Origin of the sequence: Bartonella sp. AC70YNML, assembly GCF_042196545.1 — a bacterium.
Classification (GTDB): domain Bacteria; phylum Pseudomonadota; class Alphaproteobacteria; order Rhizobiales; family Rhizobiaceae; genus Bartonella.
This window is the reverse complement of sequence record NZ_JBHIQK010000002.1, coordinates 115,343-230,685: the sequence shown is the minus strand read 5'-3', so window position 1 is coordinate 230,685 and position 115,343 is coordinate 115,343. Positions and strand designations below refer to the sequence as shown.

General features: G+C 36.8%; 78 protein-coding genes, 1 tRNA gene and 2 pseudogenes (2 of these 81 running past the window's edge). 41 read left to right on the top strand and 40 right to left on the bottom strand.

The window, feature by feature from the left end; all coding sequences use genetic code 11:
- The 4 genes from ACFIMU_RS03085 to aroA form a co-directional block, all read right to left on the bottom strand.
- Nucleotides 1-2,869, bottom strand: partial view of a GH36-type glycosyl hydrolase domain-containing protein gene (locus ACFIMU_RS03085; RefSeq protein ID WP_375696809.1) — the beginning only. 5,696 nt of this gene lie to the left of the window's left edge; 2,869 of the gene's 8,565 nt are visible here — the first part of the coding sequence; the start codon lies at nucleotides 2,867-2,869; its stop codon lies off the left edge, out of view.
- Between the two features lie 231 nt (nucleotides 2,870-3,100).
- The gene (gene rpsA, locus ACFIMU_RS03080) at nucleotides 3,101-4,801 is read right to left on the bottom strand and encodes a 30S ribosomal protein S1 (RefSeq protein ID WP_026500132.1); all 1,701 of its coding nucleotides are present in this window, start codon (nucleotides 4,799-4,801) and stop codon (nucleotides 3,101-3,103) included.
- 132 nt (nucleotides 4,802-4,933) lie between these two features.
- Nucleotides 4,934-5,581, bottom strand: coding sequence for a (d)CMP kinase (gene cmk, locus ACFIMU_RS03075; protein ID WP_375606160.1), 648 nt, complete (start codon nucleotides 5,579-5,581; stop codon nucleotides 4,934-4,936).
- On the bottom strand, nucleotides 5,578-6,906 hold the full coding sequence (aroA, locus tag ACFIMU_RS03070; protein ID WP_375606159.1) for a 3-phosphoshikimate 1-carboxyvinyltransferase: 1,329 nt from the start codon (nucleotides 6,904-6,906) through the stop codon (nucleotides 5,578-5,580). Before aroA ends, cmk begins: the two co-directional genes overlap by 4 nt.
- A gap of 187 nt (nucleotides 6,907-7,093) precedes the next feature.
- Between aroA and ACFIMU_RS03065 the strand changes: the two genes are divergently transcribed.
- Together ACFIMU_RS03065 and ACFIMU_RS03060 are read left to right on the top strand one after the other, a co-directional pair.
- Complete coding sequence (locus ACFIMU_RS03065; protein WP_375606158.1) at nucleotides 7,094-7,477, top strand: TIGR02300 family protein; 384 nt, start codon at nucleotides 7,094-7,096, stop codon at nucleotides 7,475-7,477.
- A gap of 117 nt (nucleotides 7,478-7,594) precedes the next feature.
- Nucleotides 7,595-7,670: transfer RNA gene (locus ACFIMU_RS03060), tRNA-Ala, on the top strand.
- A 1,663-nt stretch (nucleotides 7,671-9,333) separates the two neighbouring features.
- Here the strand turns inward: ACFIMU_RS03060 and ACFIMU_RS03055 are convergent.
- Both ACFIMU_RS03055 and ACFIMU_RS03050 read right to left on the bottom strand, forming a co-directional pair.
- The gene (locus tag ACFIMU_RS03055; protein WP_375606157.1) at nucleotides 9,334-9,921 is read right to left on the bottom strand and encodes a hypothetical protein; all 588 of its coding nucleotides are present in this window, start codon (nucleotides 9,919-9,921) and stop codon (nucleotides 9,334-9,336) included.
- A 112-nt stretch (nucleotides 9,922-10,033) separates the two neighbouring features.
- Nucleotides 10,034-11,215, bottom strand: a complete 1,182-nt coding sequence (locus tag ACFIMU_RS03050; protein WP_375606156.1) for a DNA recombination protein RmuC — start codon at nucleotides 11,213-11,215, stop codon at nucleotides 10,034-10,036.
- A gap of 90 nt (nucleotides 11,216-11,305) precedes the next feature.
- Between ACFIMU_RS03050 and def the strand changes: the two genes are divergently transcribed.
- The 3 genes from def to truA are packed head-to-tail and all read left to right on the top strand — an operon-like array spanning nucleotide 11,306 to nucleotide 13,516.
- Nucleotides 11,306-11,842, top strand: a complete 537-nt coding sequence (def, locus tag ACFIMU_RS03045) for a peptide deformylase (RefSeq protein WP_375606155.1) — start codon at nucleotides 11,306-11,308, stop codon at nucleotides 11,840-11,842.
- The gene (gene fmt, locus ACFIMU_RS03040) at nucleotides 11,842-12,771 is read left to right on the top strand and encodes a methionyl-tRNA formyltransferase (RefSeq protein WP_375606154.1); all 930 of its coding nucleotides are present in this window, start codon (nucleotides 11,842-11,844) and stop codon (nucleotides 12,769-12,771) included. The genes def and fmt overlap by 1 nt, the downstream gene beginning before the upstream one ends.
- 1 nt (nucleotide 12,772) lies before the next feature.
- The gene (truA, locus tag ACFIMU_RS03035) at nucleotides 12,773-13,516 is read left to right on the top strand and encodes a tRNA pseudouridine(38-40) synthase TruA (RefSeq protein ID WP_375696808.1); all 744 of its coding nucleotides are present in this window, start codon (nucleotides 12,773-12,775) and stop codon (nucleotides 13,514-13,516) included.
- A gap of 32 nt (nucleotides 13,517-13,548) precedes the next feature.
- Here truA and ACFIMU_RS03030 read toward each other — a convergent pair whose 3' ends face one another.
- Nucleotides 13,549-14,412, bottom strand: a complete 864-nt coding sequence (locus ACFIMU_RS03030) for an LOG family protein (RefSeq protein WP_375606152.1) — start codon at nucleotides 14,410-14,412, stop codon at nucleotides 13,549-13,551.
- Nucleotides 14,413-14,518: 106 nt separating this feature from the next.
- Between ACFIMU_RS03030 and dapD the strand changes: the two genes are divergently transcribed.
- On the top strand, nucleotides 14,519-15,367 hold the full coding sequence (gene dapD, locus ACFIMU_RS03025; RefSeq protein ID WP_375610013.1) for a 2,3,4,5-tetrahydropyridine-2,6-dicarboxylate N-succinyltransferase: 849 nt from the start codon (nucleotides 14,519-14,521) through the stop codon (nucleotides 15,365-15,367).
- A 576-nt stretch (nucleotides 15,368-15,943) separates the two neighbouring features.
- Here the strand turns inward: dapD and lepA are convergent.
- Complete coding sequence (gene lepA / locus ACFIMU_RS03020; RefSeq protein WP_375607987.1) at nucleotides 15,944-17,749, bottom strand: translation elongation factor 4; 1,806 nt, start codon at nucleotides 17,747-17,749, stop codon at nucleotides 15,944-15,946.
- Between the two features lie 447 nt (nucleotides 17,750-18,196).
- Here lepA and ACFIMU_RS03015 point away from each other — a divergent pair.
- A pseudogene (locus ACFIMU_RS03015) lies at nucleotides 18,197-18,319 on the top strand (integrase); the annotation flags it as partial.
- 1,036 nt (nucleotides 18,320-19,355) lie between these two features.
- Here ACFIMU_RS03015 and ACFIMU_RS03010 read toward each other — a convergent pair.
- The 4 genes from ACFIMU_RS03010 to dnaK form a co-directional block, all read right to left on the bottom strand.
- A complete protein-coding gene (locus tag ACFIMU_RS03010) occupies nucleotides 19,356-20,270 on the bottom strand; it encodes a DMT family transporter (protein ID WP_375606150.1) in 915 nt (304 codons plus the stop codon).
- 32 nt (nucleotides 20,271-20,302) lie between these two features.
- Entirely contained in the window at nucleotides 20,303-21,208 is a 906-nt protein-coding gene (gene argB, locus ACFIMU_RS03005) for an acetylglutamate kinase (RefSeq protein ID WP_375606149.1), read from the bottom strand.
- Between the two features lie 1,888 nt (nucleotides 21,209-23,096).
- Nucleotides 23,097-24,239 carry a molecular chaperone DnaJ gene (dnaJ, locus tag ACFIMU_RS03000; RefSeq protein WP_375606148.1) on the bottom strand — a complete coding sequence of 381 codons (1,143 nt, stop codon included), beginning with the start codon at nucleotides 24,237-24,239 and terminating at the stop codon, nucleotides 23,097-23,099.
- A 157-nt stretch (nucleotides 24,240-24,396) separates the two neighbouring features.
- A complete protein-coding gene (gene dnaK / locus ACFIMU_RS02995; protein ID WP_375696807.1) occupies nucleotides 24,397-26,289 on the bottom strand; it encodes a molecular chaperone DnaK in 1,893 nt (630 codons plus the stop codon).
- Between the two features lie 961 nt (nucleotides 26,290-27,250).
- Between dnaK and ACFIMU_RS02990 the strand changes: the two genes are divergently transcribed.
- Complete coding sequence (locus tag ACFIMU_RS02990) at nucleotides 27,251-27,805, top strand: copper chaperone PCu(A)C (RefSeq protein WP_375606146.1); 555 nt, start codon at nucleotides 27,251-27,253, stop codon at nucleotides 27,803-27,805.
- Between the two features lie 110 nt (nucleotides 27,806-27,915).
- Here ACFIMU_RS02990 and lysM read toward each other — a convergent pair whose 3' ends face one another.
- On the bottom strand, nucleotides 27,916-28,371 hold the full coding sequence (gene lysM / locus ACFIMU_RS02985; RefSeq protein ID WP_375606145.1) for a peptidoglycan-binding protein LysM: 456 nt from the start codon (nucleotides 28,369-28,371) through the stop codon (nucleotides 27,916-27,918).
- Nucleotides 28,372-28,757: 386 nt separating this feature from the next.
- Here lysM and ACFIMU_RS02980 point away from each other — a divergent pair, with 386 nt between their 5' ends.
- From ACFIMU_RS02980 to thpR, 6 genes are all read left to right on the top strand, one after another.
- Nucleotides 28,758-29,480 carry a response regulator transcription factor gene (locus ACFIMU_RS02980; protein ID WP_005774392.1) on the top strand — a complete coding sequence of 241 codons (723 nt, stop codon included), beginning with the start codon at nucleotides 28,758-28,760 and terminating at the stop codon, nucleotides 29,478-29,480.
- 39 nt (nucleotides 29,481-29,519) lie between these two features.
- Nucleotides 29,520-31,304: a stimulus-sensing domain-containing protein gene (locus tag ACFIMU_RS02975; protein WP_375606144.1), complete on the top strand. Its 1,785-nt coding sequence runs from the start codon at nucleotides 29,520-29,522 to the stop codon at nucleotides 31,302-31,304.
- Between the two features lie 23 nt (nucleotides 31,305-31,327).
- Nucleotides 31,328-31,792 (top strand): HPr kinase/phosphatase C-terminal domain-containing protein, encoded by a 465-nt coding sequence (locus ACFIMU_RS02970; protein WP_375606143.1) that lies wholly within the window; start codon nucleotides 31,328-31,330, stop codon nucleotides 31,790-31,792.
- 136 nt (nucleotides 31,793-31,928) lie between these two features.
- Nucleotides 31,929-32,327: a PTS sugar transporter subunit IIA gene (locus ACFIMU_RS02965; protein WP_375606142.1), complete on the top strand. Its 399-nt coding sequence runs from the start codon at nucleotides 31,929-31,931 to the stop codon at nucleotides 32,325-32,327.
- Nucleotides 32,328-32,344: 17 nt separating this feature from the next.
- The gene (locus tag ACFIMU_RS02960) at nucleotides 32,345-32,638 is read left to right on the top strand and encodes an HPr family phosphocarrier protein (RefSeq protein WP_012754483.1); all 294 of its coding nucleotides are present in this window, start codon (nucleotides 32,345-32,347) and stop codon (nucleotides 32,636-32,638) included.
- Between the two features lie 624 nt (nucleotides 32,639-33,262).
- Nucleotides 33,263-33,802 carry an RNA 2',3'-cyclic phosphodiesterase gene (thpR, locus tag ACFIMU_RS02955; protein ID WP_375610011.1) on the top strand — a complete coding sequence of 180 codons (540 nt, stop codon included), beginning with the start codon at nucleotides 33,263-33,265 and terminating at the stop codon, nucleotides 33,800-33,802.
- A gap of 106 nt (nucleotides 33,803-33,908) precedes the next feature.
- Here the strand turns inward: thpR and grpE are convergent, their stop codons facing one another.
- Nucleotides 33,909-34,571 (bottom strand): nucleotide exchange factor GrpE, encoded by a 663-nt coding sequence (gene grpE, locus ACFIMU_RS02950; RefSeq protein WP_375606140.1) that lies wholly within the window; start codon nucleotides 34,569-34,571, stop codon nucleotides 33,909-33,911.
- 124 nt (nucleotides 34,572-34,695) lie between these two features.
- The gene (gene hrcA / locus ACFIMU_RS02945) at nucleotides 34,696-35,766 is read right to left on the bottom strand and encodes a heat-inducible transcriptional repressor HrcA (protein ID WP_375606139.1); all 1,071 of its coding nucleotides are present in this window, start codon (nucleotides 35,764-35,766) and stop codon (nucleotides 34,696-34,698) included.
- Between the two features lie 514 nt (nucleotides 35,767-36,280).
- On the opposite strand from hrcA, the gene rdgB reads away from it, so the two are divergent.
- Both rdgB and hemW read left to right on the top strand, forming a co-directional pair.
- Complete coding sequence (rdgB, locus tag ACFIMU_RS02940; protein ID WP_375607935.1) at nucleotides 36,281-36,928, top strand: RdgB/HAM1 family non-canonical purine NTP pyrophosphatase; 648 nt, start codon at nucleotides 36,281-36,283, stop codon at nucleotides 36,926-36,928.
- Nucleotides 36,925-38,124, top strand: a complete 1,200-nt coding sequence (hemW, locus tag ACFIMU_RS02935) for a radical SAM family heme chaperone HemW (protein WP_375607934.1) — start codon at nucleotides 36,925-36,927, stop codon at nucleotides 38,122-38,124. Before rdgB ends, hemW begins: the two co-directional genes overlap by 4 nt.
- 1,854 nt (nucleotides 38,125-39,978) lie before the next feature.
- Here hemW and dapE read toward each other — a convergent pair.
- From dapE to ACFIMU_RS02920, 3 genes are all read right to left on the bottom strand, one after another.
- Nucleotides 39,979-41,151 (bottom strand): succinyl-diaminopimelate desuccinylase, encoded by a 1,173-nt coding sequence (gene dapE / locus ACFIMU_RS02930; RefSeq protein ID WP_375606136.1) that lies wholly within the window; start codon nucleotides 41,149-41,151, stop codon nucleotides 39,979-39,981.
- A 226-nt stretch (nucleotides 41,152-41,377) separates the two neighbouring features.
- On the bottom strand, nucleotides 41,378-42,124 hold the full coding sequence (locus ACFIMU_RS02925; RefSeq protein WP_375606135.1) for a M48 family metallopeptidase: 747 nt from the start codon (nucleotides 42,122-42,124) through the stop codon (nucleotides 41,378-41,380).
- Between the two features lie 38 nt (nucleotides 42,125-42,162).
- Nucleotides 42,163-42,942 carry an alpha/beta hydrolase gene (locus ACFIMU_RS02920; protein ID WP_375606134.1) on the bottom strand — a complete coding sequence of 260 codons (780 nt, stop codon included), beginning with the start codon at nucleotides 42,940-42,942 and terminating at the stop codon, nucleotides 42,163-42,165.
- Nucleotides 42,943-43,138: 196 nt separating this feature from the next.
- On the opposite strand from ACFIMU_RS02920, the gene infC reads away from it, so the two are divergent.
- Both infC and ACFIMU_RS02910 read left to right on the top strand, forming a co-directional pair.
- Entirely contained in the window at nucleotides 43,139-43,657 is a 519-nt protein-coding gene (infC, locus tag ACFIMU_RS02915; protein ID WP_026500140.1) for a translation initiation factor IF-3, read from the top strand.
- A gap of 600 nt (nucleotides 43,658-44,257) precedes the next feature.
- A complete protein-coding gene (locus tag ACFIMU_RS02910) occupies nucleotides 44,258-46,024 on the top strand; it encodes an ABC transporter ATP-binding protein (protein WP_375606133.1) in 1,767 nt (588 codons plus the stop codon).
- Nucleotides 46,025-47,552: 1,528 nt separating this feature from the next.
- On the opposite strand, the pseudogene ACFIMU_RS02905 reads toward ACFIMU_RS02910, so the two are convergent.
- The 3 genes and pseudogenes from ACFIMU_RS02905 to ACFIMU_RS02895 form a co-directional block, all read right to left on the bottom strand.
- Nucleotides 47,553-47,819: pseudogene (locus tag ACFIMU_RS02905) on the bottom strand (Arm DNA-binding domain-containing protein); the annotation flags it as partial.
- Nucleotides 47,820-48,248: 429 nt separating this feature from the next.
- A complete protein-coding gene (locus ACFIMU_RS02900) occupies nucleotides 48,249-52,907 on the bottom strand; it encodes a translocation/assembly module TamB domain-containing protein (protein WP_375696806.1) in 4,659 nt (1,552 codons plus the stop codon).
- Nucleotides 52,907-54,871 carry an autotransporter assembly complex family protein gene (locus tag ACFIMU_RS02895; RefSeq protein WP_375606131.1) on the bottom strand — a complete coding sequence of 655 codons (1,965 nt, stop codon included), beginning with the start codon at nucleotides 54,869-54,871 and terminating at the stop codon, nucleotides 52,907-52,909. The genes ACFIMU_RS02900 and ACFIMU_RS02895 overlap by 1 nt, the downstream gene beginning before the upstream one ends.
- A 409-nt stretch (nucleotides 54,872-55,280) precedes the next feature.
- On the opposite strand from ACFIMU_RS02895, the gene ACFIMU_RS02890 reads away from it, so the two are divergent.
- The gene (locus ACFIMU_RS02890) at nucleotides 55,281-56,813 is read left to right on the top strand and encodes a YifB family Mg chelatase-like AAA ATPase (RefSeq protein WP_375606130.1); all 1,533 of its coding nucleotides are present in this window, start codon (nucleotides 55,281-55,283) and stop codon (nucleotides 56,811-56,813) included.
- 11 nt (nucleotides 56,814-56,824) lie between these two features.
- Here the strand turns inward: ACFIMU_RS02890 and ACFIMU_RS02885 are convergent, their stop codons facing one another.
- Nucleotides 56,825-57,730 (bottom strand): transporter substrate-binding domain-containing protein, encoded by a 906-nt coding sequence (locus ACFIMU_RS02885; RefSeq protein WP_375614914.1) that lies wholly within the window; start codon nucleotides 57,728-57,730, stop codon nucleotides 56,825-56,827.
- Nucleotides 57,731-58,635: 905 nt separating this feature from the next.
- Here ACFIMU_RS02885 and gyrB point away from each other — a divergent pair.
- From gyrB to tsaE, 11 genes are all read left to right on the top strand, one after another.
- Entirely contained in the window at nucleotides 58,636-61,068 is a 2,433-nt protein-coding gene (gene gyrB / locus ACFIMU_RS02880) for a DNA topoisomerase (ATP-hydrolyzing) subunit B (RefSeq protein ID WP_375696805.1), read from the top strand.
- A gap of 118 nt (nucleotides 61,069-61,186) precedes the next feature.
- On the top strand, nucleotides 61,187-61,969 hold the full coding sequence (gene ubiE / locus ACFIMU_RS02875) for a bifunctional demethylmenaquinone methyltransferase/2-methoxy-6-polyprenyl-1,4-benzoquinol methylase UbiE (RefSeq protein WP_375608981.1): 783 nt from the start codon (nucleotides 61,187-61,189) through the stop codon (nucleotides 61,967-61,969).
- A gap of 2 nt (nucleotides 61,970-61,971) precedes the next feature.
- A complete protein-coding gene (gene ubiB, locus ACFIMU_RS02870) occupies nucleotides 61,972-63,558 on the top strand; it encodes a 2-polyprenylphenol 6-hydroxylase (RefSeq protein WP_375606126.1) in 1,587 nt (528 codons plus the stop codon).
- Nucleotides 63,559-63,627: 69 nt separating this feature from the next.
- Nucleotides 63,628-65,049 carry a bifunctional phosphopantothenoylcysteine decarboxylase/phosphopantothenate--cysteine ligase CoaBC gene (coaBC, locus tag ACFIMU_RS02865; RefSeq protein ID WP_375696804.1) on the top strand — a complete coding sequence of 474 codons (1,422 nt, stop codon included), beginning with the start codon at nucleotides 63,628-63,630 and terminating at the stop codon, nucleotides 65,047-65,049.
- A gap of 1,879 nt (nucleotides 65,050-66,928) precedes the next feature.
- Nucleotides 66,929-67,648, top strand: coding sequence for a sulfate transporter family protein (locus ACFIMU_RS02860; protein ID WP_375614327.1), 720 nt, complete (start codon nucleotides 66,929-66,931; stop codon nucleotides 67,646-67,648).
- 993 nt (nucleotides 67,649-68,641) lie between these two features.
- Nucleotides 68,642-69,562 (top strand): acetyl-CoA carboxylase, carboxyltransferase subunit beta, encoded by a 921-nt coding sequence (gene accD, locus ACFIMU_RS02855; protein WP_375606123.1) that lies wholly within the window; start codon nucleotides 68,642-68,644, stop codon nucleotides 69,560-69,562.
- Nucleotides 69,563-69,566: 4 nt separating this feature from the next.
- The gene (locus tag ACFIMU_RS02850; RefSeq protein ID WP_375614328.1) at nucleotides 69,567-70,886 is read left to right on the top strand and encodes a bifunctional folylpolyglutamate synthase/dihydrofolate synthase; all 1,320 of its coding nucleotides are present in this window, start codon (nucleotides 69,567-69,569) and stop codon (nucleotides 70,884-70,886) included.
- Nucleotides 70,887-70,930: 44 nt separating this feature from the next.
- Nucleotides 70,931-71,929: a complex I NDUFA9 subunit family protein gene (locus ACFIMU_RS02845; protein WP_375606121.1), complete on the top strand. Its 999-nt coding sequence runs from the start codon at nucleotides 70,931-70,933 to the stop codon at nucleotides 71,927-71,929.
- Nucleotides 71,930-72,642: 713 nt separating this feature from the next.
- Entirely contained in the window at nucleotides 72,643-74,040 is a 1,398-nt protein-coding gene (ahcY, locus tag ACFIMU_RS02840) for an adenosylhomocysteinase (protein ID WP_375606120.1), read from the top strand.
- Between the two features lie 34 nt (nucleotides 74,041-74,074).
- Complete coding sequence (locus ACFIMU_RS02835; protein WP_375606119.1) at nucleotides 74,075-76,540, top strand: ATP-binding protein; 2,466 nt, start codon at nucleotides 74,075-74,077, stop codon at nucleotides 76,538-76,540.
- Nucleotides 76,541-76,591: 51 nt separating this feature from the next.
- Nucleotides 76,592-77,062 (top strand): tRNA (adenosine(37)-N6)-threonylcarbamoyltransferase complex ATPase subunit type 1 TsaE, encoded by a 471-nt coding sequence (tsaE, locus tag ACFIMU_RS02830; RefSeq protein WP_375607922.1) that lies wholly within the window; start codon nucleotides 76,592-76,594, stop codon nucleotides 77,060-77,062.
- Nucleotides 77,063-77,732: 670 nt separating this feature from the next.
- On the opposite strand, the gene trxA is transcribed toward tsaE, so the two are convergent.
- From trxA to ACFIMU_RS02800, 6 genes are all read right to left on the bottom strand, one after another.
- Nucleotides 77,733-78,056 (bottom strand): thioredoxin, encoded by a 324-nt coding sequence (gene trxA / locus ACFIMU_RS02825; protein ID WP_375606117.1) that lies wholly within the window; start codon nucleotides 78,054-78,056, stop codon nucleotides 77,733-77,735.
- Nucleotides 78,057-78,233: 177 nt separating this feature from the next.
- Nucleotides 78,234-81,710, bottom strand: coding sequence for a double-strand break repair helicase AddA (gene addA, locus ACFIMU_RS02820; RefSeq protein ID WP_375607920.1), 3,477 nt, complete (start codon nucleotides 81,708-81,710; stop codon nucleotides 78,234-78,236).
- 2 nt (nucleotides 81,711-81,712) lie between these two features.
- On the bottom strand, nucleotides 81,713-84,832 hold the full coding sequence (addB, locus tag ACFIMU_RS02815) for a double-strand break repair protein AddB (protein ID WP_375696803.1): 3,120 nt from the start codon (nucleotides 84,830-84,832) through the stop codon (nucleotides 81,713-81,715).
- A 385-nt stretch (nucleotides 84,833-85,217) separates the two neighbouring features.
- Entirely contained in the window at nucleotides 85,218-86,792 is a 1,575-nt protein-coding gene (locus tag ACFIMU_RS02810) for a peptide chain release factor 3 (protein ID WP_375696802.1), read from the bottom strand.
- Entirely contained in the window at nucleotides 86,792-88,453 is a 1,662-nt protein-coding gene (locus tag ACFIMU_RS02805; RefSeq protein WP_375608990.1) for a lysine--tRNA ligase, read from the bottom strand. The genes ACFIMU_RS02810 and ACFIMU_RS02805 overlap by 1 nt, the downstream gene beginning before the upstream one ends.
- 373 nt (nucleotides 88,454-88,826) lie before the next feature.
- Nucleotides 88,827-90,062 carry an argininosuccinate synthase gene (locus ACFIMU_RS02800; RefSeq protein WP_375608991.1) on the bottom strand — a complete coding sequence of 412 codons (1,236 nt, stop codon included), beginning with the start codon at nucleotides 90,060-90,062 and terminating at the stop codon, nucleotides 88,827-88,829.
- Between the two features lie 166 nt (nucleotides 90,063-90,228).
- On the opposite strand from ACFIMU_RS02800, the gene ACFIMU_RS02795 reads away from it, so the two are divergent.
- Nucleotides 90,229-90,870, top strand: a complete 642-nt coding sequence (locus ACFIMU_RS02795; protein ID WP_375606111.1) for a LysE family translocator — start codon at nucleotides 90,229-90,231, stop codon at nucleotides 90,868-90,870.
- 804 nt (nucleotides 90,871-91,674) lie between these two features.
- On the opposite strand, the gene rlmN is transcribed toward ACFIMU_RS02795, so the two are convergent.
- From rlmN to lptC, 6 genes are all read right to left on the bottom strand, one after another.
- Nucleotides 91,675-92,901 carry a 23S rRNA (adenine(2503)-C(2))-methyltransferase RlmN gene (gene rlmN, locus ACFIMU_RS02790; RefSeq protein ID WP_375614332.1) on the bottom strand — a complete coding sequence of 409 codons (1,227 nt, stop codon included), beginning with the start codon at nucleotides 92,899-92,901 and terminating at the stop codon, nucleotides 91,675-91,677.
- 42 nt (nucleotides 92,902-92,943) lie between these two features.
- The gene (locus ACFIMU_RS02785; RefSeq protein ID WP_375606225.1) at nucleotides 92,944-93,447 is read right to left on the bottom strand and encodes an invasion associated locus B family protein; all 504 of its coding nucleotides are present in this window, start codon (nucleotides 93,445-93,447) and stop codon (nucleotides 92,944-92,946) included.
- A 1,812-nt stretch (nucleotides 93,448-95,259) separates the two neighbouring features.
- Entirely contained in the window at nucleotides 95,260-95,724 is a 465-nt protein-coding gene (gene ptsN, locus ACFIMU_RS02780) for a PTS IIA-like nitrogen regulatory protein PtsN (RefSeq protein WP_375606109.1), read from the bottom strand.
- Nucleotides 95,725-96,634: 910 nt separating this feature from the next.
- On the bottom strand, nucleotides 96,635-97,429 hold the full coding sequence (lptB, locus tag ACFIMU_RS02775; RefSeq protein ID WP_012754448.1) for an LPS export ABC transporter ATP-binding protein: 795 nt from the start codon (nucleotides 97,427-97,429) through the stop codon (nucleotides 96,635-96,637).
- Between the two features lie 6 nt (nucleotides 97,430-97,435).
- On the bottom strand, nucleotides 97,436-98,035 hold the full coding sequence (locus ACFIMU_RS02770; RefSeq protein WP_375606108.1) for an LptA/OstA family protein: 600 nt from the start codon (nucleotides 98,033-98,035) through the stop codon (nucleotides 97,436-97,438).
- A 76-nt stretch (nucleotides 98,036-98,111) separates the two neighbouring features.
- Nucleotides 98,112-98,756, bottom strand: coding sequence for an LPS export ABC transporter periplasmic protein LptC (lptC, locus tag ACFIMU_RS02765; protein WP_375606107.1), 645 nt, complete (start codon nucleotides 98,754-98,756; stop codon nucleotides 98,112-98,114).
- A 186-nt stretch (nucleotides 98,757-98,942) separates the two neighbouring features.
- Between lptC and ihfB the strand changes: the two genes are divergently transcribed.
- The 7 genes from ihfB to ACFIMU_RS02730 all read left to right on the top strand — a co-directional run bounded on the left by ihfB (nucleotide 98,943) and on the right by ACFIMU_RS02730 (nucleotide 104,873).
- On the top strand, nucleotides 98,943-99,221 hold the full coding sequence (gene ihfB, locus ACFIMU_RS02760; RefSeq protein ID WP_273790186.1) for an integration host factor subunit beta: 279 nt from the start codon (nucleotides 98,943-98,945) through the stop codon (nucleotides 99,219-99,221).
- Nucleotides 99,222-99,228: 7 nt separating this feature from the next.
- Nucleotides 99,229-99,525, top strand: a complete 297-nt coding sequence (locus ACFIMU_RS02755; RefSeq protein WP_375606106.1) for a lipopolysaccharide assembly protein LapA domain-containing protein — start codon at nucleotides 99,229-99,231, stop codon at nucleotides 99,523-99,525.
- A gap of 172 nt (nucleotides 99,526-99,697) precedes the next feature.
- Nucleotides 99,698-100,630 (top strand): class I SAM-dependent methyltransferase, encoded by a 933-nt coding sequence (locus tag ACFIMU_RS02750; RefSeq protein ID WP_375606105.1) that lies wholly within the window; start codon nucleotides 99,698-99,700, stop codon nucleotides 100,628-100,630.
- A 2-nt stretch (nucleotides 100,631-100,632) separates the two neighbouring features.
- The gene (locus ACFIMU_RS02745) at nucleotides 100,633-101,487 is read left to right on the top strand and encodes a TrmH family RNA methyltransferase (RefSeq protein ID WP_375606104.1); all 855 of its coding nucleotides are present in this window, start codon (nucleotides 100,633-100,635) and stop codon (nucleotides 101,485-101,487) included.
- The gene (lspA, locus tag ACFIMU_RS02740; RefSeq protein ID WP_375606103.1) at nucleotides 101,477-101,980 is read left to right on the top strand and encodes a signal peptidase II; all 504 of its coding nucleotides are present in this window, start codon (nucleotides 101,477-101,479) and stop codon (nucleotides 101,978-101,980) included. Before ACFIMU_RS02745 ends, lspA begins: the two co-directional genes overlap by 11 nt.
- Before the next feature lie 1,125 nt (nucleotides 101,981-103,105).
- Nucleotides 103,106-103,879 carry a Bax inhibitor-1/YccA family protein gene (locus ACFIMU_RS02735; protein WP_375606102.1) on the top strand — a complete coding sequence of 258 codons (774 nt, stop codon included), beginning with the start codon at nucleotides 103,106-103,108 and terminating at the stop codon, nucleotides 103,877-103,879.
- A 115-nt stretch (nucleotides 103,880-103,994) separates the two neighbouring features.
- Nucleotides 103,995-104,873 (top strand): endonuclease/exonuclease/phosphatase family protein, encoded by an 879-nt coding sequence (locus ACFIMU_RS02730; protein ID WP_375614333.1) that lies wholly within the window; start codon nucleotides 103,995-103,997, stop codon nucleotides 104,871-104,873.
- Here the strand turns inward: ACFIMU_RS02730 and polA are convergent.
- The 6 genes from polA to ACFIMU_RS02700 form a co-directional block, all read right to left on the bottom strand.
- Nucleotides 104,870-107,776, bottom strand: coding sequence for a DNA polymerase I (gene polA, locus ACFIMU_RS02725; RefSeq protein WP_375696801.1), 2,907 nt, complete (start codon nucleotides 107,774-107,776; stop codon nucleotides 104,870-104,872). The two genes, ACFIMU_RS02730 and polA, sit on opposite strands and share 4 nt — an antisense overlap.
- A gap of 326 nt (nucleotides 107,777-108,102) precedes the next feature.
- Nucleotides 108,103-108,810 carry a DNA polymerase III subunit epsilon gene (dnaQ, locus tag ACFIMU_RS02720; RefSeq protein ID WP_375696800.1) on the bottom strand — a complete coding sequence of 236 codons (708 nt, stop codon included), beginning with the start codon at nucleotides 108,808-108,810 and terminating at the stop codon, nucleotides 108,103-108,105.
- Nucleotides 108,811-108,814: 4 nt separating this feature from the next.
- Nucleotides 108,815-109,402, bottom strand: coding sequence for a dephospho-CoA kinase (gene coaE / locus ACFIMU_RS02715; RefSeq protein WP_375606098.1), 588 nt, complete (start codon nucleotides 109,400-109,402; stop codon nucleotides 108,815-108,817).
- The gene (locus ACFIMU_RS02710) at nucleotides 109,399-110,271 is read right to left on the bottom strand and encodes a shikimate dehydrogenase (protein ID WP_375696799.1); all 873 of its coding nucleotides are present in this window, start codon (nucleotides 110,269-110,271) and stop codon (nucleotides 109,399-109,401) included. The genes coaE and ACFIMU_RS02710 overlap by 4 nt, the downstream gene beginning before the upstream one ends.
- A complete protein-coding gene (locus ACFIMU_RS02705) occupies nucleotides 110,264-110,860 on the bottom strand; it encodes a Maf family nucleotide pyrophosphatase (RefSeq protein ID WP_375606096.1) in 597 nt (198 codons plus the stop codon). Before ACFIMU_RS02705 ends, ACFIMU_RS02710 begins: the two co-directional genes overlap by 8 nt.
- 12 nt (nucleotides 110,861-110,872) lie before the next feature.
- The gene (locus tag ACFIMU_RS02700) at nucleotides 110,873-111,697 is read right to left on the bottom strand and encodes a pyruvate, water dikinase regulatory protein (protein ID WP_375606095.1); all 825 of its coding nucleotides are present in this window, start codon (nucleotides 111,695-111,697) and stop codon (nucleotides 110,873-110,875) included.
- A gap of 552 nt (nucleotides 111,698-112,249) precedes the next feature.
- Here ACFIMU_RS02700 and rho point away from each other — a divergent pair.
- The 3 genes from rho to mnmG all read left to right on the top strand — a co-directional run.
- Complete coding sequence (gene rho / locus ACFIMU_RS02695; protein ID WP_015857121.1) at nucleotides 112,250-113,515, top strand: transcription termination factor Rho; 1,266 nt, start codon at nucleotides 112,250-112,252, stop codon at nucleotides 113,513-113,515.
- Nucleotides 113,516-113,546: 31 nt separating this feature from the next.
- On the top strand, nucleotides 113,547-114,854 hold the full coding sequence (gene mnmE, locus ACFIMU_RS02690) for a tRNA uridine-5-carboxymethylaminomethyl(34) synthesis GTPase MnmE (RefSeq protein ID WP_375614918.1): 1,308 nt from the start codon (nucleotides 113,547-113,549) through the stop codon (nucleotides 114,852-114,854).
- A 105-nt stretch (nucleotides 114,855-114,959) separates the two neighbouring features.
- Nucleotides 114,960-115,343: the 5' end (the start) of a tRNA uridine-5-carboxymethylaminomethyl(34) synthesis enzyme MnmG gene (gene mnmG / locus ACFIMU_RS02685; protein ID WP_375614337.1), read on the top strand. 1,485 nt of this gene lie beyond the right edge of the window; 384 of the gene's 1,869 nt are visible here — the first part of the coding sequence; its start codon is at nucleotides 114,960-114,962; its stop codon lies off the right edge, out of view.

Sequence of the window (115,343 nt, the reverse complement as noted above, 5' to 3'; positions counted from 1 at the left end):
AAGCAACCAAGCTTGCAAAACTATCAGAAAAAAGGGGGAGTGCTATAGTAAGAATACCAATAAGCGATGCTGGTGCCATTGTAAAAACATAGAAACGCAAACTATTGGGTATTGATTTTGTTGCGGCAGAAGTTTTCCATTCAAGAAGATGCTGTTTTGAAATCGTCATACGATAGAGTGTACGAATAATCGCATCGGTCATAAAATACGCCGAATGCGCAAGAAACGTCGTTTTAAGAAATATATCAGCGCTTGTAAGAGCAATTTTGTTCCAAATTAATTGAAAATGTCCACGCAAAGAATGATCTATATTGGATGAGACAAACGTTTTTAATACACATAGAATGGGTGAAATGAAGGAGCTAAACAACAAGAATAGTTGCCAGACGATTGCACTCTTTAATGGCAAAAGAGTCCAGCCTGAAAATGCTGCGATTAACCACATAAGTGGCATGAGAGAACGACGTAAATTATCCTGCATTTTCCAACGCGTTACAAAGCTTATTTGACGAGGAAAAAAAAGATAAGGTAAAAGTTGCCAATCACCGCGGATCCAGCGATGATACCGCATAACATCAATATTATAAGCTGTCGGATAATCTTCAACAATTTCTACGCTACTTACAAAAGCAGTACGAGCATATCCTCCTTCTAAGAGATCATGACTGAGAACAGTATTTTCTTTAATTTTGCCGTAAAGTGCTCGTTCAAATGCATCAATATTATAAAGCCCTTTACCGATAAAGGTGCCTTCTCCTAAAAGATCTTGATACGTATCAAAAACAGCAAAAACATAAGGATCAATACCACGGTTGGTAGAAAAAACGCGTTGGAGAATTGATGTTTTTTTTTCTGTTGTAAGAGAAGGAATAATGCGTGGTTGTAAAATGCTATAGCCCTTTACAACCTTTCCACTTTGTGGATCAAAAATGGGATGATTGAGTGGATGGTTAAGCTTTCCAACAAGTTGTGTGACGCTCTCTGGAGTAAGACGTGTATCACAATCCAGAGTCATAACAAAACGGCAATCCATAGGAAGACGTGGATTGGGAGGATAAAAGCTCGTGTTTTTATCGCCTCTTAAGAGTCGATTGAGTTCATGAAGTTTTCCTCGCTTTCGTTCCCATCCCATCCAACATTTTTCGCTTGTATTATAAAGGCGTCGGCGATGTAAAAGGAAAAAAAGCGGAAGTTCATCACGATGATAACGACTATTGAGTTTATCAATACTCTTTTGCGCATAGTGTAATAAATCAAGATCATCTTGCGTTTCTCTTAATGGAGCATCCACCCAATCTGTAATGAGTGCAAAATGAATGGCACCTTTAGGATTGGAAAGATAGTGCACTTCAAGATTGCGCACTTGTTCATCAATATCATCGCGTGATGTCATCAAAGTAGGTACAACAACCATTGTCCGCGCATGTTTTGGAATACCTTCTTTATATTCATAACCAATGAGTTGTTTTGATGGGACAAACCAAGAAACAACAGTGTTAAATAAAGCAAAAGCAGCATCGATAGCAGGAAAAAGCGCCAATACAGTAAAGCAAAAAGACATCCATTGTGTCATGCCAGACACTTGTAAAAAAACGTAAATTACAAGCAAAAGAGCAAGCGTTAGAAAAGAGACAGGAACGGCCATGACTCTCAATTTTGAGCAACAGGAAGCGCGTGTCCATTTTATGAGAAAGGGCGGAATATATCCACAAGCCTTTTCAAATATACCACAACCATCATCAACAAGGTACCACCCCACACAAGAATGATGAGGCATATCTTTAGAAGTGGAATTTGCCATTTCTACAACTTTATGTGCAACTTCCAGTTCACTAAGAGGTGAAAAGCGTGAAACTTTTTCAATGACTTGTCGATAAATATTGCGTGAGTGAGCATCAATTTCAGAAAAATCACTATTTTTACGCAAAATAGAATCAACACAACTTACTGTTTCAAACCATGCTGTCCAATCAACATCATCTATAGCTTTAAGAGCACTGATAATATTACCCATGGTCACACCATCTGCTGCTTGTCGGGTGTGTTCATCGGCTGTTGCAATCTCTAAGCTACTGCCTTGGCTTTCCAATTGTTTTTCAAGCCAAGTTAATGCTACGGTTGAATCAATAGATGCACTGCGCAAACGATAAAATAAATGCGCTGAAAAGGTTGGATCAATAGTAAGTGGTTGATACTGCGTAAAAATAGAATGGAGTTTTGGTTTATTTTCTACAAGAGAAATTTTATCAGCCACTTGACTAGCAAGATGACGCATACGCCGCGCTTTTTCAATACGGACTGAAAGACGACGGACATTTTCAATGAGCAGCATCTGCATCACAGAAGGAAGAGCCCACAATTCACCAATTGTGAGCGCACAAACTTCTTGAAATCCATTAATCATAGCAGTCAGTGTTTCTTGTGAAAAACTACTATCAGTATGCGCGATATAAAGCCAAGTTAAAATAAAAATTCGTGGCATTCCTGCTTTTTGTCTAGAAAGAGGAAGTTGCTTTATAAAGGACTTGGGGAGGTTACGGCGTAGCTGTTGTATGGTTTTATCAATGGCGTAATAATTATCAATGAGCCATTGAGCAGACGGTGCGATGGTCTCATCATTTTGGGCAGCAAAATCACTGGTATGAAAGGCATGAAGAATAAGTTTAGCACTTTCATTCAATCTCTTGCGAAAATCTTCTACTCCCTCATATTCAGGGAGTAAAACTTCTTTACCAGAAGCTATATCATGCCCTAAATTATAAAGATCTTCCTGTACTTTATAAATTGCACGAAGAGGAAAATCCGTATTAGTAAAATGATCTTTTCTCTCTGTTTGAGAAAAAAGTATTTTATGAAGGATATTATGCACGCCATGTCCCATTGTTATTTAATTACATCGTTTTTTATTTAAATTGTAAGCATTTTATCTGAATAGTGAACCGTTGATAGACAAAAAAACAAACTTTTTGTTTTTATTTGCAAGCATTTGCAATTTTTGACGCAATAATTAAAAAATAAGTAGACAATTTCTTTAGAAAATAAAAAGGTCACTCTTAAAATGAGTGACCTTAATAACAACATCAACTTTAATGATTGATGATTAATCTTGTTCTTGTTTTTTCAAAGCTGCACCCAGAATATCACCAAGAGAAGCACCTGAATCTGTAGAACCATATTGTGCAACAGCTTCTTTTTCCTCTGCAATTTCTAAAGCTTTGATTGATACTGAAATTTTACGTGTTTTTTTATCAAATGCTGTGATGCGAGCATCAACCTTTTGCCCAATTGCGAAACGCTCAGGACGTTGCTCATCACGATCACGCGCAAGATCAGCACGCCGAATAGTTGTCTCAAGGTTGTGGTCAATCAATTTCACACCAATGTCATTGTCGTTAACAGCAATCACTTCGCATGTTACAACTGCACCTTTTCGCAATTCGCCAGAAGCAGCTGCTTCTCCAACTTTATCGCTGGAAAGCTGCTTAATTCCAAGAGAAATGCGCTCTTTTTCAATGTCAACATCAAGAACCACAGCTTTAACGATATCGCCTTTATTGTAAGTATCAATGACTTGTTCACCAGGACGGTTCCAATCAAGATCAGACAGATGAACCATACCGTCAACATCGCCTTCAAGCCCAATAAAGAGACCAAATTCTGTTTTATTTTTAACCTCTCCTTCAATTTGCGAATTGACAGGAAATTTATTGGCAAAAGCTTCCCATGGATTTTCAAATGTTTGTTTTAAGCCAAGAGAAATACGCCGTTTAGAAGGATCAATCTCAAGAACAACCACTTCTACTTCTTGTGATGTAGACAGAATTTTTCCAGGATGAACATTTTTCTTTGTCCAGCTCATTTCAGAAACATGGATCAGCCCTTCGATTCCTGGTTCAATTTCAACAAAACCACCGTAATCAGTAATGTTGGTAACAGCACCCGTAATTTTTTTACCAATCGGATACCGGACACTGATGCTTTCCCAAGGATCACTTTCAAGCTGTTTCATTCCAAGAGAAATACGGTGCGTATCTTGATTAATGCGAATAATCTGCACTTTAATCGTTTGGCCAATTGTGAGCACTTCAGATGGGTGATTAACACGCCGCCATGCCATATCTGTAACGTGCAAGAGACCATCAATCCCACCAAGATCAACAAAGGCACCATAATCTGTAATATTTTTCACCACACCTTCAACGATTTGGTTTTCTTCAAGATTTTGTACGATTTCTGAACGTTGCTCAGCGCGACTTTCTTCTAAAACAGTGCGGCGTGAGACCACAATATTGCCACGACGACGATCCATCTTCAAAATTTCAAAGGACTGTGAATTATGCATGAGAGGTGAAACATCACGAATGGGACGAATATCAACTTGGCTGCGAGGTAAGAAAGCAACGGCACCATCAAGATCGACTGTAAAACCACCTTTTACTTGGCTAAAGATCACTCCATCAACGCGCGCACCAGCATTGAATTTTTCCTCCAAACGGACCCAACTTTCTTCGCGCCGTGCTTTTTCACGCGATAAAACAGCTTCACCCATCGCATTTTCAATGCGTTCAATGTAAACCTCAACTTCATCGCCAACTTGCAAAGAACCATCTTTTGCTTTAGCTCCAAATTCTTTGAGAGGAATACGTCCTTCGACTTTAAGACCAGCATCAATAATGGCCATGTCTTTTTCGATTGCAATAACACGACCTTTAACAACAGATCCTTCATTAAGATCATTAGTTTGAAAAGATTCTGTTAAAAGGGCTTCAAAATCCGCTGTTGTGGGATTGTATTGTGACATAAGAACTCCTAATATATACCTTGTATTATAAGGTATGAGCGCTAGGTTAGTGTTAACATAAGCAACTTCTTGCCTTTTTCCTTAAATACAGGAAAAAAAGTTAGCGCTAGGCCGGAAGTCACCTTGACGAATTTATCCAATTATATGCATTTTTATGATTGGATCAATAAAACTACATGCAATTTCAAATGTTGCTTCTATACTCAATTCTGACGTATCAAGCAAGTGGGCGTTTTTTGCTGGTTTTAGTGGGCTTTGTTTGCGCGTTATATCGCGACTGTCGCGCTGTTCAAGTTGAGCTAGGATTTCATGATAATTTGCTTGAACACCTTTTTTTAAAATCTCTTGGTAGCGGCGTTTGGCGCGTGTTTGAACATTGGCTAGAATATAAAACTTGATATCGGCATCAGGACAAACAATCGTTCCGATATCACGCCCATCAAGCACACAGCCGGGCAAAACTTTAGCAAAGTTGCGTTGTTTTTCGACAAGAATTTTGCGTACAGCAGGGTTAATTGCTATTTTTGAAGCCGCTTCACCAAGTTCATGAGAAGAAAGAAGAGAAGGATTTAAGGTATTAAAATCAAGTTCTTTAGCATAAATAATAGCATTACTTTCATCATGAAGAGATAAATTTTGTTGTAAAAGCGCATAAGCAACACCACGATAAGTGAGACCAGTATCGAGATGATGAAGATGATAATGTGCAGCAATTTTACGTGCTAAGGTTCCTTTGCCTGAGGCTGCAGGTCCATCAATAGCAATAACAAAAGGCTTCAAGCGATTCTCCCCCCAAGTTTTTTTATAAAAGGAATAAATTCTGGAAAGCTCGTAGCGATCATTCGTTTATCATCAATGGTAACAGGTTTTTCTGACACAAGCCCAAAAATGAGAAAACACATAGCAATTCGATGATCAAGATGTGTGGCAACATACCCACCCCCCAAACCTTTGGCAGAACCTTTTCCATAAACAACAAGAAAATCTTGACCTTCTTCACAGTCTACGCCATTAATTTTTAATCCTTGAGCAACAGCAGACAATCGATCTGATTCTTTTACACGCAATTCTTCAATGCCTAGCATAACTGTTTTGCCTTCTGCAAAGGCTGCTGCTACTGCCAAAGCAGGATATTCATCTATCATCGATGGAGCACGTTCTTTGGGCACCGTAACGCCTCTAAGGACCGATGATTTTATCCGTAGATCAGCAACATCCTCTCCACCTGTTTGACGTCGGTTCAAAAATTCAATTTGAGCACCCATTTCCCACAATGTTTCGATAAGTCCTATTCGAGAGTTATTTATCAAAACATTTTCAATGGTGATATCAGAGTCTTCTACAAGAAGGGCTGCGATAATTGGAAAAGCAGCAGAAGAAGGATCACCCGGAATATGAATCGTTTGTCCAGTAAGATGGGGTTGACCATTAAGATGAATCAAACGCGCACCTTCGTTATCTTTTTCTATTTCAAGTTGCGCACCGAATGCTTTTAACATTTTTTCCGTATGATCTCGTGTCAGAACTGGTTCAATAACAGTTGTAGTGCCGGCGGTGTTGAGTCCAGCAAGCAGGATTGCTGATTTAATTTGGGAGGAAGCTATTGGAACACGGTAACGTATCGGATTAGCCATTTTCGGACCATAAAGCGTTAAAGGAAGGTGATCGTCGCGCGTTGCCTCAATTTCAACCCCCATGAGACGCAGTGGATCAAGGATACGTCCCATTGGACGTTTAGAGAGAGAAGAATCACCAATAAAGGTTGTTTTCATATGATACGGACCAACCATTCCCATAACCAAACGAGCACCTGTTCCAGCGTTTCCAAAGTCTAAAGGTTTTTGTGCAGCTAAAAGGCAACCATTCCCTGTTCCTCGTATGATCCAGAAGTCTTCTTTTTTAATAATACAGGCACCCATAGCTTGCATAGCAGCAGCTGTATTGAGTACATCAGCGCTTTCAAGTAATCCATGAATATATGTCTCACCACTTGCTAATCCTCCCAATATAAGAGAGCGATGAGAGATTGATTTATCTCCTGGTATTTGAATTTTTCCAGAGAGACTACTCGATTTATAGGTGGTTATAGGGATTGCTTTTTGCATGGAAATTCTATTTAATTCTATCTAACTTTTATGAAATTGTGCATCCTTTAGCACATGCTTTAAAAGACGTCATGAAAAAATCACTGTGGAACAGTGTATTTATCTTTGACAAAGGTATTATTTTTCGATTAAGCACCATAAAATTTATCTTTTAATGGAATAATAGTTAATCAAAGAGGCACGGCTTATGGCAAAACAAGAACTCGGAACTAAACGTGTTGATCCAGAAACAGGAAAAAAATTTTACGATCTAAATCGCGATCCTATTGTGTCGCCCTATACAGGAATTTCTTATCCGCGTTCTTACTTTGAAGTTGCAGCAGCTGAAGCAAATAATGAAGAAGAAGTTGATACTGAAGAGCTTGATACAGCACTTGAAAAATCTGCTTTTATGCTTCTTGAAGATGATGATGTGGATTCTAAAGATGACGATCTTCCTGATTTAGAAGATAGTGATGTAGATCTTGGTGATGATGATGATGATACATTTTTGTCTCATGATGGTGACGATGAAGATGATGACGTTACTGATATTCTCGGAGGCGGTGTTTCTAATGATGATGATGCTTAAAAGAAGTAAAAGAGGACATCTTTTCCATTAAATGTAAATTCTTCTTGATCTTCAAGTTTGATCGTTCTAGAAAAGCTGGAATTGTATACTGTCCTTTTGGGACAATTTGTTTTTATAGGGGCTATAGCTCAGCTGGGAGAGCGCTTGCATGGCATGCAAGAGGTCAGCGGTTCGATCCCGCTTAGCTCCACCAAAAGGGCTAACTGTTCTATCAAGGGAATTAATTATAATAAAAGATGTGTGCATAAATTTAAAAGGTTTATGTGCTCTGTAACCATTTATCCAGTAGCGCGTTCCTTGCTTTAATGCTATCATTATGCGTTTCTAATCATTTGTTGGATTGTAAAGTTTTACTTTACATAACAATGGAAAGAGATAATTTTTTATGCTTTATATAGAAATAAAAAAGGGGCTATTTAACTGACACCTTATATTTTCAAAGGACAAAATTTGAATCCTTCTTCACCACAAAATCATAATCTGTTAATTATCGATATCCTTTTAAAAGGTAAGAAGTTCCTAAACAAAGATTTGGGAATAGAAGGCTAAGATATATTTTCCAATTATTGCGAAGCAGGACTTTTGTTGAATATTTTTAGTCTTATCAGATGTCCTAGCAATTTAAAAAATTATCCCCTTGAGTAGCATTCACCAACTCAATACTGAAGCATGTTAAATCTTAAATAACGTATTGTTATCATTATAATTTATTTATATTATTAAGTGATAACTCTAAACAAAATAAACCTCTCTCACCATAAGCCATAACGCATTGAATCAATTGGATTCCTTCCTTACTCATCACAAACGATGTTGGAGGTGTAGGAGTAAAGCAGTACCATCATTATACTTTTCAATCCCTAATGTTGCAAAAATTCTTATATTTGAGAATGTATGTTCATAAAAAACATTTTTAGTCTTTTCTTTCACAGTTCTTATCCACATGCCCATTGTGCTTGTTATGTGCAAGCCAATGGTTTTATTGATTCAACCTCAAGAGATCTGAAACGATAAAACCCTACGCCATTCGAGATTCTTACTTTAATATAAATAACGATATATTATCTTTATAAATCAATATGCTTAAACCATTTAAGAAAAAGAATTAAAATGCTTCTCATAAATATTCTCAAATGCAAAAGCTATCACAACATTGGAGGCTGACTTGTTACTTCATAGGCGCTACAAATCTTTCTCTGAATACTCCCTACCCTGAGTATTCATTGTGTGTAAAGTTGCATATACCTTATCATCCTATAAACGGGAGTGTTTTTACAATACAATAAGATAACTTCTTTCAATTAAGATGGACTGGATGGACGAGTATGTTTTATTTCATACAATACTAAATACACTTAGTTCTTTTGAAGACTGTATTGCCCTCTTTATACAAAATAACGTTTTTTCGTTTAATGCATTTCTCGTTTTTTTATATCGAATACTTTACCCTTGTTATAATGCCCGAATTGCATTTGTTTTAATTGCTATTTTATACGCTTAGCAAAGAAAATATTCATGTAATAATCAGCCAGTAATACGCATAATGAAAATAAAAATGATATTATATTTTAAAATTTTCATAATCTCTGGTACTTAGCCCAATGCGAAATGCCAGCGCTAAATAGAAGATAATTTCCATTGTAAATTTTTTAAACAAAGGAGGTAAAAATGTCGAGAGTATCTTCAAACACATTGTGTATTGCAAAAGCTTTCTGTCGCTTGAGTTTATTCTAAAGAAACAATTTATTTCATTGAACGATCGGAAAAACGACACTATTTTATCATATCATAAGGGTTTTTTCTTTCGAATAATTTCACCACATCAATTCTCTGATTGATATTTTCAAAAATCCTCCCTAACGCCATCCACATCTCTTTAATTGCTGTTCATAGAGTTTCGATATTCTTGCCATGCGCTGTGCTGCCTGTGAAAGTGCAACAGTGACATGCCCACCACTACGCGCATAAGCACCATGTCCCATATGATAATTTAAATAAAGGCTATATGCATCATCAAACCTCACGCCATTGCGTTGAACACTTTGGCGATGATACCAAGCAACAAAATCAGCAGCATCTGCGAAATTCGTACGCCATGCAAAAGACTTTCCTGTAGAGCGAAGATACATTGCCCATGTACTGTCAAGCGCTTGAGCATAACCATAAGCTGTCGACCGACGCTTCCATGGGATAAAACCAAGTAGTTTTTTGCGTGGAGGACGTGCATTATGACGAAAACTTGATTCCATATTAATGGTTGCAAGAATAATAGGCATAGGAATCCCATAGCGCATTTCTGCTTTTTGAGACGCCTTTCCCCAATTATCAAAAAAACCATTTTTTTGTGCTAAAATAGCGCAAGCATTGTTTGTGTGAGTGGGAGTGGTTGTTGCACAGCCCCCTAGCAGAAACACCAATGCCCCTAAAAACAAAAGGTGTCGCATATTCTCTATTCCTCTCGTTTAAGAAATAAAACAAGATAGAGATACTAAAAAATGATTACCAATCAATAAAGAGCGTGATCTAACTTGTGATATTTAAGAAAATTGTTTTGCGTTATTCCTCATCAACTAAACGCAATGTTTGTGACTGAGCGGATGTTGTCATTTTTGTTGGCTCAGAGTAATTTTCTTTTAATTCGAAAGTTTCAATGCGATTTGCCCGTTTCATAATTTTGGAAGATGATATTAAAATTCCCTCTATATCTTCACCTGCTTTGTAAAAGTGCTTCTGTAGGGCGCGAACACGCATATCCATTCGTCCAAAATCTTCCATCAGTTTTGCCACTTCTGATTGAATTAAATGCGCTTGTTCACGCATCCGCGCATCTTTCATAATGGTTTGTACAACCTGGACAGAGAGCATCAACAAAGATGGTGAAACAATAATCACATGGGCTCTATTGGCTTTTTGTACCAATGCCTCAAAGTCCTCATAAATTGTTGCAAAAATTGATTCCGATGGCACAAAAAGGAAAGCAGTGTCATGGGTTTCTCCAGGAATTAAATATTTCTGCGCAATATCACGGATATGGACTTCCATATCGGTACGAAATTGGCGTTCTGCCTCTTGACGCTCTTGCGTTGATGCGGCTTTACGCATAGCATTCCAAGCCTCTAGAGGGAATTTAGCATCAACAACAAGAGAAGGTGCTTTATTGGGCATATGAATAAGACAATCTGGGCGCTTTCCGTTGGAAAGAGCAGCCTGAAAAGCATAGGCATTTGCTGGTAAGGCATCAGCAATAATTGCTTCCATCCGCCCCTGACCAAAGGTACCACGTGTCTGCTTATTGCTTAAAATGGATTGTAACTGAACAACTTGTCCCGTAAGCGATTGAATATTATTTTGTGCCGCATCAATCACTGCTAAACGTTCTTGCAAACGATTCAAATTTTCATAAGTGGATTTAGTTTGTACCTGAAGTGTTTGACCTAAGCTTGTTGTCATTCCATTGAGTTGCTCACTGAGCGATTTATTCAATTCAGCTTGCCGTTGACCAAAAATTTCCGCCATCGTTTGCATTCGCCCTTGCATTTCAGCTTGTGTTTTTAGCAAGGTAGCCATCTGCATTTGTGCCTCACGCGCACGTTCAGCAGTTTCTTGTTCCAAAAATGTTCTTTTTCGATGAGAATGTATCAGCATAAAAAATGCCAAACAGACAAGTGTAAATAAAAGTAAAACGATTAATTTAGAAAAAAACTCACCAGTGAGTATAGAAAAAAACGAATCAAACATAAAAGGTAATATAACGCTCTTATGGTAAAAAAATGCAAGAATCCGTTATTCAATATTGACCAATAACAAACCTTTGATTAATCTCTTCTTATGCCAATAAGATCTTTAGTTATTTTACCTGATCCGATTTTACGGGAAGAGTCCAAACCCGTTGAGCAGGTCGATTCAGCTCTCCAAAAGCTCGCAGATGATATGTTGGAGACCATGTATCATTCTAAAGGTGTTGGTCTTGCTGCTATTCAAATTGGTATACCACTACGTATGTTGGTTATGGATGTCTCTGGAAATTCTGAAGATGAGCAGAAAAAACCACTTGTTATTATCAACCCTGAGATTTTATGGCTTTCAGATGAGCGCAATATTTATAAAGAAGGTTGTCTTTCTATTCCTGACTATTTTGCGGAAGTTGAACGCCCTAAACGTCTGCGTGTTCGCTATCAGGACCGTGAAGGAAAACAGACAGAAATTGAAGCAGATGATCTCTTGGCGACTTGCTTACAGCATGAAATTGATCATTTAAATGGGCGTCTTTTTATTGATTACATTTCAAAGATCAAACGCGATATGGTGATACGAAAATTTAAAAAACGCGCAAAAGAAAAAAACACACAGGAAGCAGTTTTGTAATGGCATTACGGTTAAGTTTTATGGGAACACCAGATTTTTCTGTTCCCATTTTACATGCTTTATTGAATGCTGGTCATGATGTTGTCGCTGTTTATAGTCAACCCCCTCGTCCAGCAGGACGTCGGGGGCTTAAATTAATCCCCTCAGCTGTTCACACGGTAGCAAAAGAAAAATCTATTCCTATCTTTACGCCTCAAACACTTAAAACAGCCGAACAACAAGAAAAATTTGCAGCACTTTCTGTTGATGCTGCTATTGTCGTGGCTTATGGACTCCTGTTACCCAAAGCTATTCTCGAAGCACCGCGTTTTGGTTGTTTTAATGCCCACGCTTCACTCTTACCACGTTGGCGTGGTGCTGCACCTATTCAACGAGCAATTATGGCCGGTGATAAGGAAACAGGTATCATGATCATGAAAATGGATGAAGGACTTGATACAGGACCTATTGCTCTTTCTCGTTCTCTCCCTATTACTGATAGCGCCACCAGCGCTGAGCTTTCAAATAAACTTTCAAATATAGCCGCAGAACTTATGATAGAAGCTCTATCAACTCTTGAAAAAGGACAACTTAAACTGACCCCACAATCAGAGGAAGGCATCACCTATGCAGCCAAAATTAGGAAAGAAGAAACCCGCATTGATTGGACAAAACCTGCAGAGTTTATTCATAGGCATATTCGCGCGCTCTCTCCCTCTCCTAGTTGCTGGTGCAATATGAATATCGGTGGACGAGAAGAACGCGTAAAAATTATTGAAAGTCGCTTAACAACAGGAGCTTCTTTTGAAATTGGGAGGATAGAACCAAATTCTTTGATTATTCATTGTGGACAAGGACGGATAGAAATAACCTCTCTCCAAAGATCTGGCGGTAAAATTCTTGATAGCGCAACATTCTTGCGAGGCGCTCATATTTCTGCTGTTTTTTAATATGCCACGTTTTAAACTCACTCTTGAATACGATGGTTCAAATTATGCTGGTTGGCAACGTCAAGCAAAACTTCACACGATACAAGGAGCTCTTGAACAAGCGATTTTTTGCTTCAGTGGACAACAATTGACCATAACAACAGCAGGACGAACGGATGCAGGGGTGCATGCCACGGGACAAGTTGCCCATGTTGATTTTGAAAAAAACTGGCCCCCCCATACTGTGCGTGACGCACTCAATGCTCTTTTACGTAAACAGGGAGAAGCGATTTCAATCCTAAACGTACAAAATGTCCCTGATGACTTTGATGCACGATTTTCCGCTGTAAAGCGCCATTATCTTTTTAAAATTCTCAATCGCCGCTCTCCACCAGCTCTAAATGCCAAACGCGTATGGTGGATACCAAAACCTCTTAATGCTGAAGCTATGCATGAAGCTGCGCAAAAGCTTGTTGGACAACATGATTTTACAACTTTCCGTTCAGCACATTGCCAAGCCAAAAGCCCTATTCGTACCCTTGAACGCCTTGATGTTCAAAGAGAAGGAGAGGAAATCTTCCTTTATGCACAAGCTCGTTCTTTTCTTCATCATCAAATCCGTTCATTCGCAGGAAGCCTCATGGAAGTGGGTATTGGACGTTGGACAACACAAGATCTTGAAGCAGCTCTTCACGCTAAAGATCGCAAACGCTGTGGTGTTGTTGCCCCCCCCTCAGGACTTTATTTAACCAAAGTAGAATATTAATGATCCTTCAAGCGTTAACGCCTCAAAAACTGTTAAGGCAGCATATAAAAAGAACGAATTTCTTCAAACGCTTCTGCTGCTGTATTGACAAATTTCACAAAATTAACATCACTGGGAGAGATCGTACCTTGTGCAGATAGATACTCAAAGTTGATAGCATTGCTCCAAAACTCTTTGCCAAACAATAAAATTGGTACCTGTTTCATACGCCCCGTCTGTACTAAAGTTAACGTCTCAAACAGTTCATCCAGAGTCCCAAATCCTCCAGGAAAAATGGCTAATGCTTTCGCTCGTAATAAAAAATGCATTTTTCGCATCCCTAAATAGTGAAAATTAAAACACAAATGCGGCGAAACATATGAATTAGGCTCTTGCTCATGCGGTAAAATAATATTCAAGCCAATTGTTGGAGCCCCAACATCACAAGCACCACGATTTCCCGCCTCCATGATCCCTGGTCCGCCCCCCGTAACAACCACAAATTCACGATATTCTGTCGTAGCAGAATAGAGTGAGCACAAACGCGCAAACTCTCTTGCTTCATCGTAATAATGTGACATAGCACGCAAATTTTTCTTTTGTGTTTCATTTTTTGCTGCCCACGCAGCTTGCCTAGGTTCAGGAATGCGCGCACCACCAAACAAAACAACTGTCGATTGAATATTATATTCTTTAAGAGTTATTTCCGGCTTTAAAAATTCAAGACCAATACGTTGTGAGCGCAGCTCTGGACGCATCATAAACTCTTGATCGATATAGGCTAAACGATAAGTAGACGAACGCACCTGTGCTGAATTAGAGACTTTATGTATTTGTTGTAGAGCATCCTTCGTATGGAGAAGTGGTGTCCAGTTTTCTTGCTCTGCTTTTCTTTTTTCTTTACAGCCTTTTTTCATGCACCTGTCCTACTTCCTCATCGTTTTATTGACTGAAAACATTTCTTCGCGTAAGTCATAGAGAATAAATCTTGAAGCTTTCAACTTGTTTAACGGAACTATGTTCATGATCAATCTCACACAACTTGAAATCATTATCGAAAAAGCATTTGATGATCGTGATTCTATTGATACTACCACAAAAGGTGAAATTCGTGAGAGTGTCGAACACGCATTGAATCTTCTCGATAAAGGTGCAATTCGCGTCGCAGAACGGCAAAAAAACGGACAATGGCATGTTCATCAATGGTTGAAAAAAGCTGTTTTGCTCTCTTTTCGGCTTAACCCTATGCAAATTATTGCCGGTGGTGTAAATGGAACACATTGGTGGGATAAAGTTCCTTCAAAATTCTCTGGTTGGCAAGAGGCAGATTTTAAAAGTGCTGATTTCCGTTCCGTTCCTGGAGCCATTGTACGTCATTCTGCTTACATTGCACCCAATGTTATATTGATGCCATCCTTTGTCAATCTCGGCGCCTTTATCGATGAAGGAACAATGGTTGATACATGGACCACCGTTGGTTCTTGTGCACAAATTGGTAAACATGTTCATCTTTCTGGCGGTGTTGGTATTGGAGGTGTTTTGGAACCCCTGCAAGCAAATCCAACAATCATTGAAGATCACTGCTTTATCGGTGCACGCTCTGAAATTGTTGAAGGCTGTATTATTCGTGAAGGCGCTGTTTTAGGAATGGGAGTCTTTATTGGAAAATCAACAAAGATTATTGATCGTACAACAGGTGAAATTTTTATTGGTGAAGTACCAGCCTATTCAGTGGTTGTACCGGGTTCTCTCCCCGGAAAACCTTTACCAAATGGTGAAGCAGGCCCAAACCTTTATTGTGCTGTTATTGTAAAACGCGTTGATCAAAAAACACGAGAAAAAACATCCATTAATGATCTTTTACGTTCTTAGACACAAGATTAATGCATAATAATATTTTCTCGTTTTTTAACTTGAATAATAACCTCGAATACAAGGATTCTCTCATTTCAAATCCTTTCATAGTGAATCAATCACTATCATTTCCTTGCTCGTCACAAATGCTGTTGGTCTGTGGGTAAGAAACACTTCAAGAAAAGAGTGAAATACCTTTAATGAATTCTCTCTATCGCCAAGAGCTATCATAATATTTTGAGCTGAAAAAGAGTATGATGGGTGCGCTTTGCACCTTTCTGACGCATAAAGATGTGGCGCCAAATGGGTTTCATGTAATTTACAATGAATTTCACATTATATTTTGTTGCAGCCCCCGTTGTGAAATGAAGTTTGATGTATTGAGAGATGTTTCTTTGAAACAAGTGCACAAACGTGCAACACAACAAATGTATTTTGTTTAAAGCATTCTGTTTTACATGAGAAAGTGACACCATTCGCAATACACAAAAACATGAAGCACAGTGCGATTCTATTTAAAAGTGTTCTTTAAGCACCTGAACCAATCGACAAAAGCAAAAGCGCAACCAATGAGAGAAAATATTCCTTTTTCCATTATTTATTCATTTTGAGCGCTTGGATAAATGCCGATTGTGGAATTTCTACTTTTCCAAATTGGCGCATCCGCTTTTTGCCTTCTTTTTGCTTTTCCAAAAGTTTGCGCTTACGCGTAACATCACCCCCGTAACATTTCGCTGTTACATCTTTACGCAAAGCACGAATTGTTTCGCGCGCTATAACCTTACCACCAATAGCCGCTTGAACTGGAATCTGAAACATATGCTGAGGAATAAGATCTTTCAGTTTTTCACACATGGAACGCCCGCGCTTTTCTGCAATCGTGCGGTGCACAAGCATAGACAATGCATCTATAGACTCTCCATTTACCAAAATAGACATTTTAACTAAATCCCCTTCTGCATAATCTGTCATTTGATAATCAAAAGAAGCATAACCCTTTGAAATCGATTTTAGCCGATCATAAAAATCAAAAACAACTTCATTCAGTGGTAAATCATACGTTACCATAGCACGGGTTCCAACATAGGACAAACCAACCTGTACCCCGCGCCGCTCTTGGCATAGCTCTAAAATTGACCCAAGATAATTATCAGGCGTCATGATTGTCGCTCGAATCCATGGTTCTTCTATGGAAGAAATTTTAACCACATCAGGCATATCTGCTGGATTGTGCAACTCTTTAACAGAACCATCATTCATATTCATGCGATAAACAACCGAAGGTGCTGTCGCAATTAAATCCAAATTAAACTCACGCTCTAATCGCTCTTGAATAATTTCAAGATGCAGAAGTCCCAAAAAGCCACAGCGAAAACCAAAACCCAAAGCCGCGGATGTTTCCATTTCAAAAGAAAAACTCGCATCATTTAAGCGTAATTTGCCCATGGCTGCACGCAAATCATCAAAATCGGCAGCATCAATTGGAAAAAGTCCACAGAAGACAACAGGTTGCGCCGGCTTAAAACCAGGCAAAGCATTTTCACAAGGACGACGCTCTTCAGTAATCGTATCCCCAACCCGTGTGTCTGCTACCTCTTTGATAGAAGCAGTGATAAAACCAATCTCACCTGGTCCTAATTCATCAACCTGTACCATTTTAGGTGTAAAAACCCCAACGCGCTCAACTGGATATTTTGCTCCTGTACCCATCATACGAATGGTTTGGCCTTTTTTTAAAATACCATCTATCACCCGTACCAAAACAATGACACCAAGATATGCATCATACCAGCTATCAACCAACATTGCTTTCAAGGGATTTGCAACATCGCCTGTACGTGGAGGTGGTAATTGTGCAACAATTGCCTCCAAAACATCAGGAACACCCAAACCTGTTTTTGCTGATATTTCTACTGCTTGAGATGTATCAATGCCTATCACATCTTCAATTTGTTCTTTAACACGCTCAGGTTCTGCTGCTGGAAGATCAACTTTATTGAGAACAACAACTAACTCATGGGAATTATCAATGGCTTGATAAACATTTGCTAATGTCTGCGCCTCTACGCCTTGGCTTGCATCCACCACTAACAGAGAACCTTCACAAGCTGCCAATGAACGCGAAACCTCATAAGCAAAATCCACATGACCAGGTGTATCCATAAGATTTAAAATATAGGTTTCACCATTCTTTGCCTTATAGTGTAAACGTACCGTTTGTGCTTTAATAGTAATTCCACGTTCACGCTCAATATCCATGGAATCGAGTACTTGTTCTTTCATCTCACGTGTTTCAAGCCCACCTGTTATTTGAATCAAACGATCAGCTAAAGTGGATTTGCCGTGATCAATATGCGCCACGATGGAAAAATTACGAATATAATTACGATCTATTGTCATATAAGGCGATTTAGCAAAGAATAATACAAAACGCAAAGACCAATTATGCTCCGGCTTCTATCAAAAGAATATAAACCTAAAAAGCTTCTCAAAACACAACTTTTCATAGACTAAAAAATGAGGCTTTTGTTTGCTAAATTAAATCCAAGGGTGCTAAAATGATCTTTTCACATCTTGTTTGATAACTCATATGCTGGCATTATATAATAAGATATTGATTTATAAATATAATTTAGCATTATTTATATTGAATTAGAACCTTGAGTACCGTAAGATTCTCTCATTTCAAATCTGTATATCTTGAATCAATTAAAATCACTTACTTGCACATTACAAGCGGCATAAGTGTGTGGATAAAATTTATATAAGAAAGAACTAAAAATGGCTCTTATGAACCCGTTTTAATGCAAGAGCTGTCGGCAACACCCACGAGCTGGCAAATAGTGTGATGGTGCCGACTTACTTTTTCATAAGCATAAAGATGGGGGTGCTCAATGGATTTACCGTTATACTATTCATAGGCACCGTCGCGAAATGGGATTGAGAGCGTTAAGAGATGTTTCTTTAAAATAAGCCCGTGAATATGCAACGCAATAATGGATGCGTATATCACTAAGGCTTTCAATAAAATGCACAAGAAATGCTTTTTATTTGTGCGCAATAATCTGTTTTTTTCAGCAATCTTATAAAATAAAATGGATATTGAGAGAGATAATTTTCTTCTCAATGTTTAAAACTTTAGAAATAAGCTTTATTGAGTAAAGTTTTTATGCCCTTTTATACAACGCCTTTCTTCTTTCATTAAAGATAAAAAAACATCAAATCTCTTCTATTAATTTGGTAGTGTTTTTATTTATAATGACTATTTATTGTTTTGCAAATTAAATAAAAACCCTGAATATCGCGAACCTTTTTCATCTTAAGCTTGCTTATGGTAAATTAATCAAATTTTTTTACACATTACAAACAGAACTGGACAAACAGGACTGGTGTATGGATAAAGCCGTTTAAGGAATGAGTAAAATACTTCTTAATAAACTCTTTCAAGTACCAAAACTTGTCGTAATGGTAATTGATAAAGAAAATAATGCTATTAACTTTAATTTTTTATTTTAAGTAAAAATGGTGATATTTCATGGCCTTTATACATTTCACATGGACCATCAATGGGTACAATATCCATTGAGAAAATATGTCTTTTAAAAAAGTGCGTTAATGTACACCATTATGAGGGCTGCTTTGAGCGTTTCTATTTTGCATGGGAGTTAAATAACAAAAGGAATAACGTGCGACAGTGCATAGTTTTCATTATTCAAAAATATTACCGTAGATGTTTTTGAAAGTTGTTAAAGCCGAATTTAAAAATGATCGTAAAGATGCGTATTAATTTTCACTTTTACAACTTAATGCTTAGCTCAATGAAGTTTGTTTTTCCTTTTCAGAGGTTAGAAAACAGATAGAAGCATACTCTTGCTCCAATTTGGCATGCAAAAGCTGGAATAATTTATAGAATTCTTAATCATCTTAATATTAAAAAAAACTTTAAAAATGAAAACTCTACAAGCAAAAATCTCGTGCAATAAAATCATAATAAAAAAATGTATAGCTAATCAATTTTTTTAATTGCTTTATTTTTTTTACGCCATTGTGAAGGTTGTAATTCAGCCACAATGATCCCAATAAGAATAAGCAAACCGCCCAATAAAGCTAAGGGAGATAAACGTTCTCCAGCCAAACGCCCAACAATACCAGCCCATACCGGTTCACCTGCGTAAATGAGTGTCGCACGCGTAGGGGAAATAGACTTTTGTGCCCAATTCATAGCTAATTGAATGATGGCACTCATTAATGCCAATCCTATACCAATATTAAACCACACCCACGAAAATTCAGGAATGCTTTCACCCATCAAAGGCATACAAGCAAATGAAAAAAAACCACTAAAAAATAACTGAATAATGGTTACACGCCGACTATCAACCTTGTTCGCAAAAATTCCGATGAGTATGACTTCTCCAGCAATCGCTAATGCACCTAACAAAGTCAAAATTTCACCTTTTGAAAAATCAAAACTTCCAGGCTTTTGTCCTGAAATGAATACAAGCCCAATAAAAGCGAAAACAATACCAATCCAACAGGCTAAACGGGGAGGTTTTTTAAACACAATCCATTGCAAGATTGGAACCATCGGTACATAAAGCGCTGTGATAAAAGCCGACTGACTACTAATAATCGTTTGAAGTCCAGCAGCTTGAAAAGCATACCCCAAAAACATGGCTAAACCAATCGCCATCCCAGCAAAAACTTCATAAACAGTTATCCTTTTTATAGAGCGCCAAAAAATTGCCCCACATATAAGAGATGCAACAATAAAACGAAATCCAACAAAAAATAGAGGACCGCTATAGCGTACCGCAATGTGAATGACTAAAAATGTAATGCCCCACAATATTGTCGCAGCAAATAGTGCCAATTCTGGTTTACTTAATAAAGGATATTTAAACTGTTTTATACTTTTCATGAAAAGCCTTCTCCTTCAATTTTCCGCACAATTTATGAAACAATAAGCGTTCCAATTCCCTGTTCGGTAAACAGTTCTAGTAAAACAGGATGAGGGGTTTTACCGTTTAAAATGACAACACCTTCCACACCATTTTGAAGGGCTTTTATACAAGTCTCTACTTTTGGGATCATGCCTCCTGAAATTGTTCCATTTTTGATAAGTTTCTCAGCTTCAGAAACTGTCAATTCTTTTAAAAGTTTACCCTGTTTATCCAAAACACCAGGAACATCAGTGAGAAATAAAAGGCGTTTAGCCTCTAATGCACCAGCAATAGCTCCAGCAAAAATATCAGCATTAATATTGTAAGTTTTACCATCGCGTCCTGGAGCCACAGGAGCAAGAACTGGTATCATTTCAGAACACGCTAAGAGATCTAGCAATGTGCGATCAACTTCAATAGGCTCACCAACAAACCCCAAATCTAAAACACGTTCAATATGAGAATCAGGATCAATGACAGTTTTATAAGCCTTTTCGGCAAAAACCATATTGCCATCCTTGCCGCATAATCCTATTGCCCATTCACCCTCAGCGTTGATGAGAGCAACAATTTCTTTGTTTATGGATCCCGCTAAAACCATTTCAACAACTTCAACAATCCGTTCATCGGTTACCCGTAAACCGTTTTCAAATCGTGATTCAATCCCCATTTTCATTAAAATTTTAGCAATTTGAGGTCCACCACCATGAACAACAATAGGATTAATCCCTGATTGCTTTAATAGAGCAATATCACGCGCAAATGCTCTTCCCAAAGCGGGATCACCCATAGCATGGCCGCCATATTTTACCACGACCGTTTCATTTTCATATTTTTGCATATAAGGTAAAGCAGACGATAAAAATGCTGCTTGTTTTTCCAAAACATCTACATCATCGTTTTTAGCATCATCCATCAATAGAGCCTCCTCATCACTTTTTACCATCTCTTAATGAAACTTAGGAAAAGTGAAAACAATAAAACCAAGCTTTACTCTATCCATCCCCCTGAAAATCGTCAATTTTCTTTTAATTTACGAAGATGAAACACAAAAAATATCCTTTAAAAATTGACCGTAAAAAATTAAACAAAATAGGTGTCAAAAAACGTCATTACTTTATGATCTTATGTATAAAATTGAAAAGCAAAATTTTGAAAATTTTTTAAGCGACGCCCTATATTCAATTCATTAATTTATACCTATGGATACTTAACAATGAATAGAAATATATACAACCATTGATTTTATAAGATAAAAGCAAAATTTTCTTATCATAATAAAATTAACCTATCGCCAAGATAAGAAACCACTCAACCGCTTTAGTAACCTATCTCAATTTTTCTTTAATGAAATTGTCAAACGAAGTTCGACCGGAGACTATAACTTTGGTTTTTAAAATTTGACTTTTTTCAATCATTAAACATGAGAAAATGTCAATTAAATACCCCTTTATGAAGAATTGTAATACGTTGATTTATAATAATAATTTTATATATTTATAGCGTAAAACCCTAAATGAGAAGTCTGAATATAAGAATATTTTGTCATTTTAACTCTCACATTTCAAATCAATAAAAACCGTTGGCTTGTACGTTACAAATGAACTTGGTATTATAAATACTATAGAAAGCTTAAAATACCTCTTATTAATGCTCTCAATAGCAAAAGATGCAGCAATGTTTGAAACGAGGAATGATAGTGTCAACTTACGCATACATGAGCGTAAAAAGGGTGGTGTACAATGAAGTTTTATACCCTTTCAAGCACCATCGCATGCAATCGGGGTACATCCATTAGGAAATGTTTCTTCAAAATAAGCGTATAGATTTGTAACACAATGATCTTCTGTATGGGCGTAAGAGATTTACCTCTATTAAAGATCGCGAAAACAAAAGCGTGAGGGACTATGTATTCCATTATTAAATACTACTTTGAATATTTCTGAAAGGCGCAAAGCTAAGTGAAAAAGAAGTGGCAAAGCTGGAATTTTCTACTTTTATGCTTTTATATTCTCCTCAACTTTAGCTATATCCTCGTTGCAAAAATTACTTAAACAGATATATACAATACTCTTGTTTCACTCCGACATAAAAAAGTTGCAACAGTAAAGAACATACTGAACTGCCTTAACATTTATCCATTTATCTCAAACATACTGCTCCATGAGATCTGAATTGATTTACAGATAACAGCAAAAGCAAGCGCTTTATTAAAATACAAAACCAAATCCACAATCTAAAAAGACATGATTACTGCTAAAAGCTGAGATGAAGCATGTAAAAGTTATTTTGAATAAGCATAACCCGTATTTTAAGGAAAGCAGTGGTTTAAGGCTATGAAAATGCCAGAAATAAAATCGGTTATAAGAAGTTGATACTTTATTTGAAAAAGATGAATTGCCTAACAGCTTATTTAGCGTTTCTTGGCAAGCTGCTAACTATTTTATAGTTTTATTTATAGAGCCTTTAAAAAGAAATTTTGAGTGAAAAAATAAATACAAAAAATACTGAATGCATAAAGACAGCCATCATGACACCGGCAATATTTATTATCAATCACTCAATTGCGTTCTTATATGGATAAGCCCTTTTTAAAATGTCATAGACATTCAAAAATAAGACTTATCCATAAAACTCATGAAATATAAAAACTATCAGCAGCAGGAGTTTATCCTAAATTAGCTGTCTCTCTCTTTTCTTTTTAAAGAAAAAAATGCTTTTCAAAGATAATGAGACAATAGAACACTTAATGAAAATAACTTTCCCACAGTTCTCTCTAATTATTCTGAGAACATTCACATATTTTAACCAGAAATATTTTCAAAAAATTCTTTCATCCGTGAAAAAAAACCATGTGATTGCGGTGAATTTTCATGATTTGAGAGCTTTTCAAATTTTTGCAACAATTCACGTTGTTCTTGCGTTAATTTCTGCGGTGTCTCAATCGTGATATGGATGTAAAGATCACCCCTTGCTTGCTGACGGCGCAACATGGGCATACCTTTGCCTCTAAGGCGGAATTGACGTCCATTTTGTGTTCCTTCTGGGATCTTAACACGTGCTTTAACACCATCAAGGTCGGAAACTTCAAACTCTCCTCCTAAAGCAGCTGTTACCATTGAAATAGGAACGCGACAGTGAAGATCTGCTCCTTCTCGCTGAAAAAACTCATGCGGTTTAATGGAAAGAAAAATATAAAGATCACCATTGGGGCCACCACGAATACCAGCATCACCCTCACCAGAAAGGCGAATACGCGTTCCATCTTCAATACCAGCTGGAACATTTACGCTCAATGAACGTTTTTTCTCTATACGCCGTGTCCCCTGACATTTGGGGCACGGATCGGTAATAGTTTCACCCCGTCCATGACATGTAGGACATGTTCTCTCAATAGAAAAGAAACCTTGCGCAGCACGCACACGTCCAGATCCATGGCATGTTCCACAAACTTGTGGCTTAGAGCCCTTTCTCGCTCCTGATCCTTCACAAACATCACACGTAACGGAACTGGGAATATTAATTTCTGCAGTTTTTCCTGAAAATGCCTCTTCTAAAGTCACTTCCATATTATAACTCAAATCTGCACCACGTTCGCGACTATCACCACGCTTACGGTGGGTCCCTCCCATAATCTCACCAAAAAAGTCTTCGAAAATATCCGCAAATCCACCACCAGCAGCAAAACCACTAAAGGGATTTGCTCCCCCTTGACCACCACTATTTTCAAAGGCCGCATGGCCAAATCGATCATAAGCAGCACGCTTTTGAGGGTCTTTAAGAACTTCATAGGCTTCGCCAATTTCTTTGAATTTTCGCTCTGCCTCTTTATCCCCCGCATTGCGATCAGGATGATATTGCATTGCTAACTTACGAAAAGCAGATTTCAACTTTTTATCATCGCATTCTCGAGTCACGCCAAGAATTTCATAATAGTCAACCTTCATCATGTATTCCTGATAATTTTTCTATCATCCATTTTTATGGATAATATTGCTTTTAATTTATATTTTTAGCAACAAAGTTGCAACTCACTCAAATAACAAAGCCCAGCCTTATATTTCAAAGGCCGGGTTTATAAATTAATCAACACATATGCTGACACTATTTTTTCTTATCATTAACTTCTTCAAAATCAGCATCGACAACATCATCATTCTTTGTCTCTGTTTCAGTATCAGCAGTTTCTGCTTGTGAAGCTTCATACATAGCCTGTCCCAACTTCATACTAACTTCTGCTAATTTTTGCATCTTTGTAGTTACTTCTTCAGTATCACTACCTTCAAGCGCAGACTTCAAATCAGATATTGCTTTCTCAATCTGTCCCTTTTCTTCAGCTGATACTTTATCGCCATATTCATTGAGCGACTTTTCAGTTGAATGAATAAGAGCCTCCGCTTGATTTCTAGCTTCAACACCTTCACGGCGTTTTTTATCCTCAGCCGCGTGCTCTTCTGCATCCTTTACCATTTTTTCAATATCAGCATCACTTAAACCACCTGATGCCTGAATACGAATTTGATGCTCTTTCCCTGTTCCCTTATCCTTGGCCGAAACATTAACAATACCATTCGCATCGATATCAAAAGTAACTTCAATTTGAGGTATACCACGTGGTGCTGGAGGAATACCAACAAGATCAAATTGAGCCAATAACTTATTATCACTTGCCATTTCCCGTTCACCTTGGAAAACACGAATCGTTACAGCACTCTGGTTATCATCAGCTGTCGAAAAAACTTGCGATTTTTTCGTCGGGATAGTGGTATTGCGCTCAATAAGGCGTGTGAAAACCCCACCCAAGGTTTCAATACCCAAAGATAAAGGTGTTACATCTAGCAGCAATACGTCTTTGACATCGCCTTGCAATACACCCCCTTGGATGGCAGCGCCCATTGCAACCACTTCATCAGGGTTAACGCCTTTGTGTGGATCCTTACCAAAGAAGTTCTGCACAACTTGCTGAATCTTAGGCATACGTGTCATACCACCCACTAAAACAACTTCGTCAATCTCACCAGCCTTTAATCCAGCATCTTTCAACGCAGCTTTACAAGGTTCGATGGTACGCTGGACTAAATCGTCAACGAGAGATTCAAATTTTGCCCGAGTCAATTTCATTGTTAAGTGCTTGGGACCTGATTGATCTGCCGTGATAAATGGTAAATTAACTTCTGTTTGCTGTGACGAAGAAAGCTCAATCTTTGCTTTTTCTGCTGCTTCCTTTAAGCGCTGTAAAGCCAGTTTATCATTTTTCAGATCAATTCCTTGCTCTTTTTTGAATTCATCGGCAAAATAACCAACCAAGCGCATGTCAAAGTCTTCACCCCCTAAAAATGTATCCCCATTGGTTGACTTAACCTCAAAAACGCCATCTCCAATTTCAAGGACTGAAATATCAAATGTACCACCACCAAGGTCGTAAACAGCAATTGTTTTTCCGTCCTTTTTGTCCAAACCATAAGCTAAAGCAGCAGCAGTTGGCTCATTAATAATCCGTAAAACTTCAAGTCCAGCAATTTTACCTGCATCTTTCGTGGCTTGACGTTGCGCATCATTAAAATAAGCAGGAACCGTAATAACAGCTTGTTCAACTTTTTCACCAAGATAAGATTCTGCTGTTTCCTTCATCTTTTGCAAAATCATAGCTGAAATTTGTGACGGAGAATATTTCTTTCCCGCCTCTTCAACCCATGCATCACCATTGTCACCTTTAACAATTTTATAAGGAACAAGCGCTTTATCTTTTTCAACCATAGGGTCATCAAAGCGGCGCCCTATCAAACGTTTAACTGCAAAAACTGTCCCTTCAGGATTTGTCACCGCCTGCCGTTTAGCAGGTTGCCCAACAAGCCGCTCCCCCCCATCAGTAAAGGCAACAACGGAAGGTGTTGTTCGCGCTCCTTCTGAGTTTTCAATAACTTTTGCATTTTTGCCATCCATAACAGCCACACAAGAGTTCGTTGTCCCCAAATCAATACCAATTACTTTTGCCATATTATAATCTCCATTCAGCAAGCTACCTCAACCTTCATAAAGCATCTTTTTAAGATAGCTCCTCATAACACCTAAAGCCCGTATATTGCTTCAAGCAACATAAATAATAATAAACTGCAAGTCGCAACAAGCCTTGCTGCCTCGTATATAAGAACAGGCTTTTATTGCTACAAGAGAATAATGAGAGAAACATCTCCAAAATAAAAAATTTATTTTAAAATAGGCACTCTAATGACCCATAAATACCATATTTATGAGAAACTTGAGAGCATAATATATTTTTCTTGCAATTCTCAAAAAATATATCTTTCTATAAAAATTAAAAAATAAAAGAATGATTGCACTCTCGCTCTTGATCTTCTCATCATTGATAAAATCGTACTCACGTAAAAGCTTTTTAAAAGGCGAATAATTTATATCACAAATATTATAGATTTTTCTTGGACTAAAATAGTCATCATATCTAATGCTCATATCAGTAAAGGTATTATCTATCAATCTCCTTTCAAAAATTCTCCCTCTAACGGTCTCATTGTTTGCGGCTATTTGAAATCTGTGCTTTAAATTCACCTAAAGCGTTTTTTCTTAACTGTATAATTTTGAACTTTGAAAATATATAAAAATACCTCTGTATAAACGCTTTAAAATGCCAAAAGCTGTCATAATATTAAAAATTGGTAAAGTGGTTAATGATTGTTCTGTATTATATCTTCATTAAGTAAAATAGTAGTGCATCATAGATTTTATACCATTTGCAAATACTATTTATGAGATGAACACGGAAGCGTTAAGAGGTGTGTTGTCATTGTAAATCTTACTGTCTTCTTTTAAATTTCAAGAATTCTATGATTTTTATATTCAAATCAATTTCATTTTAGTATTTCTTTCTTTTATTTTAAATAAAAGCTCTGCTAAAATAAAAAATATTCAAAGTGTGAATCTTATGAAGGAGGGTAAATCAATGATGACATCTATTATTAAGAAAATAACAAATCTCATCTTTAAGAATATAATACATACACAATATCCATATAAAAAGGTTATCATAAATATCGTGTGTACTCTTCTCTTTGCTGGTATAATCCTGCCAGCAGGTGCTCAGCAATATAAACTTGGCGACATAGAAATTCTCAATCCTTGGACACGCGAAACACCTAGAGGTATAAGAGTTGGTAGCGGTTATCTCTACATTATTAATCACAGTAATACCCCAGACCGTTTGGTTTCTATTTCCACAAACGGAGTAAAAACAACAGAGATACACTCTATGGCTGTCGTTAACGATATTATGAAAATGGAAAAAATGCACAATGGCATTGAAATTCCGGGAAATGGCGAAATCACGCTTAAGCCTGGCGGTGATCATATTATGTTCATGGGGCTTTCACAACCATTTAAGTTAGGTGATAAAATTAGCGCAAAATTAACATTTGAGAAAGCAGGAACCATTGATGTTGATTTCTCTGTAAACGCTATGAAAGTACCATCACCTTCTAAATCCTCTCCTGTTCACTAAGCTCCTTTTATTATAAATACACACTTTATAAAATGAAGAAGTGTGAAATTTTTTACGCTTCTTTATTTTTTGTTTAATGCCATCAGTAAAAAATTATCCCCTTTGATGAATTAACTATGGTCAATTTCAGGAATACGTAAAACTTGACCAGGATAAATTTTATCGGGAGATTTTAGCATTGGCTTATTGGCTTCAAAAATAAATGTGTTTTTATTACCTTGCCCTTTTCCATAAACCTCTTCAGCAATTTTCCAAAGATTATCACCAGATTTAACCTCATAAAAGCGAGAAGTTTTTCTAGGCGTTGTATCTATAACCTTTAATTGATCAACATCTACAGAAGAGATACCTTGTGAATTGCCAACAACCAGCAGTGCTTTTTCAAGTGTTTCCCTATCTGGAACTTCACCGCTTAAAATAGCTTTACCGTCTTCAACTTGAATATTGACTTTTTCTGTACCGAGTTGAAAATGATCAAATGCTCTCTTAAAATCCTTTTCTTTTGGTTCATGATCCCCAATACCTAACTTTTCCCCTACAGTTTTAATAAAATTAAAAAATCCCATTACGACCTCCTTTCGTGTAGCAGAAACAAATTTTTGTGCATATATTGCCACATTCTTTTCTTTGCTCTTAAAACACATAGGCAGATTTTCTAAACTTCAACAATCAAAACTACATCTGTTCAATTATGAGACAAATACAATAATAAACTTTGTAATAAACCTTGATAAAAAAAACCTTTATGAAAATTTTCTCTCAAATGAAGGGATCTTAATAGACGTAGAAACATTATAAATTATGAAAGCAAAACAAGATTTTACAGTAATGACAAAAGGTTTTTTACTTTGCTACAATTTGTATCATATTTGTTTTGCAAAAAAAATATGAACTCCCATATAAATAAGTGTGGGTAATTTGCTACCACAGCAATAGAAAGGTCTAAGAAACCATGAAAGATACACCAACAATCACGCAAACGATTGTACTTGTTGATGATGATCGCAATATTTTGACATCTTTATCTTTTGCGCTTGAGACAGAAGGATATCGGGTTGAAAGCTATACAGATGGAGCATCTGCACTCAAGGGTCTCACACTTCACCCTCCACACTTAGCTATTTTTGATATTAAAATGCCCCGAATGGATGGGATGGAACTTTTGCGCCGTTTGCGTCAAAAATCTGATCTTCCAGTTATTTTTCTTACCTCTAAAGATGATGAAATTGATGAATTATTTGGTCTCAAAATGGGAGCTGATGATTTTATTACTAAACCTTTCTCCCAACGTCTTCTTATTGAGCGAGTGAAAGCTATTTTACGCCGTTCTAATGCACGTAACCAACCGCTTTCTACAGGAACTTCTTCCACCTCTTCTCTCAAACGTGGAGATCTTGTGATGGATCAAGAACGCCACACCTGTACATGGAAAGATAAACCTGTTATTTTAACCGTTACGGAATTTTTGATTCTGCAAACCTTAGCACAAAGACCAGGAGTTGTAAAAAGTCGTGATGCTTTAATGGATGCTGCTTATAGTGATCAAGTCTACGTAGATGATCGCACCATTGATAGTCACATTAAACGTCTGCGTAAAAAGTTTAAACAAGTGGATGATGATTTTGCAATGATTGAAACACTTTATGGTGTAGGTTATCGTTTCCACGAGGTATAAAACTACTTTGTCGCAAAAATTTGAATGGCAATCAAATCGATGACAGACAATTCTCAACTGGAAACTTTACAAAAAACAACCGTTAATGGTACCTCCTCAACGCCATTTCTTATGTTCGCTGGTTTGCATCTTCGAACACAACGTCTCTTTAGACAATTGCTTTTTTCCAGCCTCACACGTCGCATTGTTATATTAAACATTGCTGCCCTTGCCGTTTTAGTTACAGGCATTTTATACCTTAACCAATTTCGCGATGGTTTAATTGAAGCAAAAATCAAAAGTTTATGTACCCAAGGAAAAATTATTGCTGGGGCTATTGCTGCTTCTGCAACAGTAGATACAAATTCTATCCTCATTGACCCTCAAAAACTCTTAGAGTTACAGACTGGTGAAAGCGTTACACCCGCTCCTCAATCAACCGATTCTTGGGATTTTCCTATTAACCCTGAGCAAGTTGCCCCTCTTTTACGGCGTCTTATTACACCTAAAACGACAAGAGCACGTATCTATGATCGTGATGCTACTCTCCTTCTTGATTCGCGCGTTCTTTATTCTAGTGGAGAAGTTTTTAGTTATGATTTACCCCCACTTAAAACAGAACAAAACATGTGGGATCGCCTTACTTCATGGTATTCAAGCGTATTTTATGGCAAAGGTATTGCTCTTGACAGAGAACAAACAAAAACCAGTGGTATTGCTTATCCAGAAGTGTACCGCGCATTAAACGGATCTCTTGCTACGGCTAAAAGACGCAACAGACAAGGGCAATTAATTGTTTCTGTTGCTGTTCCTGTTCAACGCTATCGCGCAGTGGTTGGTGCTCTTCTTCTTTCAACCACTGGTTCCGATATTGATAACATTGTAAAAGGCGAAAGACTGGTTATCTTTAAAGTTTTTGCCGTTGTAGGTAGCGTACTTTTGGTTCTTTCTCTCTTTTTGGCCCATACGATTGCCCATCCATTAAGTAAATTATCTGCCTCGGCTAATCGAGTGCGTAATGGCAATAATCAGCGTGTAGAAATTCCTGATTTTTCAATGCGTGAAGATGAAATTGGTCACCTTTCAACTTCTATTCGTGATATGACCAATGCCCTTTATATGCGTATTGAAGCCATTGAACGTTTTGCTGCTGATGTAAGCCACGAATTAAAAAATCCTCTCACCTCCCTACGCAGTGCTGTTGAAACGCTCCCTCTGGCTAAAAATGAAGAAGCACAAGAGAAATTGCTTGAAATTATTCAACATGATGTGCGCCGCCTTGATCGGTTGATTACAGATATTTCTGATGCATCGCGGCTCGATGCAGAGCTTGCACGAGAAACTGCAGAGATCGTTGATATGACACCGCTTTTGGAAAGTCTTGTTCATGCTGTTCAGGAAGTGTATCGTAATACGCAAACTATTGATATAAGCCTTAATATTGTCCCACGTCCTCATGGAAAAGCCTATCTTGTATTGGGACACGAACTCCGTTTAGGACAAGTGATTTCAAATCTTCTTGAAAATGCGCGTTCTTTTATTCCTCGGAATCGTGGCAAAATTTGCATTACTATGAAAAGTCATGCTTCAACCCTTATTTTAACCATTGAAGATAATGGCCCAGGTATTCGTTCAGAAAATATTGAACGCATTTTTGAACGTTTTTACACAGATCGACCAAATGAAGATGCTTTTGGACAAAACTCTGGACTTGGCCTTTCTATTAGTCGGCAAATCATCGAAGCTCATAATGGGACAATTACAGCCGAAAATATTATTGATCCTACACTTGGGAAGTGTAAAACTGGTGCACGTTTTACTATTATGCTTCCGCTTGCTAAATAAATCTTTTATCCAAAGTAAAAGACATGAAAACAAAATGTGAAATACTCCACGCAAATTGCCTGCAACTAGGCGGCAAGGGGCTGTTAATTATAGGTCCATCTGGATCAGGAAAATCAACCATCACCCTTTCTTTGCTTGACCGCGCTGAATGGTCAAAACGTGAAGCGAAGCTTATCAGTGATGATTATACAATGTTGCGTGCGGAAAATGGAAAGCTTCACGGATACACTCCTGATAATTTAGAGGGCGGCATCGAGATTCGTGGCGTTGGTCTTTATATGATAGAATTTGAAAAGCACACAACTATCGATTGTGTTATTTTTCTCGGTCCGAAGTATGAACGTTTTTCCACAAATAAAACTTTTCAATTTGAAAATTTGCACATTCCTCTTTTAAAACTTCCCTCTCTTCGTGAAGCCGATTGTACAGCCATTTGTCAAGCTATTGAAGCATTTTTGTTTAGAAGAATATGGCAAAAATCTGTCTAATTTTTTTCTAAAGATAAAAAAATCACAATTTTTGCCTTTTTTTTGCAAATTTTTCTTGGCAGCAAGATAAAGCCTTGTACAATGTCTTTCCCACCAACTATGGTCGGGTCTTATTAGTTAACAGGAGTTTGCGTAAATGATTGGACTCGTGCTTGTAACGCACGGTGAGCTGGCTGTCGAATTTTTACATGCCGTGGAACATGTTGTTGGAGTACAAGAAAAGTTCGCAACAATATGCGTTTATCCCGATGACGATATAGATCAGCGCCGAGGTGATATTATAGCCGCAGTAACCGATACAGATACGGATCATGGCGTCATCATATTAACAGATGTGTTCGGTGGAACACCATCAAATATAGCTATTCCTGCTATTGAAAAAGGACGCGTTGAAATGATTGCGGGTGTTAATTTGCCCATGCTTATTAAACTGATTTCTATTCGCAAATGTCCTGATATTTCATTATCAGACGCGTTAAGAATAGCACAAGAAGCAGGGCGTAAATATATTAATGTACCAAGTATAATTTTATAGCGGATAATAAAATACCAATGTTTTCCAAAGATACCCTCCCATGTATAAGTCGTCATTTCAATATCTGTAATAAACGTGGGTTGCATGCACGTGCCTCTGCAAAATTTGTACAAACTGTTGACAATTTTAATGTTACTGTTGAAGTTGAAAAGGACGGAAAAATTGTTGGCGGATCATCAATTATGGGACTTATGATGCTAGCGGCTTCATCCGGTTGCAACCTTACCATTCGTGTTTCAGGACCAGAAGCAACAGATGCTCTTAATGCTCTTGAAAAGCTCATCAATAACAACTTTGGAGAGGAAAACTAGTGCTTTTTCATCATAAACAAGGATGATAATTCTTAGAAAATAGGAACTTTCCATCATTATTTTGAATTTTAATTTCTCTTCCCGCTTTTATACCAATATTCATATCCATTATAGATTGGTATAATTATCATAAATGTAAAAGCTTATAGTTATTTTGTTATGCAATAATTTTTTCCTTTTCCTAACATTATTTGGCCCATTTGAATAGTTTTGCGTATTATGGCTATTCCCCAACTTAATCATATAATTAGACCTTTACAGAAAAGAGAACTCTTCACCTTTGTATTAGAATATGCTTTATTTTAGGCTAAAGATAAATGTCAAAATAATTTCGCACATCAAAAATCTATCAACTTTCTTATTTTCTGCTCACTTTGTAGCTTTTATAATACACAAGTAATCTTCCATTGCACATCATTGTGATACAGATCATGAAAATGCAATTCTTATCAATGTCATAACCATTTTCTTAAAACGAATAAGCTTTGTAAGCTCATAATTATAGTAAGAATTCTTTAGACATTCTTTTTCTATACTATTGCCTTGTTTTCTGTGGTACGTGCCCCGCCCTTATTATCTATATTGCGCTTGGGATAACATCTTTCATTATAAGGAGATAATATCATGGATCGTCTATTTAGTGCTCTTCAGATTCCTCAACAAACAACAAAAGCCCTCATATCATTGCAAAATGGCTTACCAAAAGCGCAATGGATCAATCCGCAAAATTTTCATGTAACCTTATCTTTTTTTGGCGAAGTTGAAAGCTCCCTAGAAGATGAAATTATGCATACCTTTAACACTATAGAACTTCCTTCTTTTACGCTACAGATAAAGGGTTTTGAAGTTTTTAGTTCAGAAAATGCTCCCCATTCTCTTGTGGTTCGCATTGAACCTTGTGAAAAGCTTACTCTTTTACATGAAAAGATGCAATATATCCGGAATAAATTAGAGTTAAAGCCTGATGAAAGACTATTTATTCCGCATATCACTCTTGCACGAATATTTGATATTAATCTTAAAGATCTTTCTTCTTATCTATCTTCTCGAGATGATTTTTCGCTCCCTCCTTTTGAGGTTGATCATTTTGTTTTATTGTTATCGGCCTCTCCCTTAAATAAGACTCCCTATATTGTAAAAGGAAGTTGGGCGCTTCAAAGATAAAAGGGTGTTATAAACACCCTTTAAAAACCCTTTAAAAAAAGACTTCATATATATGTAATTGCAGGGAATACTGCATTTTATGTTGGAGATTTATTATTGATGTGTTTTAAGCCGAATCAGCTTCAACAGAAGCTTCTTTTGCTCCTCCTTTAGCTACACCTACTATAGCTGGACGTAGCACCCTTTCCCCGATAATATAACCTGCCTGAACCACTTGTTGAACAGTATTATCTGGAACATCAGCATTGGGAATTTCAAACATCGCTTGATGAAAGTGAGGATCAAATTTTTGCCCCTCTGGATGAATTTTTTGCACCCCATGACGTTCTAATGCTGCCATCATGGCACGTTCAGTCATTTCAACGCCTTCTGCTAATGATTTCAAACCAGCATCACTCTCCCGTGCACCTTCTGGAATCGCTTCCAAAGCACGATTGAGATTGTCAGAAACCGATAACATATCCCTTGCAAAATTAGCAATGGAATAAGCCTTTGCATCCGCCACATCTCGCATAGTACGGCGTCGAAGATTTTCCATATCTGCAACAAGACGTAAAAGTTGATCTTTCAATTCTTTATTTTCATCCTGCAAAGACGCTAAAAGATCACTAACCTCATTGCTTTCTGTTTCAACGACTTCGTGTTCCTCTGTTTTATGTGTTTTTAAAAATTCATCGGCTGCCTGTTTAAGTGTATTACGATCAGCTGGATTTTTTAAATCACAATTTTCAAATGAAGCGTCAGTAAATTTGTTTTTTTCATCAGACATAAAAATTTTATTCCTTCATAAGATTCGTTATTCTCGATATCGAAATTCTACAGACAAAAATCAAGGGGTATCGATGTATATAATACAATGAGCTTTTATAGTACAAATACTTACTTGCACCGTTTTAACGCAATAACTGTGACACAAGTTGAGCTGTATAATCAACCATGGGCACGATCCTTGCATAATTAAGCCGTGTAGGACCAATAACACCTAAAGCACCAATGACTCTTTGTTGTGAATCACGATAAGGTGCTACAACTAAAGAAGAACCAGAAAGTGAAAATAACTTATTTTCTGAACCAATAAAAATTCTAACCCCAGAACCTTCATCCGTTAAATCGAGAAGCTGTGCCATACTCTCACGCGTTTCAAGATCATCAAACAAATGGCGCAACCGTTCTAAATCTTCTTCTGCTTTTACATCTTCAAGCAAATTGCTACGCCCGCGAACAATGAGGTGTATTTTATGATCAGCATCTTCTCCTCCCCAAAGAGCTAATCCCGTTTCAACAAGATGATGCGATAAATCATCAAGTGCAGCCCGTGTTTCTGCACATAAGCGGGCAATTTCCCCTTTAGCTTCACTTAGTGTGCGCCCTTGGATATGGGCATTGAGAAAATTCGTTGCTTCCGTCAATTGTGCATGAGTAACCCCTTCTGGTAAATGAACAATACGATTTTCAACTTCACCTTGTTGAGTCACCAAAACGGCAAGAGCGTTCTCCCTATCAAGGCGCACAAATTCAATATGTTTCAATGTTCCTTCTTGTTTCGTTGCTAAAACAAGCCCTGCCCCACGTGATAGATCTGAAAGAACTCGGCTTGCTTGAACAAGAAAATGTTCAACCGATTGTGCATGACCAGCCTCTTTGACTTGCATTTCAATATTTTCTCGCTCTTCGTTTGGCAAATCACCCGCTTCCATAAATGCATCAACAAAAAAGCGTAAACCTGATTGTGTTGGCATTCGACCCGCAGAAACATGTGGTGCATAAATCAAACCGAGATGTTCAAGATCACTCATCACGTTACGAATCGTTGCAGGTGATAATGTCTGTTGCAAAAGCCGCGAAAGATTACGTGACCCTACAGGTTCCCCATCATTAAGATAAGCTTCAACAATATGGCGAAAAATATCACGCGAACGCTCATCAAGATATTTTAGTTCATTACCAATAGTTTTGTGTTTCATCACAATTGTTTCACTATTTTTAAAATCCTCATCTCTTATATAAGTTTTGCCAAGGTTTGGTCAAATAGTCTAAAGTAGTATAAAAACATATTATCCTATTGAGCTGTAAAATGCTACCTTTCAGAGTGATGCTTGATAAATTACGCAGGAAATATTTTTTGTTAGAGTGTGTGAGAAATATTTAAGATAAGAGTTGATCTGTAAAGTGGTCTGCTGTAGGGACTTGTCAAAAGAATCTAGATTGATTAAAAACCGCTGTAAGTAGAAAATTTTACCCTTTAGAGCAAGCAGAAAATTGGAAATTTACCATAAAAATGCTATCATAAAAAAGACATGTCTTTCCTATCTTTGCAAGGTTATCTTCGTACAAGATAAAAAATTTTATTGGAACAAAATATCATAAAACATGTAAAATAATCATATCATGTAAAATCAAGCAGAATGTGTGTGTATGAGCATTTAAGCCGGTTTTTAGCACAAAAATAATTCCCCTTTCATTTTTGGAGAAATCTATATGAGAAGCATAGCAGATAAAAAACTTGTCATTGCTACACATAACACCGGAAAATTGCATGAAATCACTACTTTAATTACGCCTTTCGGTTTAATAATACAATCGGCAAAAGAAATGGGCTTGCCAGAACCAAAAGAAACAGGAAAAACATTTGAAGAAAATGCTTATATTAAAGCTTTTTCAGCAGCAAAAAAGACAGGACTTCCTGCCCTCTCTGATGATTCAGGCTTAGAGGTAGATGCATTGGAGGGTGCGCCAGGCGTTTATACCGCTGATTGGGCAATTCAAGCCGATGGTACACGTAATTTTCCAAAAGCTATGAAAAAAATAGAAAATGAACTCCAAAAAGTCGGAGCACGAGAAAAAAACCAACGGAAATGCCGTTTTATATCCGTAATTTGCATTGCATGGCCTGATGCTCATGCAGATTACTTCCGCGGATGCGTTGAAGGAACGTTCATTTGGCCTCCACGGGGAGACAAAGGCTTTGGTTTTGATCCTATTTTTTTACCCGATGGATATGAAAATACCTTTGGAGAAATGTCAACAGAGCAAAAACACAACTGGAAATGTAATGATATTCCCCCTCTTTCACATCGCGCACGTGCTTTCAAACTTTTGGCAGAAAACCTTTTAGCATTCTCATGAATGAACCTTTTGGCATTTACATTCATTGGCCCTTTTGTGCAGCTAAATGTCCTTATTGTGACTTTAATTCGCATGTTCGCATCCATGGTGTTGATCAACCACGTTTTGTCACCGCCTTTAAGCGCGAAATAGAAACGCAATACCACAAAATAGGCCCACGCCATATTACAAGTATTTTTATTGGTGGAGGAACCCCTTCTCTTATGGAGCCGCAAACTGTCGACGCCCTATTGCAAGCACTTGCAAAAAAATGGGTAGTCGATGATAAAGTTGAAATTACATTAGAAGCTAATCCATCCAGTGTGGAAGCAGAGCGCTTTCGTGGATACCGTACGGCAGGTGTTAATCGCTTATCTCTAGGAATACAAGCGCTCAATGATAAAGCATTGCGCAAACTTGGCCGACTCCATAATGTGGAACAAGCTCTTTGTGCCATTACTTTAGCGCGACAAATTTTTCCACGTTTATCCTTTGATCTCATTTATGCCCGCCCTGAACAAACTCTTGAAGAATGGAAATCTGAACTTGTACAAGCAATTGATTTAGCAGCAGACCATCTTTCTCTTTATCAATTGACAATCGAAGAAGGAACTGCCTTTAAACGGCTTCATGATGCAGGAAGACTTATCCTTCCCCCATCAGAGCTAGCAGCAGATCTGTACCATCTTACTCAAGAAATAACCGCACTGCATGGACTTCCTGCCTATGAAATCTCAAACCATGCAATGCCCGGTGCCGAATCAGCACACAATCTTCTTTATTGGCGTTATCACCAATATGCAGGCTTTGGTCCAGGAGCACATGGACGTTTCATTGAGCACGCACCGAATCATTCCTCTTTCTGTTCAAAAACATCATTATCACACCTTAAAAACCGTGAACGTTATGTCACAATAAATGAAAAACATCCCGAACAGTGGCTTAATTTGGTAGAAACAACAGGACATGGCTGTATTGAAACGGAACATTTAACCACTGAACAACAGGCAAATGAAATGCTCCTTATGGGATTACGCCTTTGCGAAGGCTTAGAACTTATACGCTATGAAACCTTAAGCCCTAAACGTATCCCAATGGAAAAACTGATCGATTTACAACACCAAGAATTGATAGAAATGGTGGATAACCAACGCTTAAAAGCAACAACCAAAGGACGTATTGTTCTTGATCACATCATCAGCCAACTCGCAAACTAAAGTTTTTATAACAACATACTTATTTTAATCATAATTATCATTTTTCATAGCAAAAGCGAGACTAAAATATTGTAAGATTCCCTTATTTTAAATCTGTTTATAGTCAATTAATTACAACCATTCGCTTACACCTTAAAAATAGGGAATGTGGATAAAAACTATAAAAAAGAGGCAATACCTTTTATGAACACTCTCAAATGAAAGCTATCGCAATATTTTGAGCTGGAAAGTGTATAGTGGTCTAGCTTTTTTCATAAGCGCAAAGATGATGCAATACTATAGACTTTATACACTTCACGGAAAACTCTATATTACATATTCATAAGAACCATTGTAGCATGAATATGATAAAAACTGAGAGATATTTCTTTAAAACAAGCACATGAATATATAACACGATGATTTTTGTTCTTTATGAGATCGTGGCACTATTAAAGAACCAAAGACATAAGCATGAAACAATCTCTATTATTTACTCTAGATCCTTTTGAAAACTGTAAAATCGCATGAAAAAGGATAGTAAAAAGGTACATTTATTTTTACCTTTATGCTTTTATATCCTCCCTCAATGAGACTCTATGTCTGCTTGTGAAGAAGCAAAGCCGAGCACCAGCACATAACTTTACCAGCTCGTGGGTGTTGCGACGGCCCTTGGCACTTGAGACGGTTCATAAGAGACATTTGTATTCCTTTATTCTATAGTTTTTACCCACACACTCATCCCCGCTTGTTATGTGCAAGCAAATGATTTCTCTTGATTTAAGATAAACAGGTTTGAAATGAAAGAATCCTCGAATATTAGGGCTCTTACCCAACATGCAAAACAATGAATTATTCTTATAAATCAATGTGATGTATCTTAAGAGATTACAAAAACAGATATACATGCAACATTTTACCTCACCCTGACATATAAAAACTGTTGTAACAAAGAAAATTGTGAACCAATATTTGAGACATGCCGTTGTGTGCTTGGTATTGATTTATAAGGTAACAGCAAAATCACGAATTTTATTAAACATACAATGCTATAAAATCACAAATATACTAAATATGAATCGGCATTGCTTCGTTGGCGAGCAAAATGGTATTCGTTGCATATCACCTTACTTGTATGTGTACATGCTTATGGCTATCTATACACGTCCTTTAAGGTTATTTTATAACTAATTGAAAATAATAATATAGGACAATCCTTGGCTAAAAAAGTCAATGTGATGCTACAGAAGAATTTCTATATATCTTTATCATAAAAAATATTAAAGCTGATTGGATAAGCTTACTTTCTATCTCATAATGATTTTTTCTACAATAAAGGTTCTTTGGAGTAACAAAGAGTATGGCAAAATATATGGATAAAATAAACTTGAAGCGTATTTCTATAGGCTTTATTTTAAAAGAAGTTCATTGAAACAAGGAAAGCATTTTATGAACATGCAGAAATCATATAAGACATGTGGTATGAATGAATGCATTTACGTTGTACGAACTTTTTACAATAGCAGCATGTTTTTGTGTGTCTTTATGGCTCCAATCTGTCATCACACAATGATGATATAATATTCATTGTTTTCCATATATGATTGCGTGTGACTTCCTTTCTACACTTTAAAGAACGAATATTTTCAATCCAATATGGTCTAAACAGTTCTGCTTCTTCAAACAGGTCTCTTTTGGCTTTTCAATTATGTAATTCACTTAACTAAAGACTCTACAGGCAAGAATCCCAACTTAAGAATATTCATCACTTACTCTAAGACTACTTAATATATTAAGTTTTACGAGTCTCGTATCACCACACCTTATCTTATGGCACAACAAGACAAAGGTATTTTTGAACCAACAATTATTTCTTTATGCAAAAAAATCAACAATAAAACGCTCATAAATAGCAGTGAGCGTTTCCACGGCTTCAAGAGATACACACTCATCTACCATATGCATCGTTTGCCCTGGTAAGCCAAACTCAACCACTGGGCAATAGTCCTTAATAAATCGCGCATCTGAAGTACCACCAGAAGTAGAACATTCTGGTATACTCCCTGTTACACATTTAATCGCATTAGATACAGTTTGAATGAGTTTATCATTTTTAGTCAAAAAAACATCCCCTAAACTTGGAATCCATTCAAGCTGATAAGAGGGATATTGATCACTATTGTTTTTTGCTTGCACCAAAGCAAGGCGCTTTTCAATTTCCTCCATCAGTGTTTCTTTTGTCCAAAGATCATTGTAGCGTATATTAAAACGAACCGTTGTCTGCGCTGGAATAACATTGACTGCTAAGTTACCGGTATCGATGGTTGTTAGTTCTAAATTACTCGGTTGAAAATTCTCTGTCCCTTTATCTAAAGCTGTTTGTGTCAATACTTGAATCAGCTTACTTGCCAAAGGCAAGGGATTGGCAGCCCGTTCTGGAAAAGCAACATGGCCTTGGCGACCTTTCACGATAATGATACCAGAAATCGATCCGCGACGACCAATTTTGATAATATCACCAACAGTCTTTACACTTGTTGGTTCTCCCACAAGAGCCGCAGTCCATTTTTCGCCTTTTTTTTCTGCCCATTTGAGAAGTTTTACCGTACCATTAACGGCAGGTCCTTCTTCATCACCTGTAATTAAAAGGCTTACCCTTCCTTTAATGGACTGTTTCTCAAGAACTCGCGCTAGAGCCGCAATAAAACAAGCGATACCACCCTTCATATCAACAGCACCCCGCCCATATAATTTCCCCTGATCTATAACAGCTTCAAAAGGTGGATAAGTCCAATCTTCCAATGCGCCTGGCGGTACGACATCCGTATGACCCGCAAACATAAGATGGGGTCCTTCACTTCCCATTTTTGCATAAAGATTTTCAACATTATCTGTATTTTTATCCGTAAAAATAGGGCGATCGACGTGAAATCCCATTTTTTTCAAAAATTGTTCCAAAGTTGATAAAGCCCCTGCTTCATGAGGTGTAACAGAAGGACAACGAATAAGTGCCTGTAATAGCTGAAGTGGATCTGTAAGAACAGACATAAGGTCCCTTCCCATTTTTTTATAAGTCATCGGAACTTAGAGTTATTACGCTGAATTACAAAAAAGATAAAGCAAAAACATTGAAGACACTCAGCAAACCAAGCAGGGGAGAACAATCGTGCTGAGAGCTTCAATGGCTTCCTCATTATGATGCATGAGCAAGCACACACTCAACAAAACACTCAACAAAAAGTTCCGTTAAATATTGCCTTCATTTGAAAGTTTTTTACGCCTCTAATTTATATGAATCAAAATTAATTGCATGCAGTCTAGGAGCATTTTCTTTCAACCAAGCTCGATATGTTTTACTATCAGGACATAGCTCTTCACAAAGAGCCCAAAATCTTGGTCCGTGATTCATTTCAACAAGATGAGCAACTTCATGGGCAACAACATACTCAACAACTTCTTTTGGTGCCATAATAAGGCGCCAAGAAAAAGAAAGACGCTTATCGATTGAACAAGAGCCCCAACGACTTCTCGTATCTTTATAACAAATGGATTTGACTTTACGTTCTACCTGATGAGCATAAAGTGCCACCAAAGGCGTTATAATAAGCGCCGCTTGTTTTTTTAAAACGTCAGCAATGCGTCTTGGAAGATATTCTAATTGACCATAAACAATAATTTCAGGCCCTTGCTCCGCATCTGCTGTAACAATTTCTGTTACTCCACGTCCCTTTCTATGCTTTATGGTATGAGAAACGCCCAATAAAGGTATTGTCGCCCCCTCTTTGAGATAAGCATTTTCAGGAGAGACTTGTACACGAGCAAGACGTGCCTCAATCCAAGACCGATGTTTTTCAATAAAATTTTCAACCGCATAGAGATTTATCGCTGGTGGTGTTGTTACACAAATCTCCTGATTTCTGGCATCGATACGTAAGGTAAGACGGCGCGCATACTTATTTTCCCGCACCCGTACAGGTACAGAGCGATCAGAAAAAATAAAATGCTGTTTAGAAATGCTCATATATTTTTATCTTCATCATTAATAAATAAATATACCCCTTATTTTGCATTAATCTGATTAATAAAAGATCTCAATACTGTTTCAAGGCAATCTAAATCTTGTGGACGAGAAAAGCGATGATCTGCATCACGAACAAGTGTCAATGTTACATCATGGAGAGGTAAATGATCAAGTAAAGTCAATGTATGATGATAGGGAATATCTTCATCTTCCATCCCTTGTAGAATATGGACAGGACACCCAACATCAATGCATCCTTTCATAACACAATTTTCGCGTCCATCTTCAATCAATGTTTTTGTAAAGGGCATTGGCTCTATATCATCAACTGCAGGTCGTTCAATATAGCCTTTTTCTTCCAAAACCTTCCATTCTTCTGGGCCTAATTTTGGTTCCACCAATGTTTGTGTAAAATCAGGCGCTGGAGCAATCAATATCATGCCAGCAAGCTTCTTATTTTTCTGTGCTAGCATCATAGCAAGCCTTAGCGCAATCCACCCACCCATAGAGGAACCAATCAAAATTTGTGGACCCTCACAATAGGTTTCAAAAATCGCTAAACTTTCCTTAACCCAACGCGAAATTGTTCCTTGAAAAAAATCACCTTCAGATTCTCCATGTCCAGAATAATCAAAACGTAAACAAGACAAATCATTCTTCTGAGCAAACTGATCAACTAACGTTGCCTTACTTCCCAACATATCGGATTGATAGCCAGGAAGCCAAACCAAACCTGGAGATTGGCGCCCCTTGCGATAGCGTACCGCAAGTGCGGTGTTCTCAAACGAAAAAAACTGACAAGGAATATTTTGATCCATGATTCTTTATCCTCCATAAAACAATTTCTTTAAATTAAGAGAAAAACTTTTATAATCTAAATCATTCCAAAAAGTAATAAATCAAATAATGAAAAAGATACGAATTATTGTTGTTTTTAGGTGCATAATTGTATATTAAATTAACTGTAGTTGAATCAAAATTTAAGGAGCATAAACCATTCGTAAACCGTTTAAAATGACACCTACCCAAAAAGACGGACCACGTTCAAATCAGGATATTCGGGTACCTCATGTTCAGCTTATCAATGATGAGGGACAACATCAGGGAGTTGTTGCGATACAAGAAGCTCTTGCTATGGCTGCAGATGCGGGACTTGATTTGGTTGAAATTGTACCAAATGCGGAGCCACCTGTATGTAAAATCATCGATTTGGGAAAATTAAAATATCAAACCCAAAAAAAAGCTGCTGAAACACGTAAAAAGCAAAAAGTCATCGAAATCAAAGAGATTAAGATGCGCCCAAATGTTGATGTCCATGATTATGGAGTCAAACTCAAGGCTGTTCATCGCTTTATTGATCATGGTGATAAAGTAAAGATTACTTTGCGTTTTCGTGGTCGTGAGATGGCTCACCAAGATCTTGGATTAAAGCTTCTTCAGCGTGTGAAAGAAGATACAAGTGAAATTGCCAAAATCGAATTGGAGCCAAAGCTTGAAGGCAGGCAAATGATGATGGTGATAGCACCTAAATAGTTTTGCATTGGAATAATATTCGCATGCAACTCATCAAAATGATGTGTATAGTGTTATTTAGAAGCACCACATAGAGTTTTTGTGGTGCTTTTAAGGTTTTATAAATGTGTATAAATCCTTTTAACAGTTTAACAGTGCTTGATTGATTTATAAAAAGAATTCGTTATTTTGCATATTAAATGAAAAAGCTCAAACATCGTAAGGTCTTATTATTTCAAGTTCTTTCTATATGAATCCGACAAAATAATTCTGCTTGCACATCACAAACAGAGATAATGCATACATAAAATTATTAAAAAAAGCAGAAATGCCTTTTGTGAACCATTTGAAGTGCCAAAGGCTATTACAATATGGAAATTAGTAAATAATAATGATGAGACTCGCCCGTACTTTTTATTTAACTAAAGATAGTAATAAACAACAAATTTTCGTTATACTTTTCACAGAAACCTTGCACTATATTCTTCACTCTCACCGTCGTGAAATTGATGGATGAACCTTGAAAGAAAAGGCTATTTTTGTACAAAAGATTTATGGATTTTTTTAATCTAAGAGTGCTTCAATCTTGCATAAAACAACAAGAAAATATAGAAGCACTTTATGGACAAAAAACAAATTTCCTCTTTTGATAAACATCTTATTATCCGTCTTTTGCGAGAAAATTTTCACAAACATGCGCGTTGGTACAGTGCAGCTATTTTCTCAATGATCATCATTTCTGGTACAACTGCAACTAGTGCATGGATGATGCGTGATGTTGTTAATCAGATTATTGATGCGCAAAATTTTCCTATGATCGTTTTGATTTCTAGCATCATTGCTTTTATCTTTATTCTCAAAGGAGTTGCAACTTTTTCCCAAACTTATTTTCTAAACAAAGCAGGCAATAGTATCATTGCTGAACAACAACGCAAAATTTTTGCCCGACTTATGGAACAAGGAGTTTCTTTTTATCATAATAACACTTCATCTGATCTTCTTGTTCGCGTAACCCACAATGCTACAGCTGTACGTAATATCATTGATACTATTATCACAACTTTTGTACGTGATTTGCTTTCCGTTAGTGGTTTGTTGCTTGTCATGTTTATTCAAAACTTTATATTAGTTGCCATTACTTTAATCGTAGGACCACTAGCTTTTTTAGGCGTTCGAATGGCTTTAAAACGCGTTCGCCGCCTTATGGAAAAAGAGCTCCTTTCACTTGGTGAAATTATAAAAATCGTACAGGAAACTGCTGTTGGTATTCGAGTCATTAAGGCTTTTTCACTAGAAGAAGTCATGAAGAAAAGAATGGACAAAGCCATTTGTGATGTTGAAAAACAAACAAATAATATTGCAACACTCGAAGCTATTACCAATCCGATTATGGAAACGCTCACAGGTGTTGCCATTGCTGGTATTATCTGTTTTTCCGGTTACCTTGCAACCCAACGCGCAGGTGTTCAAGGTGAATTTATGTCCTTTATTGTTGCTTTACTTTTAGCTTATGAACCCGCAAAAAGACTAGCAAATGTACGTGTTAAAATTGAATCTGGATTGGTCAATATCCGTACGATGTTTGAAATACTCGACCATCCTCTTACAGTTATAGAACATAAAGAAGCTAAAGATCTGAATAAAACGCAAGGAGCTATTCGCTTCGAACACGTTTCTTTTGCATACACTGAGAACAAAATGGTATTGAAAGACATAAACCTAGAAATAGAAGCTGGAAAAATGACAGCATTGGTGGGACCATCAGGTTCGGGAAAGTCTACCTTTATTAACCTTATTATGCGACTCTATGATCCCACAAAAGGACGCATATTAATTAATGATCAAGACATCCGCTACACAACATTTCGCTCTCTGAGAAACCTGATGGCCTATGTAGGACAGGATACTTTTCTCTTTCAAGGAACTGTTAAATATAATATCGGACTTGGAAAAGAAGGGGCTAGTGATGACGAAATTATCGAAGCAGCAAAAGCAGCAAATGCTCATGACTTTATTATGCGTTTGCCAAATGGTTATGATACACAGATAGGTGATAATGGCTGTAATCTTTCAGGGGGGCAAAAACAACGACTTTCTATCGCTAGAGCAATGATTCACGATAGTGAAATTCTGATTCTTGATGAAGCAACGAGTGCGCTCGATTCACACACCGAAGCGCAAATTAATGAAGCTATTCATCACCTTACCAAAGGACGCACAACGATTATCATTGCTCATCGCCTTTCAACAATTGCCCGTGCTCATAAAATTGTGGTCATACAAAATGGACAACTAATTGAACAAGGTACTCAAAAAGAATTGCTCGCAAAAGAACATGGGTTTTATAAAAAACTTCATAATATCCAGTTCAAAAAACATACCCCCTAATTTCTAGATCCTTAAATAAGATTTGAAATAAAAAATGGATAGAAGGTAATGCTTCATTTATAAAAAAAGACTTGTTATCAAGAAAAAGCATTACTTCAATCAAGAATTGGCAAAGAATTTATGGTTTATTGAAAATAAACTTCTTGGATTTAAATGAAACCTTTACTCGCTATTTTGTTGAATGCAATTGACTTTAACCACGAAACTTCAAAAACCCCTTCCCTTCCTCAAATAAGTGTTGAAACATTCATAAGTGTTGTGAATCCCTGAAAAAGAGAGCATCAAGATTTGAAAAAATTGTTACGGAGGAGGAATCTGGATTAATACAACCTTTATCCGTGTTTATCCCTGCACTGATAATTTTTTTCTCTACACATTTTAAAGGACAAAGATTCTACCCAATCTGATCTGTAACAATCTAGATTTTTATTGAGTTCATTCCGCTTGATAACAACTTATGTGATTCACTTATACAAGGCTTACCCTAAAATATTTACCACGTGTTTTCAGAATACTGTGTCAAAATTACATATCTTATATCACCTCACCTCAAATGTCGGTCTTTTATAGTACAATAGAATAAGCTAACAATTATAAATTGTGCTGCAAATTATAGATACACTCCGTGTAAGAAAAACATTGAAAAATAAGAGAGGATTTTATAAAACTTTTTTTACTGTTGTAGCTTGCTTTAAAGCAAGCTTTGCTGTTTTTTCTACATCTAGAAACTAAAATGATATTCCTCTAATACCTTAACTGCTTGAAGAGTTTACAAATGCACAACGTTAATGCTTATATAAGGCTATGATTCAATATGCAAAAAAACAGATGAAAAGCAAAATGACATTCCTCTTTCTTTTAATCGCTAAAATAGAAAAATACGACATATAACTCTGATAAATATTTTTACAAAAATACCTGTCAACATACATCTTAACACTTATTTATAATCATAATTTATTATTTTACATCTCAAATAAAAAATACGATGTAATTTGCTTATTGCAAATCTTCTTTATATTGAGGATGAATCAATCCAAAGCACTTGTTGTGCGCCATAAGAGACATTAGCGTGTTTATAAAAACTCTTAAGATCAGCAATAAAAATACCTCTATGCTTTCAAGTGCAAAGGTTATCGTCAACATGACAAGCTAAAAAATAGATAATAATGCCGGCTTATATCTTTAATAAATACTTATACCTTTATTAATAACGGTAGTATGGATTTTATACCATTCATAAGAGGTATTTTATACCATTTCACAAGCAATCTTATGAAATAGGCTCAAGTGCACACTGAGAAATTTTTCTTTAAAACAAGCACGTGAACTTGCAACACAATAATGTTATATTTTGGAGTATTCTGTTTGGAGGGCTATTTGTTATAAGAAAAGTGATCTCATTCAAAAATACAATAAACAAAAATCTAAAATAATAGGTAATTTTTATTATTAAAAAGTATTGCTTTAAATGCGTTTGACAATAAAATCAATATCTTATGAATTCTCCGCTTGCCTCACGCTTTTATTTATCACGTTCTTTAATGGAATCATGTCCTTCACGTAAAAACAGAATGCCATTGTGTTGCAAATTCACCTGCTTGTTTTAAAGAAACCTCTCTCAAAGTCTTTCCCAAACCCATTTCGCGATAACATCCGTGAATTGTATAATGATAAATCCATTAAGCTCCCCATCTTTACACTTATGGAGTAACAAGCCGGCACCATTTACACTATTTTCCAGCCCCTAATGTTGCGACAGCTCTTAGCTCTCGAGATGATTCATAAGAGGCATTTTTAGTCATTTCTTAATAGTTTTATCCACACAGGATTCCCAGCTTGTAGCATGCAAGCCGAATGATTTTGATTGATTCAACGCGAGAGAAATTCGTATGATATGCATAGTTCTAATTCAAGTTGAATAACGATAAATTATCTTTATAAATCAATATATTGCACACACTACATTCTTTAGGAAACAGCACCACATGGGCTTGAAAATAAGATAAGGTATTTCTCTGAAATAAATATATAGCAGCAAAATAACATACTATCTTTCGTGAAGATTTTGTCCCTTTAGAGAATAAATCGAATATTTCAGATAGTTCTCTTCACGCCTCAACAAAAAGCTTCTTCTTTTATAGTATTTCTAGTCTATGTCTTCTTCCTCAGATCTAGAAATGAGAGACAAAAAACGAAGAAATTGTTTTTTTAAATTCAATCTTTAATAATCTCTTTCATAAAAGAGACCTATACTAGAATTTTGTTCATTTCCTATGGCACCTTTAGCTTTGAGATGACGCGAAATATCTAAATTAATTGTCCCTTTCGTTGTTCCATCAGACCCTGCTTCAAAGCCCAAATAAATATTATTGTGTATGTAGCGTCCAATACGTAAGCCTGTATTACCCTTCTCATTAACGATAACATCAAGATCATCAAGTCCAATTTTAGTTCGTAAAGTATTCAACAAAGATGTATTAGAACCACCTGCAAGATCAGCCGCTGCCGCTGCAAGTTGAGCAATCTGAAATGGTGATAATTCATTAAGAGAGCGATTAAAAATCAAACGCGCCAAAATCTCATCCTGAGGCAAATTTGGTTGTGATGAAAAATTAATATCAAGATTATCAACCGTCCCACTTACAGTTACAGTGACGCGAATATCACCACTGTTATTGTTGGTTACAAAATAAACCGTAGGATTAAGATTACCACTAAAACTCGCTTGTCCTTGATCGAAATTAAGACGTTGCGACAGGATATCAAAACGTCCACGAATCATTCTAAATTCACCAACTGGATGCACATCATTCAATGGACCTGCTAGATTAATGCGTCCTCCCAGTTCAGCATCTAAGCCTTTTCCGCGTACAAAAAATTGATTGCGTGCAGTAATACGCATATTTGATAGCACGACAGATGAAGATTCTTGTGTAACTATACGGCTTTTGCTTTTGTTCGTGTTCTTAACATCAGCACGTTCAAGTGTTGTTTGAATCGATTTAGTTAAATTCTTATTTCTAACATCAAGAAACTTGGCACTTTTAAAATGATCAGGAACAAAAACTTCAGCTTTTTCAACGATGATATCACCACCAAGAACAAGATCATTTAAAAAATGACCTGTCATTGTCATCTCACCTGATAATGTTGCCAGAATCATAGAACCATCATTATAATTGGCATTATCAAGATGAAATATCAAATCTGTCTCTAGACCATTAGAAATACGACCTGAAGCAGAAATTCCTCCCCCCTCAAACGAAGAAGCTGAAGCTTTTTCTATAAGGATATGATCACCTTTCAATTTGCCTTCAATTGTTATATTATTCAATCCTACATTTGTTTGTGAATCAAAAAAGCTACCGTCGCCTATAGAAATATTTCCTATCAATTGTGGCTTTGATAATGCCCCATTAAGAGCTGTATCAATTCTTGCTGTACCCGTTATATGTGCACCACGCTTGGCTAATAAGAGATTAACAAAATCAAGAGGCATTATCCCTTTAACGTTTAATTTTGCCTCTGAACCATTAAGAGATACAGGCCCATGGATGGAAAGATCTAATCCTTTATCTCCAGTAGCTATCATATTTTCAATATGAAATGTCGATTTTTTATAAGAACCACGAGCATTTATATTGATTGACATCGGTCCTTTAGGCGTCATAGCGGTTAAATTTTGACTAGAAAGCTCAAAATGAGCAGATGGATCCTTCATTGTTCCACCAATATCAACTTTACCTATCACTGTCCCATCAAGTGCTTGTCCTGCAATAAAACCATTCGCCAAACGCGCAGATAAATTTTGCAAATTAATATGAAAATCAAGCGCATTTTTCTCTAGAGATATATGCCCCTGAGCTTGTGCTTGTACTCCTTCTCCTGTTAAATTTGCATTCAAAGTAAGATTTTGATCTACAGTGTTTCCCGTAGCAGAAAGAGAAAAAGGCATAATTTTTTTATCTTGAAAAGCAACGGTTGTCAGTCCCTCACCTTTTATATCGTAATTTATATCAGGTTTTTTTAAATGACCACGAATCATAACCTGCCCTGTTACACTCCCTGCTGCTCCAAGATCGGATTTCCACAAATTGACTAAAGTAGCAGGAAGGGCATTCATTGTAAGTTGTAAATTCAGGGTATCTTGAATATTCCCTGCTAAGATGATGTTGCCCCCATTTATTGCAATTCCTAATTCATTGATTGTCATTCCATCTTTATCAAAAGCAATTATGGATGGCTTCAGCAATGTTGCATGAAAAGTATGTTGTTTTAAGTCCACAGTTTCAATTTGCACTTCTCGTTTTATACTTTCTGGAAGTTCCTCAACCATTAAACGACCAGAAAGCCGTGCATTGAGAGTATCATGCAACATCGCCTGAACAGTAAAAACCGTTTGTCCATTATTCCTATCAGCGTGAGCATTTAAACGATTGACCATTACCAAAGGTGTTTGAATATGTTCTGCATTGAGAACTCCTTCAAACTGAGTCATGCCAAAAGGATCGAATATATCAGCATCTATTGTCAATTTTTTTATTTTATTCTTGGAAAAATTCAAATGGTTAACATGCGCCTTCACATTGGTTTTTTGTCTGCCATTTTGTTCATCAAAAATAAAATCTCCTTTTACTTTTCCACTACCATCCTGCAAAAATAACGCTGAAAGTACGGAAATATCATCGGCATCAATATGCAGCGCTCCTTTCAAAAAACCTCCAAGTTGTTGAGAAAGACCACCGGTTATTTTTGCATTTCCCCCTCTAATATCGATATTTTCAAGTTTTCGAATTTTATGAGAATCTTCAAAAGAGGCCGATAAATGCAAAGGTTTCTTAGCAAAAGTTCCTTCACCTTTTACAACTCCTGTTAAAGAAGTAATCGGTGCTGTATTATCCATAAGTGCCTCTATGTTAAACGTTGTGTTTTGAAGTTTCTTCCCCACAAAGAGTGCTTCAGCCACATGAGCACGTGTATTTAGTTTTATATGGCTATTGCTCCCTCTCGCCGTACTTTGAATTGTAAGTGCACCACTTATCTTTGGGTCTAATTTGGACAAATCAGATATTTGAGCAGATAAGTCCATTTTAGCGCTTTCATCTGAAAAATAACCATTAGCCTTTATGTTTGTATATTGATTTTTCAAATTCCAATGACGTAAAATGAAGCCCTTTGTATTTCGAGCAACTCCACCTGAAAGACTAGTATTTCCTTTGAATAAACGATCAAAAGACTGCATGCCTATTTTCATATCGTCAGCCATTCCTGATAATTGGAGATCAAAAATGCCACTCAATAAACTGATCGTTCCTTTGGCTTTAATATCTGCACTACCAGAAAGTGATTGTTTACTGAACACTTCCAAAGGAGTTAATGTTTGAGCTTTTAAACCGAGATCGCCTTTAAAAACAAAATTCTCCATTGTCCCTTTTAACCAAGAAGAAAAACCCTGAGCCGTAACACTCAGATCATGAATCAAAATTGGTTTATTCGAAACAATATCCGTATCTAAATGCACATGAACCGCTTGGCTTAAATTTTCTACTAACGCTCCCTTAATCTTTTTAACCCCTTGAAGCGTCCCTTTAACCTGAACACCAACATGACGAGAAGCTACATTATCAAGATTTTCGCTTACTCCTCCCATATCAAAAATTGCATCGCGAATATAAATATTTTTATTGCTTAAATGACTTACAACCAACCGCCCATTCCAAGATTGTTGCCCTTCGCGACCATAGTCAATGTTCAAAGCAAGAGTATTCGCAGGTTTTGGCACTTCTGATACAGATAAATGAACAGACTCCTTTTCGTTATCAAGAGCCATTTTGCCATCAACAAAAAGCCGTCGCAAGAATCCATCGGCGGTTATTTCAGCATTGGCTATAACATTCATTGCTTTGTTCTGAATAACCATCTGATCAAGGTGTGTCAAACCTTCTTTTGTTCTTCTTGCCTTTGCTTTTAATGTTATATTAGATTCAAAGAGACTACGATATTGAGAAGGTATTAAAGGGCTCAGTGTTCCCTCTAATTTCGTAGAAAAACTCTGTCCTTCTGGAACGCTTGCAAGAATAACATTACCATCTACAATAGAATGATGATCAGACTCTAAAGAAAGTTTGATAACCAAATCATCAAAAGTACCATCACCTTTCATGACGAGATTTAATGCCGGACGTTGTTCAATGTTAAAAATATTCGCCAAAATACCATTTTGTGGTTCGTTAGCAGAAATATCAATTTGAGCTGTACGATTACTATCAGATATCTTGGTGAGAACAGAAAAAGAACCCGGTGCATCTAAACGATGAGCTGCTATATCGACATCAAAATTACCACTAGCCAAGGTGAAATTGCCTTTTAAGGATATATCAGCAGAAAAACCAAAAAGATTCTGTTCAAATGTCACATGTTGGGCTGTAAGTGTATTGATAGAAAGAGCAAGCGGCAATTTTGGTAAAGAGAACTTACCTGTCTCAAGGGAAGAAACAAAAGAAGAATTGCCTTGCGGTTTGCGTAAAAATGTAACCTGTTCTGCCGAAAGCTGGTTAATATCCATCCGCCCTCTCAGCAACGCTAGACGATTCCAATCCATTTTAGCATTGGTAATTTTAAGCCAAACCCCTTTTTTATCACTGACAGTAATAGTATCAATTGATGTTTGAGAAGACAGTGTCCCTTGCATATTGTGTAAACGAACTTGACGATTAGGCGCTGAAAGCTTTCGTTCAATTAAAGAAACAAACCATGAGCGATCATCTGTTTTCATTTCGCTAGAGGGAAGAATGTCTCCTCTTTGCGCAAAAACAAAACAACCCACCCCAAAAAACAAAAATACAAAGAAGAAAGCTGATAAACGTGCACCTTTTTTCATTAAAATGCTTGCCCTATACCCACATAAAAACCAATGCGAGGGTCACCCTTCTCTCTCTTTAAAGGAAAGGCTAAATCAACGCGTAAAGGACCAAGACCCGTCATATAACGACCTCCTATACCGGCTCCCCATTTAATTTTTTGAGAAAAATCAAAATTCGCCTTTTCCCCTACTAAACCTCCATCAAGAAAACTGACAAACCCTATTTTATCATTTAAAGAAACACGCAATTCTGCTGACCCCTCAATAAGCGCCCGTCCACCAACAACCCCATCATTTTCTGTTTTGATACCAATATTACGGTAAGCATAACCACGAACAGAGCCCCCACCACCAGCAAAAAAAAGCGTATTTGCGGGTACTTGTGCTGTATCATTCCCAAGAATTGTACCAAGCTTTGCCCGCGCAGCAACAACAAAACGATCCCCTTCATCCAACGCCCAATAAGAGCGACCTTCTGCTGTTACTTTTGCAACAAAGTTGCTAAAACGCATCTCATAAAAAGGCTCAATGAAAACTTCACCATATAAACCTTTTGTTGCATTAAACTTATTATTACGACTATCGTAAATCAAGCCGCTAGGGAAACCGATTGTTGTAAAATTACGGCTCCCAAAATAGACATCACGTGAATAACCATTTGAAACTTCTACAGCAGCCTGTCCCGATAGATTACCATTAAAAATATGCGTAATACCTAATTTTCCTTTGATGGCTTTTGTCGTATAATTTTCTAAAACATCTTGTTGTATTTTTAATTCTGACCTGAAATCTGTATCTGGCGTGAGTACACCGGGCTTTACAAATGTGCCTCCGAAAAGATAATCAAAATTTTTAAAATTATATGATTGCTTTTTATTGCTACCAACACCAGTTATTTTTGTTTCAATTTTAAGAGTCTCTGCATGACCAAAAAGATTGTTATGCATCCAATAAGTCTCAAAACCGGCACCGTCTAAAGTTGAATAGCTACCGCCTACACCAAAACGACGCGGTTTATGTTCTTGTACAACAAGTGCAAGCGGTAAACGTCCATCTAGATTAATAGTATCAGCCTCACGTATATTGATAGCACGAAAAACACCAAGGCGCGCAAGACGTTCATTTCCCTTAGCTAACGCATCGGAATCGTATATCTGCCCTGGTTTCAATCCGGTCATCCACGCGATATAAGCTGAATCTACACGTGGTTTCTTACTTATATTACGCACACTTAAAGGACCATAATAAGCCTTTTGTCCAGGAGCAACAACAATCCGTCCTTCAACACGCAACGCAGCATGGTCAGCCACGACCTCACTCTTCATAATTTTAGCTTTAGCATAACCTTGTTGCCGCCATCCTTCTATCGCCCATTTTTCTGCTTTCAAAATGGTTTCAGATTTAGCAATAGCCCCAACTTTATAGCCCAATTCTTCAATTGTGGGCATTTTATGCGCTTTACGTTTTTCAAACGGAGCTACTTTATCAATATTTGCAATACTAAAAACATATTGTGGACCAGCATTAATTGTAATAACAATATTGGACCGTGCTGGAAGTTGAGTTACCGGACTTAAATCAGCGACTTCTAAGCCATTAATTTTAATACTAATAATACCACCATAGCGTCCATCAGCATAAAGAGCAGAAAGAATTGCTCGATAATCTGAACGCGCCTTGGCGAGCAAACCAGAAGAACTGGCGGATGCTTTCTCTTTATCAGCAACAAGAGAAGAAACAGATTTAACTATTTTTATACCTTCTAATGGTGCACCTGGCGGTGCAACAACATCAACTTTATAAAATTTCTCTGTACTTTTAGCATAATGTGAAGAAGAATTTGTTTTCTTTTGACCAAAAAGAGGGATGCCGAAAAAATCAAATGCAGCAAGTGGCTGTGGAAAAGAAAAAGTAAAACACAAGCCTATAAATACACAGCGCATAGTCCCTGATTTTAACAAAATTCTTGTCTGGTATACCATAAAATCAGATACCTTATAATACACTTTGCATCTACTACGCTTTAAATAATATAAAAATAAGAAAGGTAAATATAATTACTTTGCACATTTTACACGTTTTATCACATCAAATAACACTCTGCGATACATAACGTTATCCTCCCCTTATATTTTCATAAAATTCTGCACTGTTGTATAACACGAACAGCCTCATTCTTTTTTTTCTTAACATATTTATTTAGCTTATTATAAATGTTTTATTGCGTCCCATATCATCATGGTTAAATTTGTACAAATGACTTTCCATGGGAATGCTAAAAAACTGCCCACGTATATAGTTCTCTCTATAAAAAAAGCTATAGAGATGCTTCTTGATTTTTATAAATAGATATGATTGTCTCTACCAAGTCTAAAGGGGGAAAATAAATAAATGATCGCACGTATTACAACTGTTGCTTTTCGCGGTCTAGAAGCAGTCCCTGTCGATGTACAGGTTATGATTTCGTCTGGTAAAATAGGAATGGCTATTGTTGGATTAGCTGATAAGGCAGTTGCAGAAAGCCGTGAACGTGTACAAGCAGCCCTCCACGCTTGTGGACTTTCTATGCCTACTAAACGAATTACGATTAATCTTGCACCAGCTGATTTACCTAAAGAGGGATCACATTATGATTTGCCAATTGCCGTAGGCTTAATGCTTGCTATGGAAATCCTCCCTCCTGAAGTAGCAGAAGACTATGTCATTTTAGGAGAATTATCATTAGATGGTTCACTTACCGCTGTTCATGGTGTGTTACCAGCCGCCATGACAGCTTTATCACTCGATAAAGGACTGATTTGTCCTTTTCAATGTGGACCTGAGGCAGCATGGGCAAATGCAGAAATAAATATTCTTGCCCCAGAGACTCTGCTCACTATAGTCAACCATTTCAAAGGAACCCAAATTCAAAAACGTCCACAACCGCGCCAATATACTATCGAAACTGAACTTCCAGATCTTTGCGAAATCAAAGGACAAAAAACAGCCAAACGTGCCTTAGAAGTTTGTGCTGCTGGACGCCATAACCTTTTGTTTGTAGGTCCCCCTGGTGCTGGAAAATCTATGCTAGCGCAACGCTTACCTTCCATTTTGCCACCTCTTGATAGCCGTGAGCTTTTAGATGTCTCTCTGATTGCTTCTATTACAGGAGAAACGGTTCATAATACCATTTCACTTCATTGCCCCTTTCGTTCCCCACATCATTCTGCGTCCATGGCCGCAATGATTGGTGGAGGGCTTAAAGGACGACCGGGAGAGGTCTCCCTTGCTCATAATGGTGTGTTATTCCTTGATGAATTGCCTGAATTTTCTCCACAGGTTCTTGATTCTCTTCGTCAACCTTTAGAAAGTGGGGAGTCAGTTATCGCCCGCGCTAATCACCATATTAGCTATCCTGCTCGATTCCAACTTATTGCCGCAATGAATCCTTGCCGTTGTGGTATGGCAGGCGAAAAAGACCATGTTTGCCCTAAAGGGATACGCTGTCAAATCGATTATCAGTCCCGTATTTCTGGTCCTCTGCTTGACCGAATTGATTTACGGATTGATGTCCCTGCTTTGACGGCTATGGACCTTATGCAACCAGAACAATCAGAAAAAAGCTGCGACGTTGCCAAACGCGTCGCACGGTGCCGTACCATTCAAGCTAAACGTTTTTCAACAATGGGGTTTGATCATATTCGTACCAATGGCGATTGCCCTGCCAAAATTATAGAACAGATTGCCATTCCTGATAAAAGTGCGACCATACTCTTACGAGATGTGAGTGAAAAAATGCACCTCTCTGCACGCGCTTATCATCGTATTCTCAAAGTTGCACGCACAATTGCTGATCTTGACGGATCAGATACTCTTTCACGCTATCATCTCGCAGAAGCTATTTCCTATCGACTAGGCGCAGAAAGATTAACAGCCCTTAACTAAAAAACTACTCATCAATAAAAACTTATTGGAAAATAACGCAAATAAAGTTCTGTAAGTTTACCATCCTCTTCTAAAGATTTCAGCGCATAATTGAGTATATCAACCAATTTTTCATTCTTTTTTGCAACAGCAAGCTGCATTCCTTGCCCCAATAACTGTGGCGCCATATATGCCCCCCCAACAAAATGACAGCAATTCGCGGTTTTTGAATCGTTTAGCCATAAAGATAAAGCAAATCCATCATCAAAAATAAGATCAATTTTACGCTCCTGTAACGCTTTATAGAGCTCCGCCCTGCCTTTAAATTCTTGTCCTTTGGCTTCAGGAAAATAGTGATGAAAGAGCTTTTCGTGAACACTTTTAGATAAAACACCACTGGTTAAATGTACCAATTGATCACTTATTGGCTCATCGAGATTTAAAAGTCGAGTAGCAACAAATCGCGCTGGAAAACGCAAATATGGCTTTGTAAAAACAAGATCTTGCTGGGTTTTATTTGTTTCTTTTAAACCTGCAATAATAACTTCTGCACCACCATTGTTAACATGTTCTACAAGCTCTTTCCAAGGAACAACTTCTACTTCACAAAACTTCTCTAATTCTAATTTTGAGCAAATAGCACGCAATAAATCGATATTATAACCTGCAAGATGCCCCGTTTTATCAAGAAAATTAAAAGGAGGAAAATCAAAAGTTGTTACAAAACGCAAACGAAAGATATCCGTTGTATCAGGTTGTACCAAATGTTCATGCGAATCAAAAAAAGAAGGCAGCCTTTCAGCTTCTGCGTAAGAGGAAAATAGAACCCCCCCTGCTACAAATAAAATACGAATAAAAATATTGTATGGATTATTGAATAAAAGATACCGTAGACGCAATTGAAGATGTTTTACATATATAGATTTTTTTATTTTCAAAATCTCTCCCCCATTTTCAAAACTAAGATGCAACTCTCCTTAACTATTATCTAACGCACTTCACCAAAATATCTGGCGTTTAATAAATAAAATTCTTGCTATTTTTTAAAACTGTTAAAAAATTTAACAGTTTTCATATATTTTTTTTGAAACCATTGAAAATACTTCTTAAAAAATTGCGTGAATAAGCCGCACAATAGCGTTTTATTTTGAATAAGAAATGTAACCTCCATGGACAGGAATAATACAAACAAATATACACAATATTCTCACCTCAATTTAACATACAAAAAGTTAAAAAACTTAGAGAACGCGTAATATTAACTTCATTAAGATTGAAGATTGATTTATAGGTAAGAAAGTAAAAGTCTCGTTAGTGTAACATAAAGATGCACAACTAATTTTGAAATATTATGCATATGCAAAAATAAACAATAATACTACTCTTTACATAATTTTAAAATTTACGTTTAAAGTTTACGTAAAGCATAATTGGCCTCGTCCTCAAATTTTAAAGGAAAAGGATTCGTACCAACGTTGTTCTGTAAACAGTCAGCTTCTCTCGATAAATTACGCTTTTAATTTCTTTAGTCTTCTCATTGTGATTCACTTAACTAAAGGCGTTTAAGCCCTGCCCTGAATATTCACCACGCACTGTAAAAATACTTAAATATACCAAAGAGGTGCTTACTTGTCTTATATTATCACCCTAAATGACGGTATTTTACTGTATAATTGTGTCATATCATTTCATCATTCTTTCCATTATATATCGACAGATATTGAATCTAGATCTGATATACGGTAAATGTTTAATGTGGTTATTCCATAAATAACTTATCAGAACATTGAGCTTTAAAAAAGCGGATAAAATATTGAAATTGAACACAGGAATGGACTAACTTATGAGTGATGAAATAACCTCACCGGCACAAAGCCATGACTATGATGCGGCTTCTATCAAAGTTCTCAAAGGTCTTGATGCTGTACGCAAACGTCCTGGGATGTATATCGGTGACACTGATGATGGATCGGGGTTACATCATATGGTCTATGAAGTTGTAGACAATGCTATCGATGAGGCTTTAGCCGGTCATGCAACTCTTGTAAACGTCACACTCCATGCTGATGGTTCTTGTTCTGTTCGTGATAATGGACGTGGAATTCCGACAGATATCCATCCAACAGAAGGTATTTCTGCAGCTGAAGTTATTATGACACAGCTTCATGCCGGCGGAAAGTTTGATCAAAACTCTTATAAAGTTTCAGGCGGATTACACGGTGTTGGCGTCTCTGTTGTGAATGCACTCTCTGTTTGGCTTAAATTGCAAATCAAACGCAATGGTAAAATTCATGAAATATCATTTACCCACGGGGTAGCTGATGCTCCATTAAAAGTTGTTGGCGATTGCGATCAAGAAAGTGGAACAGAAATTAGATTTTTACCAAGCTCTGAAACCTTTACTATGGTTGAGTTTGATTTTGAAACTTTAGAGCGTCGTTTACGGGAATTAGCCTTTCTAAATTCTGGGGTTTATATTCTTCTTGTTGACGAGCGTCATGCTGATATTAAATCCGTTGAATTGCATTATGAAGGTGGATTAATAGAGTTTGTGAAATATATTGATCAATCAAAAAAAGCGCTGCTTGATACTCCTATTTATATTACAAATGAAAAGGATGGTATGAGCGTTGATGTTGCCCTATGGTGGAATGATTCCTATCATGAGAAGGTCTTGTGTTTTACCAATAATATCCCTCAGCGTGACGGTGGAACTCATTTGATAGGTTTCAGAAGTGCCCTTACACGCCAAATTAATGGCTATGCTGAATCTTCAGGTATTGCTAAAAAAGAAAAAGTGAACTTAACCGGTGATGACTGCCGTGAAGGATTAACAGCTATTCTTTCTGTCAAAGTTCCTGATCCAAAATTTTCTTCACAAACAAAGGATAAGTTAGTCTCTTCTGAAGTGCGCCCTATTGTTGAAAGTTTGGTCAATGAAGGTCTTTCAATATGGCTGGAAGAACATCCTCATGAAGCAAAACTTCTCATTAGTAAAGTGGTAGAAGCTGCAACAGCACGTGAAGCAGCACGCAAAGCACGTGAACTCACAAGACGAAAAGGGGCGCTTGATATCACTTCTCTACCAGGAAAGCTTGCCGATTGCCAAGAACGAGATCCCGCAAAATCAGAAATCTTTATTGTCGAGGGGGATTCGGCTGGCGGTTCAGCAAAAAGTGGGCGCTCACGTCAAAATCAAGCAATTTTACCCCTTCGTGGTAAAATCCTCAATGTTGAACGAGCACGTTTCGACCGCATGCTCTCATCTGATATGATTGGAACACTTATTACAGCTCTTGGAACGTCTATCGGTAAGGATGAATTTTCACCCGATAAATTACGTTATCATAAGATTATTATCATGACAGATGCGGACGTTGATGGAGCCCATATTCGTACGCTGCTGCTCACTTTCTTTTTTAGACAAATGCCCGAGTTGATTGAACGTGGACATCTTTATATTGCTCAGCCTCCTCTTTATAAAGTATCGCGTGGAAAATCTTCCCAATATATTAAAAATGAAGCAGCGTTTGAAGAATTCTTGATTGATACTGGACTAGAAGAAACAACGCTTGAGCTTTCAACGGGAGAAGTTCGTGCAGGAGCTGATTTGTATCAACTCGCTAAAGATGCTCGTATATTACGTCAACTTTTAAATGGTCTTCATACCCGTTATGACCGTAATATTGTTGAACAAGCAGCAATTGTTGGCGCTTTTAATCTTGAAGTCTTTGCAACACAAGAAAAAGCGCAAAAAATAGCAGATACTGTAGCACACCGCCTTAATCTGATTGCTGATGATATGGAACAAGGTTGGAGTGGACAATATACAGCAGATGGAAACTTATGTTTTGAGCGTATTTTACGTGGTGTTAAAGATGTTGTTACGCTTGATGTGGGACTTATAAATTCAACTGACGCACGCCAAATTGATCGCATTTCCCAAAATTTTATCGACATATATCATCCTCCTGTTCTTTTACGTCGCAAAGATAAAACAGAGCGTATTTTTGGTCCTATGAGCCTTTTAGAGAGCATTTTTACAAACGGTAAAAAAGGTGTTACTCTTCAACGTTATAAAGGTCTTGGGGAAATGAATGCTGAACAACTTTGGGAAACAACGCTTGATCCCAATGCACGTTCTCTTTTACAAGTAAAAATTAATGATGCAACCGATGCAGATTCACTCTTTTCTCGTCTCATGGGTGATGAAGTTGAACCTAGACGTATTTTTATTCAAGACAATGCCTTAAGCGTTGCCAATCTTGATATCTAAAGATACTCTTCTGTTTTTGGCTGTGTAAACGTCGTAGTTTTATACGTTGTTTTTTCGTAGTTGAACATTCCCTCTCTATTTCATTTACGATAAAAGAAAAATAAGGTAGATCATATACATGGCAATTGAAACAGAACGTGTAGGAACCAAGGGTGGCATGGAGCACTCTTTTGGTTTTACAAGAGTAGATGAAACACAAAAACAATCCATGGTGGATGGTGTGTTTCATTCTGTCGCTGAAAATTATGACAAGATGAATGATATCCTATCATTGGGGCTACATCGTGTGTGGAAAAATTCCATGATTGCTTGGCTTTCCCCACCAGCACTTTCTCATTGGAAAGTTCTTGATGTCGCTGGCGGTACAGGTGATATTGCTTTTCGTATTCTTAATGCTTCACGCCAAAAAGCCCATGCTACAGTGCTTGATATTAATGGCTCAATGCTCAGCGTTGGCAAAAAACGCGCACAAAAAAATGGTCTTGCCCCTCTGATTGATTTTGTTGAAGCCAATGCAGAACATCTACCTTTTGAAGATCAAAGCTTTGACGCTTACACGATTGCTTTTGGAATTCGCAATGTTCCTCATATTGATCAAGCCCTTAGAGAAGCTTTTCGTGTCTTAAAGCCCGGTGGACGTTTCTTATGCTTAGAATTTTCAAATGTCGAGATGCCTCTGTTGGATAAAATTTATGATCTTTGGTCTTTCCATGCTATCCCTAAGCTGGGTCAATTTATCGCAAATGATGGCGATGCTTATCGTTATTTGGTTGAATCTATCCGCAAATTTCCTAAGCAAGATGATTTTGCCCATATGATCAAGCATGCGGGGTTTTCGCGGGTATCGTACCGCAATCTCACCGGTGCGATTGCAGCGCTGCATTCAGGTTGGAAAATTTAAAAATGGTGCAAATTTCCCCTTACTTTCAATTGATGCGTGCAGGATGGGTTTTAACACGTGAAGGTGTTTTAAGTGCTCTCCCTCATGATGATCTTCAAGGATTTCCAGCGCTATGTCATCGTATAGCGAGTGCATTAGCACGACGCAAAACAAAAAAGAAACAACGATCTGAAAATATTTCATATGCCATTAATAAGCTTGGACCCTCTTACATAAAACTTGGTCAATTTCTTGCCACAAGACCTGATATTGTTGGGCGTGATATTGCGGAAGATTTGTCACAGCTACAAGATCGCGTCCAAACATTTTCTTGCACTGCCGCTATTGCTCAAATTGAAAGTTCTCTTGGTCGCTCTATTGATGATTTATTCGTAAATTTTTATCCCCCCATTGCCGCCGCGTCTATTGCTCAAGTTCATCCAGCTGAATATAGTGATGAAACTGGCCATAAGAAAAAATGTGCTGTAAAAGTTATTCGTCCCAATATCAGAGCACGTTTTTCTAAAGATCTTAGAGGATTCTATCTCATTGCTCATTTACAAGAGCGCTATATCCCTGCCTCTCGAAGGCTTCGTCCTGTTTGTGTGGTGGATACTTTAGCACAAACAACACGACTTGAAATGGATTTACGCTTAGAAGCAGCAGCTATATCTGAAATGGCTGAAAATATTCAACATGATACAGGCTTTCGGGTTCCACGTATTGACTGGGAACGGACAGGACGTAATGTTCTTACAATGGAATGGATTGATGGTATAAGAATATCCGAAACTTCCAAACTCAAAGAAGCAGGTTTTGATTTGAAGGCGCTTGCTATTACGCTTATTCAATCTTTTCTTCGTCATACACTGCGTGATGGTTTTTTTCACGCCGATATGCATCCTGGTAATTTATTTGTAGATGAAAAAGGATGTATTGTTGCTGTTGATCTAGGCATTACAGGAAGGCTTGGCAAAAAAGAAAAGCATTTCCTTGCTGAAATTCTTTACGGCTTTATTACCCGCGATTACCATCGAGTTGCACGTGCCCATTTTGAGGCCGGCTATGTTCCTTCACACCATAATATCGAAAGCTTTGCGCAAGCCAACCGCGCTATTGGCGAACCAATTCACGGACAATCAGCACAAAGCATTTCCATGGCTAAATTGCTCACTTTATTATTTGAAGTCACTGAATTATTTGACATGCAAACGCGACCTGAACTTTTATTGCTGCAAAAAACAATGGTTGTCGTGGAAGGTGTTGCCCGTACATTAGACCCCACTTTTAATATGTGGAAAGCTTCTGAACCCGTTGTCAAAGAATGGATTAGTAAAAATTTAGGACCCGTAGGCGTTGCAAAAGACTTTAGTGAAGGAGCAAAAGCTCTCCTTTCGCTGGCACGCAAAACACCACAATTGGTTCAAAATTTCCAACGAATAGAAGAAGATTTCAATCAAATGAGAAAAACAGGTTTTAATCTTTCTCCTGCTACCCTCAAACAACTTGCTGTGGAACAAAGTCACAGAAACCGTTATGGTCGTTATAGTCTTTTCATCATTGCACTTTGTTGCGCTTGTCTTACTTTTTACTTTTTTCATCTTTTCTAATCTCCTTAATATGCTAAAAATATCAACAATGAAATCATTGAAATCATTTTTATTTCTTGGAGGTATTTTATGGCCAGTATTACTATTCGTAACCTGTCTCTTGAAACCAAAGAAGCTTTGCGCATACGCGCCGCGCAAAATGGTATTTCTATGGAAGAAGAAGCCCGCCGTCTTTTAAGCAATCCCCCTACTCACACCACACTCCCCTCTCATGCCAGTGCTGTTGAAGTGCAATCATTGAAATCAAAATCTCTCCTTCTTATTATTGGTGGAAGTATTGCATCCTATAAAGCCCTTGATTTGATTCGCCGTTTACAAGAACGTGGAGCACATTTAAAAGTTGTGATGACAAAAGCAGCGCAAAAATTTATTACGCCTTTAGCCGCTGAAGCTTTAAGCGGTGGTACTGTATATACTGATTTATTTTCACGTGAAGAAGAATATGATATCGGACATATCCGATTAGCACGTGATGCTGACCTGATTATTTTAGCTCCTGCTACAGCCAACCGCATTGCAAAAATAGCCAATGGCATAGGAGATGATCTGGCTGATTGTGTCCTTTTAGCAGCACGCTGTCCACTCTTGATTGCACCCGCCATGAATCCAGCCATGTGGGTGCATCCAGCAACTATTCGTAATGTTGCACAATTGCACGCAGATGGCGTTCATATCATCGGACCAGAAATCGGAAATATGGCTGAACGTGACGAGATTGGATATGGACGTATGAGCGAACCTTTAACTATTGTCGCTGCTATAGAGAATCTTTTGAATGTGCATGAAAAACCTCTCTTTGGCCGCCATTTCATCGTTACCTCTGGCCCTACCCATGAACCAATTGATCCAGTACGTTATCTTGCTAATCGGTCCTCAGGTAAACAAGGTCATGCCATTGCAACCGCTCTTGCACATTTGGGTGCAAAAGTAACACTTATTTGTGGACCTGTTCATCTTGCAGACCCACAAGAAGTAAAAACAATTCATGTTGAAACAGCACAACAGATGTTAAAAGCCGTTCAAACCGCATTGCCTGCTGATGGTGCCATCTTTGTTGCCGCTGTTTGTGACTGGCGTAGTCAAACCCAATCTTTACACAAAATTAAAAAGGATGCTCATAAAACACCACCATCCCTTCAAATGGTTGAAAATCCTGACATTTTAGCAACGATTGGACACGCTCCAAAACGCCCCTCATTGGTCATTGGTTTTGCTGCTGAAACATGCGATATTATTGCTAATGCGCAAAAGAAATGCGTTGAAAAAGGAGCTGATTTCATTCTTGCTAATGATATTTCTCTTCAAGTAGATGGTACAAGTGTCATGGGTTCTGATACAAATCAAGTTTATCTCGTAAGTAGAAAAAAAGTTGAACAATGGCCTCATATGAGTAAACAACACGTAGCGCAAAAATTAGCAAACGTGATTGTATCATTTTTTGCCCCCCAAACATCTACTCCTCATGAGAAAAATATACCCCTTTGCAAATAAGAACTCTTCAAACGCGTTGATATTAAAACACCTTATAAAATAGAACTGATAATAGGTGTCTATCCATCTCAATTAGTATATAATATTTTTGATTTATAATGATAACCTAGCATTGTTCATATTAAATTAGAATCCCAGACATCGTAAGATTCTCTCATTCCCAATCTCTCTCATATTGAATCAATAAAAATCATTTTCTTGCACGTTTTAAACAAGGATAACTGTATGAATACAAAACGTTTAAGAAAGAACTAAAAGCGCTTATAATGGACCGTCTCAAGAACCAAGAGCTTGTCTCGGACAACACTAAGGATGATGGCACCAACGTACTCTTTTTATTAAGAGTATAGTGATGCCCTATAAGTTTTATATTATTCACGAGAGCTTTACCCATAGACCATTCACAAGCGCTGTTGCGAAATGGGTGTGACAAGCGTTGGAAAATATTTTTTAAAAAAATCACATCTCACTCTAGCCTTCATAAAAGTAGGATCTATTGCACTACTGTCTCCCCAGCTTATAAAAAAACAAGCTATCATTCACTTTGCCTAACATTAATTTTGAGAAAGCTCTTGCACTGGATAAAATTTATAAAAAGCATTTTCTCTCTTCAATGTTTTTATCCCCATATTGGTCCTATTTATAATATACGAATAAATGATTTTGATTGTTTCATGATGAGAACAGCTCATGAGAAAATATGACAACTTTATTTGAAGCTCTTATTCACTATGAAAATGATGTATAAATTAATATATTATAATATCTCAATGCAATTTTAAGCATACCTCACACTAACGCTCATAAAGAGTGTAGACAAAATTCATTGTACCACTGTCTATAAGTTTATGAAACTGACGCTTTTATTATTTTCCTCAGTGATCGGTCTTTAAGATTAAATGTCTGTCTCCTCTCTCCAGCATACCAAGACCACAAAGACTAGAATTTTATCCATGATATCCTCACATTGTGACGATTCATGAGAAGCATTTTTATTCTTTTATCGAAAGCTTTGTACCCATACATTGGTCTCGCCTATAATGTGCACGTAAATAATTTTTTGATGTTGAATAGAGACTTTGAAATTAAAGAATATTTCTATATTTTGGATTCTTATTCAAGTTGAAAATGATCAATTCTCTTCATAAATTAATGGTGTTATTATCTAAAAATTATTTGATACAGTGCACCACTTGTATGAAAAGTGCTTCAATGAATTCTTACTTCATTGCACTTATGGCTTTTAAAATTCAAAATCTCATCATTTTTAAGCATCAGTGACATCTCCCTTTCTTTGCTTCTTCTCAAAAAACTGCTCTTCCATGGAATCGGACGGTCAATCGCCTAAGCTTATTTTTTCCACTTCTATCATATTAATCATTCTGTTGCCCAAAATTAGAATATCTACGGAGCTACTACGTTACCCCTATTCCATTGAACTCAATATTTTTTTGAAAGCGAGAGGCAAAAGCATGCTGCCAAATAGTAGAAAAGTACAGAATTTTAGGAATTGTGTAAAACAATTAAGCACTTAAATAAACTAAGTTAGATAAATCTACTGAATAAATAGAAGTAAATAACTTTCCTCCCCAAAGTTCTTATTCCTTAATTTTTTACATATATCATATAAACGCAATAATCTACACTCTGTACAAAAATAATAAAAACTTCTTCTACAACAGCTGCTTTTTAAATTCTTCTTTGTTTTAAAAATCAAAATTTCTATTTATTCAAACTTTATTTTAAATAAAGGAGCCTTATCCGTTTTTTATAATGTTTTTGAAAAAAATCTTGTAATTCAAAGAAAGAAAAAATTACACTGTACATACTTTAAATATATTTCTTGTTTTTTTTGCTTCTTTCCTTAGTTTATTAATCTATGATTTTTACTGCTGCTTATCGTGCTTTACAACGTCTTCTGACCTCGCAATATCGTATTATGATACTGAAAGCATTGGGGGTTACTTTTTTCATTCTCACCATTTTATGGTTATGTGTGCACCAACTTTTTGTGTCTTACTTTTGGCCCTGGATTGCTCAATTTCTTCCTGGACTCCCTAGTTGGGCGGGATGGATTGGTTTTAGCATGCTTATCATTTTTAATCTTGGTTTGGCTCTTTTGTTAGCTTTTTTGATTGCACCAATCACCGCTATGATTGGTGGTTTTTTCATTGATTCTGCTGCTGAAATCATTGAAAAAGAGGATTACCCAAATGAGCCTATTGGACAAGCTTTGTCGTTTCAGCGTTCTCTTATCATTTCCTTTAAATTTGTTATTTTAAGCCTTCTTGGTAATGGAATTGCTTTTATTTTATTCTTCATACCAGGTATTAATTTAATTGCTTTTTATCTTATTAATGGTTATTTGCTCGGTCATGAATATTTCTTGTTTGCTGCTTATCGTTTTCGAACAGAGCAAGATGCACGTACTTTTTTACATACTCATTACACAACGGTTTTTGGTGCAGGATTATTGATAGCGCTTTTTGTTTCGATTCCAATTCTTAATTTAGCAACACCGCTTTTTGCAGCCGCCTTTATGACATATTTACACAAAATGCTTTCCCAAAAGACCATGGCACGCATTACACAAAAATAGTTTCCTTGACTTTAAGGTTAATAAAACTTGCCAGCCAAAGAAAGCATAATATAAAATTTTATGCTTTCTCTTTTATTAAAGCAATATATTGATTTATAATGATAATTTATTGTTTCACAATATGAGTGAAAAACCTAAATATCATGAGGGTTTCTCATTTTAATCCTATTCATATTGGATCAATTGAAATCGTTTGTTTATGTATCATAAATGAAGGTGGTATGCGGATAAAAGTACTTTCAAAAAGGCGTGAAATATCTTTATATGAATCCTCTCAATGCAAACATTATCGTCGCATTGAAAACTGAAAAAGAGTATGATGGTGCCGCTTTCTACCTTATATTTCAGTAAAAATGGAGAGCATAATGTATTTTATACCCTTCATAGAGAAATGATTATTATACTCTTCATGGGTACCGTCATAAGAGAGTTTTGGGAATATTGAGACTGTTAAATCTAGCAACGCGTGAATACATAACAAGAACAATATTTTGTTTTGACGTTCTATTTTATGTGAAAAGCGTGCACTTTGAAAGACCATTCTGAAAAAATATTGCTCTGGTGTTGGCGTTTCGCTAACATAACATTATCATAGTCATTATCTTTAATGAATGAGTGTGGCTTATATTATAAGGTTTCTTGATTTAAAAAATTGTTGATATTAATGATTAACTGGATGTTCATTTTCATTAAAAGAAAATAAGGCGTTTGTTAATGAGCGCAAGGAGTGAGTTTTAATACAAAAATCAAAGAATAAAAACATGTCAGTTCTTAAAACTTCTGAGAAGTTTGTTATAGGAAATACTCTTCATGCATATGATTGTTGTAAAATTGGAAAAATTAAAAAACAGTGGAGTGAGAGCTATACGTATACTGATAAAAGTATTAAATAGACTCGTTTGGTCAGCCGGCAAAGCAAATGTGACTGCTTAAATTCTATATTCTTTCAAATCATGCAAAAGGTGTATAATATTTTAAAGGAAGGTTATAAAGATGAACTGGATTACAAATTATGTTCGCCCTAAAATTAATTCTATATTGGGACGCCGTGAAATTCCAGAAAATCTATGGATTAAAGATCCTACCAGTGGTGAAATGATCTTCCATAAAGATTTGGAAGCCAATCAATTTGTGGCTCCTAATTCTGGCTATCATATGCGTATCAGTGCCAAAAATCGTCTCATGCATTTTTTTGATGATGGTATTTATACAGCTCTTGAAAATCCAAAAGTTGTGACAGACCCTTTAAAGTTTCGCGACGAAAAACGCTATATTGATCGGTTAAAAGAGTACCGTTCTAAACTCGGTGTTGAGGACAACATTTTGAGTGCACGCGGTACGATTGAGGGTTTGCCAATTATTGCAACCGTTCAAGATTTCGCCTTTATGGGGGGATCACTCGGTATGGCCTCAGGAGAAGCTATTATCAAAGCTTTTGATACTGCCATTGCCGAAAGATGCCCTTTGGTTCTTTTTACTGCTTCTGGTGGTGCACGCATGCAAGAAGGAACACTCTCATTGATGCAAATGCCCCGTACAACAGTAGCGATTGAAATGTTGAAAGAAGCAAAACTTCCCTATATTGTTGTGCTGACTAATCCAACCACCGGTGGTGTTACTGCTTCTTACGCCATGCTTGGTGATATTCACATTGCCGAACCTGGCGCTATGATTGGTTTTGCTGGTCCACGTGTGATTCAACAAACGATACGTGAAACCCTACCAGAAGGGTTTCAAAGTAGTGAATATCTGCTTGAACATGGTATGATTGATATGGTTGTATCGCGTTTAGAAATGAAAACAACAATTGCGCGTATTTTACGCTTGATGATGAAACGCCCTGCTGTTTTTAACCCTTCCGATCCATCCCCAACAGACTCTCAAACATCGCTTTCTAGGACAAAAGCAGCTTAAGTTTATGCAACAGAGTCAAATACAAAGGGTGGTGGATGATTTACTAAAAAATTATCCGAAAAAATTTGATCTTTCTTTAGAGCGTATTGTTCACCTTTTAGAGCGTCTTGGTAATCCACATTTAAAACTTCCACCTGTTATTCACATCGCTGGAACAAATGGCAAAGGATCTGCCTCCGCAATTTGTCGTGCTCTTTTGGAAAGTGAAGGATACTGCGTTCATGTTTATAGCTCACCTCATCTTGTCAACTGGAATGAACGCTGCCGGTTAGGTCAAAAAGGAGGTGGTCAACTTGTTACAGAAAACCAATTGGCAGAGACAATCCGTGAAATTATAAAAGTAAATCGTCAAGAGCCGATTACTATTTTTGAAATTTTTACAGCCGCTGCCTTTATGCTGTTTAGTATACATCCAGCTGATGTTGTTATTTTAGAAGTTGGATTGGGAGGACGTTTTGATGCTACCAATGTCGTTAACAAAACAGCTGTATCGCTTATTATGCCCATTGATTATGATCATGAGAATTTTCTTGGAAACACAATTGCTCAAATCGCTTTTCAAAAAGGGGGGATTATAAAACCAAACGTTCCAGTGGTCATCGGAAAGCAGAATTATGAAGAAACTCTTGCTACTTTAATACCCCTTGCCGATAAAAATAAAGCATCTTATGCTCTCTTTGATCAAGATTATCAAAGCTATAAAGAACATGGACGTATGGTTTTTCAAAACCATCAAGGTCTCATGGACCTTCCTCTTCCTAACCTTATTGGAGACCACCAAATTGCTAATGCTGGTGCATCTCTTGAAGCAGTTTATCAAGCGGGTTTTCAACTTTCAGAACAAACCATAAATGACGCTTTGAAGAATATTTATTGGCCCGCACGAATGCAGCGTCTTACCCAAGGGCTTTTGGTTGATCAACTATCTCCTGATATTGATTTATGGTTAGATGGTGGTCACAATCCTGCTGCAGGAAAAGTTATTGCGGCAGAACTTACACAATGGAGAAAAAAAACAGATCGTCCCATTATTATGATTGCTGGCATGCTTAATACCAAAGATGCTGTCGGTTATTTTCGTCCTTTAGCAAACCTTGTCGATAAAGTATATACGATACCGCTTATTAACAATGACGCCAGTCTCTCTCCAATAAACTTAGCTGAATCAGCCCAAAAAGCAGGAATCTTTGCTACTCCACAAGCACATCTACAAGATGCTTTGTATAAAATTAAAATGGAATATAAAGAGGCTATTGTCCTTATTAGTGGTTCTCTTTATCTTGCGGGTGATATTTTGCGTGACAATAAAACACCACCGTGCTAGATAATTAGCTATTTTTAAAGCTTTGAAAGATAGACCTTTTAATCATGCAACTTGATTGTGCACTTTATCAACATCCTAAACTCATTACTGTTTTTGGCGGATCCGGTTTTGTAGGACGACATGTCGTTGAAACTTTGACTAAGCGGGGATATCGCGTTCGCATCGCTGTTCGTTGTCCACAAAAAGCTTATTACATGCTACAAATAGGAGAAGTAGGACAAACCCAAATGCTTAAAACAGATATCAAGCATCGTGCCTCTGTTGCACGCGCATTGCTTGGAGCTGATGCAGCAGTGTTTTTACCCGGTAGCTTAAAACAAGCAAATCAATCGAATTTTAAAAGCACACAAATTGATGGTGCTTACAATGTTGCTGAATTAACAGTAGAAGCTGGTATTCCTCTCATCTATATGTCGACTCTTGTGGCTAGCGAAAACACTGCATGTCTTTATGCACGTGTTAAGTTTATGGGTGAACAAATCATTCATAACAAGAATCCTCAGGCAATTATTATACGTCCATCCATTATCTTTGGACCAGAAGATTGTTTCTTTAATACCTTAGCAGATTTGTCACGTTTTTTACCAATTATGCCTCTTTTTGGAGGTGGGAAAAGCAAATTGCAACCCGTATATGTTGGTGACGTTGCTGAGTTTATAGCACGTGCTTTAGATGGACAGGTAGCTTGGGGAAAAAAATATGATCTTGGTGGTCCCCAGATTATCACCCTCCAAAATGCTCTTGAAAATATACTTAAAATCATTCATCGTAAAAAAACAATCCTATCTATGCCTCTTTCTGTCGGTCTATTGATTGGAGGAGTTTTAGGAACGATTGGTAAGTTGCCTCTTGTGCCAACGCTCGTAACAGCCAATCAAATACGCTTTTTGCAAATGGATAACATTGTTTCTAAAGAAGCTATAGAGAATGGATATACTCTAGAAGGAGTAGGAATTACTCCTAGAGCAATGACTGCATTCTTGCCAAGTTATCTCTGGCGATTTCGTCCACATGGTCAATTTTCCCAAAACCTACTCGTCTAGAATAAATTCTTCTAAAACTGAGTTAATTATTTGATTTATAATTCATAGTGCGTTGTTAGCGGTTTTAAAATCAGAGTGTTCAATAGAGTGATGTTTTTGCATTTTTAATGCTCCATTTAGTATCACAAAACATGTTTCCTCGCACATCTATAGTATTTTGATAAAAACTGTTGGAAACAGGAGAAAAGCACTTCTTATAAACTGTCTTTATCCAAGAGCAGGTGCAACATTGGAATCCTAAAGAACCGATCCTGAACTGCCTATCCATAAACATGATAATCTATGGCTTTGCATTTATATTATTTTGCCAAAAAGCTTAATAATGAGATTAAAGTAATTCTTCCTTTTTCAAAAACCGCATAAGTGAGTAGAATACGAGTATACTACTTTCGATATTATCCCATAAAAATCGATATAAAAACTGTAAAGCAATGCACCATTTTTATTATTTAAAAGGTATTCCCTCTGGAAACTTTTAAAAGCTTTAAAGTTACGTGAAAAGGATAGAATTTTGTTTATATAATAAAACTTATCATGAAGATCTCCTACTCTGTCAGTAACATCACTACTCAGATCCATAAATGCATATTTGTTGCACAAATTTATGGAGATTTTAAAAGAGCTTTTTCACATAAAGAAGTCCTCTTCTTGTCTTGCATTTTTTTTTAATTTCTCCTACCGTCTTGGAAAAAATTATTTTAAAGGAATGAAGAATGGCAGCTCAAGATTTTGTTGTCAAAGATATTGCACTTGCCGCTTATGGTCGTAAAGAACTTGATATTGCTGAAACTGAAATGCCTGGTTTGATGGCTTGTCGTAAGGAGTTTTCTTCCAGCCAACCTTTGCGCGGAGCGCGTATTTCTGGCTCATTGCATATGACAATTCAAACAGCTGTTTTAATTGAAACATTAAAAGCAATTGGCGCCGATATACGGTGGAGCTCTAGCAATATTTTTTCTACGCAAGACCATGCAGCAGCAGCTATCGCCGCAACTGGCATTCCTGTATTTGCCGTTAAGGGTGAAACATTGGAAGAATATTGGACTTATATAGATGCAATCTTCCAATGGCCAGATGGTAATCCTTCCAATCTTATTTTAGATGATGGAGCTGACGCCACAAACTATATTTTAATGGGAAGTCGTGCAGAACAAAATAAAGATATTTTATCGCATCCCAAAACAGAAGAAGAAGAAATTTTTTTCAAACAAATACAAAAGCGTATGGATGCAACGCCAGGTTTTTTTACACAACAGCGCGCAGCAATTAAAGGTGTAAGCGAAGAAACCACAACAGGTGTAAACCGTCTTTATCAGTTACAAAAAGAAGGACTTCTACCTTTTCCTGCTATTAATGTTAATGATAGCGTCACTAAATCAAAGTTTGATAATAAATATGGATGTAAAGAATCATTGGTCGATGGTATTCGACGTGGAACAGATGTGATGATCGCTGGTAAAACTGCCATTGTCTGTGGTTATGGTGATGTAGGAAAAGGTTCAGCAGCATCTCTTTCTGGTGCTGGGGCTCGTGTTAAAGTAACAGAAATTGATCCTATCTGCGCTCTTCAAGCCGCTATGGATGGCTATGAAGTTGTTAATTTGGATGATGCTGCTTCCAGTGCTGATATTATCATCACGACAACAGGCAATAAAGATGTTGTTCGTTTAGATCATATGCGACAAGTAAAGGATATGTGTATTCTTGGAAATATTGGTCATTTTGATAACGAAATCCAAGTCGCTGCCCTTAGAAATTTGCCATGGACGAATATTAAACCACAAGTTGATATGATCACCTTTCCCGATGGAAAACGCATCATTTTGCTCTCTGAAGGACGATTGTTAAACCTCGGCAATGCGACGGGGCATCCTTCTTTTGTCATGTCAGCTTCGTTTACCAATCAAGTTTTAGCGCAAATTGAACTTTTTACCCGTACAGAACACTATACAAATGAAGTCACTGTTTTGCCTAAACATCTTGATGAAAAGGTTGCACGTCTACATCTGGATCGGTTAGGAATAAAATTAAGTGTTTTATCAGAAGAACAAGCCGCTTATATTGGAGTCTCACCACAAGGACCTTATAAACCAAACCATTACCGTTACTAATACGTTTCCTTGGGTTAAAAAAGGGAAAGATGTCGTGCTCAGCTTTGGTGACTATAACCCCAAAGAAAAAACTCAAAAAGAGATCCGAATCTATACGTATATACTTTGCCTTTTTTTCTTTTTTTCTCCAACATGCGCTTTTTCTCAGTCATTGGAAGGTTATTTACCATTTTTCTTCACTTTGCCGAATGGTCCATGGCTGCTTTTAGCGCTGTGTGGAGGAATTTCTTGTGCTTCACTTCTCTCATGTATAGCTGTTACCGTGCGTGCAAAAAAAACTGCACAGAAGCCTTTGAAGATAATTCAGGCAAATTTTTCTGAAAAACTTAAATATTATGAATGGCTTCTGGAAGAAACCGAGCAATTCCTTCTTATTTGGGAAAATCCAACAACCTTACCCCATGTTGTTGGTGCTCTTTCCACATTGCAAAAAATAGGAATCGATCAGAAAGATTTTCAGCGTTTTGAGCTCTGGGTTGAAGAAAATTCTCTGCGAGAACTTGATTATGCATTGACTCAACTCCGTTGTAAATGTCACCCTTTTGATCTTTCTATCACCACCACAAACAATGTACTGCTACAAGTTACAGGAGTCATCGCAGGAACAGTCGCCATTGCTCGTTTTCAAGATATCTCAAAACAACAGAGTGAAAATGCTCGTTTACAGAAAGATATCGCCCGCCTTCTTACTGAACTGAGAATGCAGCGTAATCTTCTTGATCTTATTCAAGAGCCCGTATGGATAAAAGATTGTGAAGGAAAAGTTTGTTTTATCAATCGCGCCTTTAGAGAAATGACAGACTTTCGTGAAGACAGTGATGACGTGGGGGATCTTTTCAATGAAAATACACAACGCAAAACAGATGAAACAGAAACAATTTTTCAAGAACATGTTCATACGGTTATTGGTGGAGAACGGCACCGTTTTCATCTCACACGTATTACAACAGCTGAAGGGATGGCAGCTTTTGCACGTGATGACAGCGCCTATGAAAATCTTGCTCATGAATTAAGATATGTTCTTCAAAGTCATTGTGAAACACTTGACCAAATTTCAACAGCTGTAGCCATTTTTGATACAAACCAAAAATTAAAATTCTGTAATCACGCTTTCAAAATTTTATGGCCGTTGGAGAGTTCTTTTTTAGAAAGTGAACCAAGCCATACATTGTTTCTTGAACGTTTACGTGAAAAGGGGCTCATTGCTGAACACCCTGATTGGCGCGCATGGAAAGAAGAACTTTTAAAAGCCTATTGGCAAACAGAATCGAACCAACAAATTTGGAATCTTCCAGATGGGCGTACGGTGCGTGTTGTCTCGAACCCTCATCCACAAGGAGGTGTCACTTGGCTTTACGAAAACCTTACCGAAAAAATTGATCTTGAGCGCCGTTATAATACACTTATTAAAATACAAGGTGAAACACTTGATAAACTTTCTGAAGGTGTGGTCGTTTTTGGTACTGATGGACGCCTTCGCTTATCGAATCCTGCCTTGTCGAAATTGTGGTCTCTTCCTTATAATTTACTGGTAGAAGGAACCCATATTACACAGTTACAAAGCCATTGTTCAGCCTTAACCTTGGGGCAAGAATGGGATCAATTTACCAAGTTCATTACCGGTTTTGCTGAAAAACGTGAAACATTTTCAGGTCGTATAGATCTTAAAAATGATATGATTATTGACTATACTCTGGTCCCTCTTCCTAATGGACAAACGATGCTTACTTTTGTGAATGTTACGGACACTGTCCATGTTGCGCGTGCTCTTCAAGAAAAAAATGAAGCATTAGAAAGTGCTGATCGTTTGCGTAATGAATTTGTCCAACATGTTTCTTATGAATTACGCACACCTCTCACCAATATTATTGGATTTTCCGATATTTTACGTGATCAAATTTTCGGTTCTATCAATGAACGTCAACAAGAATATCTTGAACACATTCATTCAGAATCAGGAACTCTTTTAAATATTGTTAACGATATTCTTGATCTTGCTACCCTTGATGCAGGCATTATGGAGTTGGACATAAAATCGGTTAACATTGCCGATGCTATGATACAAGCAGTAGCACGTGTAGAAGATCGCCTTAATGGACGTCATATTACGCTTTTACAACAAATTTCTCCTTCCTTAAATTCTATTTCTGCTGATGAAAAGCGCTTGCATCAAATTTTTGTGAATGTCCTGAGTAATGCTATTAATTTTGCAACGGAGGCGAGTACTATTGAATTTTGCGTTGATGAACAAGATGATAACATTGTCTTTAGCGTTCACAATCAGGGCTCTGACATCCCAGAAGATGTCCTTGATCGTATTTTTAAACGTTTTTCTTCCCATTCACACCATGGTGGGCGTGCGGGAGCGGGTCTTGGCCTTTCCCTTGTAAAAAGTTTCGTTGAACTACACGGTGGACATGTTGAAATTCTTACCGGTTCTGGAAAAGGAACAACAGTTAAATGTTTTTTCCCACTCTCCAAAGGAGATACGATTTTTTAATTTTAACCTTTATGATAACAAAAATTTTTCATCCATTTCATGGAACTTTTAATGAATTTTAGTTTTTTTCTTGAAAATGAAGAGGCAACAAAGCTTTTTTCACAAAATTTAGCTCTTTCTTTAAAGCCAGGAGATCTTGTAACGCTGCAAGGAGATCTTGGAACTGGAAAGTCAACCATTGCACGTACAATCATTCAAACACTTGCGAACGATAACACTATGGATGTTCCAAGCCCTACTTTTACTCTTGTGCAAAGCTATCAACTTCCAAAGTTTGAAATTATTCATGCTGATCTTTATCGCCTTTCTATGGCAGAAGAAATTGATGAATTAGGGCTTCATGAAGCTCGTGAGAAAAATATTTTACTTGTTGAATGGCCAGAAAGAAATACAGCTCTTTTAGAGCTTGCCACTTTTGCACTCACCTTACATTATAAAGAACATGGGCGTCATGTAACAGTTAAATCAGCGCAACATTCCATTGAATGTTTGCAACAGTCTTTCGCAATTCGTACATTTTAAAAAAAACATGGACATCATCATTTTTAATTTGATAATACCTCAGTACTACCTATGAAATTTGAGATGATGGACAACATAAAGAAGGCTTCAATGGAGGCACCAACCATGGAAGATGAAGTGAAATGCTGACTCTTTCATATAACAATGACATAAATTGCAAAGAACAGTCGTTAATTTATAGGAATTCATCAATTTATTTTAGAGAATCTGATACCTACAATTTTGATTTTAGAGAATAGTATAAGAGAATTTTAAATTGAAGTGGTAACCCTTTAGAAGAGCATTATATAACCTGTAGTGAATTGCTTGTTTCTTTCTGCTTAAAAATTGTGAGCTTTAAAAAAGTAATTTGCAAAGTTTTTGCTTAAAATCTCCTTTTATGTGTTGAAAGCACTATCTATCTCAATAGTCTTATCTAAGAAGAAAATATCATTCACTTAAATATTCGTTGGCACGCATATAAACAAGGAATTGCCTACATTGTTCATACAGGACAATTTTTTGATAAAAAATGATCTATTGAATTACGTATAACAGTGTGGATTCTTAAAATCATTTAAATTTTTGATTTAATTGAATTGCTATTACAATGTATTACAGAAAAGGAATGTAAAAAAAAATCAAAAGGAGAGACTAAAATTTCTCTCCTTTATCGTTACTGTGTATGGCATTAACTAAGGCCATTTTTTATCCACTCAGAAAGACGTCCTTTAGAGGTAGCGCCAACCATATTCGATGAAATATTTCCATTTTTAAACATTAGTAATGTAGGGATAGAACGTACTCCGTATTGGGTAGCCAGTTCCGGATTTTCATCAATATTTACCTTAGCAATTTTAACTTGATTTTGCATTTCTATTGAAATTTCATCCAAAATTGGAGCAATCACTTTGCAAGGGCCACACCATTCTGCCCAAAAATCAACCACAACAGGGGTGGAAGAGGTTAGAACTTCACTTTCGAAATTATCCTTATCAACTTTTATACACGTCATTGATTTATCCTTTATATTCACTTTTTATAGATTGGTATAATAACAACTCATATCAAGTTATTGCAAAGATAAATTATTAAAGGACTTTTTTACATCAGAGATTGTGCGTTGTGTTTGTTTGAGCGATTTTATGAAAGTAAATAAAGTGTAAAAATGCTTTGCAAGGAAAAGACTAACTTATAAGGCAACTTCACTAAGAAATGCCTCAAGTTTTTCTGGAGAAAGTTTGAAAATTTTGGCTTCTTTACTATAGATAAGCAGAGCTTGTATATCTTTATCGGGATGAATAGCTTGCAATAATTTTCGATAAAGAGCCATTTGCAACCAATGATGGGAAGCAATAGCGGCTTCATTTTCTGGTGGGGTTCCCGTTTTAAAATCGGCAAAGATAATGCTGTTTTGCGTGATGTAGAGACGGTCAATTTGACCAGAGATTACTTGTTCTTTTCCACGAATTTTTACAATGCCCATTAAGGAAACCTCAGCACGTGAATGCTCAGAAAAAAGGGGTTTGAGATAAACATGATCTAATATTTTCCAAATATGGCAAAGAGCATCTTCTCTTTGGCTCTCATGCCAATGAGAGGCTTTGATATTGAGATAGTTTTGAGCATAATCTCGACGTTTTTGTGGGGGACAATCGGGTAAATATTGTAACAATCGGTGAATGAGATTACCGTACTCAATGGAAAAAGCTCTGTTTGTGTTCGTTTCTCCTAAAACAGGTGAAATAGTAAATTGTTTTGGACTTGAGGAAGGTTCTGTATCAGCTTCAATAGAAAGGCTCGCTACTGAGGGTTTTAACGGTTTTGGGAGAATTGGTTCTGCTGGTACTTTATGAGAGAAAAAATCTGGTAGAGGTGGAAGTGTTTGGCACTCAGAACGAGAGGCTTCCTGATTTATTGAGGCAGAAGAAGAATCTGTGATACAATAACGCCAAGCTGCAATATCTTCTGCAGGACCCTTAATGGGAACTGCATGCGGTTTGAGAGCTTTCTTTACCAATTGTAGCCACGTATGAGGATTATTGCGTTCACCGCTATACCCGCAAACAAACAATCGATCTTCAGCACGCGTCATTCCTACATAGAGAAGGCGCCTATACTCCTCTTCAGCACGCTCTTTTAAACGCAAAATTGCTTGTTTAGAGGGCATTGTATCGAATTCTGCATTAGGGCACCAGATAAAAGCTTGTTGATCACTCAAATGTGCATTGTTCAAGGGAACTTCAAGCAAGTGAGGTGAATGCTGAGGATGCCAGATTGCACTACCAGGATCAACCAGAAATACAACGGAAGCTTCCAGTCCTTTTGCAGCATGAACAGTCATGATGCGAATTTCTTCATGATTTTGGTCAAACTCACGTTTAATTTCTGGTTCACTGACACTTAATGTTTCCAAAAAAGCTTGTAATCCTGGTAACCCCGTTTTTTGAATCGCGAGTGTGTAGTCCATAAAAGCATCAAGCACATCATTGGCTTCCGAGCCTAAGCGCGCTAAAATTTTTTGTCTTCCCTTATCATTATTCAGAATATGGCTATAGAATTCGAAGACTGGTATTTTATCCACTAAAGTACGATAATGGTTCAGCTTTTCAAAAGCATCTTTAAAAGATACCCGCGATGATGTATGCGTACACAAACTTTGCCAAAGAGAGCCAGTGCGGTGTGCGGCAAGCAGATAGAGTTCCTCTTCACTAAGAGCAAAAAGGGGACTTTTTAAAACACAAGCAAGAGAAAGATCATCTTGTGGCTGCAAAACAAAACGCGCAAGTGCCATTAAATCACGGATACTAATATGTTTAGTAAGTTGTAAACGGTCTGCACCAGCGACAGGTATATTGCGTTGTTTAAGGGCACGAGAAAGCGCTAGGGCAAATTGATCACGCTTACGAACCAAAACCATAATATCACTAGCACGCAATAACCGCCCTTTTGCTGGAAGCATTTCTCCTTTTTGTAACCAGCCTGCAATAGTTTCAGCAACTTTTTCTGCCAAACGTACTGCTGGTGTATCTAAATGATCAACAGTTACATGCCAATCATCAGGAAATTCGTCTTTTTCTTTAGAAATAGCATCCCATAAAATAACTTCACCTGGACTGTGAGTACGGATAGCTTCGTGTATGGTTTTTGTATTTTCTGCCGAAAGCCCTTTATAATTTTCTGGTGTTTCAAAAACAAGATCAACGCTTTTAAGAACATCTGCTGTAGAGCGAAAAGAGTAATGCAGTTGTATTTTTTCGAATTTCTGCTTTGCTTGTTGTGCTTTTTTTTGAATAATTTTCCCATTTGCAGCAAAATTTTCTGGTGCAGCGCCCTGAAAGGAATAAATAGACTGTTTTTCATCTCCAACAGCAAAAAGAGTACGTATATTGTCACGTTGACTATGACCTGTAAAAAATTCTTGCGCTAAAAATTGAATAATTTTCCATTGATCAGGGTTCGTATCTTGTGCTTCATCAAGCAAAATATGATCAAGACCCTTATCAAGTTTATAGTGCACCCATTGGCTTGCACCTTCACGTTGCAATAAATGGAGTGTGCGCTCAATGAGATCATCAAAGTTTAAAAAACCATTGGTTTTTTTTAAATTTGCATAAATTTTGAGATAAAGGGCACAAAGCTGAAAAGCCGCCATATTGAGTGCACAGACTTTTACGCACTGATATTTCTCTAAAAGAACAGAAAGCTTGCTTTGTTTATCTTTAATCAATTGTTGAATAAAAGGCCAAATTTCATCTGATTTTTTAGACGATATAAGTGCAAAATTACGAGGTTTACCTTCTGTTGTAAAATAAATATCAGAAATACTATTGAGAATATTTGTCTCATCACGTACCTCTTCTAATTGGGAAAGTTTTGCCACCATATCCTTGAAGCTTTGACTTCCATTGGTTTCACAATGGTTAAGAGCATAAAGAGGAAGACGAGCAGTCTGTTGAATTTTTTCTAGTAATTGCTGATTTGTATCATCAGGTGCTAAATCAAACAGCGACCGCAATTTTTCTTCTCCATTTTCAGACAGAAGAGAAGACAAAAAATCAGACAGTTTATGTTGCTTTTCAGCTGCTTCATACAGCAATTGGTTAAAAGTATGTTCACTGATAACCTTAAGCAGCTGTTTTAGAGCGGGTTGTACATCATGATGCTTCAAAAGTTGGCAGCGAGCTTCTTGTAGTAATTTCTTGCGGTTGACATCATCTATGAGTTCGAAATGTCCAGCAATATTGGCTTCTAGCATAAATTGATGCAAGAGAGATTCGCAAAATGCGTGAATAGTCTGTATTTTCAAACCACCAGGTGTTTCTAAAGCACGAGCAAAGAGTTGGCGCGCATAGGTTATTTTTGTTGCACTGATAGGTTTGTTTTCAAACTTCGATAAGATTTCTTTAAGCTGCGCATCATCGAGTTCATTCCAGCTGGAGAGCGTGCGAAAAATTCGTGATTGCATAACAGCGGCGGCGGCTCTCGTGTAAGTAAGGCATAAAATACGTGCTGGAGGCGTACCGTTTAAAAGCAAACGGATAACACGTTCGGTTAGAACATGGGTTTTTCCAGATCCTGCATTTGCAGAAACCCACACGTTTTTTTGGGGATGTGTTGCTGTTGCTTGTGCATCAAGAGCGGCTTCAGGAATAGAAAAAAACGTCATGATTACTCTTCTTTATGAAAACCACTTGACCATTCCCATAAGCGTGCCAGATGATCATAGTCACTTTCATATTGTTTTAACATAGGAACTGCGTGTGAAAGATAGCCTTGTTGTGGATTTTGATAATAAGTTATGAGTGCGATAAGATTTTCCCATGCATTGTTAGCAAGATCAACAGCATTTAGATGAGTTTTTCCGTCTTTTTTCTTTAAAAGAATTGATTGGGATTTAATTTCACCTTTTTTGTTAAGAGGAATGTAAAATAAATTTGAGGGGGTAAAATCTTGAAAATCTGGGAATCCCCCTTGTATGAGTAAAGCTGTTTCTAAAGCCAATTGCGGAAATAATAATTCACGAACTTGTTTTGATGAAGGAGGGGTTCCGGTTTTGAAATCTAGAATTTCAACCGTTTTATCTGGCAAAACATCAAGACGATCAGCACGTCCTGAAAGGGTTACCCCTGTTGTTCCTATAGGGATTTTTTGTGATACCACTTCCGAATATCGCTCTCGCAGTCCTAAACTTTGTTCCCATTGAATAAAACGTGGAGCAAGATTTTCAAAACTATCCCACCAAATTACTTCAATATCCGGTGGAAAATTGAATTTATCAAACTCTTTACGTCCAATAGCAAGCAACACATCTAATGCATTTGCAGCATTTAGATTTTTTATTTGTGTGCAAAAATCTGCAAGAATAGCGTGATAAAGTGTTCCACGTTCAGGAGCGCTAGAATTATGAATAAGGGCTTTAAGTGGTTTGAGCCTTAAGATTTTTTTAGCATAAATGGCATAAGGGTCATACCGTAATATTTCTATTTCAGTAACTGAAAAATGACGTGGACGCATATCAAGAGGTGGTACAGGGCAGGGACGCTTCACCTCAGAAATCATGTTTGTATGATCAAGCATCTTTGCCCAATGAAGGAGTATTTCACCTCGTGCACGGATTTGTTTCCAAACTTGTTGTCCTACGACGGTTTCTAAGCGTTGTAGCCAACGTGAAGGAATGGAAGGCGTATGATTAACACGCAATGCGCGACTCATCACCACTTTATCCATTCCCATCGCCCATTGAAAATCATGCGCGGAAAGACCAATATGCTGCTCTGGTGGCTCCAGAGTTAACATCATTTTCATCGGTCGCGATAAAAAAGCATCATTTCGGGTTGATATCGGCCATGACCCTTCATTAAGACCGCCGATGACCACTGTATCAACCGTTTGCAAACGCGATTCCAAAGTACCCCAGATGAATAAACGTGGATGTCCTCCAGGAGAAGGTGTAACGGAACGCATTGCGATCAATGCAGAAAACATAGCAGGCCATTCGCAAAGATGAAATGTTAATCCTGATTGATCACTGACCAATTCACGTAAGAACTTTGATAAGGCTTGTCCTGCTTCGTGTTGATAAAGATGTGCAAGAGAGTTATCCTCATCGCGACCAAAATTTTCAAAAACTTCAACAGTTGCTATCGCAGCTTCGTTGATGGTGCACTTTTTCTCTTGTTTCATAAGAGATGTTAAAGGTTCAACAGCTGTCCTCAAAAGATGACAAAGGAAACGTGCTTCTTCACATTTCTGCTGATCAAGAGCGTTGATTTCAGAACTATTATGAAAAGATGTTTCAATCCATTTTTCAAGAAATTGATCACATTCGCAAAGATTGATGCGCCCTGTATTCCCTCGAAGAACAAAAAGTTCAAAATTTTCTGCCATTTCCCGTAAACGATGACGGTTTTGTTGGAGTGTTGTAAGGGGATGTTTAAGAAGAGAAAGAAAAGCAATGGGATCATCAGGTTGTAATACATTTTCTAAGATAAGCCGCAAAAGCGTTACAAGCAATGTTTGGGCAAGTGGTATTCCCCCTGAATCATTTGCTTCAATTCCAAATCGTTGTAATTCCGCAGTAACACGGCGTGCTAAATTACGGTCATTTGTAATAAGAGCTGCGGTTTTTTGGGGTTCTTCAATAGCTTTGCGTAAAGCAACAGCAATAGCGAGAGCTTCTTCACGTTCATTGATAGCTTCAATAAATGACCAGTCTGCACAAAGAGCCTCATAATCATCACGGACAATTTGTATCCATTTATCTGTCGTAGAAGCAGGTCGCAATGCTTCCGATAAAAGAGCCATTCGTCTTTTCTTTGTGCTACTTTGTTGGCCAATTTCGCAAACATGGCGACGTTGACACCCCATGAGAGAAAGAAGTTTTTTTAAATGATATTGAGGATGGCTAAAAATATTTTCTGCAGGATCAAAAAAATCGCAAGCTGTTTTTTCTTTATTGCTTGTGCTTAATGCATTCCATTGTTCTTCATCCATATAAAAATCAAGGCCAGGAAGAACAACAGCCCCTTTGGGCAGAGAAGCTATAACCTTTAAAAGATGAGAAACTGCGGGCATAGAACCTGACACACCAGCTGCAATGATCGGTTTATCAGGCTTCGTACGTCGTAAATTCTCTGCATGCATTGTGAGTGCTTGATTACGCCATTCAGCGGGATTACTTCGTTGTCTTTCTGTCAAGATTTGTGGCCAATTTTGCGTAACAATAGTCAGAAAATCGAGCGTTATCTGCCACCATTCAGCGACCATGTCAGGGGCAATATCTTTAAGTTTCGACCAATCTGCTCCTTCTGTTTCAATTTCGTCCATCAAGTGTGCTAAATCTTGAGCAAGCCAAATTGCATCAGCACTATGAGCTGGAATAAGCACATCTTCTGTACCAAACATGGCACGCAGATGCGCAGGTAAATTTTCACGCCATGGACGAATAAGGCGCGCTAAAAGCAGTAGGCGTTCACTTTCTCCAATAGGCGGATTTAAAGCGCTAGTATGATTTTCAACAAAAAGGAAACTGTCTTCATCGACATCTCCTAGAGCACGAATAGTTGGTAAAAAGGTTGAGTGTGTATTACTTCTTTCAACAAAAGCTAAACGCAAAGCGCGCGCAGCACGACGTGTCGGAACATAAATAAGGCTATCAGCAAGAGCAGTTTGAATGTCTCCATTGGGAGCAAAATTATCAATAAGGGTACCAGAGAGCAGTGCATCAACAAAGTGAGGCAAAAAAGCCGTTCCAGAAGATATAGAAAAGATACGTGGCTTATAAGTCATATGATCTCATATTGGGAATAACAAATTTCATCTTATTGATTATTTGCTTTATTTTGACTGTATACAATTTTCATACAAGAAAAAACTGAAAAGCTCTATTTATACAGGAGATTTTTAACTGACATTCAAAATACTTAAATATATGACCTTGTCTTAAGCTATTGTGAAAAAATATATCAAAATTTTAAAAGACGTCACAATTACAAATATATTATAACTTATTGAATATTATAAATAAATTTACTTCTCTCTTTATATAAGACAACCTGAAAGTGTTCTTTACATACTCCTTTTGTTTTCAGAAAAAATAACAATATTCAGATCCCTAACTCGATATGAAAAATCATTATCAACCAAATTGTTACATAAAAAATTCTTCTTTACATTAAGAGCTTACTTGATAATCTTTAAAAGTAGAAAATTTTATCTTAGGAGCTCTTTCTGCTTCATAATTTAATGAAAAATGGTTCTCCGCTAAAAAAACTGGATCACCTTCTAAATCATACGCAAGAGCAGAGCGATGATTGTTGAGAAACTTTTGCAACTCATCTTTGCTCTGCGCTGAAATCCAACGGCATAAATTAAAGCGTGCAGACTCAAAATTCACTGGCAAAGAATATTCTATTTTTAATCGCTCTTTTAAAACATCAATTTGCAAAGCACCAATAACACCAATGAGAGAAGGCGACCCATCATCAGGAATAAACAATTGCACAACCCCTTCTTCAGCCATTTGTTGCAAAGCTTCTCTGAGCTTTTTTGCTTTCATTGGATCACCCAAACAAACACGACGCAAAATCTCTGGTGCAAAATTGGGTACTCCCTTAAAAAGAATATCTTCTCCTTCAGTCAAAGTATCACCAATACGCAATGTTCCATGATTAGGAATCCCTACGATATCACCGGCATAGGCTTGATCAGCAATTTGGCGCGAACGCGCAAAGAAAAATTGTGGAGCAGAAAGTGTCATCGGTTTTCCTGTTCTGACCAATTTTGTCTTCATACCACGTTCAAGTGTTCCCGAACATACCCGAAAAAATGCAATACGATCACGATGATTAGGGTCCATATTCGCTTGAATTTTAAAAACAAATCCCGTCATTTTAGGTTCAGTTGCTATGATATTGCGCTGATCTGCACTTTGATCACGAGGACTTTGACCAAAATCAATAAGCGCATTGATCAAATCACGAACACCAAAATTTCGTAAAGCTGAACCAAAATAAACCGGAGTCATATGACCTTCACGGAAAGCTTGAAGATCAAAATTCTTGCAAACACTTTGAGCGAGTTCTACTCCTTCAAGAAAAGTGGAACGTTGATACTCTGGAAGTAAATGGACAACCTCACTGGGATTTGAAACGATCCGCTGGGTTATCTCATCATCTTTTTGGCGAAAACGGTTATGATGAAGATCAAAAGTCCCAACGAAATCTTTACCCGTCCCAATGGGCCATGTTATGGGGGCGGTATCAAGAGCAAGCTTTTCTTCAATTTCATCTAAAAGCTCTATAGGATCACGCGCCTCACGATCCATTTTATTGATAAAAGTAACAATAGGAATATCCCGCATCCGACACACTTCAAACAGTTTTAGTGTTCTAGGCTCAATCCCGCGGGCCCCATCCAATACCATGATAGCACTATCAACCGCTGTAAGCGTGCGATAAGTATCGTCTGCAAAATCTTCATGGCCTGGGGTATCTAGGAGATTAAAAATATGATTTTCATATTCAAACGTCATCACAGAAGTCACAACAGAAATACCACGATCACGCTCAATATTCATCCAGTCAGAACGAGTTTGAATACGATCTTTTTTGGCTTTTACTTCTCCTGCAAGTTGAATAGCACCACCAAACAATAAAAGCTTTTCCGTCAATGTTGTTTTCCCAGCATCTGGGTGAGCAATAATTGCAAATGTACGGCGCCGCTTTACTTCCTGTACTCTTCGTTCCATTATTCCTCCATAGGTCGTGCAAGTGCTTCAGCAATCAGTGCACGCATTTCATTAATCCCATAAAGCGCTATAAATGATCCCCATCGTGGACCTCTCTCTTGTCCTAAAAGGACCTCATACAACATTTGAAAAAAAACATTGGAAACGCCAGGCCCACCTTCAGGGCTTTTTTTGCTATGATCTTGATAGCGTTCCGTTAACCGCGCAACATCAAGAAGTGTATTTTGTAGTGTGTTGCCATCAACAGTTTCAGGCAAATTGGCTAATTTTGCATCAATTTGTGCTAATGTTGCTCGTTCGCTGTCATCTGGTATACGAAATTTTTTGTTTGGTTTAACAAAAACATCAAAATATTTAATGGCAAATTTCACCAATTGATCAAGTTCTGGACAAGTTTGCGCATTTGCTCCCTTAGCGTAACGAGAAATAAAACCCCAAAGAACCCCTGCATTCTCTGCATTTGAAGCACTTACCAAATTTAAAAGCATCGCAAAAGGTACAGGTAAATCAACCTGCGGTGGACAACCATTATGAATATGCCATACAGGATTATTGAGCCGTTCTTGCCAACTTTGACGACCATAGGCAGAAAGATGCGCATAATATTCATCCACAGCTTTGGGAATAACATCAAAATAAAGCCGTTTTGCTGTCTTGGGCTTTGAAAACATATAAAGCCCTAAGCTCTCTGTTGGAGCATATGTAAGCCATTCATCAATGGTTAAGCCATTTCCCTTGGATTTGGAAATTTTTTGCCCTTTATCATCTAAAAAGAGTTCATAGTTAAATCCCTCTGGAGGCTTTCCACCCAGTACTTTACAAATTTTAGAAGAAAGATTTGTGGAATCGATAAGATCTTTTCCTGCCATTTCATAATCAATGCCAAGCGCTGCCCAACGCATAGCCCAATCGACCTTCCACTGACACTTAACTTTACCCCCTGTAACCTCTGTTTCTATGGTTTCTCCTGTTTCAGGTTCAATATAAGTAACTGTCCCTTTTTCAACATTACGCGCAATCATTGGTACTTGTAATACTTTTCCAGAAAAAGGAGAAATCGGTAAAAAGAGAGAATAGGTCGCCTGTCGCTCTTCACCTAATGTTGGTAAAATAATTGCCATCACCTTGTCATAACAAGCAAGAATTTTTAAAAGTGTTTCATCAAAACGACCAGAATTGTAATAATCCGTAGCACTTGCAAATTCATAATCAAAACCAAAACGATCAAGGAAAGCCCGTAACCGCGCATTATTTGCCGCTCCAAAAGAAGGATAATCATCTCCAAAAGGATCAGGTACACGGCTCAACGGTTGACCAAGATAATGTTCCATCCTCTCGCGATCTGGCACATTCTCAGGAACCTTGCGCAAACCATCCATATCATCAGAAAAACAAAGTAATTTTGTTTTTACTTTATTCTCTGTGAGAATATGAAATGCATGACGCACCATGGTTGTACGTGCAACTTCCCCAAAAGTTCCAATATGCGGTAAACCAGAAGGTCCATAACCGGTCTCAAATATTATACTGTCTGGGTAACCCGTCTTTTCATACCGTTTGATAATCTTACGTGCTTCTTCAAATGGCCAAGTTCTCGATTGAGCAGCCGCATCCTTTAATTCAGGCGTAAGGCTAAGGGCATCACACTGATTACGCATCATTATTTATCCTAAAAATTATAATCTTCCAAAATAGGGTGTATGGTTCTTGAATTTATTCGTCAATAATAGCAAGCAAAAAGATGTAAATTTCTTTATACTCTTAAGTCACAATACAAAAACCACCCTCACTGTAAACATATTTCGTTCTGATAAAAATCAAAAACATTCAATATTATAAAGCAAAATTGACTTGTTTTGATTATCGAAGCCTTCATTGCTATTATTATCATGGGTTTTGCTTATTATATTTATTAGCGCAGAAGATAAGCTTCTAGTATTGAACGAAAGAACGGTAAAAACCAACAAAAAAATGCTTAAACTAGGCATTTCATACAAAAGCACTAATCCACATTACACTTGTCACTGTAACTTTCTATTTCTTTTCTTTATCATCTTGATGATGCCTTGCTAATGTACGCAAACGTAGAGCATTTAATTTAATAAAACCAGTCGCATCTCTTTGATCATAAACACCTTGATCATCCTCGAAAGTTACCAACTCACTGGAATAAAGTGATTTTTTACTTTGGCGCCCTTCAACAATCACATTCCCCTTATAAAGCTTTAACGTGACTTCACCTTCAACATGTTCTTGAGATAAATCAATCGCTGCCTGCAACATCTTACGTTCCGGCGAAAACCAAAATCCATAATAAATGAGTTCTGCATAACGTGGCATCAATTCATCTTTTAAATGAGCTGCGCCACGATCTAACGTTAAAGATTCTATAGCTCTGTGAGCCGTTAAAAGAATGGTCCCCCCTGGTGTTTCATAAATACCCCGCGATTTCATACCTACAAAGCGATTTTCTACCAGATCCAACCGACCAATACCATTATCCCGCCCATAATGATTTAGTTCTGCAAGTAAAGTTGCAGGAGATAAATTTTTTCCATTGATTGAAACAGCATCACCTTTTTTAAAGCCAAGAGTGATTCTGGTTGCTTTATCTGGAGCATCTTCCACCGAAAGAGTACGCATATGGACATATTCAGGAGCAGGAAGTGCTGGATTTTCTAAAATCTTTCCTTCTGATGAAGAATGTAATAAATTTGCATCCACTGAAAAAGGAGCTTCGCCTTGCTTATCTTTTTCTACAGGAATTTGATGCATACGCGCAAATTCAAACAGATCTGTCCGACTCTTAAAATCCCAATCACGCCACGGAGCAATAATCTTTATATTAGGATTAAGTGCATAAGCAGAAAGTTCAAAGCGTACCTGATCATTGCCTTTGCCCGTTGCTCCATGAGCAATGGCATCTGCCCCTGTTTCCTTAGCAATTTCAATAAGACGTTTTGAAATAAGTGGACGTGCAATTGATGTTCCTAAAAGATAAGTCCCTTCATAAACGGTATTGGCTCGAAACATCGGAAAAACAAAATCACGCACAAATTCTTCACGCAAATCTTCAATGTAGATTTCTTTAACACCTAGCATTTCAGCTTTACGACGAGCAAGCTCTAATTCTTCCCCCTGCCCCAAATCTGCTGTAAAAGTCACAACTTCAACGCCTAGCGTACTTTGTAACCATTTGAGAATAATTGACGTATCCAATCCCCCCGAATAAGCCAAAACAACTTTTCTAATACTTTTCCACTTTTTCATTCTAAAGCTCTATACGAATTGTTCTTTTTTTCTAAAAAATTAAAACGACACAAGAAATATAAAAATAAATTCTCTTTAAACAACATTAAAAAGACTCAAAAAGCATAAATAAAGACGCCTCAAAGTATAAATAATGAACATTACTTAAAAATAAGAGGAGATTGACGTGTCATTTCTACCGGAGTGGTCTATTGTTGTACAATTTGCTTTAGCATCGTTGATTTTAGCACTTATTCCAGGACCTGATATGATGCTTTCTGTAGGACGAACCATTACACAAAGCAAAAAAGCTGGAATTATGTGCGCCTTGGGAAGTGCAACAGGATTTGCCATTCAGGTTACAGCTGTAGCACTTGGTTTATCAGCGCTTATTTTTGCTGCGCCACACGCTTTTGTTTTTCTGAAAATTGTTGGCGCCTTTTATCTTTTATGGTTTGCCTTTCAAGCATTAAGGAGAAACCCGACACTTTCCTTTGAACCAACATCTTCTAAACCTCAAAGCTCTAAACGTAACTATCTTGCTGGTATTGGAATTAATCTTCTCAATCCTAAAGTCATACTCTTTAACGCAACATTCTTACCACAATTTATCAATGCAAATGATCCTATGGCAACACAAAAGCTGCTCTTTTTAGGACTCTCTTATATTCCTATTTCTTTCCCCATTACAATTTCAGTCGTTTTTACAGCGCATAAACTTACCAAAATCCTTAAACAGAACCCTCTTTATCTTCGCTTTCTCGATTGGCTTATTGCAGGTACTTTTACCAGCTTTGCCCTCCATCTCCTTGTGGTTACAAAACATTGATTTATAAGTGTAATGTATCGCTTTTAATTTAAATAAAAAAACAAATATTATAAGATTTTTTCATTTCAAACCTGTTTATTTTGAATAAAATAATACCTTTCCTTTGTACATCACAAGAGAAGCTGGAGTTTTTGTATGGATAAAAACTATCTAAGAAAAGAATAAAAACACCTCTTATAAACCATCTCAAGTACTAAAAGCTGTTACAACATTGGGAGCTAAAAAATAGAATGGTGGTACCAATTTACACCTTTATTAAACATAAAGGTGTAGGAGTACAATACATTTCACAGAAGCTTTTTGTTATACTCCTCACAAGCATTATCGTGATATGAAGAGTGCACTAAGAGATACTTAAAAAACATATCAATGGATAACTCAATGGTATTTATATTTTAGATCCTCTGTTTTGCTTGTGATGCGTGATCTTATTTAAGAAGAATAATAAACAAAAGCATGAGGCACTGCACAATCTCCACTTTTTAAAAGGTATTACCGTAGATGCTTTTAAAAGACACAAAACCTAATTAATGAGTATGATAATAAGGTAGAAATTAGTTACAATCCTTAAGACTTCATATTCCCTCTAAATTAGGCTTCCTTCTTATTTCAGAGATTATGCAAACAGACTATAGACAATCTCTTACCCCATTTAGCATATAAACGCCGAAACTGTTCGTCTAGCACTTATCCAATCTTAATCTCTGTCTCACATATGCTATCGCACGAGGTTTGGATATTAATTTACAAACAAAAAAGCACAGACTTTATATCGCTTCGCTATATAGCTGAAAATTGTATTAACTAATGACCAGCAGCATTTTCAAGTCGCAAACGTTCAGATTTCCGTAAGCGCTCTGAAGCCGATTTAAGCTGTCCACATGCAGCTAAAATATCGCGTCCACGCGGTATCCGAATAGGAGAAGCATAACCCGCTTGATTAACGACATCAGCAAAACGCTCGATTTGATCCCAATCAGAACACTGATAGTTACTCCCTGGCCACGGATTAAAAGGAATTAAATTGATCTTAGCAGGAATCCCTTTCAATAGCTGAATCAATCGCTTTGCATCATCTAAACTATCATTGATATCTTTTAGCATAACATATTCAAATGTGATTCGCTTTGCATTAGAAAGACCAGGATAATTACGGCAAGCATCCATTAGTAAAGAAAGCGGATATTTTTTATTAATGGGAACAAGCATATCCCTTAATGTATCGTGTACTGCGTGGAGTGAAATCGCCAACATAACACCAATTTCTTCTCCGGTTCGGATAATTCCAGGAACAACCCCACTAGTTGAAAGCGTAATTCGACGTTTTGATAAAGAAAGTCCATCGCCATCAGAAGCAATCAATAAAGCTTTTTTAACAGCTTCAAAATTATAAAGAGGTTCTCCCATTCCCATCATAACAATATTGGTAATTTTGCGCCCTTCAATGGGAACAATTGCCCCATCAGGAGTATTCTTATCAGGAAAATCACCCAAACAATCACGTGCAACCAATAACTGTGCCAAAATTTCTTCTGCAGTCAGATTGCGAACAAGCATCTGTGTTCCTGTATGGCAAAAGGAGCAGGTTAACGTACACCCTACTTGCGATGAAAGACATAAAGTACCACGCCCTTCTTCAGGAATATAAACCGTTTCAATTTCAACAGGCCTTCCAGCTCCACGTGCAGGAAAACGTAAGAGCCATTTACGCGTACCATCTTTTGATATTTGTTCTCCAACAATTTCTGGGCGCGCAATGGAAAAATGACACTTAAGTGTTTCTTGCATTGCTTTAGAAATATTCAGCATCTCATCAAAATTTGAAACACCACGTACATAAAGCCAATGCCAAAGCTGACGCACACGCATACGCGTTTGATGCTCTGGTACACCAACTGTCTTTAAAGCTTGCATCATTTCGTCTTGCGACAAACCAATTAAAGAGAGCTTAGAACTCTCCTTCACGACCACATTATCTGTTTTTCGTGCAAAACATGAACCAACTGGTCTAAGGTCATAGGAAATGGCCATTGCTTTCTAATTCACATCACTATTTTAGAAGTTATCGAAACCTTAATGGCACTTTTGAGTTGCATTTAATGCAGCAGTGACCCCTTTTAAGGAATAAGTATAAGTGGTATGCGTTCCTCGTTTTGATATCGCTTTCACTGTCATATTGCTTCCAGCACGCATAGCAGAAACAAGCTGCTTTTCTAGCTCTGATGACGCCAACCAAGCTGAGGAATCTTTAGTGAAAAAATCAAAATCCTTACCTCCAATGGTCACTGTCACTCTAGACCCTTCTTGAAGGGAATAACCAGCCATGAACTGCGGTTCAAACGAAATAGGTGAATGAGAACGCTTGGTAACCAAGAAAAAGTTATCACCATGATTAACTGTCGTTGGAAGAGCCTTCAAAGGTACCGATAACACATAGCAAATCGTATTTTTGGGCGATTTATAAGAATAGGCTCCCCACGCTTCAAATTGATTTAAACGGCTTGGCGTTTGTGCATATGCCACTCCTGCTGTAACAAGAACCATTACAGATGCAGCAATAACAGTCTTTTCAAACATCTTCATTTAGCTCACTTCTTTAGTCTCTAACAAGATTTTCTTCATTGGAAAAATTCAACAAAAACTCCTCCATATTCATGTGTTATTGTCCTAATTCCTTCAATAAGCGAAATATTTTCAAACTAATCAAAATAGATTTCTACGTTTCATTATGACCTTTTAATCGTTACCAAAAAATAAACTTCTTATTCAATAACCACATTAAAAAATAACATCTTCATTTTACGCTACTTATTTCGTTTTTGTATAAAAAACGATTTCTTTAAGCTATAGAACCTCAAAACGAGATAAAAATATACCCCGGACTCCCCGCAAAAAAGCTTAATCGCCTTACGAATATCACTTCTCGACTTTATGCATTCAATACATTTATGTTCGCAAAATACTCCACCTTTTACTCATTATAGTGCATTCATATTTCGTATTCAACATCGTCCCGATAACACTTTTTCTCAACCTTCAAAAGACCTTGTAAAAATAATAAAATATTATCAAGATATTAATAATAAAACATAAAGAATTTAGATTCTATCTCAATAATCACATACAACTTTGTTTCTTTTGATCTTATTTCCCTATATATTTCATCTCCAATTATTAATTTCTAAAATGATTTTAGTAGCTTATAATAGCTTAATCGTATTATTTTAATGTATCAGACGATATTTTTCTTTCTGTTATAAAAAACTTCTTAAGAATTCTTTTGGAAAGTCTCCTTATCTTATTTCTAAGTAATTTATAAAAAGAAATATAAAACTTTTTTCTATAGCAGTTCTAACATTACCATTTTTTAAACAATATTTTAATCAATTAAAGACACTTAAATAAATCTTCCTATGTATAAAAACTCTTTCACCCAACCTAAAGGTATAATTTTCATTCTTACCGTACAAAATTGTTCTTTAGCATGAGCTCTATACAACAGCAGACATCTAAATCATATCTATAAAATAATTGATCTCTCCACTTGTGAAGAAGAAAGATGGCACCATAACACTATTTTCCAGCTCCCAATGTTTTGCTGCAACCCTCAATACTTGAGACGATTCATAAGAAGCATCTTTACCCCTTTCTTGTACAGTTTTTATCCACACGCTAATTCCGTTTACAACGTGCAAGGAAATGGTTTTGATTGATTCAACATAAACAAGTTTGGAATGAGAGAATTTTACAATATTCGGATCTCTCATCTAACATGCGAAATAGTGAATTATATTTAAAATCAATATCTTGCTATAATGAAGATACAATATATTTCTTATTTCTTCTTGAGCATTAAAATATTATCCCTAAACACTCAAACTCAACTTACAAAAAAATTCAATGCACAAATAAACTTTTCTGTTGATTTCTTTCCCGCTTTCAAAGGACGAAGATTCTTAATCCAATTTGGACTAAAAAAGTTTGGATTCTTGTCGAGCGGTCTCCTCTTTTCTTCCCACTCATGTGATTCACTTAACTAAAGGCTCTATAGACAAGTCCTGCTTAAAAATATTTACCACGCACTCTAAAAGCACTTAATATATTAAGAAGACTTACAAAATTTATCTCACTATATCTCAAATGACAGTGTTTTTACAGTATAACAGGATAAAAGAATCCACGAACATAATAATTAGATGCTTTAATATACGAGAACAAGAAAGGAAAAGCCCTTCGTTTTTGTTGGTTGCTCTTTAAAAAGAAGGTTCATTTAGAAGTAATTTTCTTAAATCTCATGACACAACCTTTTGTTATTAGTCTTAAGATGCAAAATATTCTTTCCTACGCTCTGTAGTGCATACCTCGCAATTTATACGCTCATAATACCTTTTAAGCTGCATTTGATTCTGAAGTCTGAATCAATAAAGCATAAAGCGCATTGGCATTATGCGTACTGCGCAACTTTTGTACAACATCAGTGTGACGCAAAACACGTGCGATCTGTGATAAAGCTTTTAAGTGATCTGCACCAGCATTTTCAGGTGCTAAAAGGAGAAAAACGAGATCTATAGGTTCGTCGTCAAGAGCTTCAAAATCAACAGGACTTTCAAGACGTGCAAATATACCAATGATCCGATTAATATCAGGTAATTTTCCATGAGGAATCGCAATACCTCCACCTAAACCCGTTGAACCAAGCTTCTCGCGTTGTAAAACAACATCAAAAATCACATGCTCACTAAGACCTGTTAGCTTGGAAGCTTTTTCGGCTAAAATTTGCAGAACCTGTTTTTTCGAATTAGCATTAAGAGCCGGAATGATCGCTTCCGGTGCTATTAACTCACTCAAATTCATACTTTAATTTTCCTCTTACACGCTAAAATGCTCATCAATAAACCTATAAACGCTATAGATACTTAATGTTCTTTCACTTTTCGCAACATCGCATGTGTTTTTACTTTTCAATTTATAATGGGTGATAGCTCAATACATCTCATATCACTTCTAAAACAACAATAAATAGTATTCGGATCATCATTAACGGCATAAGAAACCAAAGAAATGAAATTGTTCATAAAGTTAATTTCCTTACGACTCTAAAAAAGGCCATTATTCATAAATTTATTAAACTTGTCATAAGAGTTGATGTATAATCCGCCATCAGAGTTTTTCTTTCTTTAAAAATGAGCCCTTAAATTAAGATGAAAAGCATACTGAGCAAAATGGATCTTTACTTTGAAAATTACTGTATAGCTTGAACATCGACTTATAACAAGAATATAAAGATTTTTAGAAATTTAATGATTATTTTAAAAGAGTTATAGATTTAGCCTGATATCTGTAGCCAACCTCCTATTTTCAAATAGGCGATATAAACCAATAAAATACGACAACTCCTATTGAATAACCGCAATATATAACCGGTGCTCCCATCAAAATACCTAAAACAGCATCACCGATATATTATTTGATTCGACAGAGAAAAATATGATAAATATCTTTTACCTTTCAATAACACACGCATTTATTGAGAGCTTCATTTATCACTCATTATCACGTTAATCTAGTGATATCTTTTCTATGATATAATTATGAGTAAGCTAAACTTATAAAACAACAAACTAACCTCTAATGATAAAACCTTTTTCACCACTCAATAACAACATTAAGGTTATAGTCATAAAAGAAGTTTTGGCATAAATAAGGAGATTTTCAGTAATAATGTTTGGTTAAACTTAAATGGAAACTTGTGAAAGCTGTAAAATCAAAGAGAAAACTGATTTCCCAAATAAATTCTGCGTACATCAACGTTGTTGATAATATCGTTAGGACAACCGTGAACTAACACCCGCCCTGTATGAATAATATAAGCGCGATCGACAAGCCCTAATGTCTCACGTACATTATGATCCGTTATTAAAACACCAATGCCACGCCTCGTTAAATGACGAATAAGTTGTTGAATATCGAAAATAGCGATAGGATCAATTCCTGCAAATGGTTCATCAAGTAACATAAAATGGGGACGAGAAGCTAAAGCGCGCGCAATTTCAAGTCGCCGACGTTCACCTCCAGATAACGAAAGCGCAGACATTTTACGTAAATGATCAATTTTAAATTCATGTAAAAGGCTATCTAACTCTTCACGTTGTTTAAGACGATCTTTTTCAACAACCTCTAAAACAGCTTTAATGTTATTTTCTACTGAAAGACCACGAAAAATAGACGCTTCCTGTGGAAGATATCCAATACCTAGACGCGCACGTCGGTACATCGGAAGATGCGTAATATCAAATCCATCAATTTTAATCGAGCCTCCATCAGATTTTATGAGCCCTGTCACCATATAAAAACAAGTTGTTTTACCTGCCCCATTGGGTCCTAAAATGCCAACGGCTTCTCCCGTACGAATGCCAAAAGAAACACCATTAACTGTTCGTCTTCCTCGATAAACTTTAATCAAATTACTGGCAATCAAGGTCCCTTTTAAGGGATTTTTTGAAGCTTCACTTTCAAGATTATACCTATCAGTCTGTTTTTTTCTTTTGATTCCAAACATGAAATCTTAATGGCCATTCTTTTGATTTTGTTTTAAAATAATAGAAACACGACCTTTTTTCTTAGGCGTCTCACAACCTTCTAAAAAAGCCTTTCCGCTTTCCATATTTGCCGTTAGTTTGCACCCCGTTGCCACATTATCACCATCAGTTAACACAACATGATTCCCTGTCAAACTCATCATTTTTGACTTTCCATCAAAAACACCTTTATCACCCGTAGCAACTTGCGTAGCAATTTTTATATAAACTTTTCCTAAAGCTTCCATTTTTTGTATACTCGACGAACCAAATAAAGAAACAGATGATGCCTTTGTATCTTCCTTGTTTTTATCAATTTCTTTATATGCTTTATCGTAGTAAACAACTAATTCTGCCGTTCTTAAAAGACGTTCACCTTGCACCACTGAAACATCACCCTTAAAAAGTGCTATCCCTTCTTTATCACGTATTTCCAAAGAATCTGCATGAAGTTCTACCGGTTCTTTGTCGTTTGATAGACTTATTCCAAAATGAGTCCCTTCAGCATATCCTAAAACTGCTCCTTCTCCTAACATTCCCATGCTAAAAGCTAACATCACACCTATCCATCTTTTGTACGATTTCATTATTTCAATTCTTCTGTTTGTATATACACATACTTCTCTTTATAAATATCCTTTAAAGATTTGTATTGATATTCCGTCATTGCTTTTGAAGCACTAAATGCACATCACCATGGAAATATATGTTTTTTCCTTTTTCTCGAATTTGTAAGGCGTTTGCAGCAAGATGCAAACCGGCCTGCTGAATATTAACACGTTGATCTGTTTTTAACTGTCCCTCGGATAAGTTAATACTAGCTGACATAAATTGTACCATCATCCCATCGTTCGTTGTAATGGTGAATGGCTTATTCAACTGTAAAAAACCATTAATGTTATCGTAAACCCCCCCTTGTGCTGAAAGAAAAACCTGTCTTTGTTGGCCCATAAATGCTCTAGCTGTAATGTTTTGCAACCCAATCATTCCAGCGTGTGTATGATCTTGAAATGCCTTTTCTGCTTTAAGCCAATAAGGTTCATGAGCACGCGTATACCCTTCTAATTTTGGATTAAGCATCGTCAAATTCATCACGCCACTTTCTCCATTATTCAAAGGCATAGAATCAGAAGTAACGGGAACCAAGAAAAACGTAAACCAGCAAAAAACCAGCGCTGAAAGCAACGCTAAGAGAGGTAAAAAAATTTTTAATACGCTAATGCGACGCGAATGACGGGATGCTTTTTTTAAAACATCTCCAAAAGATGATTGCGTTGAAAAGGCTTCATAATGTTTGTGTACGGACATACTCTCCTGATCTCTTAAATACTCCGCATTTTTAATCTGTATACCCTTTATAGAAGGTATTTTCAAATTTTGTTTCTTGCAATTTGTTTTTTCTTGATTTTATTTTGCTTTTATCCGTTTATATATTGTAATATTATGCATGGAGTGCACAATTACGAAATTTTTTTGTGTGAAAGTGAGGCTATTGTGGTAAAATCAGAGCTTGTGCAAATTATTGCTCGTCATAACCCGCATCTTTTTCAACGGGATGTGGAGAATATTGTAAACGCTATTTTTGAGGAAATTGCAACAGCACTTGCAAATGGCAATCGCGTTGAACTTCGTGGATTTGGAGCTTTTTCTGTAAAAAGCCGTTCAGCCCGTAATGGACGTAATCCACGAACAGGTGAAGCCGTTTCTGTTGAAGAAAAGTGGATTCCTTTTTTTAAAACTGGCAAGGATTTACGCGACCGTCTTAATCAGTGAGAAACTTATGATAATTAAACGTATTCTTCTAACAAGTATCAGTGTGATTCTCGCAGCGGTTTTGATTGTTTTTATCGTGGCTAATCGTCAAATGGTTCCGTTAACCCTTGATCCTTTTCGAGCAAATCCTGAAAGTTTTACTTATCATGCTCCCCTCTTTATATGGCTCTTTATTTTCTTTGGTTTTGGTATTTTATTAGGAAATCTGATCAGTTGGTTTTCCTATCACAAATACAAAAAAGCTCTCAAAAAAAGTAAAGCCGAGATTGAAAAATTGAAAACATCTATCACAAATCTGGTGTAATGGTATTTAAATGAAATCTTTTCTCTCTGTATTCTATATTCAGTACAGAGTTAAAAGTGCTCTTTTTCTTTTTTTATACATGTTTTAATTGACTTTAGCTTTTTTGCACTTTTACGAAACATTTAAGAGCTTTATAATATATTTTTATACCTCATATACCGTGATACAAAACATGCCCCCACAATGCTTTCAATCCTCCCATAATAATAGATATCCGCAGGAAAAGCTGCCCCTTATTTTAGAAACGGGTATAAGCGAAAACTATGCTCTCATTGATTCTGGTCATGGACAAAAATTAGAACGTTATGGAGCTTACCGCATTATTCGACCAGAAGGTCAAGCACTATGGAAACCCGCTTTATCACAGAAACAATGGGCTGATGTGGACGCTATTTTCACGGGAAATCGTGATGAAGAAGGGGTTGGTCGTTGGCATTTTCCTAAAAAGCCACTTAATGAGACATGGCCACTTTCTTGGAATGGACTGTCTTTTCTAGGCCGTTTTACTTCTTTTCGTCATGTGGGAGTTTTTCCTGAACAAGATGCCCATTGGCGCTCTATGGAAGAACAAATTGTTAAAGCCGAACGCCCTATAAAATTGTTGAATCTTTTTGGCTATACAGGTATTGCCTCTTTGATTGGAGCACGAGCGGGTGCGAATGTTACCCATGTTGATGCTTCTAAAAAAGCCATTGCGTGGGCAAAAGCTAATCAAGAAAGAGCAGGATTACCAGATCATTCTATTCGCTGGATTTGCGATGATGCTATGAAATTTGTCGAGCGTGAACTGCGTCGTAAGAAAAGCTATGATATGATTCTCCTTGATCCCCCTGCTTATGGACGTGGACCCCATGGTGAAGTTTGGCAACTGTTTGATCATTTACCAGATATGATCACAAATTGTCGTAAACTTCTCTCTGATAAACCGCTCTCTGTTGTGCTTACAGCTTACTCTATTCGTGCTTCCTTCTTTGCACTTCATGCTTTAATGCGTGATGCATTTGTAAATCTTGGTGGTAAGGTCGAATCAGGAGAACTTATTTTGCGTGAAGAAGTTGCAGGACGCGCTCTTTCTACTTCCCTTTTTAGCCGTTGGATTGCTTGAATATGTTTAGACCTAAAACTGGCAAAGTGAAAGAAATTACTTCTCTTAGCAACCCCATTATAAAAGATCTTAAAGCGCTCAGCCAAAAGAAAAATCGTAATAAAGAAGGTCTTTTCATGGCAGAGGGATTGAAGTTGGTCATTGATGCTCTCGATCTCGGCTGGACAATACAGACGCTTATTTTTTCTAAAAGCAAAATCGGTAATGCTGCTATCGAAAATATTGCTGCACGCGTTGTAGCCAATGGTGGTTTTGTGATTAAAGCTTCACAAAAGGTTATGGAATCACTTACCCGACGCGATAATCCACAAACAGTTATTGGTATTTTTAAACAAAAATGGCAACCTCTTGAAATGATAACTGAACAGACTAAAGATGTTTATATCGCGCTTGATCGTGTGCGTGATCCTGGAAATCTTGGTACCATTATCCGAACTGCCGATGCCGTAGGTGCTAAAGGTGTTATTTTAATTGGCGAAACAACAGACCCTTTCTCGCCTGAAACAGTTCGTGCAACTATGGGATCAATTTTCTCTATACCGCTTTATCGTTTTGATGAAAGCGCCTTTTTAAACTGGTCTGCTCACTTTAAAGGCATGATCGTTGGCACGCATCTTAAAGGATCTCTGGATTATCGGACACTTGATTTCAAAAATGGTCCTGTTATCCTTTTAATGGGAAATGAAAAACAGGGATTATCAGATATTCTTACAAGGCGGTGTAATAAACTCGCGCGTATTCCACAAAGTGGACGTGCTGATTCGCTTAATCTAGCAGTAGCAACAGCTGTTATGCTTTATGAAATCCGTCGCCCTTATTTAATACTGGAACCATGTGAGGAAAAACATGATTCGTAAATCACTCCCTTTTCTTCTCTTGGGCTTGGCTTTTACAGTAGTACTTGATCAAGCTGTCAAATACTGGATTATGCACAATATGCCTTTAGGAACAGAAATTTCGCTTATTCCTTTTCTTTCCCTTTATCATGTGCGCAATTCTGGCATTGCATTTTCATTTTTTTCTTCCTTTTCTCACTGGGGAATCATCGCCATCACGATCATTGTGATTATCTTTCTTCTATGGTTATGGAAAAATACTGAATATAATAAGTCTTTAATGCGCTTTGGTCTTATCCTTATTATTGGAGGAGCAATAGGCAATCTTATTGATCGTATTCGCTTTCATCATGTCACTGATTATATCCTTTTTCATATTGATGATATCTTTCATTTTGCTATTTTCAACCTTGCAGATAGTTTTATCACTCTTGGTGTTATTGCCATCCTTATTGAAGAATTGCGTACTTGGATGAAGGCAAAACGTCATTCCAATAGCACATCTTCTCATTGATATGTTCAGCGCCTTAAAAACCAGAGGTTATTAATCATCACAAGTCTGATTACAAATTGATTTTTCTCAATCAATTCTTGTTTCTAATAATTTCATGTGTTTCTTTTCATGGAATTATAAAACCTTACTTTCACTTGATCTTTATATACTTGATCCGTGTAAAAGGAATGAACTCAAATAGAAACCAATAATTTTTTATTCATATGTCCTATATCCCATTCTGAGAGGAAATATTTTACAGCATTTAAATTCTGTTCATTTGCTTAAAACAATTACTTTTCATATGTTTTTTAGTTTTTACAGGCGTCATTTTTACAGTGTTTTTCTTAAGCGCTTCGTGTAAAAACACCCCTCTTTTATTTATATTGCTTAATAAGCAACATCTTTTAACTATTTTCAATGTTTTATTTATAATACAACATATTGATATATAATGATAGTTTACCATTTTGTATATTGAATGAGAACCCTAAATTTCTTTTATTTCGAACTTTCGCATGTTGAATTAATTAAAACCATGTCTTTTACACACCAATCTTGCTTGTGTGGAGCAAGCAAATAAATAACCTTGATTGATTTAATATAAGAAAATTTGTCATCAGAGAATCTTACGATATTCGGAGAAGAATTTAGCATACAAAACGATAATTTATTATTATATATCAGTTTTTATATAAAAAGATTCAATTCAATAGGTCTTCTAACCGTATAGAGCAGATGCAATATTGTAAGTTGAAAAACAGTGCGACGACATTTGCCTCTCTCTTCATCAAAGCAAAGACCGTTGATACCTTACAGAGAATTATATTACACAATTTCTATGAACAGTAAAAAAATTTTAAGTATAGTCTTTTTATCTTGCAAAAATATGGCAAAAAATGGAAATATTATTTCATCAAAATAAACTATTTCCTTACCAATTTGTAAGGTTCCTTCTTCAGATAAATCTCTTGTAATTTTTAAATAAATCTCCATAATAAGAGCAGATGTGCTGGAATTCCGCCAGTGATTCTTAGGGTTTTTGTGTTAGCCAATTTAGGACTTATACGAAGTGTTTATCTGTAATGACAGAGGTACTTTTAAACCCCAATATCTGACGGAACATATGCTAAAGGATTTTATATTATGGCTAATTTTAAAAATTTACGTTCGGCGCCTGCTTCTCATGCCGATGCATCAATTGATCTGGGATTGCGCGACTATATGTTGGGTGTCTACAATACAATGGCCATTGGTTTGCTTATTACAGCTGCTGCCGCTTATGCAATTGTATCATTAGCAACGACAACAGATATGAGTCAAGCAGCAGCTCAAATCAATAGCAGTGTTTATTTAACATCTTTTGGAGTAACATTTTATACATCACCATTCTCTTATATTGTTATGTTTGCACCACTCATAGCGGTCTTATTCCTCAGTTTTAAAATTAATACACTGAGCACAAATGCTGCTCGTAGCCTCTTTTTTGGTTATGCTGCTCTGGTTGGTCTTTCACTATCTTCAATCGTTTTGCGTTATACGACAGAAAGTATTGTACAAACCTTTGTTATTTCCGCTGCAACTTTTGGAGCTCTTTCACTTTATGGATACACAACAAAGCGTGATCTTACAGCAATCGGTTCATTCTTATTTATGGGATTGATTGGTTTGTTACTTTCTATGATTGTAAACATTTTTCTTGGGTCAAGTGCTTTGCAATTTGCTATCTCCGTTATTGGTGTTTTTATCTTTGCTGGTTTAACAGCTTACGATACTCAAAACATTAAGTTGATGTATTACGAAGGAGATGAAGGTGATACAAGAGGACGTAAAGTTATTATGGGTGCATTGAATCTTTATCTTGATTTCATCAATATGTTTGTCTTCTTGCTACAATTTCTTGGTTCAAACCGTGATTGATTTTAAAAGATCATCGCTTAATGAAAGAACCTTGTTTCCAAAAGAAACAAGGTTCTTTTGTTTTTAGTGTAAGTTTTTACCCTTTGCCTCTTAGAGATTATATTCTTTTCGCAAAATGACAAAAATACCTTACAAGCAAAAGTTTCCTTGGTTTACTGGTTTTATCCAACAAAAGCTCCATAATTCTCTTTTAAAGGCAATCTATAGCCGCTCTCATCATCAACCAAACATCATCAAGCCAAATGATAATTATGATCTAACCGTTGCTTCCTATAATGTGCATAAATGTGTAGGTACTGATAAAATTTTTAATCCTACACGTATTGTACGTGTTATTAATGAATTACAAGTTGATATCCTTGCTCTTCAAGAAGCAGATAAACGTTTTGGAGAGCGCGTTGGCTTGATTAATCTTCAGCTATTAAAAGCTGAAACTGGCTTGATTCCTGTGCCTCTCAATACCATGTCACCTCATGGTCATGGTTGGCATGGGAACGCTCTTTTTTTGCGAAAGGGATATGTACGTGAAACTTTACAAATCACTCTTCCTGGTATTGAACCACGTGGGGCTGTAATTGTAGAATTGGAAATGCAAGCAGGCCCTATTCGTATTATTGCGGCTCATTTTGGCTTATTACGTTATTCTCGTAAACAACAAACAAAAATGCTTCTTGCAATTTTGCAAAATCGCTCCCTTATGCCTACACTCCTCATTGGAGATTTTAATGAATGGCGGATAGGAAAAGGCTCATCTTTGAACCATTTTTCTCCCTATTTTGATAACACACTTGAAGTTGTGCCAAGCTTTCCTTCGCGTTTTCCTCTTTTAGCCCTTGATCGCGTTTTTGCTTTTCCCCACCAATTGGTAACAAATATTGAAAATCATCATTCACCACTTGCACGTATTGCCTCAGATCATTTGCCTATAAAAGCCTACCTTAATCTTGCCAACGCCATGAATGTTCTTGAACATAAAATAAATAAAAAAAGTTAATGTGCCTCATCCCAATTTTGAGCTGTCATGACTTTTACTTCAAGGGGTACAGATAAAGATAAAACCGGCATTGTAGCATTTTCCATAACATTTTTAACAACGTCCATGGTTTTTTTACTCTCTTCTTTTGGTACTTCAAAAATCAGTTCATCATGTACTTGCAGCAACATTTTTGCTGATAGATTTTCTCCTTTTAAAACATCTTCCATCTGTATCATAGCGCGGCGAATAATATCTGCAGCAGAGCCTTGAATCGGGGCATTAATAGCTGCCCGTTCATTAAGGGAACGAATTTTTACGTTCTTTGCTTTTATTTCTGGATAATGGATACGACGTCCAAAAATTGTTTCTACATAACCATTTTCACGTGCAAAGTTTTTTGTCTTTTCCATATAATCTTTAATTCCTGGAAACCTTTCAAAATACAATTGAATATAACGACCCGCTTCTTGGCGTGAAATTCCTAATTGATTGGCTAAGCCAAAAGCTGAAATACCATAAATGATACCAAAATTAATCGCTTTTGCACGCCGTCGTATATCTGAATGCATTCCCTCTATTGCAACGCCAAACATTTGTGACGCCGTTATAGCGTGAATATCGTGTCCTTTAGCAAAAGCTTCTTTTAATGCTTTTATATCCGCAATATGTGCAAGAATGCGTAATTCAATCTGACTATAATCAGCAGAAAGCAACACGTGCCCTTTGGGAGCAATAAAAGCTGTTCGAATTTTACGTCCTTCAGCAGTTCGTACTGGAATATTTTGCAAATTTGGCTCTGATGATGACAATCGCCCTGTTGATGTTATTGCCAAAGAATAATTCGTATGAACACGCCCTGTTTTTGGTAAAATATAAGAAGGCAAAGCATCGGCATAGGTAGATTTTAGCTTTGCAAGTTGACGCCACTCAATAATTTTACGCGGTAATAGATGACCTTCAGCAGACAACTCTTCTAAGGTCTGTGCAGAAGTTGACCATTGTCCACCCTTGGTTTTAGCGCCTCCAGATAATCCCATTTTGCTAAAAAGGATATCCCCCAATTGCTTTGGCGAAGCAAGATTAAACTTTTCACCAGCTTGTTTGTAAATTTCCTCTTCTAGAATCAAAGTAGCTTGCGCCAATTCTCCTGAAAGGCGCAATAAAATCTGCCTATCAACAAGAATCCCACGTTCTTCCATTCTTGCAAGAACTTCTACGAGTGGTCGATCAAGGCGATCATAAATTTTTGCCATTTTTTGAGCAACAAGTTGCGGTTTCAAAACTTGCCAAAGGCGTAGCGTTATATCGGCATCTTCCGCCGCATAAAGGGTAGCTTGTTTTAAATCTACTTGTGCAAAAGAAGTAATTTTTTTTCCTTTATGCGTTAAATCCTTATAGGCAATTGGTTTATGTCCAAGCCAACGTTCAGACAAATCATCCATATTATGGGTTAAAGTTCCAGCATCAAAAGCATATGACAAAAGCATAGTGTCATCAAAAGAACGTATAACAATGTCGTATTGCTTCATCACCAACCAATCATATTTTATATTCTGACCAATTTTTAACACCGCTGAATCTTCTAATAGCGGTTTTAAAAGTGCCAAAGCTTTTTGGATCTCAATCTGCGAGGCAATACGCCCATCCCTTAAAAGGTCCTCTTTTTCCTCAAAATGTTCAAGTGGTATATAGGCTGCTTTTCCTGGTTGTAATGCGAGTGAAAAACCAACAAGCTTTGCTTGCATCGGATCAAGAGAGGTTGTTTCAGTATCAAAAGCAAAAAAGCCCTGTTCTTGTGCTTGCCATAACCATTCTTTTAAAGTTTCCTCCTCAAGAATCGTTGTGTAAGTATCTCTTGTAATTTTTTGAGACAGTGCTTGATCTTTACGTTTTTGTGCAAAAACTTGTGGAGAATTTTCAGAAAAATTATGAAAAGATGCACGTTCAGTATTTTTTATATCTAAATCATGTCCATAGCTTAGTTTTTCCCATTCAACATCTATATCAAGTGCATCAATAACAGCTGCATCACATGTTGTTGCCTCTGCTATGCGACGCGTTAATGTTGAAAACTCCATCGCTTTCAAAAAAGCAATTAAACGCGGACCATTTTGTGGCTCCAAAATAAAATCATCTAAATCACTGTCTATAGGGACATCTGTTTTAAGCCTAACAAGCTCACGAGACATTTTAACTTGTTCTCTATAAGCTTGAATGTTTTCACGCCGTTTTGTTTGTTTAATTTCTGTTACGCGTTGCAATAAAAGATCAAGAGAACCAAATTCATTTAACAACTGGGCTGCAGTTTTGGGACCAATGCCTGGAATACCCGGTATATTATCTGTTGAATCTCCAATCAAAGCTTGTAAATCAATCATTTTTTCAGGTGTAACACCCCATTTTTCTATAACTTCTGAAATACCTATATGCTTGTCTTTCATTCCATCATACAAGGACACATGCGTATTTACGAGTTGCATAAGATCCTTATCAGAAGAGATAATGGTTGTCTTTGCCCCAACCTTCGTTGCCAATTTTGCATAAGTAGCAATTAAATCATCCGCTTCAAAACCTTCCTTTTCAATACAAGGCAAATTAAAAGCTTTTGTTGCTTGGCGTATCAGAGAAAATTGAGGAATTAGATCTTCAGGAGGTTCAGCGCGATTCGCTTTATATTGAGGATAAATTTGTTTCCGAAAAGTATCAGATGAATAATCAAAAATAACAGCAAAATGTGTTGGAATAATACCCATAGCTGTATTACGAGCATCACAAAGTAATTTCCATAACATATTACAAAAACCAGCTACCGCTCCTACAGGGAGTCCATCCTTTTTACGTCTTAAAGGCGGCAAAGCATAGTAAGCACGAAAAATGTAGCCTGATCCGTCAACCAACAAAAGATGATCTGTTGCTTTCATGATAATTTTATTTCTCCATTTCAGCTAAAAAACAAATTACCTGTATATATTTTTTTCATTTTTATTTTATTTTTTTACTTTGCCTCTAAAAAGCCATTTTTTCTTTCCATAAGACATGAAGTCGTTGCACTTATATTAAGTACCTAGAGCTTTTCTTTGCTGTTACAGGATTAATAGCTTTCATTTTGCTCCTCCTATGATAGCTGAGGTACAATGTAACGACAAGGTCGTTGTGGTGTTCCCCTCCCCACAACGACCGTTTTTTTTGGTATCCATATTTTATATTTTTAACCTTAAATAGCTTGTTTAGAGAAAAGATAAGAATATTATTCATAAACTTTGAAGTTATTCCACAGAGCTTTTTCACCCACTTTATTGATAAAATCAGCATGCAATCTTTTTTCTTGCGCACTCAATCTTGAAGGTAAAGCCTGTGGGCGAAATTTAACTGCATAAGGCATATCTTTGTCACTTTGAGTATGTTCATCAACACTCTTTCTGTTATCAAAACCCAATATGCCCTGCTTTCCACCAATCAATTCAATATAAACATCGGCCAAAATCTCTGCATCAAGTAAAGCACCATGAAGAACACGATGGCTGTTATCAATCCCAAAACGTTTGCATAAAATATCAAGAGAATTAGGACCCATAGGGAATTTACGCCGTGCCATAGCCAATGTATCAAGAATATTATCAACACTGATGAGCGGCTTATTGACGCGTTTTAATTCTGCATTAATAAAACCAATATCAAAACTCGCATTATGCGCAATCATTGTCGCGCCATTAATAAATTCCAAAAATTCATCAACAATATCACTAAAACTTTTCTCGTTTTTTAGGCGTTCATTGGTTAATCCGTGAATTGCTACAACTTCATCAGGAATAATAACGCCTTCAGGGTTTAAATAAACATGAAATTGGCGCCCTGTAAGATAACGATCAACCATTTCTACACAACCAATTTCGATTATGCGATCTTTCTCTTTATCTAAACCTGTTGTTTCTGTATCAAAAATAATTTCACGCATGATTTTAATTCTTTAGCAATTTTTTTATCACATCAAAAACCTGTTGACGGGTATTTTCTAAATCTTTCCCTGTATCAATAATAAAATCAGCACGTTCTCGTTTTTTTTCATCTGGCATTTGTTGGGCATTGATAAAGGCAAATTTTTTCTCATTCATACCTTGGCGAATCATTACACGTTCTTTTTGTATTTCTGGTGGAGCAGAAACAACAATAACGCTATCTACACGATTTTCACCATTTGTTTCAAACAGAAGTGGAATATCAAGAATAACTAATTTTTCCCCTTGTTTGCGCGCTGTATCAATAAATTCTTTTTCTTTTTCTTGCACCAAAGGATGAATTATTTTTTCTAATGTTTGTAATTTTTCCTTATCATCAATCAAAATTTCAGAAAGTTTCAAACGGTTAACTTCATCGTTTTCAACAACACTAGGAAAAATACGCTCTATGAGCGACAAAACTGGCTCACTTTTATAGAGTTGTTGTACCGCCTCATCAGCACTAAAAATAGAAATACCCGCTTGTCTGAAAAAATCAGCAACTGTTGATTTTCCCATAGCTATTGATCCGGTTAATCCTATAATTTTCATTCTCTTTCTTCACTCATATCCTCTAAAATGGCTGTCCTTAACGCTTTTGTTACCTGTGGTTTTATTCCAAACCACCGTTCAAATCCTATAACAGCCTGATGTAGAAGCATCCCAAGCCCATCAACCGTTTTGAGATCACAAGCCTTTGCCTGTTGTAAAAAAGGAGTTATCAATGGTGTATAAACAATATCTGTTACTAATGCCGTTGTTTTTGCTTTATGAAAATCACAAAAAAAAGAATCACTTTTTTCTTCCGGATTTTTTATGCCAATAGAGGTTGTATTAACAATTAAATCAGCTTGATGAAGTATTTCATGGATTTTATGCCAATCGTAAACTTTAATGATCTTTCCAAAATGCTGAGCTAAATTATCAGCGCGTTGTTTTGTACGGTTAATTAAATAAATTTGTTCAAATCCGCGTTTTTTTAAAGCATATAGGATAGCGCGTGCAGCGCCCCCAGCCCCAAAAACAAGAGCTGTTTCCCCTCCCCAATCAGATGCAAAATCATCAAGATTAGCACTAAAACCATAGGCATCACTATTTGTGGCACAAAGTTTATCTCCTTCATACCAAAGTGTATTAGCAGCACCTATCATTGTTGCTCTCTCGTCTTTATAATCTGCTAAACGAAAGGCTTCCTGTTTATGAGGCAAAGTAACATTTCCTCCACAAAAGCCCATTTTTTGTAAAGAAACAATAAAATGACTAAATTCTTCGGATGTTACTTCCTGTGCAAGATATTCTCCTTGTAAACCATATTGTTTAAGCCAAAAATTGTGAATTCTTGGCGATTTTGAATGATGAATAGGAGAACCAACAACAAAAGCACGCGGATAATTTGTCTTTTTTATTATTAAGTTAACCATCAATAATTCCTAAGTGGCGCAATTTTATAAGTAGAGGCAGCAAAGGTAAACCAACAATGGTAAAAAAATCTCCTTCAATTTTTTCAAAGAGATGAATCCCTTCTCCTTCAATTTGATATACTCCTACGCTGTTTAGAACATCTTTTCCTACGCGTGCTAAATAACGTTCAATAAATTCTAACGAGAGTAAACGTACAGACATATGTGCACTAAAAGCTTCAACCCAAATTTTTTGACCATTTTTAAATAAAGCTACCGCACTATGAAGAGAATGGGTTTTTCCTGATAACTCACATAAACGTTGATGTGCTTCCTTAATATTTCTTGCTTTATGAAAAACTTTACCTTCCAAATCAAGAACTTGATCACAACCAATAACGAAAGCATCAGGAAAACGATCTGAAACATTTTTTGCTTTTGCACTTGCAAGAAAACAGCTAAGTTCTTTAGGTGTTTTTTCTTTTGTTGTTTTTTCTACTTCTCTCTCATCAAAAGAAGCGCCTTCAATTAAAAAATTTAAACCTGCCTTTTTCAACAACTGTGCACGATAAAAACTAAGAGATGCTAATATTAACGTATCTGCGTCCATGAGGATTTTCTCTCACTTTCCTTCACGAAATCGTGATAAAAGTTCAAATATTGCAGCAGCAGTTTCTTCAATAGAGCGCCTCGTGACATCAATAATAGGCCAACCAAAACGTTCGCAAATGCGTTTTGCATGGATTAATTCTTCAGCTATACTGATACGATTAGTATAATTATCAAGAGCAAAACCTTCTCCTAAATCTCTATTTTGACGAATATGTGAGATTCTTTCAGCTGAAGCAATTAAACCAATAATTAAAGAATTTTTTACCTCTAAAAGAGATTCTGGCAAATCAATTCCTGGAATAAGAGGAACATTAGCCGTTTTGATTCCACGATTTGCTAAATAGATGCTTGTTGGCGTTTTAGAGGTTCTTGAAATTCCTACAAGAATTACATCCGCTTCAGATAAGCTACTGGAAGACTGTCCATCATCATGCTCTATTGTAAAATCCAGTGCCTCAATACGACGAAAATAATCTGCATTAAGATCATGTTGTGCACTAACACGTAAATGAGTTGGCATTCCAAGGTAAGACTGAAAAGCATTTAGAACAGGATACAATATATCAATACAGGGAACTTCTATTTTTTTGCATTTTTTTTGAAGGAGTAGTTTAAGTTCTTCATCAATCATTGTGTAAAGAACAATACCTGGCTCTTGTTGTATTTCATCAAGAACTTTTTGTAACTGTATTTTATTACGAATCATAGGATAGATATGCTCTGTTGCCTGACACATTGCATATTGGGATGCTACAGCTCTTCCAACAGAAATTAATGTCTCCCCCGTTGCATCAGAAAGCATGTGTAAATGAAAGAATTTTTTTTCTTTTGTCACAAAAATTTTAACTCCTTGTTAAGACATGTGTATATATTCTCACCTTTTTTTATAAAACTAAAATTTATGAAAAATTCTCCTTTTTTATGCACAAATTAAATGCTTGTGATAATTTTATCCCTCTTATAAAAAAGAGGGGATAATATCTTTAAGATAGTGTTATTTTTATTCTTTTTTCAGTTCCTTTTGTGGATAAAATTGAGGATAAATAATAATCCACACTAAACACAGTTATAAATAAGAATAATCCTTTCTTTAATATAAATTTATTAATATAAATTTCTGTAAAAAATACTTTTGAATAACATTTCATTGATGCTATAATTTTAACTCATATTTTTGTTATTAAAATAATTAAATACTATTTGGATTTTATATTTTTTCAAGTTTTTCATATAATTACTTAATATTACAGGAACAAATTTCATATAAATGGTACTTGCAGATTAAAAAAATTGAGTGTAGGATATTTTTTCTTAAAGAATATTTCACTCATAAATTTCCATAAATTATTTAGAACAATCTTCTCCTTAATTACAAAGAGCATATTTCATGCAAAAAATGAAACTACAAGAACTTAAAAGCAAAAATCCCGTTGAGCTTGTTTCTTTTGCTGAAACATTAGAAGTTGAAAATGCCTCCCTTATGCGCAAACAAGAATTAATGTTTGCTATCTTGAAAAAACTTGCTCTACAAGACGTTGAAATTATAGGAGAAGGTGTTGTCGAAGTTTTACAAGATGGATTTGGATTCTTGCGCTCTGCTGATGCTAATTATCTTCCTGGACCTGATGATATCTATCTTTCACCTGCACAAATACAGTCGTTTTCTTTAAAAACAGGCGATACAATTGAAGGCCCCATACGTAGTCCAAAAGAGGGAGAACGTTATTTTGCTCTCCTTAAAATTAATACAATTAATTTTGAAAAACCTGAAAAGATCCGTTATAAAATTCACTTTGATAATCTTACTCCCCTCTATTCAAATGAACGTTTTCAAATGGAAATACAAGATCCTACAGAGAAAGATATGTCATCACGTGTGATTGATTTGATATCTCCATTGGGAAAAGGACAGAGGGGACTAATTGTTGCACCACCACGGACGGGAAAAACAGTTTTACTTCAAAATATTGCTCATTCTATTACCACTAATCATCCTGAATGTTATCTCATTGTTCTTTTAATTGATGAACGACCAGAAGAGGTTACTGATATGCAGCGTTCAGTAAAAGGAGAAGTGGTTTCTTCTACTTTTGATGAACCTGCAATACGTCACGTACAAGTGGCAGAAATGGTCATTGAAAAAGCTAAACGTCTCGTTGAATATGGGCGTGATGTTGTTATTCTCCTCGATTCTATTACACGTCTTGGGCGTGCATATAATACAGTTGTTCCTTCTTCGGGTAAAGTTTTAACAGGTGGTGTGGATGCAAATGCCCTACAGCGTCCAAAACGTTTTTTTGGTGCAGCACGTAATATTGAAGAAGGCGGATCTTTAACCATTATTGCAACGGCTTTGATTGATACAGGAAGTCGTATGGATGAGGTTATTTTTGAAGAATTCAAAGGAACAGGTAATTCGGAAATTGTTCTTGATCGTAAAGTTGCTGATAAACGTATTTTCCCTGCTATGGATATTTTAAAGTCAGGAACGCGTAAGGAAGAACTTCTGGTAGAACGACAAGATTTACACAAAATTTTTGTTCTTCGTCGTATTTTAGCATCTATGAATGTAACTGATGCAATTGAATTTTTGATTGATAAATTAAAGCAAACAAAAAATAATAGTGAATTTTTTGATTCAATGAATACGTAGAGTCATTAAAGTTTTTATTAGGATAAAACCTGTGGATACAATCTTTGCTGTTTCGAGTGGATTGTTACCTTCAGGGGTTGCAGTCATTCGGCTTTCTGGTCCTCATGTTGTGGATATAGTTAAAACGCTTTGTGGTCGTTTACCTAAAGCACGTTTTATGCATTATGGAAATCTTACTGCTCGTGATGGTGGTTTTTTAGATTCTGGTTTAACTGTTTTTTTTCCTGCTCCTCATAGTTTTACGGGGGAGGATTGTGCAGAATTCCATTTACATGGAGGAAAAGCAGTCGTTAATCGTTTTCTCGATGAATTGTCAACATTTTCTGGATGCCGTATTGCAGAGGCAGGTGAATTTTCACGTCGCGCTTTTATGGAAGGAAAATTAGATCTTGTTCAAGCAGAAGGTCTTGCTGATTTAATAGAAGCAGAAACGGAAAGCCAACGGCGTTTAGCTGTTATGGGTACAAGTGGACATTTAACGACGCTTTATCGTGATTGGCGTCATAAGCTTATGAAGGCGCGTGCTTTTATTGAGGCAGAACTTGATTTTGTTGATGAAGCAGATATTCCCAACGCAATATCTGATAAAGTTTGGAAAGATGTTGAGGATCTTTGTACTTCTATTAGGGAATATATTACTGAAGGAGAACGTGCGAGTATTTTACGTGATGGATTAAAAATTGTTATTGCTGGTGCTCCAAATTCTGGAAAATCAAGCATTATGAATCGTCTTTCAGGAAGATCTGTTGCTATTGTAACGGAAGAAGCAGGAACAACCCGTGATGCTTTAGAAATGAGAATTATTCTTGGTGGTTTACCTGTTTTTTTAACCGATACTGCTGGTTTTAGAAAAACAGAAAATAAAATAGAACAGATGGGAATAGAAGTTGCTAAACAGCATGTTAGAGAAGCTGATTTGGTTATTTTGGTTTATGATATAGGAAATCCTAAGCAAGTTGATTTACCAGAAACATCGGCTGAAATATGGTGTGTTGGTAATAAGCTTGATCTTTATGAAAAAAATGATCAGCGTTGGTCTATACAATTTTCCGCATTAACTGGTTTAAATTTTGATTCTTTTATCAAAGAACTTGAATTATTTTGTCATCATCGTGGTTCTGAAATTGGAAATATTGTTCCAGCACGTAAAAGGCAACTTCAATTATTAAAAGAAGCTGTTAAAGAGATTGAGTTTGCTCTCAATTATCATTCTTTTGATCTCAGTTTACGTGCAGAACATCTCCGTCGTGCAAGTGATTTTCTTGGAAAAATTACAGGAGATATTGATGTTGAAGATTTGCTTGATATCATTTTTTCAGAGTTTTGTGTTGGTAAATAATGATTCACGTGAAACATTGATTATTTCATAGACAGATTATAAAGATTATGTAATTTATATCCTGTTTCACGTGAAACCTTAGAAATTTTCTACGGAATGAATTAAATGCGATCATATGATGTTATTATTGTTGGTGGTGGTCATGCTGGCTGTGAAGCGGCTTCAGCTTCAGCACGTGTAGGAGCCAAAACAGCGCTTGTTACACATAAAATATCAGCACTGGGAACAATGTCGTGTAATCCTGCTATTGGTGGTCTTGGAAAAGGGCATCTGGTTCGTGAAATAGATGCGTTAGATGGTCTCATGGGAAGAGCAGCAGATGCTGCTGGAATTCAGTTTAGACTTCTTAATAGACGTAAAGGACCGGCAGTAAGAGGACCACGGACACAAGCAGATCGACAACTTTATAGAGAAGCAATTCAAAAACTTTTAAAAGAACAAGAAAATCTTACTCTCATTGAGGATGAAGTACTTGATTTGGTTGTTAAA

What these genes read in the sequence shown, in the direction of transcription:
- rpsA (WP_026500132.1), bottom strand. Translation starts at nt 4,801, where the DNA reads ATGTCACAATACAATCCCACAACAGCGGATTTTGAAGCCCTTTTAACA.
- aroA (WP_375606159.1), bottom strand. Translation starts at nt 6,906, where the DNA reads ATGCAAAAAGCAATCCCTATAACCACCTATAAATCGAGTAGTCTCTCT.
- ACFIMU_RS03065 (WP_375606158.1), top strand. Translation starts at nt 7,094, where the DNA reads ATGGCAAAACAAGAACTCGGAACTAAACGTGTTGATCCAGAAACAGGA.
- ACFIMU_RS03055 (WP_375606157.1), bottom strand. Translation starts at nt 9,921, where the DNA reads ATGCGACACCTTTTGTTTTTAGGGGCATTGGTGTTTCTGCTAGGGGGC.
- ACFIMU_RS03050 (WP_375606156.1), bottom strand. Translation starts at nt 11,215, where the DNA reads ATGTTTGATTCGTTTTTTTCTATACTCACTGGTGAGTTTTTTTCTAAA.
- def (WP_375606155.1), top strand. Translation starts at nt 11,306, where the DNA reads ATGCCAATAAGATCTTTAGTTATTTTACCTGATCCGATTTTACGGGAA.
- fmt (WP_375606154.1), top strand. Translation starts at nt 11,842, where the DNA reads ATGGCATTACGGTTAAGTTTTATGGGAACACCAGATTTTTCTGTTCCC.
- truA (WP_375696808.1), top strand. Translation starts at nt 12,773, where the DNA reads ATGCCACGTTTTAAACTCACTCTTGAATACGATGGTTCAAATTATGCT.
- ACFIMU_RS03030 (WP_375606152.1), bottom strand. Translation starts at nt 14,412, where the DNA reads ATGAAAAAAGGCTGTAAAGAAAAAAGAAAAGCAGAGCAAGAAAACTGG.
- dapD (WP_375610013.1), top strand. Translation starts at nt 14,519, where the DNA reads ATGATCAATCTCACACAACTTGAAATCATTATCGAAAAAGCATTTGAT.
- lepA (WP_375607987.1), bottom strand. Translation starts at nt 17,749, where the DNA reads ATGACAATAGATCGTAATTATATTCGTAATTTTTCCATCGTGGCGCAT.
- ACFIMU_RS03010 (WP_375606150.1), bottom strand. Translation starts at nt 20,270, where the DNA reads ATGAAAAGTATAAAACAGTTTAAATATCCTTTATTAAGTAAACCAGAA.
- argB (WP_375606149.1), bottom strand. Translation starts at nt 21,208, where the DNA reads ATGGATGATGCTAAAAACGATGATGTAGATGTTTTGGAAAAACAAGCA.
- dnaJ (WP_375606148.1), bottom strand. Translation starts at nt 24,239, where the DNA reads ATGAAGGTTGACTATTATGAAATTCTTGGCGTGACTCGAGAATGCGAT.
- dnaK (WP_375696807.1), bottom strand. Translation starts at nt 26,289, where the DNA reads ATGGCAAAAGTAATTGGTATTGATTTGGGGACAACGAACTCTTGTGTG.
- ACFIMU_RS02990 (WP_375606146.1), top strand. Translation starts at nt 27,251, where the DNA reads ATGATGACATCTATTATTAAGAAAATAACAAATCTCATCTTTAAGAAT.
- lysM (WP_375606145.1), bottom strand. Translation starts at nt 28,371, where the DNA reads ATGGGATTTTTTAATTTTATTAAAACTGTAGGGGAAAAGTTAGGTATT.
- ACFIMU_RS02980 (WP_005774392.1), top strand. Translation starts at nt 28,758, where the DNA reads ATGAAAGATACACCAACAATCACGCAAACGATTGTACTTGTTGATGAT.
- ACFIMU_RS02975 (WP_375606144.1), top strand. Translation starts at nt 29,520, where the DNA reads ATGACAGACAATTCTCAACTGGAAACTTTACAAAAAACAACCGTTAAT.
- ACFIMU_RS02970 (WP_375606143.1), top strand. Translation starts at nt 31,328, where the DNA reads ATGAAAACAAAATGTGAAATACTCCACGCAAATTGCCTGCAACTAGGC.
- ACFIMU_RS02965 (WP_375606142.1), top strand. Translation starts at nt 31,929, where the DNA reads ATGATTGGACTCGTGCTTGTAACGCACGGTGAGCTGGCTGTCGAATTT.
- ACFIMU_RS02960 (WP_012754483.1), top strand. Translation starts at nt 32,345, where the DNA reads ATGTTTTCCAAAGATACCCTCCCATGTATAAGTCGTCATTTCAATATC.
- thpR (WP_375610011.1), top strand. Translation starts at nt 33,263, where the DNA reads ATGGATCGTCTATTTAGTGCTCTTCAGATTCCTCAACAAACAACAAAA.
- grpE (WP_375606140.1), bottom strand. Translation starts at nt 34,571, where the DNA reads ATGTCTGATGAAAAAAACAAATTTACTGACGCTTCATTTGAAAATTGT.
- hrcA (WP_375606139.1), bottom strand. Translation starts at nt 35,766, where the DNA reads ATGAAACACAAAACTATTGGTAATGAACTAAAATATCTTGATGAGCGT.
- rdgB (WP_375607935.1), top strand. Translation starts at nt 36,281, where the DNA reads ATGAGAAGCATAGCAGATAAAAAACTTGTCATTGCTACACATAACACC.
- hemW (WP_375607934.1), top strand. Translation starts at nt 36,925, where the DNA reads ATGAATGAACCTTTTGGCATTTACATTCATTGGCCCTTTTGTGCAGCT.
- dapE (WP_375606136.1), bottom strand. Translation starts at nt 41,151, where the DNA reads ATGTCTGTTCTTACAGATCCACTTCAGCTATTACAGGCACTTATTCGT.
- ACFIMU_RS02925 (WP_375606135.1), bottom strand. Translation starts at nt 42,124, where the DNA reads ATGAGCATTTCTAAACAGCATTTTATTTTTTCTGATCGCTCTGTACCT.
- ACFIMU_RS02920 (WP_375606134.1), bottom strand. Translation starts at nt 42,942, where the DNA reads ATGGATCAAAATATTCCTTGTCAGTTTTTTTCGTTTGAGAACACCGCA.
- infC (WP_026500140.1), top strand. Translation starts at nt 43,139, where the DNA reads ATGACACCTACCCAAAAAGACGGACCACGTTCAAATCAGGATATTCGG.
- ACFIMU_RS02910 (WP_375606133.1), top strand. Translation starts at nt 44,258, where the DNA reads ATGGACAAAAAACAAATTTCCTCTTTTGATAAACATCTTATTATCCGT.
- ACFIMU_RS02900 (WP_375696806.1), bottom strand. Translation starts at nt 52,907, where the DNA reads ATGAAAAAAGGTGCACGTTTATCAGCTTTCTTCTTTGTATTTTTGTTT.
- ACFIMU_RS02895 (WP_375606131.1), bottom strand. Translation starts at nt 54,871, where the DNA reads ATGGTATACCAGACAAGAATTTTGTTAAAATCAGGGACTATGCGCTGT.
- ACFIMU_RS02890 (WP_375606130.1), top strand. Translation starts at nt 55,281, where the DNA reads ATGATCGCACGTATTACAACTGTTGCTTTTCGCGGTCTAGAAGCAGTC.
- gyrB (WP_375696805.1), top strand. Translation starts at nt 58,636, where the DNA reads ATGAGTGATGAAATAACCTCACCGGCACAAAGCCATGACTATGATGCG.
- ubiE (WP_375608981.1), top strand. Translation starts at nt 61,187, where the DNA reads ATGGCAATTGAAACAGAACGTGTAGGAACCAAGGGTGGCATGGAGCAC.
- ubiB (WP_375606126.1), top strand. Translation starts at nt 61,972, where the DNA reads ATGGTGCAAATTTCCCCTTACTTTCAATTGATGCGTGCAGGATGGGTT.
- coaBC (WP_375696804.1), top strand. Translation starts at nt 63,628, where the DNA reads ATGGCCAGTATTACTATTCGTAACCTGTCTCTTGAAACCAAAGAAGCT.
- ACFIMU_RS02860 (WP_375614327.1), top strand. Translation starts at nt 66,929, where the DNA reads ATGATTTTTACTGCTGCTTATCGTGCTTTACAACGTCTTCTGACCTCG.
- accD (WP_375606123.1), top strand. Translation starts at nt 68,642, where the DNA reads ATGAACTGGATTACAAATTATGTTCGCCCTAAAATTAATTCTATATTG.
- ACFIMU_RS02850 (WP_375614328.1), top strand. Translation starts at nt 69,567, where the DNA reads ATGCAACAGAGTCAAATACAAAGGGTGGTGGATGATTTACTAAAAAAT.
- ACFIMU_RS02845 (WP_375606121.1), top strand. Translation starts at nt 70,931, where the DNA reads ATGCAACTTGATTGTGCACTTTATCAACATCCTAAACTCATTACTGTT.
- ahcY (WP_375606120.1), top strand. Translation starts at nt 72,643, where the DNA reads ATGGCAGCTCAAGATTTTGTTGTCAAAGATATTGCACTTGCCGCTTAT.
- tsaE (WP_375607922.1), top strand. Translation starts at nt 76,592, where the DNA reads ATGAATTTTAGTTTTTTTCTTGAAAATGAAGAGGCAACAAAGCTTTTT.
- trxA (WP_375606117.1), bottom strand. Translation starts at nt 78,056, where the DNA reads ATGACGTGTATAAAAGTTGATAAGGATAATTTCGAAAGTGAAGTTCTA.
- addA (WP_375607920.1), bottom strand. Translation starts at nt 81,710, where the DNA reads ATGACGTTTTTTTCTATTCCTGAAGCCGCTCTTGATGCACAAGCAACA.
- addB (WP_375696803.1), bottom strand. Translation starts at nt 84,832, where the DNA reads ATGACTTATAAGCCACGTATCTTTTCTATATCTTCTGGAACGGCTTTT.
- ACFIMU_RS02810 (WP_375696802.1), bottom strand. Translation starts at nt 86,792, where the DNA reads ATGGAACGAAGAGTACAGGAAGTAAAGCGGCGCCGTACATTTGCAATT.
- ACFIMU_RS02805 (WP_375608990.1), bottom strand. Translation starts at nt 88,453, where the DNA reads ATGATGCGTAATCAGTGTGATGCCCTTAGCCTTACGCCTGAATTAAAG.
- ACFIMU_RS02800 (WP_375608991.1), bottom strand. Translation starts at nt 90,062, where the DNA reads ATGAAAAAGTGGAAAAGTATTAGAAAAGTTGTTTTGGCTTATTCGGGG.
- rlmN (WP_375614332.1), bottom strand. Translation starts at nt 92,901, where the DNA reads ATGGCCATTTCCTATGACCTTAGACCAGTTGGTTCATGTTTTGCACGA.
- ACFIMU_RS02785 (WP_375606225.1), bottom strand. Translation starts at nt 93,447, where the DNA reads ATGTTTGAAAAGACTGTTATTGCTGCATCTGTAATGGTTCTTGTTACA.
- ptsN (WP_375606109.1), bottom strand. Translation starts at nt 95,724, where the DNA reads ATGAATTTGAGTGAGTTAATAGCACCGGAAGCGATCATTCCGGCTCTT.
- lptB (WP_012754448.1), bottom strand. Translation starts at nt 97,429, where the DNA reads ATGTTTGGAATCAAAAGAAAAAAACAGACTGATAGGTATAATCTTGAA.
- ACFIMU_RS02770 (WP_375606108.1), bottom strand. Translation starts at nt 98,035, where the DNA reads ATGAAATCGTACAAAAGATGGATAGGTGTGATGTTAGCTTTTAGCATG.
- lptC (WP_375606107.1), bottom strand. Translation starts at nt 98,756, where the DNA reads ATGTCCGTACACAAACATTATGAAGCCTTTTCAACGCAATCATCTTTT.
- ACFIMU_RS02755 (WP_375606106.1), top strand. Translation starts at nt 99,229, where the DNA reads ATGATAATTAAACGTATTCTTCTAACAAGTATCAGTGTGATTCTCGCA.
- ACFIMU_RS02750 (WP_375606105.1), top strand. Translation starts at nt 99,698, where the DNA reads ATGCCCCCACAATGCTTTCAATCCTCCCATAATAATAGATATCCGCAG.
- ACFIMU_RS02745 (WP_375606104.1), top strand. Translation starts at nt 100,633, where the DNA reads ATGTTTAGACCTAAAACTGGCAAAGTGAAAGAAATTACTTCTCTTAGC.
- lspA (WP_375606103.1), top strand. Translation starts at nt 101,477, where the DNA reads ATGATTCGTAAATCACTCCCTTTTCTTCTCTTGGGCTTGGCTTTTACA.
- ACFIMU_RS02735 (WP_375606102.1), top strand. Translation starts at nt 103,106, where the DNA reads ATGGCTAATTTTAAAAATTTACGTTCGGCGCCTGCTTCTCATGCCGAT.
- ACFIMU_RS02730 (WP_375614333.1), top strand. Translation starts at nt 103,995, where the DNA reads ATGACAAAAATACCTTACAAGCAAAAGTTTCCTTGGTTTACTGGTTTT.
- polA (WP_375696801.1), bottom strand. Translation starts at nt 107,776, where the DNA reads ATGAAAGCAACAGATCATCTTTTGTTGGTTGACGGATCAGGCTACATT.
- dnaQ (WP_375696800.1), bottom strand. Translation starts at nt 108,810, where the DNA reads ATGCGTGAAATTATTTTTGATACAGAAACAACAGGTTTAGATAAAGAG.
- coaE (WP_375606098.1), bottom strand. Translation starts at nt 109,402, where the DNA reads ATGAAAATTATAGGATTAACCGGATCAATAGCTATGGGAAAATCAACA.
- ACFIMU_RS02710 (WP_375696799.1), bottom strand. Translation starts at nt 110,271, where the DNA reads ATGGTTAACTTAATAATAAAAAAGACAAATTATCCGCGTGCTTTTGTT.
- ACFIMU_RS02705 (WP_375606096.1), bottom strand. Translation starts at nt 110,860, where the DNA reads ATGGACGCAGATACGTTAATATTAGCATCTCTTAGTTTTTATCGTGCA.
- rho (WP_015857121.1), top strand. Translation starts at nt 112,250, where the DNA reads ATGCAAAAAATGAAACTACAAGAACTTAAAAGCAAAAATCCCGTTGAG.